Here is a 112,506-nt window from a genome sequence, read left to right as displayed (position 1 = left end):
GCGCCGGCACGGTGCGCGCGCCGCTCGGCTGCTTCGAGAAAGCGATCGAAGCGCTGGCCGATAAGCTCGGCATCACGGCGTAAGCGAACGGAGGGGCGTATGGACATTATCGCGTTGGCCGGCAGCCGCCATGCGACGCAAGACTACGGCGCGCTGCGCTGCGTCGGCAGCTTCAACAACGCGATCAATTTCCTGACGGAAAACGCGCGGCTGCTGACGCTGCACCGCGCCGGCAGCGGCCTGAGCCCGATGGGGTGGCAGCTCGGTACGCGGGATTTCGATCGCGTGCGGCGTGCGGCGCCGTCCGTAGGGCGCTGCGCCTTCTCCGCCGCAGGCATCACGTTGGATGGGCTCCTGGTGCGGCCCGCCGCCGCGGCGCGGGATCTGGCGCTGACATCGCGCGCGGCCATTGCCGATCGGCCGCTGACGGCGGTATTGCAGCGCTGCACGGCGCAGTGCGGGTTACACGGCGAGCTGGGCCGATTGGTGAGGCAGCCGTTAACGCGGGAGCCGGCCGCGCTGGTGCGGGATTTCTCCCGTTGGCTGCGGGGCGACACGGTCGACTGGCGCCAGGCGCTGGGCAAGGGGCCGGGGCTGACGCCGAGCAACGACGACACCTTGCTCGGCCTGCTGCTGAGCGCGCACCTCGACAGCCGCATTCAGGTCGCCGGGCTGGCGCCGTTTTTCGCCCAGACGCCACCGCTGGACGCGCTGACCACGCTGGTGAGCGCGCATTACCTGCGTTACGCCGAGCAGGGCGTGTTCGCCACGCCGCTGCATGCGTTGGCGCTGGGGCTGCGGGCGCCTGAAGAGGTATCGGCGGCGGTGGCGGCGGTGCTGAGCCTGGGGCACTTCTCGGGAGCGGACACGCTGCTGGGCATGTGGCTGGGGGTGACGACGATTAACGCACTGTGCGGCGCGCGGTGTGAACACGAGGGCCGGATCGCGGATCCGGCCGGGACGGTATGATTTCAACTACGGGTGCAAACCATGAAAACCTTGGTCATTGCGTTGGGTGGCAACGCCCTGTTGCAGCGCGGAGCCGTGCTCTCTGCGGAAAATCAGTATAAGAGCATCGCCCTCATCGCCGACGCCATCGGCAAGCTGGCGCAGAAATACCGCATCGCCATCGTGCACGGCAACGGGCCGCAGGTGGGGCTGCTGGCGTTGCAGAACCTGGCGTACCGCGACGTGCCGCCCTATCCGCTGGATATTCTGGTGGCCGAAAGCCAGGGCATGATCGGCTATATGCTGGCGCAGCAGTTGAGCGCCAGCCATCCGCAGCAGCCGGTGTCCACGCTGCTGACGCGGGTGCTGGTGGATGCGCAGGATGCGGATTATCTGGCGCCGAGCAAGTTCATCGGGCCGGTGTATGCGCCGGAACAGCGGCAGGCGCTGGAGGCCAAATACGGCTGGACGCTGAAGGCGGACGGCAACTACATCCGCCGGGTGGTGCCTTCGCCGGCGCCGCAAAAGATCCTCGACATCGAGGCGATCACGCTGCTGCTGTCGCAGCGGCACATCGTGATCTGCAACGGCGGCGGCGGTATTCCGATGATCGCCGACGAGCGTGGGCTGACGGGCAGCGAAGCGGTGATCGATAAAGATCTGGCGGCGGCGCTGTTGGCGGAGCAGGTGGGGGCCGATCATCTGGTGATCCTCACCGACGCCGACGCGGTGTATCAGGAGTGGGGCACGCCGCGCCAGCGCGCCATTCGGCGCGCCACCACGCAGGAGCTGGCGCCGATGGCGGTGGCGGACGGCGCCATGGGGCCGAAGATCATGGCGGTCAGCCGCTTCGTCGATCGCACCGGGCGGACGGCCCATATCGGCGGCCTGCAGGATATCGACGCGGTGCTGGCGGGCCAGGCCGGCACCTCTATTTTGCCTTAGCCGCCGTCGGTTTATCCGCGCCCGCGTTGGCGCGGATAAGTATGCCTAAATGGCATGATTTCAATAATTTTTATTCATTTCATGATGTTGCTCGCCTTGGCTAGAGTAAAAACACCCCGGTATTTACCGTCAAAAATTTGTCATTTTTATTTGCGACTATGCTTTTTGAAATGACATTTCGGCCAAGGATTGTTATGGATTCGCTCAGTGTTGATGAACTCGCCCAGAAGAAGGATCGCTGGTATCGCATTGTGGAGGAGATGTTGGCGGAAGCCGGCGTCGCCATCAACGGCCCGCGCGCCTGGGATATCCGGGTGCACAACCCGGCGCTGTTCAAACGCATTTTGCAGGAAGGCTCGCTCGGTTTCGGCGAAGGCTACATGGACGGCTGGTGGGAGTGCGAACGGCTGGACATGCTGTTCACCCGCATTCTGCAGGCCGGCGTCGATGAGCGGCTGCCGAAAAGCCTGAGCGACATCGCGCGCATCGCCTATGCCCGGCTGTTCAACCGCCAATCGCGCAAGCGCGCCTGGCAGGTGGGCAAAGAGCACTACGACATCGGCAACGACCTGTTCCGGGCGATGCTCGATCCCTACATGCAATACTCCTGCGGTTACTGGAAAGAGGCGCAGACGCTCGAGCAGGCGCAGCAGGCCAAGCTGCGGATGATCTGCGAGAAACTGCAGCTGAAACCGGGCATGACGCTGCTGGATATCGGCTGCGGCTGGGGCGGGCTGGCGCAGTTTGCGGCGCAAAACTACGGCGTCTCGGTGCACGGCGTGACCATTTCGGCCGAGCAGCAGAAGCTGGCGCAGGCACGCTGCGCCGGGCTGGACGTCGAGATCTTGCTGCAGGATTACCGCGATCTGGATCGCCAGTTCGATCGCATCGTGTCGGTCGGCATGTTCGAGCACGTCGGGCCGAAAAACTACGAGACCTATTTCAGCGTCGCGGCGCGCAACCTGAAGCCCGACGGCCTGTTCCTGCTGCACACCATCGGTTCCAATCAGACCGATCTCAACGTCGATGCCTGGATAGACAAATACATCTTCCCCAACGGCTGCCTGCCTTCGGTGCGGCATATCGCCGAGGCCAGCGAAGGGCGTTTCGTGATGGAGGATTGGCACAACTTTGGCTCCGATTACGATCGCACGCTGATGGCCTGGCTGGAGAACTTCAAACGGGCATGGCCAGAGTTGGCCGGCGGCTATTCCGAGCGCTTCGAACGCATGTTCACTTATTACCTGAACGCCTGCGCCGGCGCGTTCCGTTCGCGCAACATTCAGTTGTGGCAGGTGTTGTTCAGCCCGGCGGGCGTGGAAGGCGGGGTGCGGGTCTATCGCTGATATCCCCGTCATATTTCAAGCTGCATCTGTGTTGGCTGCGTTTGCGCGCCCCGGTCGCTTACTTGAGTAAGTTCCCGGGGACTTACAAACTTGCCGCCTTGATGCAACTCGAACTATTTAGGGGATACCCTTCAATATTTACTTTGGGACAACACATATACCCAATGGATTTCCAGTTGCGTCTAGGCGGCAAACGTGAGAAACCCCAGGAGCTTAGATAACTAAGTGACTGGGGTTCGAACGTGCAGCCAACAACGATGCGGCTGGAAAGACGAAGGGTATATCAGTACAGTAGGGAGTACAGCTGGCGGCGATACTTAGCGGCCAGCGCGTCGCCGGTGCCGAGCGCGGCCAGAATGTCCATCAGGGTCTTGCGCGCGTTGCCGTTGGCGGCGGCCAGATCTTTCTTCAGATGCCCCATCAGCAGTTCCAGCGCTTCTTCGTTACGCCCGACCTGATGCAGCTGCAGCGCCAGCTGCACCGCCAGCTCGACGTTGTCCGGCTGCTGCTGTACCTGCTGTTGCAGCTGTTGGATTTCCGGCGTGTCCGCCGCCTGCTTCAACAGTTCAATCTGCGCCACCAGGCCCTGATAGCGGGTATCGCGATCCTGCAGTGGAATGGTCGCCAGCACCGCTTCGGCGTCTTCGCTGCGGCTGAGCGCGATCTGAGTTTCGGCCAGGGTCAGGCCGATGTCGCTGCGCTGTTGGCTGCTCTGCCAGGCGTCTTTCAGCAGCGGCAGCGCTTCGGCAGCGTTGCCGGCGGCCAGTAGTTCCTGCGCCTGCGCCAGTTTCAGATCTTCTTCCTTCGGCAGGAAACGCTGCAGCAAGTCGCGGATCGCTTCTTCCGGCTGCGGGCCCTGGAAGCCGTCGACCGGCTGACCGTCTTTGAACAGATAGACGGTCGGAATGGAGCGCAGCCCGAATTGGGAGGCGATCATCTGTTCGGCGTCGCAGTCCACCTTGGCCAGAATGAACTGGCCGGCGTATTCCGCCGCCAGTTTGTCGAGCACCGGCGTGAGCTGCAGGCAGTGTTGGCTGCGCTCGGACCAGAAGTAGAACAGCACCGGAATGGACATCGACTGTTCCAGCGTCTGGTGCAGGTTAGTTTCGTTAATATCAACAACAGCTTGAGCTAGCATCTTTTTTCTCTCTGATCGTGCGGAGCCATGGGGTGTAGATGGGGGCGCGCCGCCATTCTTCAACCCCGGCGGGCGAATTAAGCGTTGCTGCGCAGCAGCCAATCCAGACAGCGGCCCGGCAGAATGCGGCGCAGCACGCTCATCGCGTGCGCCAGCAGGGTCACCGGGTAGCGCAGTTTGGCGCGCGGGCTTTCCAGCGCGTGGCGCAGCTTGGGCAGAATGGCCTCCGGCGGCAGCGTCAGGCGCTTGGCGATGCCGGGGTTATGCACCGGTTTGTCGCTCTGCGTCTGATTGACGTTCTGGCTAAAGTGGGTGGAAATCGGCCCCGGTTCGATCAGGCTGACCTGAATGCCGCTGCCGTGCAGCTCCATGCGCAGCGCGTCTGACCAGGCTTCCAGCGCGAATTTGCTGGCGGCGTAGGCGCCGCGCCCGGCGCTGGAGACCAGGCCCATCACCGAGCTGGTCTGGATAATGCGCCCTTCGCCGTGCGGCAACATCGCCGGCAGCAGCAACTGGGTCAACTGGTGGGTGCCGAACAGATTGGTGGCGAACTGCCGCTCCAGCTGGCTGCGCGAGATGCCGCTGAGCGGGCCGTAAACGCCGAAGCCGCCGTTGTTGAACAGGCCGTACAGACGGCCGCCGGTCAGCGCGATCACCTCGGCGGCGGCGCGCTCGACGCTGGCGCTGTCGTCCAGATCCAGCTCGATGCCTTCCAGCCCGAGCTGGCGCATGTTTTCCACGTCCTGCGGCTTGCGGCAGGCGGCCAGCACCCGGTAGCCGCGGTTGCGCAGATCCTGCGCCGCAATCAGTCCAATCCCGCTGGAGCAGCCGGTTATCAATACTGCTTTTTGCATAACTTTACCTAGTGTACGACCCTAATTTAGTTAGACTCATGTTTTACTAGCGGTTCCAGGCGCTCCGCCATCCAGGTGGCGATAAACGGCTGGGCGTCCCCATTGGGGTGCAATCCGTCATCCTGCATCCATTCCGGCTTCACCACCACCTGTTCCATATAGAACGGCAGCAGCGGAATGTTGAACTGCCTGGCCAGCGCCGGGTAGACGGCGCTGAACGCCTCGGTATAGCGGCGGCCGTAGTTCGGCGGGATGCGGATCTGCATCAGCAGCGGCTGTGCGCCGCCCTGCTGCACCTGCGTGATGATCTGGCCGAGATCGCGCTGCATGTCCGGCGCCGGGAAACCGCGCAGGCCGTCGTTGGCGCCCAGCTCGATCAGCACCCAGCGTGGCTGATGCTGTTTCAGCAGCGCGGGCAGACGCGCCAGCCCCTGTGCGGCGGTGTCGCCGCTGATGCTGGCGTTGACCAGCTGCGGCGCGCCCGGTTTTTTCTGCCACTGTTCGGCCAACAGCGTCGGCCAGGCCCGCTCGATCGGCAGGCGGTAGCCGGCGCTTAAACTGTCGCCCAAAATCAACAAGGTATCGGCAGCGACAGCGCGTAAACTGAATAATCCCAACAGCAAAAGGAAGGGAAGATGCCAGCGGAAAACGTTCTTGAAGTTCATCATCTTAGTAAACACGTTGGTCAGGGTGAGCATCAGCTCACCATCCTTACCGGAGTCGAGCTGCTTGTCAAACCCGCGCAGACGATCGCCCTGATCGGCGAATCCGGATCGGGGAAATCGACCCTGCTGGGCATTTTGGCCGGGCTGGATGACGGCAGCGAGGGCGAGGTGCGCCTGCTGGGCGAGTCGCTGACCGCGCTGGACGAAGAAGGCCGCGCCGCGCTGCGCGCCAGGAACGTCGGCTTCGTGTTTCAGTCGTTCATGCTGGTGCCGACGCTGAACGCGCTGGAGAACGTGCAGCTGCCGGCGCTGCTGCGCGGCGAGAGCGACAGGCAGAGCCGCGAGCAGGCGGTGCAACTGCTGGAACAGCTGGGATTGGGCAAACGGCTCGATCACCTGCCGGCGCAGCTGTCCGGCGGCGAGCAGCAGCGTGTGGCGCTGGCGCGCGCCTTCAGCGGCCGGCCGCGGGTGCTGTTCGCCGATGAACCGACCGGCAACCTCGATCGCCAGACCGGCGATCGCATCGCCGACCTGTTGTTCTCTCTCAACCGCGATTTTGACACCACCCTGATCCTGGTGACCCATGACGAAACCCTGGCGGCGCGCTGCCAGCGGCGGCTGCGGCTGCGTGAAGGCAAGCTGTGGGAGGAAGCATGATCTGGCGCTGGTTCTGGCGCGAATGGCGCTCGCCGTCGCTGCTGATCGTTTGGCTGGCGTTGACGCTCTCCGTGGCCTGCGTGCTGGCGCTGGGCAGCATCAGCGATCGCATGGACAAAGGGCTCAGCCAGCAGAGCCGCGATTTTATCGCCGGCGATCGGGTGCTGCGCAGCGCGCATCCGGTGCCGGAAGGCTGGCTGCTGGACGCGCAGCAGCAGGGGCTGAAACTGAGCCGTCAGCTGTCGTTCACCACCATGACCTATGCCGGCGATCGGCCGCAGCTGGCGGACGTGAAAGCCACCGATCTGGCCTATCCGCTGTACGGCAAGCTGGAAACGCGCCCGGCCAACATCAAGCCCGAACCGGGCAGCGTGCTGGTGGCACCGCGTCTGCTGGCGCTGCTGAACGTGAAAGTGGGGGATTCGCTCGAGGTGGGCGACACCACGTTGCGCATCGCCGGCGAAATCATTCAGGAGCCGGACGCCGGCTTCAACCCGTTCCAGACCGCGCCGCGCATCATGATCAACCTGGCGGACGTCGATAAGACCGGCGCGGTGCAGCCGGGCAGTCGCCTGACCTACCGCTACATGTTCGCCGGCGCCGAGCCGGATATTCAACGTTACGAAGAACGGCTGACGCCGCAGTTGACGCCGGATCAGCGCTGGTTCGGGCTGCAGGAGTCCGGCAGCGCGCTCGGCAAGTCTCTGCAGCGATCCCAACAGTTCCTGCTGTTGTCGGCCCTGCTGACGCTGCTGTTGTCGATCGCCGCCGTGGCGGTGGCGATGAGCCACTATTGCCGCAGCCGCTACGATCTGATCGCGGTGCTGAAAACCCTCGGCGCCGGGCGCGGCGCGCTACGTAAGCTGATCGTCGGCCAGTGGCTGGCGGTGATGGCGCTGGCGGCGGTGTGCGGCGGGGCGATCGGGCTGGCGTTCGAAGCGCTGTTGATTCGCCTGCTGAAACCGGTGTTACCGGCCGCATTGCCTGCCGCCGGCACCTGGCCGTGGCTGTGGGCGCTCGGCGCGCTGGTGCTGATTTCACTGCTGGTCGGGCTGCGGCCGTACCGTCAGCTGCTGGCTACCCAACCGCTGCGGGTGCTGCGCCGCGATGTAGTGGCCAACGTCTGGCCGCTGCGTTACTTCCTGCCGGTGACGGCGGCGGTCGTGGTGGCGCTGCTGGTGACGCTGATGGGGGCCAGCACGCTGCTGTGGGCGATCCTGGCCGGTATGGCGGTGCTGGCGCTGCTGCTGGGCGGCATCGGCTGGGGCAGCCTGTTGTTGCTGCGCCGCATCACGCTCAAGAGCCTGGCGCTGCGGATGGCGGTTAACCGCCTGCTGCATCAGCCGTGGGTGACCATCAGCCAGCTGGCGGCATTTTCGCTGTCGTTCATGCTGTTGGCGCTGCTGTTGGTGCTGCGCGGCGATCTGCTCGAACGCTGGCAGCAACAGCTGCCGCCGGACAGCCCGAACTATTTCCTGCTCAACATGACCGAGGCGCAGGTGCCGCAGGTGAAAACCTTCCTGCAGCAGCACCAGATCAAGCCGGAAACCTATTATCCGATCGTCCGGGTGCGCCTGACCGAGATAAACCAGCAGCTGGCGACCGAGCGGGTGCATGAAGACGATCCGGGCGGCGAGGCGGTGAACCGCGAGCTGAACCTGACCTGGCTGGCCGATCTGCCGGATCATAATCCGCTGGTGGCGGGCAGCTGGCCGCCGAAAAGCGGCGAAGTCTCGATGGATGAAGGCATTGCCGGGCGGCTGAAGATCAAGCTGGGCGACACGCTGACCTTCAGCGGCGATACCCAGGCGTTCAGCGCCAAGGTCACCAGTCTGCGCCAGGTGGATTGGGAAAGCCTGAAGCCGAACTTTTACTTTATCTTCCCGCCGGGCGCGCTGGACGGCCAGCCGCAGACCTGGCTTACCAGCTTCCGCTACGACGGCGACGGCCAGATGCTGACCCAGCTCAACCGCCAATTTCCGACGCTCAGCCTGCTGGACATCGGCGCGATCCTGAAACAGGTCGGCGGCGTGCTGCAGCAGGTCAGCCGCGCGCTGGAGGTGATGGTGGTGCTGGTGGTGTTGTGCGGTGGCCTGCTGCTGCTGGCGCAGGTGCAGGTCGGCATGCGTCAGCGCCGCCAGGAGCTGGTGGTGTACCGCACGCTGGGGGCCGGCAAACGGCTGCTGCGCCGCACGCTGTGGTGCGAGTTCGCCCTGCTGGGGCTGGTGGCGGGCATCGCGGCGGCGGTGGGCGCCGAGGCGGCGCTGTGGCTGCTGCAGAGCCGGGTATTCGACTTCCCGTGGACGCCGACGCCGGTGCTGTGGTGGGCGTTGCCGCTGGCCAGCGCGCTGCTGCTGTCGCTGTGCGGCGGCTGGCTGGGCGTGCGCCTGCTGCGCGGCCGGGCGCTGTTCCGCAGTTATGATGGCTGATCTTGCTATCGCAGGTCCGTTGCTGCCAAGCGCGGCCGGGCCTGCCGATTTTCCGCCGCGCGTTACCGTGGCTTTTCTCCTTGTTCCCTTCCGCACGTCACGCTGATTTTTGTGAAATCGGTTACATTTGTACTCTATCGATACAATGCGTATTGGCAATGCTCTTACCAAACTCAGGCCGTTGCTTACTTTTTTATGCATATAAATAATGAGTTACACAGTAACCAAACGAGTTTGTCGTCTGTTGATGCGTAGAATTAAGGTTTAAAATTATGTAACCGCTTCCACTAATGTGATCGTACTCACTTATCTGCGACGCATTGCCTCCTATCATGTCGCACAACTGATGACCGTTTTCTCCTGGAGGCTGTATGAGCGCTACCGTTAAAGTTGCACCGGCGGAGAAAAGCCCGACCCATGTCGGCATGACTTTTTTCGTCTGTTTTTTGGCCGCTTTGGCCGGCCTGTTGTTTGGCTTGGATATTGGCGTAATCGCCGGCGCTCTGCCGTTTATTACCGACACTTTTCATATCACCAGCTCTCAGCAGGAGTGGGTGGTCAGCTCGATGATGTTTGGCGCCGCCGTCGGCGCCATCGGCAGCGGCTGGATGAACTTCCGGCTGGGGCGCAAATACAGTTTGATGATCGGCGCCATTCTGTTCGTCGCGGGATCGCTGTGTTCAGCGTTCGCCCCCAACGTGGAGGTGCTGATCGTTTCACGCATTCTGCTGGGATTGGCGGTGGGTATCGCTTCTTATACCGCGCCGATTTATCTTTCCGAAATCGCGCCGGAGAAAATCCGCGGCAGCATGATCTCGATGTATCAATTGATGATCACCATCGGTATTTTGGCGGCTTACCTGTCTGATACGGCATTCAGCTATACCGGCGCCTGGCGCTGGATGTTGGGCGTCATCACCATCCCGGCCGGGCTGTTGTTGGTTGGCGTGTTCTTTTTACCTGACAGCCCGCGCTGGCTGGCCTCGCGCAATCGTCATGAGCAGGCGCGCCAGGTGTTGGAGAAGCTGCGCGACAGCAGTGCCCAGGCGCAGCATGAGCTGAATGAAATTCGTGAAAGCCTCAAACTGAAGCAAAGCGGTTGGGCGTTGTTCAAAGGCAATAAAAATTTCCGCCGCGCGGTTTTCCTTGGCGTTCTTCTCCAGGTGATGCAGCAGTTCACCGGGATGAACGTCACCATGTATTACGCGCCGAAGATTTTCGGTCTGGCGGGCTTCGCCAGCACGGAACAGCAGATGTGGGGCACGGTGATCGTCGGTCTGGTCAACGTGCTGGCCACCTTTATCGCTATTGGGCTGGTCGATCGCTGGGGCCGCAAACCCACCCTGATCCTTGGGTTTATCGTGATGGCCGTCGGCATGGGGGCGCTGGGAACCATGATGAATATCGGCATGAACTCGGCGGTGGCGCAATATTTCGCCATCGTCATGCTGCTGATGTTTATCGTCGGCTTTGCCATGAGCGCCGGCCCGCTGATTTGGGTGCTGTGTTCAGAGATCCAGCCATTGAAAGGCCGCGATTTCGGCATCACCTGCTCCACCGCCACTAACTGGATCGCCAATATGATTGTGGGAGCGACGTTCCTGTCCATGTTGAATTCGTTGGGTAGCGCGCACACCTTTTGGGTCTATGCGGGGCTTAACGTGCTGTTTGTTTTCATCACGTTGGCGCTGATCCCGGAAACCAAAAATATTTCTCTGGAACATATTGAACGTAATCTGATGGCCGGCAAACCGTTGCGTAATATCGGCTCGCGTTGATCTTTGCGGCAAAAAAAAGGTTCAGCCTGGGCTGAACCTTCTTCTTTTTCGGCGGCTTAAACCGTTAAGCCAGCTTCTGCTGCGCCCAGGCCAGCCCGCTTTGGTACTCGCCCGGCAGCAGCGGCGCCAGCGCCTGCAGCGCCTGGCGCAGATCGGCGGCGCTCGGGTCGTTCAGATTGAGATGGCCGACCTTGCGGCCCGGGCGCACCTCTTTCTCATACCAGTGCAGATGCACCAGCGGCAGCGACAGCCACTGTTCGTTGACGGCGGTGCCGATCAGGTTGACCATCACCGACGGCGTGCTCACCACCGGCTGCGGCAGCGGCAGGCCGAGAATGGCGCGCAGGTGCAGCTCGAACTGGCTGATGGACGCGCCGTTTTGCGTCCAGTGGCCGCTGTTGTGCACGCGCGGCGCCAGCTCGTTGATCAGCAGCCGATCGCCGACGATAAAGCACTCCATCGCCATCACGCCGACGTAGTTCAGCTCGTTCAGGATCGCCGCCAGCATCTGCTCGGCCTGTTGTTGCAGCGCCGGGTTGGGCTGCGGCAGCGCCACGCTGGTGCGCAGGATGCCGTCTTCATGCAGGTTGTGGGTCAGCGGGTAGAATACCGAACGGCCGTCGTGGCCGCGCGCGCCCACCAGCGACACTTCGCCGGAGAAATTGATGCCTTGCTCGACGATGCACTCGCCATAGGCATCGGCCGGCAGTTCGGCTTCCTGCCCCGGGCGCAAGCGCCACTGGCCGCGGCCGTCATAACCGCCGACCCGGCGTTTGACGATCGCCAGCTCGCCCAGCGAAGCGAATACCTGCAGCCATTCGGCGGCGCTCGCCAGCAGCTGCCACGGCGCGGTCGCCAGGCCGAGCTGATCGAGCAGCTGTTTTTGCGTCAGGCGATCCGCCAGGCGTGGGAAAATGTCGCGGTTGACGAAGGCGCTGTGGGTCGCCAGCTCGCGCGTCAGCGCGGTTTCCGGCCAGCGTTCGATCTCGGCGGTAATGACGCTATTCTGATACGGCACCGCTTCGGGCTCGGCATCGATGCCGACAGGGTAAACGGCGATGCCCAGCGGTTCGCCTGCCTGGCGCAGCATGCGCCCCAGCTGGCCATTGCCCAGTACGCAAACCGGCTTCATGCATCCTCCCGCGGATCGGGGTGGTTCAAGACGTCTTCGGTCTGCGCCTGACGCCAGTCCGCCAAACGCTGCGCCAGCGCGGCGTCGTGCAGCGCCAGGATCTGCATCGCCAACAGCCCGGCGTTGGCGGCGCCGGCTTTGCCGATCGCCAGCGTGCCCACCGGAATGCCGCGCGGCATCTGCACGATGGAGTACAGGCTGTCTACGCCGCTCAGCGCGGCGCTTTGCACCGGCACACCCAGCACCGGCACCAGGGTTTTCGCCGCCAGCATGCCCGGCAGGTGCGCCGCACCGCCGGCGCCGGCGATGATCACGTCAAAACCGTTGGCGGTAGCCTGCTCGGCGAAGCTGAACAGCTTGTCCGGCGTGCGGTGGGCGGAAACGACTTCGACATGGAAGGGGACATCGAGCTGGGTCAGGACTTCGGCGGCGAACTGCATGGTGGCCCAGTCACTTTTCGATCCCATTACAATTGCGATTTTCGCCCCGGTAGTGGCGGCTGAAGCAGCGTTGGCTCCCATGGGTGTAAGGCTCCTGTGATTTGTCTGGCGTCGGCTGAGGGCCGAATGAGGGCGTAGAGCATACCATGAGCGCACGGCGAGGAAAACGGTTGCGTCGCCGGTTTTCACCGTCGAAAGCGCGAATTTTCACTCGCGCGCCAGTCCGGAATTCAGAATGGGAATTGGATCAGCTCGACGGCGTCGGCGCTGACTTTGATCATCGATCCTTCGACGTGCCAGGCCCCCAGCACCGCGCGATGGGCTTCGCCGTTGCTCAACGCCAGCCGGTGCACCGCCGGGCGATGGGTATGGCCGTGGATCATCCAGTGCACGTCGTGGCGCAGCATGGTTTGCTCGACCGCCTGCGGGTTGACGTCCATGATGGCTTCCGACTTGTCCTGGTTGGATTGCTGGCTGCGGGCGCGCATTTTGGCGGCGATCTTCAATCGCCAGCGCAGCGGCAGCGCCAGGAACAATTTTTGAATCAGCGGGTTGTGCACTTTACGGCGGAATTGCTGATAGGCGTGATCGTCGGTGCACAGGGTGTCGCCGTGCAGGATCAGGATCCTGCGGCCGTACAGCTCCAGCACTTTCTCTTCCGGCAGCAGCTGCATGCCGCTGGCGCGGGCGAAGCGCTTGCCGAGCAGAAAATCGCGGTTGCCGTGGATGAAGTAGCAGGGCACGCCGGCCTGTTGCAGCGCTTTCAGCGCCGCGGCGATCTCCGCGTGCAGCGGCTCGGGATCGTCGTCGCCGATCCAGGCTTCAAACAGGTCGCCAAGGATGTACAGCGCGTCGGCGTGAACCGCTTCGTGCCGTAAAAAACGCAGAAAACCGGCAGTGATTGCCGGTTCCTGTGCGCACAAGTGCAGATCTGCGATGAACAGCGTACTCATGCAGCCGCGATTACTCGCTGACGGTCACGCTGTTGATCACCACGTCTTCTACCGGTACGTCCTGGTGCATGCCGCTGCGGCCGGTTTTCACGCCTTTGATCTTGTTGACCACGTCCATGCCTTCAACCACTTCAGCAAACACGCAGTAGCCCCAGCCCTGCACGTTTTCGCCGCGGAAGTTCAGGAAGTCGTTGTCAGCCACGTTGATGAAGAACTGTGCGGTGGCGGAGTGCGGATCGTTGGTGCGCGCCATTGCCAGGGTGCCGATGGTGTTTTTCAGACCGTTGTTGGCTTCGTTCTTGATGGCCGCGTTGGTCGCTTTCTGGTTCATGCCCGGCTCGAAACCGCCGCCCTGGATCATGAAGCCGTTGATCACACGGTGGAAGATGGTGTTGTCGTAGAAACCGGCGCGGCAGTAGTTCAGGAAGTTTTCAACGGTAACCGGCGCTTTGTCAGCAAAGGTCTTGATAACGATATCGCCGTGATTGGTGTGGAAAGTAACCATAGTTTTAATCCTAACAAGGTGAAGTGAGACGTCACGTAAAGCGAGTGAACATTCAGACCGCCCTTATAACATATCCGCCCCAGCGAGTCAGCAGCGGCTCAACCGCGCACTGTCTGTGGTAATCGCATTTGTGTTATATTATAACAATTGCGCCGGCCGCCGAATTTCGCGCATTTTATTCGCGTGAAATCAGCAAAGCATGGCCTTAACCTTGCAATAGATCAGGCTTCAGGTTTCAATACGCTACCGGGCGGAAACCTGAAGCCCGGTTATCTTTTTTGTTATCACGCACACCACGGAATCTCCCGATGCTAAAGATTTTTAATACCCTGAGTCGTCAAAAAGAGGAATTCAAACCCATTCATGCCGGGAAAGTGGGCATGTACGTGTGCGGGGTAACCATTTATGACCTGTGTCACATCGGGCACGGTCGTACCTTTGTCGCTTTCGACGTGGTGGCGCGTTACCTGCGCTACCTCGGCTATTCGCTGAACTACGTGCGCAACGTCACCGACGTGGACGACAAAATCATCCGCCGCGCGGCGGAAAATCATGAGACCTGCGACCAGCTGACCGAACGCATGCTGGCGGAAATGCACGCCGACTTCGACGCGCTGCTGATCGATCGCCCGGATCAAGAGCCGCGCGCGACTCAGCACATCGCCGAGATCATCGAGATCACCCAGCGCCTGATCGATCGCGATCACGCCTACGTGGCCAGCAACGGCGACGTGATGTTCTCCATCGACAGCGATCCGCAATACGGCCTGCTGTCGCGTCAGGATCTGGATCAGCTGCAGGCCGGCGCGCGCGTGGAGATCGACGACGTGAAGCGCAATCCGATGGACTTCGTGCTGTGGAAGATGTCCAAGCCGGGCGAGCCGAGCTGGCAGTCGCCGTGGGGGTCGGGCCGTCCGGGCTGGCACATCGAATGCTCCGCCATGAACTGCAAACAGCTGGGCACCCACTTCGACATTCACGGCGGCGGTTCCGATCTGATGTTCCCGCACCACGAGAACGAGATCGCACAGTCGAGCTGCGCCCACGACGGCCCGTACGTCAATTACTGGATGCACTCCGGCATGGTGATGATCGACAAAGAGAAGATGTCCAAATCGCTGGATAACTTCTTCACCATCCGCGACGTGCTCGGCCATTACGATGCGGAGACGGTGCGTTACTTCCTGATGTCCGGCCACTATCGCAGCCAGCTGAACTACAGCGAAGAGAACCTCAAACAGGCGCGTACCGCGCTGGAGCGCCTCTATACCGCGCTGCGCGGCACCGACGCCGACGCCGCGCCGGCCGGCGGCGAAGCGTTCGAAGCCCGCTTCCGCGAAGCGATGGACGACGACTTCAACACCCCGGAAGCCTACTCGGCGCTGTTTGATCTGGCGCGCGAGGTTAACCGCCTCAAGGGTGAAGACATGGCGGCGGCCAACGGCATGGCGGCGGAACTGCGCAAGCTGGCGAAGGTGCTCGGCCTGCTGCAGCAGGAGCCGGAGCAGTTCCTGCAAGGAGGCGCTCAGGTTGACGACGGCGAAGTGGCGGAGATCGAAGCGCTGATCAAACAGCGTAACGAAGCGCGCGCCGCGAAGGATTGGGCGCTGGCGGATGCCGCCCGCGATCGGTTGAACGAGATGAACATCGTGCTGGAAGACGGCCCGCAGGGCACCACCTGGCGCCGTAAGTAATCCAGCCGCAGGGAAAAACAAAAAAGGCGCTGAATTCAGCGCCTTTTTCTATGGCTGCGGGTCAGGGTTTAACCATGACCTTGCCGCCGTTGAACTCCACCACCTGATCGGCGACGATCTTGCAGCGCTTGCGGGTTTCGACCTTGCCGTCGACTTTCACCTGCCCTTCAGCGATGACTTCTTTGGCGGCGCCGCCGCTTTCACACCAGCCCTGGAACTTCAGCAGATCGCACAGTTCGACGTGGGGATGATTGTCCAGATTGAAAATTTCCATACTGCCTTACTTATTTAGGTTGAACGTCGTGATATTCCTCGCAGGCCTGCAAGGTATTTTGGATCAGTGTAGCAACGGTCATCGGGCCAACGCCACCCGGCACCGGGGTGATGTAAGCGGCGCGCTCGCTGGCGGCGTCGAAATCGACGTCGCCCACCACTTTACCGCTTTCCAAGCGGTTGATGCCGACGTCCACCACGATGGCGCCCGGTTTGATCCAGTCGCCCGGGATGAAGCCCGGCTTGCCGACCGCCACCACCAGCAGATCGGCGTTCTCGACGTGATGACGCAGATTCTTGGTGAAGCGGTGGGTGACGGTGGTGGTGCAGCCGGCCAGCAGCAGCTCCATGCTCATCGGGCGGCCGACGATGTTGGAGGCGCCGACCACCACGGCATTCAGGCCGTAGGTATCGATGTTATAACGCTCCAGCAGGGTGACGATACCGCGCGGCGTGCACGGGCGCAGCTTAGGGGCGCGCTGGCACAGGCGGCCGACGTTGTACGGGTGGAAGCCGTCGACGTCTTTGTCCGGGTGGATGCGTTCCAGCACCTTGACGTTATCGATGCCGGCCGGCAGCGGCAGCTGCACCAGAATGCCGTCGATTTCCTCATCGGCGTTCAGCTGGTCGATCAACGCCAGCAGCTCGGCTTCACTGGTGGCAGCGGGCAGGTCGTAGGAGCGGGAAAGGAAGCCGACTTCATCGCAGGCGCGGCGCTTGCTGGCGACGTAAATTTGCGAGGCCGGGTTCTCGCCGACCAGCACAACCGCCAGCCCTGGGGCGCGTTTGCCGGCCGCCAGACGTTGTTTCACTTGCTCAGCCACTTCGTTTCTAACCTGCTGCGCAATCGTTTTACCATCAATAATCTTTGCTGACATCAGTGTGGAAATCCATCAATTAAGAAAAGCGGGGATGCCGCTATTCTGGCAGAAGCTGAGCGCGCTGTCAGGCGCAGAATCACCCTCGCGGCCGTTGCCGACGCCGATTTACGCTTTTTTTATGCCGGCCTCAGGATCCTCTACGCCATTTTTACCGGCACTTGGATACGCTGGGGCGGTTCACTGGGCGAAAGAGGGCAGGATCATGAGGGCGATAACCCGGCTTTACCCGTTGCATCATCAGCCTGACGAGCAACCGGCGGAGCCTAAACGAATAGGGGAAACGGTGTTCGATTCTTCTCTGCATCCGGCGGACAGCGCGCAACTCACCGCGCTGCATCGGCTCGGCAAGCATGAAGGAGCGCCGTCGTGGCGGGCGCGCCTGAGCGCCCTGTGGCGGAAGTTATGCGCATGAAAGGCTGTGCCTGGGCAGGCTGCGCGCTGTTGCTGGTTTGGGCATCGGGGAGCCAGGCTTCTTTAAACAGCGCACGCCCCGACGCAACACTGGGGGAAAGGGGGGAGATGACCTGCAACGCGCGGGTGGTTGAGCATGCCGATTGGGGGGACATCGCCGCAGTGGTGCAGTCCGCCCGCCTTTGCCTGCGGCGGGGCGATGGGCGGCAAGGGGCTGAGCGCGCGCCGATTTACATAGGCTTTGGTCTGGCTCAGCATGGCGGCGCCCGGTTGACGGGAACCCTCGCCGTGCGGGCGCTGGCGGAAAAAACGCCATAAAGCACGGCCGCCGCCGTAACGCCATGAAAAGGCATTGACTCGCTAACCTCTGACCGTATAATCCCAACCCGCAGCCGCAGGTTGCCGCATCTCAATGCGCCCTTAGCTCAGTTGGATAGAGCAACGGCCTTCTAAGCCGTAGGTCATAGGTTCGAATCCTATAGGGCGTGCCATTACTCCCTTGATTTTCTTCCCCCTACTTGTTCCCTTGAAAACTCGACTGCGCTACCCGTACTCCCGTTGGCTCGCCGCTGAACGTCATGCTATGTTCATGCGTTAACTTTCAGTGAGTAGTAGAGAGAAAAATGCAAAGCTTATTCGTTTACGGCACCCTGGGGCCGGGCAGGCCCAACGCGCACATTATGGAAGCCATCGGCGGCAGCTGGGAAGAAGGCAGCGTCGGCGGCTCGCTGCTTAACGAAGGCTGGGGCGCCGAGATGGGCTACCCGGGCATCGTGCTGGATAACAGTGGCAATCGGGTGAACGGGTTTCTGTTCCGTTCAGCTAACCTCGTCAACCACTGGCCGACTCTCGATGCGTTTGAAGGTGAGGGCTATGAACGAGTGGCGGTCAGCGTCACCACCGCCGGCGGCGAAACCGTCGATTCGTTTATCTACATGCTGAAGAAATGATATGAAGCCGCCTCGCCGAGTGAGGGTGAGGCGCTTGACCCGCCGGCAATTGAACCTTCGTTTATTTTGCCGCGCTACAATAGGCGAAAATTTCTCCACGGAGCCTATCGTGCGCAAATCCAGATTCCTGCTCGTGACCTTGCTGTGCCTGTGCGCCGCCGCCGTGCTGTACGTTATGGCTTACCGGGCGTTGGGGCATTACCTCAGCGACGGTGAGCAAGCTTACCCGGATATCACTGTTGAAATCCGCTGAGGGCCGTGCGGCGGTGCGCTGATTGCGCCGATTTTTCGAACTTCGGCCGTTCGTCGCCGGGGGGCGGGCAATACCGGCATCTTCAAGAGCGGCGGTTTGAGTCGCGCCTGTTCGTGATGCGTTGAGAAAAATGTCATATTTCCCATTCGGCGTTACATCTGGCCGAGCAAACTTACGCGGGGATGACAGTTCTATACATTGGGATTGGTACTGTAGCTCTACCCGATGATGTTGTGTGTTATCCATTCCCTGTAGTGTATTACCCCATCCCTGTTAAGTTTATCCCGCCTTGCGCGGGATTTTTTTTATCTGCGCATGCCTGGCAGAGTAACGCGATTTTTTTGAATAACACCGTCAGTTTTATTTGGTATTCAGCCGCTGCGCGCTTGATTAGATTGAACGCGAGAGGGGCGCCGTCGGCGCCTTTGTGCAATGAGTGGAGAATTTCTATGGCGAAGACAGTAGTGGTGTTTCATTCCGGCTACGGCCATACCGAGCGTTTGGCGAAAGTCGTGGCGGAAGGCGCCGGGGCCGAACTGATCGCCATCGATCAGAACGGCGATATCAGCGACGAAGCCTGGCAGACGCTGGATGAGGCGGACGCCATCATCTTTGGTTCGCCGACCTATATGGGCGGCCCGTCGTGGCAGTTCAAGAAATTCGCCGACGCCAGCTCCAAGGCCTGGTTCGGCCGCAAGTGGCAAGACAAAGTGTTCGGCGGCTTTACCAACAGCGCCAGCCTGAACGGCGACAAGCAGGTGACGTTGATCGCGCTGCAGACGCTGGCTTCACAACATGGCGGCCTGTGGGTCAGCCTGGGGCTGATGCCGGCCAACACCAAATCGGCGCAGCGCACCGACGTCAATAACCTGGGCGGTTCGGTGGGGCTGCTGGTGCAGACCCCGGCGGATGCCGGCGTGGATGAGATGCTGTCGGGCGATCTGGCGACCGCCAAGCTCTATGGCCAGCGCGTAGCGGGCTTTGCCGCCAAACTGGCGTAAGCCCTTCCGTGCAGAGAGGGCGGCGGTGCGGTTGAGCGGACGCCGCGTTCATTTTCTCTGCACAATTGGCGTGTAAGCTGCGAAATGTTATTAGCCTGCTTGGGCTAACACTGCATTTCGTACAAATATTCCCGGTTCCTAGGCCGGGTTTTTTGTTGCTAAGGTCTGCTTAAGCTTGCACCGCTATACTGCGCGGCAGCACGGGCATGCAAGGCATGGCCGTGTTGTAACTGTCGATTTGCTGTTGTTCAGGCAAGCCCGCGCTATGCGGGCTTTTTTGGGGTTGTTATTGCACGGGCGGCCCAGTTGCAGGAAAATAATCGCGCAGTTATTCAAACAGCATTCAACGACCAATAACCATAAACTTATTAATGTAATTAACGCCCTCGGCGGCCTATTACGCTATGCGCTATGCTGACAGCAGAGTGGGCATTATTTGCTGACGCTATGCGGGGGGAGTTCGCCGCAGGCGCATCAGGCTAAGAAAAGTCTGTTAATTAAATGTTAATGCTTTTTATTATTGATTTGTCTGGCTTTTTTGGTTGAAATTCGGATTGACTATCCCTCACTGGCCGGGCGAGAGAGTATGCACATTATTATTCTGGTTATTAGCAAAATATGGGCGAGGCGATGAACGCCAGAATAAACGCCAGGCATGGCCTGCCGCTAACGGTTCAGCTGATCAATCTTTTCATGCTGGCCTTTTTACTTTCCCTGGTGGGTATTCTTAGCCGGCCGATTGGCTCGCTTTCCTTATTTTGGCCGGTGAATGCGATTCTGCTCGGCCTGCTGCTGCGAAAACCCGTTTACGCCACGCCGCTCGGCTGGCTTACCACCTATCTGGGCATGGTCGCCGCCGATCTCAGCACCGGCGAAGGCTGGTCTCTGGCGCTGTGGCTGAACGCCTGCAACATGTCGCTGATCGCCGTCGGTTACGGCATCATGCTGATGCTGCCCCAATCTCAACGGCGCATGGGCAAACCCCAGGCGATACTCTATATGTTCAGCGCCAGCCTGGCCGGTGCGGCGGTGGCGTCGACGCTGTCGGTGCTGCGCAACGACAGCCTGTACAACAACACGGTGGTGGTCGCCTGGCTGGCCTGGTTCAGCGAGCAGTTCTCGACGACCTTGCTGCTGTTGCCGGTGCTGATGGCGGCGCCGCGGTTGAAGCAGCTGCTGCGCATGCAGGTGCGTTGGCGCCTGAAGGGCTGCCTGCCGCTGCTGGCGCTGCTGCTGTCGCTGATATTCAGCGTCTATATCGGCGGGCCGGGCGCTATCGCCTTCCCGATCCCGGCGCTGCTGTGGTGCGCGGTGCGCTACCCGCTGTTCCCCGTGACGTTGCTGACGCTATTGACCGGCATGACCGAGATCAGCAGCATTTCCGCCAACCTGATGCTGTACGAAACGCCGAACAACCACAACGCCTTCCTCGATACCCTGATGTCCGCCCGCTTGGGCATCGCCATGCTGGTGATGGGGCCGCTGATCCTCGCCAGCTCCATCGCCGCCAACCGCAAGCTGATGCGGCGTCTGGAGCACAGCGCCAACCACGATTTTCTGACCGGGGTGCTGGCGCGCAGCGCGATGACGCGCAAAGCGGGCGAGCTGCTGGAGCATAAACACCGCTCCAAAGAGGCGGTGTCGCTACTACTGATCGACATCGACCATTTCAAGCAGATCAACGATACGCACGGCCACAGCGCCGGCGATCAGGTTTTGGCGTCGTTCGCGCACATCGTGCGTCGCGAACTGCGGCACGATCAGCTGTTCGGCCGCCTGGGCGGAGAAGAGTTCGCCATCATGCTGCCGCGCGCGCTGGCGGCGCAGGGCGTGGCGCTGGGGGAACATCTGCGCCGGCTGGTGGAGCAAGCGGAACTGCAGGCGGAAGGCAAACAGACGCTGAAAATGACCATCAGCGTCGGCGTCGCCAGCCTGGCGATGAATGAGGTGAAATCGCTGGAGCAACTGATGAATATGGCTGATATCGCGCTGTATCGCGCCAAATCGCAGGGGCGTAATCGGGTGGAGTCGTTCAACGTGGTGAGCGGCAACAGCGTCGAGCATATCCTGTTTCGCTAGGGCTCGACGCTGGGCAACCGGCGCTTACAGGCTCTTCAGCGCCTTGATGGTCTCATCCATATCGATCTCGTGCTCGGAGAAGGTATGGGTGGTGTTCTGGAAGGTGGTGATGGTCAGCATGCGCAGCGTTTGCATGGTCTGCGCCGGGTCTTCTGACTGCGGGCGAATGCGGTTCATCAGCAGGCCGACCGACAGCACGGTGTTCTCTTTATCCACGTCGGCTTTGACCGGCACTTCCTTGGTGAAAGTATTGAAAGACTTGATGCTGGCGATCTTGATTCTTTCATTGGCGATGATGATGTATTTGCTGGGCGCCAACACTTTGACCGCATAAGCCGACGGGCCTTTGGTGTTGTTGGTCGGTTCGAAGGTCACCGCCGCGTTTTTCTTAATCAGCTCCGGGTTTTGCACTTTAATCACGTGAAAATAACGATTTTCTCCGTTCTCGTCGGTAATAAAGCCGAAGCCTTTGTCTTCAAAAAAAGTCGTTATCTTGCCGTTCATCGCTATTCTCACAAAAGGGTTCTATACAGCGCTTATGATAGCGCGGAATGCCTTGCAGCGACAGATTGCGCGGGCGGCATTTCGTCATGCGATAACGGCATTTAGCGGCTTTCCCCCCACATGCTATGTTCATGCTGACTTCATTCAATGCGTAAAGGAATAGCGATGGGCATCAAACGTCTCAATCACGCCGTGCTGTATGTCAGCGACGTGCGGCAGAGCGCCGACTTTTATCATCAGGTGTTGGGGTTCAAGCTCAAGCCGTCCGACAGCCCCGATCGGGCGGTGTTTACCCAGGCCGCCGATTCGGACAACGATCACGATTTGGCGCTGTTCAGCAAGAACCTGGGCCAGCAGCGCGCCGGGGTGTTTCGTGCCAACAACGAGCCGCCGGCGGAGCATGAGCCAGCGGCCGGGCTGTACCATCTGGCCTGGGAAGTGGACAGCCTGGAAGAGTTGGAGCGCATTCGTCACCAGCTGGCCGAACGCGGCATTCTCGGGCTGGAAGAGGATCACGGCGTGCACAAAAGCATTTATGGCCACGATCCGGACGGGCTGCTGTTCGAGGTGACGTGGTTTATTCCGCCGGCGTTGCTGACCGAAGAGGACAAAAACCAGCAGGGGATCCGCCCGCTGGATTTCGCCGCCGAGAAGCGGCGCTTCGCCGGCCGGTAAGCAGCTCGGGTACGGGGCGCCGCGGCGCCCCGACGATCACAGCACTTTGTTGAGGAAGTTGACGGTGCGCGGATGCTGCGGCTGGGCCAGCACTTGCCTGGCGTCGCCCTGCTCGACGATCTGCCCGTCGACCATAAACACCACCCGATCCGCCGCTTCGCGCGCAAAGCCGATTTCATGCGTGACCACCACCAGCGTGACGCCCAGATCGGCCAACCCCTTTATCACGTCCAGCACTTCGCCGACCAGCTCGGGATCGAGCGCGGAGGTCGGTTCATCGAACAGGATCACCTTCGGGTTCAGCGCCAGCGCGCGCGCGATGGCGATGCGCTGCTGTTGGCCGCCGGAGAGGTGGCGCGGGTAGGCGTCCGCCTTGTGGCGCAACCCGACGGTATCCAGCAGTTCATAGGCCACCGCTTTCGCCCGTTCGCGGGAGTGGATCTTGTGCACCACCGGCGCTTCGATGATGTTTTCCAGCACCGTCAGGTGCGGGAACAGGTTGAAATTCTGGAACACGTAGCCGACGTTGATGCGTTGCCGAAGGATGGCCTTTTCCTTCAGCTCATACAGCCGGTTGCCTTTGCGGCGGTAGCCGACGTAGTCGCCGTCGATGCGGATAAAGCCTTCGTCCACGCGTTCCAGGTGGTTGATCGCCCGCAGCAGCGTCGATTTACCGGAGCCGGAAGGGCCGAGGATCACGGTGACGGTGCCCGGCTGCAGCGTCAGACTGACGTCGTCCAGCGCCTTGTGTTTGCCGAAGAACTTGCTGACGTTGCTGATTTCGATCAGGCCGCGTGCCGGCACCGGGGTGAGATTGCGCGCCGGCTGTTCGGGCAAGGCGTAATAATCAATGGCTTCAGACATGCGGGTCTCCTAACGTTTTAGCCAGCCGGCCAGTTGCTGCCAGGGCGTCGGCGGCAGTTCGCGCACCGCGCCCCGGGCGAAATAGCGCTCGATGTAGTATTGGATCACCGACAGCGCGGTGGTGATGAACAGATACCAGACGGTGGCGACCATCAGCAGCGGTATTACCTGCTGGGTGCGGTTATAGATAACCTGAATGGTGTAAAACAGCTCCGGCAGCGCCAGCACGTAAACGATCGAGGTGCCTTTCGCCAGGCTGATGATCTCGTTGAAGCCGGTCGGAATAATGGAGCGCAGCGCCTGCGGCAGAATGATGCGGAAGGTGCGGCGATAGCCCGGCAACCCCAGCGCCGCCGCCGCTTCGTGCTGGCCGTAATCCACGCCCAGGATGCCGCCGCGGATGATCTCGGCGGTGTAGGCGGACTGCACCAGCGTCAGGCCCAGCACCGCCACGGCGAACTGGCCGAGAATGTCGATGGTCGGGTAGCTGGCGAACACCACGGAGGTGAAGGGAATGCCCAGCGAGATGGCGTCATACAGATAGGAAAAGTTGTACAGGATGATCAGCACCAGAATCAGCGGCAGCGAGCGAAACAGCCAGATATAACCCCAGGCCAGCGACGCCAGCAGGTAAGAGCGCGACAGCCGCGCCAGCGCCAGCAGGGTGCCGAACAGGATGCTGAACAGCGTGCCGAGCAGCGTCAGCAGCAGGGTTTGCCCCAGCCCTGCCAGCACCGCCGGCGCGAAGAACCACTCGGCGAACACGTCCCATTCCCAGCGCGCGTTGCCCGCCACCGATTGCACGATGGCGGCCAGAATAAACAGCGAAAACAGCGCGCCGATCAGCCGCAGCGGATAGCGGGCGGGCACCACTTTCAAGACTTCTTGTTTGGACATGTCATGTCTCCTGATACAGATTAAGGGGCCTTAGGCGATTTTCCTTTCCGACGCGCAACAACACGCGTCCTCTGCAATCAGGCTTTTGCGGAACGGCAGGCGGCCATCGTAGGGTGGGCGACTGTATATCTCGCTGTCGACGGTGGGATCGAACTGCGGCTGATACCCGTTGCTCAGATACAGGCCCACCGCTTCGGGCTGGCGAAAGCCGGTGGTTAGATAGAGCCGGCGATATCCCTGCGCCAGCGCCAGCGTTTCCAGCTGCTGCAGCACCCGCTGCGCCAGGCCCTGGCGGCGCAGGTCGCCCCGCGTCCAGATGCGCTTCAGCTCGGCGGTTAGCGCGTCATAGCGTTTGAAGGCGCCCATGGCGATCGGCGAACCGGCGCGCAGCAGCACGATGAAGGCTCCTTGCGGTGGCGCGTACAGATCCAGCGCTTCCGGTTCCTGGTCACCAAAATAGTCGCCGTAGCGCTGACGATATTCGCCGAACAGCCCTTCGATCACCGGGGCGATCAGCGGGTCGGTCGGCAGCGTCTGAATGAAGGTATCTTGCGTCATTGCGCGCTCCTAATCGCCCTGGCCGGGCGGGTTGATTTCCGACTGCGCAAGGCGTTCGGCGCTCTCGCTCCAGCGGTTGACCATGGCGTTCGCCTGCGGGTTCTTCGGCGCGTGAATAGGGGGGCATTGGCCTGCGAATCGATGCCGGTGCCCGCCTGCGCGGCGCCGGTCAGGCTCGGCAAGGCCGCCACGAGGGCGGCGGTAACGGTTTTCTGCATAGCGGGTATCCCTGGCAGCGATCTTGTTATTGGGTGAATCTGTTCAACGGGCGCTTCAGGCCTAGATGTTCACGCAGCGTGTCGCCGTGGTACGCCTGGCGGAACAGGCCGCGTTGCTGCAGGACGGGCACCACCCGATCGACGAAGTGGCCGAAGGTGTTGGGCGTACCGCCGCTGATGATGAAACCGTCGGCGGCCTCACCGTCGAACCAGCGTTGCAGGCCATCCGCCACCGCTTCCGGCGTGCCGCTGAACACCGGGCGCGGCGAGGCGGCTTCAAGCGCCACCTGGCGCAGCGTGAGGTTGCGCTCGCGGGCGCTGCGCTTGATGGCGTCGGTGGTGCTGCGGAAGCTGTTTTGCCCCAGATCGCCGATGTCGGGGAAGGGGGCGTCCAGCGGATGGCGGGCGAAGTCGTAATGCTCGAAGTAGCGGCCGAGGTAGTTGAGGGCATTCTCGATGCTGACCAGGCGGGCGGTCTCCTGGTACTGGCGCTCGACGTCCGCGTCGTCGTCGCCGACGATCACGCTGACGCCCTGGAAGATGCGCAGATCGTCCGGTTCGCGCCCCTGTTCCACCAGCTGCCGCTTCACGTCCTGGTAGAAATCCTGCGCCTGCTCCAGCGTGTCGTGATGGGTGAAGATCGCATCGGCGTGTTGGGCCGCCAGCCGTTTGCCGTCTTCGGAGGCGCCGGCCTGGAACAGGATCGGGCGCCCCTGCGGCGTGCGGCCGATGTTCAGCGGTCCCTGCACCGAGAAGAACTCCCCCTGGTGATTGAGAGTGTGCAGTTTGCCGGCGCGGAAAAATTCGCCGCTGGCCTTATTACGCACGAAGGCGTCGTCTTCCCAGGAGTCCCACAGCCCTTTGGCAACGTCGAGAAACTCGCCGGCGATGCGGTAACGCAGGCTGTGCTCCGGGTGTTCTTTGCGCGAGAAATTTTTGGCCGAGCCTTCCAGCGGCGAGGTCACCACGTTCCAGCCGGCGCGGCCGTTGCTCAGGTGATCGAGGCTGGCGAACTGGCGGGCGACGGTGAACGGATCGCTGTAGGAGGTGGAGAGGGTGCCCACCAGGCCGATTTTATCAGTGGCGGCGGACAACGCGGCCAGCAGGGTGAGCGGTTCGAAACGATTAAGAAAATGCGGAATGGACTTTTCGTTGATATATAACCCATCGGCGACAAACACGAAATCGAATTTCCCCTGTTCGGCTTTTTTCGCCGTGGCGATATTAAATTCGAGGTTGATGCTGGCGTCGGCGGTGGCGTCCGAGTGGCGCCAGGCGGACATATTTCCCGATGCGCCATGCAGAATGGCACCCAGCCGCAATTGCCGTTGATTAGTCGCGTTGTCGCTCATCGTAATTATCCTGTCATGCGCCGCAGAGGCGCGCGGTGTCTGATGTGCCCACTATTGATGAGCGGCGGCGGGATGTAAAACAACAAAACAGCATATTCAAATGTTGAAAATTGCAAATATCACGGCGAGCGAAAAAATAATCCCCGACGCGGCATCCGCGGCGTCGGGAAAATACGCTTTACCGTTATTCAGGCGTTGCTGAGGGCTTTTTCCGGTGCGGTGGTTAATTGTTGCAGCGTGCGTTCCGCCAGCAGCGTGAAATATTGCGCGGCGGGGAACAGAGCGCGTTCATCGGGATTGAAACGCGGATGATGCAGGCCGAATTCGCTGGCGGAGCCGATGCTGACGAATACGCCCGGCACATGGTGCAGATACAGCGCGAAATCTTCACCGCCCATCTGCAGTTCAGCCTCTTCGACCCGGTAACCGGCCTCGGCGGCGACGGTTTTGCTGAACGCCGCCCAATGCGGATCATTGATTACCGCCGGCGGCCCCGGCTGCCAGCGGAGTTCGGCCTGCGCGCCCAGCGCGGCGGCAACGCCGTCGATCACCTGGCGAATTTTGTCCGGCACCTGGCGGCGCACCGCGTCGCTGTGGGTGCGCACCGTGCCTTCCAGCTCCACGGTTTGCGGCAGCACGTTCCAGGTATTGCCGCCTTCGATGCGCGTTACGCTCACCACCAGCGATTCCAGCGAGCTGAAGCTGCGGCTGGGCAGCGTCTGCAGTGCGCCGACGATCTGGCTGGCGGTGACGATGGTGTCGACGCCCTGTTCCGGTTTGGCGGCGTGCGCGCCTTTGCCGGTGATGAGGATCTGGAAGCGATCGACGTTGGCGTAGAACGGCCCGGCGCGGGTGGCGAAGGTGCCGGTGGGCAGCTCCGGCGCGTTATGCAGGCCAAATACCGCCGCAACGTTATCCAGCGCGCCAGCGTCGATCAGATGCCGGGCACCGTTGAAGGTCTCTTCCGCCGGTTGGAAGAAGATGCGCACCGTGCCGGGCAGGTCGGCCTCACGAGCTTTCAGCAGGTGTGCGGCGCCGAGCATCACCGAGGTGTGAAAGTCGTGGCCGCAGGCGTGCATCACGCCGCGGTTTTGCGAGCTGAAGGGCACGTCGGCGATTTCGTCGATCGGCAGGGCGTCAATGTCACCGCGCAGCGCGATGATCGGCCCCTTGCCGCTGCCAATCTCCGCCACGACGCCGGTTTTCAGCGCCAACGGCAGCAGGCGAATGCCCGCCTCTTGCAGCCAGCGGGTCAGCCGGGCGGTGGTGGCGAATTCGTGATTGGAAAGCTCCGGGTTTTGGTGCAGCTCACGCCGATAGGCGATGATTTTGTCTGCCAACTGGCTGGTCATAGGCTTGGCTCACAGTGGGAAATAAACCCTAACCCTAGTGCAGCGGCCGCCGAAGCAAAAAGACCATCTGGTTATATTTCATAGCGATTGCGTCTGCATGGGGGCGTCAACGCTGGGGTAAGCGGGCGGGTTTGGCCGTTCGCGCATTGTTCGCCGGCGCGTGGAGAGGATTGACCTGGAACGGGAGCTTATCGCAACCGGTGCAATCCATTTACACCGGGCTACACGGATTTTTTCACTCTTTATCGGATTTCTGTGATCGCGGTGGTGGACAAAATCCTGCCTGCTTGCTGTACTGTAATCGACACAGGTTTTGTGTCTTTCATTCACGTTAAAGGTAAGTTTGATGTCTAAGATTAAAGGTAGCGTTAAGTGGTTTAATGAATCCAAAGGCTTCGGTTTCATTACTCCGGAAGATGGTAGCAAGGACGTTTTCGTTCACTTCTCTGCCATCGTTAGCAACGGTTTCAAAACGCTTGCTGAAGGCCAGCGTGTAGAGTTTGAAATCACGAACGGTGCCAAAGGCCCATCTGCCGCTAACGTTACTGCTATCTAAGCTGCGTAGCTGAATTTCTTAAAACCCGCTCATTGAGCGGGTTTTTTATTGGGCGCGTTATGCCTCGCTGCGGCGGCCTAATAGGCTGAACAGCAGGATAGCGATGGCGTAACAGCCGACGATGGTCAGCGCCATCGACAGGCTTGAAGTGCCGCCCAGCCCGGTGAGCGGCACGGCGCAGGCGCCGAGGGCGAACATGCACACGCCGATCAAGGCCGAGGCGCTGCCCGCTTTGTCCCCCTGGCTTTGCATGGCCAGCGAAGAGGCGGTCGGGCCGACGATGCCGATCACCGCCACCGAAAAGAACAGCGGCACCAGCAACAACACCAGCGGCGCATGCAGCGCGGCGGCCAACAGCAGCAACAGCGACGCGACGGCCGCCAGCGTTAGCCCGCCCCTCAACACCCGACGCTCCCCCCAACGTGAACTGAGGCGGCTGGCCAGCTGCGCCGCAATGATCAGCCCGACGCCGTTAATGGCGAAGCACAGGCTGAACATCTGCGGGCTGAGGCCGTAGATCTGCTGCAAGACGAAAGGCGAGGCGCCGATATAGGCGAACATGCCGGCCATCACGAAGCCTTGCGTCAGGCACAGGCCCATGAAATAGCGCTGGGTCAGCAACCCGCCCAGCGACATCAGCATCGCCAGGATACCGCCCTGGCTACGGCGTTCTACCGGCAGGGATTCGCGCAGCTTCACCGCCGACAGGCTGAACAGCAGCACGGCGATGGCCGCCAGCACGCCGAAGATGCCGCGCCAGTTCATCACCTGCAGCATCACGCCGCCCAGCACTGGCGCGACGATCGGCGCCAGGCCGTTGACCAGCATCAGCAGGGCGAAGAAGCGGGTCAGCTCATGGCCGGCGTACAGATCGCGGGCGATGGCGCGAGAAATCACCGCGCCACCGGCGCCGGCGATGCCCTGCAGCAGACGGGCGATCAGCAACTGGTCGATGGTGGGCGCGAGGGCGCACCACAGCGAAGCGCCCAGCAGCAGGATCAGCGACAGCAACAGCGGGCGCATGCGGCCCAGTTTGTCGCTGTAAGGGCCGAAAATCAGCTGGCCGACGCCCAGGCCGAGCAGCCCGGCGGTCAGGCTGAGCTGTGCGGCGGCGGTGGAGGTATTCAGTTCGCCCGCCATTTCCGGCAGGGCGGGCAGATAGAGATCGGTGCACAGCGGCCCCAGCGCGGCCAACAGGCCAAGCACGACGGCGTACACCAGACGTTGTCTGGCTAAGTGTTTGGTCATGGGAGATTAGCGTTTCCTGAACAGGTGAGAAATGGCCTGCTGATACAGCTCGCGCAGCAGGGACGCATCGGCTTTTTGCGTGGTAAGGATGCGGTAACCGGTGCCTTCGCTCATGACGGCGATAAACTCCACCCGGGCGGCGATCTCTTCCGCGCTGAAATGGGGATACAGCCGCTGCAGGTTGTGGCACACGTGGCGAAACAGCCGCGCTTCCGCATCGCTGAGCATTTTGGCTACCACCGGGTTGCGCGTGGCCTCGGCGGTCACTTCCAGCATCAGCATGTGATCGGTTTCGCTCTCGCCCGGCTGCTGAAACAGCGTGCGCGCCGCCAGCGTGCCGGCGATCAGGTTGATGTGATCGCCAAGGTTTTCCAGCCGCTGCATCTTGCTGGCGATGATGCGGTTGACGATCTCTTCGATAATCGCGTCTTTATTGGCGAAATAGCGATAGATTTGCCCGACGCTGAGCTGCGAGCCCTGGGCGATCTCCGCCATGCTGGCGGCGTGGAAGCCGTGGCGGCGGAAGCTGGTTTTCGCCGCTTCGACGATCTGATCGCGGCGGGCCTGCACCTTGGCCTGTTTACTGTCGTTGGGGGAGAGCATCTGCCCGATCCTTTGCTACGCGTGAGCCGGGTTCACATTTCTGGGTGTGAACGTTCATTCTCAATTGTAGTGTAACCGGCGGGAAAGACGCAACATGAACGCGTGCTGCGGGAAAAAGCGCTTAAGCGAACAGGTAGGATTTGATAAAGGCGGCGACGATCAGCACGCACAGCGCAACGGCAATCGCTTCGGCGGCGGTTTTCGGCAGGCTAAACATAGCGGTTTCTCATCCAGTCAGGAGTACTGGATGAGATTATGCGCATGCAAGATTAAGGAAACATTAAGGGCTTAGCGCCCGTTGACCCACATCACCAGCATGAAAGCCAGCAGCGTCATCGCCAGCGAGCCGGCCAGGTTGAGCAGCATGTTGGCCAGCGCCCAGCCGAAGCGGCCATCCTGCATCAGGTATACCACCTCCAGCGAAAAGGTGGAGAAGGTGGTCAGGCCGCCGCAGAACCCGGTAGTGATCAGCAATTTCCAGGTGGGATCCAGATGCGTCATGCGGGTGAAAATCGCCATCGCCAGGCCGATGATAAAACCGCCGATCAGATTGACCATCAGCGTACCGAGCGGAATGTGGGCGTTCAGCGGGTTCATTTTCATGCTTACCGCCCAGCGCAAAACGCTGCCGACGCCGCCGCCGATAAAGACGGCCAGTAAAGAACTCAACATGGGGCAACTCCCTTTCAAACAGAGAAATTCACGGGGTTCGGAAAGGGACAGGCGTAACGCTACGCGCCTCTCTCCGAGAGGTTACGTAGACATCATCAGCCTGTGAAGGCGGTTAGGGAGGAATGTCATCTCCAGCGTGCCGCACGGCCTTTTTCGCCGCACCGGATGGATGTTACACCTAACGCCGCCTATTTTGTAGTATCGACAATCTGCGAGGTCACCCCATGAAAATCAGAACGGCGCGCCTGAGCGATCGCCGAATTAATGACGGCGCTGGATTATCCCGGCACCGAGGCGCTGCTGGTGGCGGTGGAAAGCGAGCGGGCGCATGCGTTTTACCGGCGTGAAGGCTTTGTCGAAGCGCCGAAGTATTTTGCCAAGTTATTAAACCAGTCAGTTAGTCGCCCGTCGGCGCCGCCGTTTCCAGCCGGTTACGGCCATTTTGCTTCGCCCGGTAAAGCGCGCCGTCGGCCGCTTTCAGCCAGTCCAGATAACCGCCCAGCGCGGGGTGGTAGTTGGCGATGCCGGCGCTGATCTGCAGCCGCAGCTGTGGCGCCTCTTTGAAGATGACGGCGTCCAGCCGCTGCTGGATGCGCCGCAGGACGGTTACCGCCTGTTCGGCGCTGGTGTTCGGCAGTACTGCGCCAAACTCGTCGCCGCCGTAGCGCCCGACGATATCCACGTTGCGCAAGCCGATCAGCAGCTCTTCCGCCAGCGCCGCCAGGGCCTCATCCCCTAAAGCGTGGCCGAAGGTGTCGTTGATGGTTTTGAAGCGATCGATATCCATCAGGATCAGCGTGGCGTTGTCCTGGTAGCGGCGGCAGCTGTCAAACTGGCGATGCAGCAGGTGCTCCCAGTGGCGGCGGTTGTACAAGCCGGTCAGCCCATCGCGAGTGCTGATGCGTTGCAGCTCCTGTTTCTTTTCCGCCAGCCGCTTGGCGGTGCGGTAGGTCACCAGCCCGAGCAGCGTCGGGTACAGGTAGATCATCGGCAGGCACAGATAGATTTGCAGCGGCGTGCTGTGCGGTTGAAACGGGAAGCCGAGCAGCGCGCCGGTCAGCGCCGCCGTGGCCAATTGAATCGCCAACCCTTTGACAAACAGCGCTTTGCCGGCGGAAGCGATGTTGTTCATGCTCATCATCGACAGGATGACGATCGCCGGCAGCGCATTGAACGCCATCATCGCGGCCCAGAAGCCACCGAAGGCGGAGTCGATCAGCAGGTTGCGGATCTCGGCTTTGAACGGATCTTTGGCGCGGCGGGCCAGGTGGTAGGCAAGATGCGGCCAGAGAAAGCCGTGAAAGGCCAGCAATAGCCAGACCGCCGTGGGCGGAGCAAAGGGGTAGAGCGCGGCGCAGACGCAGATAAAGCCGAGTCCCAGGCCGGCGACGCGGGGCAGATAGGTGCGTTTGGCGAAGCTGAGGCCGGATTTTCGGGCATCGAAAATGGGTGGAGCAATATACATCCGGCATCTCCCTGATAAGTATCACGGCAGCGTATCATGCGGGCGATAAACTAAGAATAGTCTGGAATCCGCGCCGTGCGGCCGCGTGGCATTCCTGCGACGGATCTCACTCTGTTACATGTTGCGGTTGTGCGAGCCGAAGGAAAGTCGCTAAATATTCGCAGGCAAGGTCAGTTTTTCTCGCTGTTCACGCAGCGCTCTATGATAAGAAGGTGAGTATGGAAGGTATCAGCATTACCAAACTTCTGGTGATTGCGGTGTTGGTGATTTTACTGTTCGGCACCAGCAAACTGCGTACGCTCGGCGCCGATCTTGGCGCGGCGCTGAAAGGCTTTAAAAAAGCCGTGGGCGACGACAGCACGCCGCCGGCCGCCGGCAACAACGCCGCCGAAAGCCAGTCCGCTCAGCAGAGCGTCGAAAAGAAAGACGTTTAACCCCGCCTGGTGGCGCGCAATAAAAAACGGATGCCTTGCGAACATCCGTTTTTTGGCGTTTCCGCCGTCTTTAGCGTAACAAACTATTACGCGTTATTTCACTTCCATCCCTTTGGCCTGCAGATCGGCGTGGTAAGACGAACGCACGAACGGGCCGCAGGCGGCGTGGGTGAAGCCCATCGCCATCGCTTCTTCTTTCATCTCGTCGAACTCGGCCGGGCTGACGTAGCGCTGCACCGGCAGGTGGTGACGGCTCGGCTGCAGGTATTGCCCCAGCGTCAGCATGGTCACGCCGTGACGGCGCAGATCGCGCATCACTTCGACGATTTCCGCGTTGGTTTCGCCCAGGCCGACCATCAGGCCGGATTTGGTCGGGATATCCGGGTGCGCTTCTTTAAAGCGCTCCAGCAGCTTCAGCGACCACTCGTAGTTGGCGCCCGGGCGCACCTGGCGATATACGCGCGGCACGTTTTCCAGGTTGTGGTTGAATACGTCCGGCGGCGTGGCGGTGAGGATCTCCAGCGCGCGATCCATACGGCCGCGGAAGTCCGGCACCAGCGTTTCAATTTTGATGTTCGGGCTCTTGGCGCGGATGGCCGAGATGCAGTCGGCAAAGTGTTGAGCGCCGCCGTCGCGCAGATCGTCGCGGTCAACCGAGGTGATCACCACATAACGCAGCGCCATGTCGGCGATGGTTTGCGCCAGCTTTTCCGGCTCGTTGGCGTCCGGCGCGATCGGGCGGCCGTGGGCCACGTCGCAGAACGGGCAGCGGCGGGTACAGATGGCGCCGAGGATCATGAAGGTGGCAGTGCCGTGGTTGAAACACTCGGACAGGTTAGGGCACGAGGCTTCCTCACAGACGGAGTGCAGGCCGTTCTTGCGCATGGCGGCTTTGATGCCCTGAATGCGCGTTGAGTCGGCAGGCAGTTTGATCTTCATCCACTCGGGTTTACGCAACAGCTCCTGCCGTTCGGTGACCACCGTTTTGACCGGGATCAGCGCCATTTTGTCAGCATCGCGGTATTTGACGCCGCGTTCCATCTGAATTGGTTTACTCATAATCGTGCAGGTTCCAGTTACGAAGCTCGACCGTCTGGTAGCCGAGTAAATGAACAAATTCCTGTACCAGGATTGGGTGTATGTCTTCAATGCCAACGCCGGGCGCCAGCGCGCTGACCTGCGTCATTTGCATGCCGGCGTAACCGCAAGGGTTGATGCGTTGGAAGGGGCTGAGATCCATCGCCACATTCAGGGCCAGGCCGTGGAATGAGCTGCCTTTGCGGATCCGCAAACCCAACGAACAGATTTTCTGCTCCCCCACGTACACGCCCGGCGCATCCGGACGGGCGCGCGATTCGAGGCGGAAGTGGGCGAGGGTGTTGATAACCGTATCTTCTATCGCCGTGACCAATTGGCGTACGCCGACCTTGTTGCGTTTCAGATCGACCATCACGTACATCACCTGCTGGCCCGGCCCGTGGTAGGTCACCTGGCCGCCGCGATCGCTCTGAATCACCGGGATATCGCCGGGCATCAGCACATGCTCGGCTTTGCCGGCCTGGCCCTGGGTGAACACCGGGTGATGCTGCACCAGCCACAGCTCGTCCGGCGTGGTCTCGGTACGACTGTCGGTGAAGTTATGCATGGCTTGGGATACAGGCGCGTAGGGCTGCAACCCCAGCTGACGCAAAATGATCTTGTCTGGTTGCAAAAGAGTCATCGTCAGGTTACAGAAGTGGTAAAGCCATTATACCGGGCGCTCCGGTCTGCGGCCAGCCTTTCGCTGACCAAAAATGCGCAACCCGGGAAGACGCTGCGCCATCCCGGGTTGATAAGCAGGGGTTTATGCTGGAATTACAGCACCATGCGAACAATTTCAATGTTGCCCAACTCTTCGTACAGGGTTTCGACCTGCTCGATGTGAGTGGCGTTGATGGTGATGGAGACCGAGTGGTAGTTGCCTTTGCTGCTCGGCTTGACCTGCGGGTTGTAGTCGCCCGGCGCATGGCGCTGCACCACTTCAACTACCTGGTCAACCAGCTCAGGCTGCGCCAGGCCCATCACCTTGTAGGTAAACGGGCAAGGGAATTCGAGCAGTTCGTTCAGTTTAGTTTTTTGCATGTGCGTGCGCTCCAGAGTGCTAGCTAATCTATAAAGTATAACTCCCGCCGGGGCGGGAGTTAGTGTTATTCACTATATGGGGCCAATTTCGCCCGTTTCAACCGTTAACCGAACCAGTGGTGGAACATCAGTTTGATGTAGTCCACGATGCGGCTGAAGAAACCGCCTTCTTTCACTTCGTTCATCACCACCAGCGGACGCTGGTCGATGGTTTTGCCGTCCAGCTGGAAGTTGATGCTGCCGACCACCTGGTTTTTCGCCAGCGGCGCGTGAATTTCCGGCGTGTTCAGCACATAGCTGGCCTTCAGATCTTTCATGCGGCCGCGCGGGATGGTCAGGTAGACATCTTTGTCCACGCCCAGCTCAACGCGGTCGGCATCGCCGAACCAGACCGGCTCGGAAGCGAACTCTTTACCGACCTTCAGCGGCGCCACGGTTTCGAAGAAGCGGAAGCCCCAGGTCAGCAGTTTCTTGCTCTCGGCTTCGCGGCCTTTGTAGGTGCGGCCGCCCATCACGGCGGAGATCAGGCGCATCTGGCCTTCGGTCGCCGAAGCCACCAGGTTGTAACCCGCCGCGTCGGTGTGGCCGGTTTTGATGCCGTCGACGTTCAGGCTGTTATCCCACAGCAGACCGTTGCGGTTCATCTGGCGGATATTGTTGAAGGTGAACTCTTTTTCTTTGTAAATCGCGTACTCGTCCGGCACGTCGCGGATCAGCGCCTGGCCGATCAGCGCCATGTCGCGCGCCGAGCTGTACTGGCCCTGGGCATCCAGGCCGTGTACCGTCTGGAAGTGGGTGTTCTGCAGGCCCAGCTTGCTGACGTAGGTGTTCATCAGGTTAACGAACGCGTCCTGGCTGCCGGCGACGTAGTCGGCCATCGCCACGCAGGCGTCGTTACCGGATTGCAGGTTGATGCCGCGGGTCAGCTTGGAGACCGGCACGCGATCGCCCGGCTTCAGGAACATCAGCGAGGAGCCTTTGAACACCGGGTTGCCGGTCGCCCAGGCGTCCTGACCGACGGTCACCAGATCGTCCTGGCCGATTTTACCCGCTTTCAGCGCCTGGCCGATGACGTAGCTGGTCATCATTTTGGTCAGGCTGGCCGGATCGCGACGCGCGTCGGCGTTCATCTCGGCCAGCACCTTGCCGGAGTTGTAATCAATCAGGATGTACGCTTCCGCATCGATCTGCGGGACACCTGGGATCATGGTTTTGATGTTAACGTCATCGGCATGTGCAACGGAGGCTGCGCTCATTGCGATAACGGTGCCGAGTGCGATGCTTTTGATTAAGCGAAAAGAAGTTACTTGTTTCATGATCGGGACTACAACATCCGTGAAAGTAAAGTTAAAAAACGAGCCACACTATAGCAGATGCGATCCCGGCAGGCATTATCCATTCATCTGACTAATCGCGGTTAAAGACCTTTTAGCTGCAAGAAAATGTTTCAGCTAAATAACCGCTTATCAGCCGCGAATGCCCGCCGGGCATAACGCTTAGGGTGCAGCAGTAACGAAAGACTGTTGTTGCGCTTCGCTGGCCAGGCGTTGCTGCAGCTGGGCCGCCTGCTGACGGCTGCTGAACGGGCCGAGCTGGACGCGATAAACGTTGCCGTTGGCCGCCACTTTGCCCGGCACGCCAAACTGTTGGCTCAGGCTTTGCTGCCAGCTCTGGGCGCGCTCGGCGCTGCTCAGCGCACCGACCTGCACCACGTAACCGCCGGAGGAAGAAGCGGCCGCCATGCCGGCCGCCGCAGCGCCGGCCGCAACCGGAGCGGCCACGGCGGCGGCTTCAGGTTCGGAACCTTCCAGTACGCCGGCCGGTACTGCGCTTGGCGCGCCGAGGAAACCGCTGCGGCCGTTGCCGGCGTTTGCCGGAGCGCCATCGTCGGTGCGCAGGGTGCTGTTATCGATCGGGCGCACCGCCGCGCCGCCGGCGACCGGCACGTCCTGCTGGATTGGGGTGCCCATGCCGCTGGCGCCGAGATCCGGGCGTGCCGGCAGGGCGTAGCTCTGTTTCGCCACGATGGTGCCGATGGTGCCCGGGCCGCTCAGCGTGCCGTCCGGCGCCACGTTGATGAAATCGACTTTGACCTTGGTGTTGTTGGACAGGTTGAGGCGGTCGGCGGCGGCTTTCGACAGATCGATGATGCGGCCCTTGGTGTATGGCCCGCGATCGTTGACGCGCACCACCAGCTGACGGCCGTTGGCCAGGTTGGTGACGCGCACATAGCTTGGGATTGGCAGCGTTGGGTGCGCCGCGGTCAGGCCGTTGGGATCGAACTGCTCACCCAGCGCCGTGGTGTTGCCGTTGGCCTCTTCGCCATACCAGGACGCCAGGCCGGTCTGCGAGAAGTTCTGCGGATCTTTTACGATGCGGTAAGTATCGCCATTAACCTTATAATCCTGCATGTTGTTAGGGTTATAGGGTTCATATTGAGGCTCGACGCCACCGATTTCCACCACCGGGCCGTTGTACGGCTGCTGTGGCGCCTGCTGTTCCGTGGTCGGGGCGGTACAGGCGGAGAGCAACACCGCCGCAACGCCGATCCAAAGCCATTCCTTACGCATTACTCACCTCTTATAAACTTTTAGACAGCATTTTCCGATGCGTGTGGATCGACATGATGATGCCGAAACCGGCCATCAACACTATCAGCGCCGAACCCCCGTAACTGACCAGAGGCAAAGGTACGCCAACTACCGGCAAAATGCCACTGACCATACCGATGTTAACAAAGACATAAACGAACAAAATCAGCATCAAGCCGCCAACCATCACGCGGCCGAAGGTGGTTTGCGCCTTGGCGGCGATCATCAGCCCGCGAATGATCACCAGCAGGTAGAGCGCCAGCAGCACCAATACCCCGATCAGCCCCAGCTCTTCGGCCAACACGGCGAAGATAAAGTCGGTATGGCGCTCCGGCAGGAACTCCAGCTGCGACTGGGTGCCGTGCAGCCAGCCCTTGCCGGACAGGCCGCCGGAGCCGATGGCGATCTTCGACTGAATGATGTGGTAGCCGGCGCCGAGCGGGTCGCTTTCCGGATCGAGCAGCATCATTACGCGGTCGCGTTGATAACCGTGCATCAGGAAGAACCACAGCACCGGGATAAAGGCCGCCAGCGCGACGGCGGCGACGGCGATCAGTTTCCAGCTCATGCCCGACAGGAACAGCACGAACAGGCCGGAGGCGGCGATCAGGATCGAGGTGCCCAGATCCGGCTGCGCGGCCACCAGCAGCGTCGGCAGGAAGATCAGCACCAGCGCGATGGCGGTGTTTTTCAGCGAAGGCGGGCAGACGTCGCGGTTCATAAAGCGCGCCACCATCAGCGGCACGGCGATCTTGGCGATTTCCGACGGCTGGAAGCGCACCACGCCGAGATCCAGCCAGCGCTGCGCGCCTTTACTGATCTGCCCGAAGGCGTCCACCAGGATCAGCAAAATCACGCAGAAAATATACAGATAGGGCGCCCAGCTTTCGTACACGCGCGGTGGGATTTGCGCCATGACGGCCATCACGATCAGCCCCATGACGATCTGCCCGATCTTGCGCTCCATCATGCCGATGTCCTGGCCGCTGGCGCTCCACATCACGAAGGCGCTGTAGACCAGCAGGGCCAGGATCAGCAGCAGGAACGTCGGGTCGATGTGGATTTTGGTCCAGATCGAGCCTTTTTGTTGGCTTTCAGTCATGTTCTACCTTAGTCACCTTCTACGCCAGGCGGCAGCGGGGCCTCGCTTGGCAATTGCGTATTGTTGTCGCCCAGCATGATATGGTCGAGGATCTGGCGGGTGATGGTGCCCACCGCCGGACCGGAGCCGCCGTTTTCCAGAATGATGGCGACCGACACCGTCGGGTTGTTGAACGGCGCGAAGGCGGTCATCAGCTTGTGATCGCGCAGGTGCTCCGCCAGTTTGTGGGCGTTGTAGGTTTCGTAGCCGAATACCTGTGCGGTACCCGATTTCGCCGCGGCTTTATAAGGTGCGTCCGCAAAGTACTTGCGCGCCGTCCCGTTCGGACGGTTGGCCACCCCGTACATGCCGTCTTTGGCGATTTCCCAGAAGCCGGAGTGAATATCGCCGATCTGCGTGCTCTCTTCCTGTTTGAACGGCACCAGCGCGCCGTTGACGCGGGTGCTCTGCAGCAGGTGCGGCGTTTTGACGGTGCCGTCGTTGATCAGGGTGTTCAGCGCCTTGGCCATCTGGATCGGCGTGGCGGTCCAGTAGCCCTGGCCGATGCCCACCGGAATGGTGTCGCCCTGATACCACGGTTTTTTATAGCGTTTCAGCTTCCATTCGCGCGTCGGCATCAGGCCGGAACGCTCTTCGGCCAGATCGATGCCGGTGTACTGGCCATAACCGAATTTGGTCAGCCAGCTCGACAGCCGATCGATCCCCATGTCATAGGCGACCTGATAGAAGTAGGTATCCGCGGACTCTTCCAGCGCCTTGGTGACGTTCAGGCGGCCGTGGCCCCATTTTTTCCAGTCGCGGAAGCGTTTTTCCGAGCCGGGCAGTTGCCACCAGCCGGGATCGAACACCACGGTGTTCTTGGTGATCACGCCAGCGCTGAGTGCCGACACTGCGATATAAGGTTTCACCGTCGACGCGGGCGGGTAAACCCCCTGCGTGGCGCGGTTGATCAGCGGGCGATTCGGATCGTTCAGCAACCCCTGATAATCCTTGCTGGAAATGCCGTCCACGAACAGGTTCGGATCGTAGCTCGGGTTGGACACCATCGCCAGGATGGCGCCGGTGCGCGGATCGCTCACCACCACCGCGGCGCGGCTGCCCACCAGCAGCTGCTCGATGTAGCGCTGCAGCTCAAGATCGAGCGTCAGGTAGACGTCCTGACCGGCGGAAGGCGGCTGCTCGTGCAATTGGCGGATCACCCGGCCGCGGTTGTTGACTTCAACCTCTTCGTAACCGGTTTTGCCGTGCAGCGTGTCTTCGTAATAGCGTTCGATGCCCAGTTTGCCGATATCGTGGGTGGCGGCGTAGTTGGCCAGTTTGCCGTCTTTGTCCAGGCGTTCGACGTCGCGGTCGTTGATCTTCGACACGTAGCCGGTGACGTGGGTGAGGGCGGAGCCGTAAGGATAGTAGCGGCGCTGGTAACCTTTCACTTCCACGCCGGGGAAGCGGAACTGATTGACCGCAAAGCGGGCGACCTGCACCTCGGTCAGCGCGGTTTTCACCGGAATGGAGACGAAGCGGCGCGAACGCTTGCGCTCTTTTTCGAAATTGGTGATGTCGTCGTCGGTCAGATCGACTACCGTGCGCAGCGCCTGCAGCGTGGCTTTGAGATCGTCAACCTTCTCCGGCATCAGCTCCAGCTGATAAATGGTGCGGTTGAGCGCCAGCGGGGTGCCGTTGCGATCGTAGATAATGCCGCGGCTGGGCGCGATGGGCACCAGCTTAATGCGGTTTTCGTTGGAGCGGGTGCGGTAATCCTCGACGCGGAGCACTTGCAGATTATACAGGTTGGCGATCAGGATGCCGGACAGCACCAGGATGCCCAGAAACGCCACCAGGGCGCGGCGTACAAACAGGGCGGATTCAGCCGTATAGTCGCGAAAAGGGTTACGTTCTATTTTCATCCCGCTGCTTTATTTCACTCTGTCACGGTCACCACCGGCTATTCCCGGTGGTAAGGATGATTTGTAGTAATACTCCAGGCGCGGTAGAGGCTTTCGGCCACCAGGACGCGCACCAAAGGATGCGGCAGCGTCAGCGGAGACAGTGACCAGCTTTGCTCGGCAGCGGCTTTGCAGGCGGGCGCCAGCCCTTCCGGGCCGCCGATCAGTAAGCTGACGTTGCGGCCATCCTGCTTCCAGCGTTCAAGCTGCTGCGCCAGCTGCGGCGTTTCCCACGGCGTGCCTGGGATATCCAGCGTAACGATGCGGTTGCCTTTGCCCACCGCCGCCAGCATCTGTTCGCCTTCCTTGTCCAGAATGCGCTTGATGTCGGCGTTTTTGCCGCGTTTGCCCGCCGGGATCTCGGTCAGCTCAAACGGCATATCTTTGGGAAAGCGGTGCAGGTAATCCATAAAGCCGGTTTGCACCCAGTCTGGCATTTTGGTGCCGACCGCCACCAATTGCAGTTTCACCGCTTAGCTCCAGAGTTTTTCCAGCTCGTACAGGCGACGGCTCTCTTCCTGCATCACGTGTACGATCACTTCGCCCAGATCGACCACGATCCAGTCGGAGGCTTCCTGGCCTTTCATGCCGTACAGCTCCATGCCCGCGGCACGGGATTCCTGCACCACGTGGCTGGCGATCGACATCACGTGGCGAGTCGAGGTGCCGGTGCAGATGATCATGCAATCGGTGATGCTGGATTTGCCCTGGACGTCCAGAGCGATAATGTCTTGGCCTTTCAGATCATCGATTTTATCGATGACGAAATCTTGGAGCGCTTTACCTTGCAAAGGTTCCCCCTCGGGTGTGTTCTGTTCAGTCGGCTGCGGCGGGCAAAATGCGCGCGCCGCGGCGTAACCGGATAATGGTTTCGGCAGGCTGCCGCTGAAAGCCAGCTAACTGGTGACTGCCCGGCCAGCTAAGGTTTCCGGGGTTTTCAGCGGATACCTGAAAAATAGCGGCGCAGTATATCACGCACCTTTCGCTAGCGATATAAACCCTGCAACTCGATATAGCGCTGCACCGGGCGTGGCAGCAGGTCGTCGCAGTTGAGGCCCTGATGGCGGCGCTGACGGATCTCGGTGGCGGAAATTTCCAGCTCCGGCGTATCGGCCAAATAGATATGGCCGTGCGGGCGACGGCTGAGCAGCGCCGGGTCGGCGGTGCGATGGCGTTCCAGCCACTGCTGCAGTTCCGGCGTGTCCATGCGATCGTTATAGCCCGGGCGCGCCAGCACCAGCAGATGACACACGTCCAGCAGCGCCTGCCAGCGGTGCCACTTATGCAGCGTCAGCAGCGAGTCCTGACCAATGATAAACGCCAGCGGCTGGGCGGCGCCACGCTCTTTACGAATCGTTTCCAACGTCTCGATGGTGTAGGAGGGGGTGGTGCGGTGCAGTTCGCGATCGTCGACGGCAAACAGTGGATTGCCGGCGATCGCCAGCTCGACCATCTTCAGGCGCTGCTGCGCATTGGCCTCCGGCTGCGGGCGGTGCGGCGGCACGTGGTTAGGCAGCAGCGTGACGCGATTCAGGCCCACTTCGGCGGCCAACGCTTCCACCGGCCGCAGGTGGCCGTAGTGGATCGGGTCAAAGGTGCCGCCGAACAGCGCGTGCAAAACGGTGGGGTGTTCCGGGTTAGTGGGCATCGGTAAAACTCGTGGCCAGGGGTTTGCCGCACAGCAGCATCGACAGGGTTTCCAGTTCCGGCCAGACCGACTGGCCATAGTCCTGCTTGAGGGTCAGCTCGATTTGCGTCAGCAGCTGTACCGCCTGCTGCAGCTGGGGGCCGGACAGGCGTTGCAGCGCCTGGGTCACCAGCGGGCGGCGGTTCTGCCAGACCTTGTGCTGATCGAACAGCGTGCGCAGCGGCGCGGAAGCCATGCGGCGCTGCAGCGTCAGCAACAGCAGCAGTTCGCGCTGCAGGGTGCGCAGCAGGATCACCGGCTCCACGTCTTCTTGCTGCAGCTGCTGCAAAATATGCCAGGCGCGCTTGCTCTTGCCGGCCAGCAGGGCATCCAGCCAGTGGAACGGCGTGAAGTGGGCGGCGTCGTTCACCGCCTGTTCGACGCGCGGCAGCGTGAGCTTGCCGTCCGGGTGCAGCAGCGACAGCCGCTCCAGCGCCTGCGACAGCGCCAGCAGGTTACCTTCGTAGCAGTAGCACAGCAGCTGATTGGCGGCGTCGTCCAACTCCAGCTTCATCGCCTTGGCGCGCGTGGCGACCCAGCGCGGCAGCTGCGCCTGTTCCGGCGTCTGGCAACTGACGAGGGCGCCGTGCGGGCTGAGCGCCTTGAACCAGGCGCTGTTTTCCTGCGCTTTGGTGAGGCGCGGGCCGCGCAGGATCAGCAGGATATCCTCGTGCAGCAGCGTGGCGAGCTTGGTCAGCTGTTCGCCGATCGGCGCCGTCGGGCCGTTTTCCGGGAAGATCAGCAGCAGCGTCTGGCGGCTGGCGAACAGGCTCATCGCCTGGCAGATGCCGAAGATGGCGTCCCAGTCGGTATGGGCGTCGAGGGAAATGCTGTAGTGCTCGCTGAACTGCTGCTGTTGCGCGGCCTGCCGGAGCAAATCCTGGCTCTCCTGCAGCAGCAGCGGTTCATTGCCGCTCAATAAATAACAAGCGCGCAGCCCCTCTCGGAGCTGCGCGGCAAGTTGTTCCGGATAAATGCGGATCATTGTGCGGTTTGGCTTGCCGCTCGTTCACCGGCGGCAGCGGCTTTCTGCCGGTTATCTTCTTCCGCCGCATGCACGGCCAGCAGTTTGCGCACCAGCTGTTGCGCCGCCTGCTCACGCATTTCCTGGCGAATGATCTCCTGTTCGGAGTCCTTGGCCAGCGCGGTCAACGGGTTGTCGAAGAAGGAACGGAACACTTTCACCGACAGCGGATACAGGTCATGGCCCGGGATCAGCACCTGCGCCTGCACGGTCAGCACCATCTGGTACTCGGCGGTTTTACCGTCCTGGAAGATCGAAGCGGTATCCTGGCTTTCCGTCGCGCCGACGATGCGCAGGGAAGGCACGTCTTTACGCTTCGGATCGCTGACGATAGTCACGTCGTTCAGACGCAGCTGTTCGCGCACCGAGCGCGTCAACGGGCCGTAAGGGTCAGCGCTGTCCAGGATCAGCGTTTTCATTTCATTAGGCACCTGCGTGGTGCCGCGCAGGTGAAAACCGCAGCCGGCGGTGACCAGCACCGCCAACCCCAGCAACAGCGTCAGAATGCGTTGTCGCACAATTCCTCCTTGTGTTAACCCACAACCAGGTTAAGCAGTTTGCCCGGAACGTAGATCACTTTGCGAATCGTGACGCCGTCCAGATATTTAGCCACCAGATGCTCTTCGGCAGCGCGCGCGCGCACCTGCTCTTCGGTCGCATCGGCGGATACGGTGATTTTAGCGCGAACCTTGCCGTTCACCTGCACCACCACCAGCTTGGAGTCTTCGACCATCGCCTGCTCGTCGGCAACCGGCCATGGCGCAGTGTCCACGTCGCCTTCGCCGCCCAGCGCCTGCCACAGCGTGAAGCATACGTGCGGGGTGAACGGATACAGCATGCGAACCACGGCCAGCAGCGCTTCCTGCAGCAGCGCGCGATCCTGCTCGCTCTCCTGCGGTGCGCGGGCCAGCTTGTTCATCAGCTCCATCACGGCGGCGATCGCGGTGTTGAAGGTCTGACGGCGGCCGATGTCATCGGTCACCTTGGCGATGGTTTTGTGCAGATCGCGGCGCAGCGCTTTCTGATCTTCGTTCAGCGCCGTTACGTCCAGCGGCTGCACCGCGCCTTTTTCCACGTGATCGTAGGCCAGTTTCCACACGCGTTTCAGGAAGCGGTTAGCCCCTTCCACGCCGGATTCCTGCCACTCCAGCGTCATTTCTGCCGGTGAAGCGAACATCATGAACAGACGCACGGTGTCCGCGCCGTATTTTTCCACCATCTCCTGCGGGTCGATGCCGTTGTTTTTCGACTTCGACATTTTGCTCATGCCAGCATAGACCAGTTCACGGCCTTGCGGATCGGTGGCCTTGATGATGCGGCCCTTGTCGTCGCGCTCGACGGTGGCGTCAACCGGGGACACCCAGACGCGCTCGCCGCTGTTGCCGGTGTAGTAGAAGGCGTCGGCCAACACCATGCCCTGGCACAGCAGGCGCTTGGCCGGCTCGTCGGAATCTACCAGGCCCGCATCGCGCATCAGCTTGTGGAAGAAGCGGAAGTACATCAGGTGCATGATGGCGTGTTCGATGCCGCCGATATATTGATCGACCGGCAGCCAGTAGTTGGCGGCGGCCGGATCCAGCATGCCTTGGTCATACTGCGGGCAGGTGTAGCGCGCGTAGTACCAGGAAGACTCCATAAAGGTGTCGAAAGTATCGGTTTCACGCAGCGCCGGCTGGCCGTCGACGGTGGTCTTCGCCCACTCAGGATCGGCCTTGATCGGGCTGGTGATGCCGTCCATGACCACGTCTTCCGGCAGGATCACCGGCAACTGGTCTTCCGGCGTCGGCATCACGGTGCCGTCTTCCAGCGTCACCATCGGGATTGGCGCGCCCCAGTAACGCTGACGGGAAACGCCCCAGTCGCGCAGACGGTAGTTGACCTTGCGCTGGCCTACGCCCTTGGCGACCAGTTTGTCGGCGATGGCGTTGAAGCCCGCTTCATTGTCCAGGCCGTCGAACTCGCCGGAGTTGAACAGCGCGCCTTTGTCGGTCATCGCTTCGGCGCTCACGTCAGGCTGGCTGCCGTCGAGGTTCAGGATCACCGGTTTGATCGGCAAATCGTATTTGGTGGCGAATTCCCAGTCGCGCTGGTCGTGCGCCGGTACCGCCATCACGGCGCCGGTGCCGTATTCCATCAGCACGAAGTTGGCGACCCACACCGGCAGCTTCTCGCCGCTCAGCGGATGGACAACGAACAGGCCGGTCGGCATGCCTTTCTTCTCCATCGTCGCCATTTCGGCTTCGGCAACTTTGGTGTTGCGGCATTCGTCGATGAAGTCGGTCAGCGCCGGGTTGTTGCGCGCGCCCTGTTGCGCCAGCGGGTGGCCCGCGGCGACCGCCACGTAGGTGGCGCCCATGAAGGTGTCGGGACGGGTGGTGTAAACCGTCAGCTTCTCTTCGCTGTCCGCCACGTCGAAGGTGATTTCCACGCCTTCGGAGCGGCCAATCCAGTTACGCTGCATGGTTTTCACCTGCTCCGGCCAGCTTTCAAGCGTGTCCAGATCGTTCAGCAGCTGATCGGCGTAGGCGGTGATTTTGATGAACCACTGCGGGATCTCTTTACGCTCGACCTTGGTGTCGCAGCGCCAGCAGCAGCCGTCGATAACCTGTTCGTTGGCCAGCACGGTCAGATCGTGCGGGCACCAGTTCACCGCCGAGGTCTTCTTGTAGACCAGGCCTTTTTCATACAGCTTGGTGAAGAACCACTGTTCCCAGCGGTAGTATTCCGGCTGGCAGGTGGCGATTTCGCGATCCCAGTCGTAGCCGAAGCCCAGCAGTTTCAGCTGGTTCTTCATGTATTCGATGTTGTCGTAGGTCCACGGGGCCGGTGCGGTGTTGTTTTTCACCGCCGCGCCTTCCGCCGGCAGGCCGAACGCATCCCAGCCGATCGGCTGCAGCACGTTTTTGCCCAGCATGCGCTGATAGCGCGAGATCACGTCGCCGATAGTGTAGTTACGAACGTGGCCCATGTGCAGTCGGCCGGACGGGTAAGGCAGCATGGATAGGCAGTAGTACTTTTCCTTGCTGTCGTCTTCGGTAACTTTGAAAGTCTGCTTCTCTTGCCAGTGAAGCTGTACGTTCGATTCTATGTCTTCTGGACGGTATTGCTCTTGCATGGCGGCCGGTGGTCCTGTAGGTGTAAACCGTTGCCCCGGTCAGAGGCAACGCAATGAACATTTAGTATTCGTAGATCCGCATAGCATAGCTGATAAGGCCTCCCGGCAACAACTCCAAGCGCCTGACTCGGCGCATTTAAAAAAAGCGTCGTCATGACGCGGCTCACAACCTGCGGATCCCGCGTCTTGCCAAGTGACATCAGTCATTTACGGCTAAAATAAGAACAAGTAGCTTAGGGGTATCCCTACAGCCAAGTCCGGCGCAGCGTTTATCGAGGAGAGTCTATGAACAAGGTTGCTCAGTATTACCGCGAATTGGTGGCATCGCTGACCGAACGCCTGAAAAACGGTGAACGCGATATCGACGAACTGGTGGCCAGCGCGGAGCGGCGGTTGAACGAGGCCGAGGATCTGACCCGCGATGAGGTGCGGCAGGTGACGCAGGCGGTGCGGCGCGATCTGGAAGAGTTCGCCCGCAGCTATCAGGAGAGCCGGGACGAGTTTACCGACAGCGTGTTTATGCGGGTGATCAAAGAGAGCCTGTGGCAGGAACTGGCGGATATCACCGACAAAACCCAGCTGGAGTGGCGCGAGGTGTTCAAGGATGTCAGCCACCACGGCGTTTACCACAGCGGTGAAGTGGTGGGGCTGGGCAATCTGGTGTGCGAGCAGTGTCACTACCACCTGGCGTTCTACACGCCGGAGGTGCTGCCGCTGTGCCCGAAATGCGGCCACGACCAGTTCCAGCGGCGGCCGTTTGAACCTTGATGGCGCTCCCCGGCAGGGCGGGGAACGCTAAGGCCGGCGTTTAGCGGAACAGTTTCTTCAGCAGGTTGCTGAGGAAACCGCCGCTGACGGTGGCCGGGGCGGCTTGCGCCTGCGCCGGTGCGCTGGCCGGTACGGCGACGCCGGCCGGGATTTTCTGCGCGACCGCGATGCGGCTGTCCTGGGCGGCTTTCTCCGCCGCTTCCGGGCCGTAGGCGAAGCCTTCCGCCAGCACGAATTCAACGTCGGTGATGCCGATAAAGCCCAGGAACAGCTTCACGTACGGCGTGATCAGATCCGTCGGCGTGTCGGCGTGGATGCCGCCGCGGCTGGAGATGACGATCGCTTTCTTGCCTGTCACCAGCCCTTCGGCGCCGGCGGAGGTATAGCGGAACGTCTGACCGGCGCGGGCAATCAGATCGAAGTAGATCTTCAGCTGCGTCGGGATGTTGAAGTTGTACATCGGGGCGCTGATGATCAGCGTGTCGTGCGACTTCAGCTCGGCAATCAGCTCATCGGACAGCGCCAGGGTGCTTTGCTGGTGCGGCGTCAGCGGTTTATCGCCGGCGGTAAAACCGGCCATCACTTCACCATCCAGCTCCGGCAGCGTCGGGTTGGCCAAATCGCGCACGGTGAACCTGTCTTCAGGGTGAGTTTCACGCCATTGTTCAACAAAAAAATCGACTAATTTTCCAGACTGGGAATATTCACCCAGAATACTTGATTTCAGGACCAGTACGCGGCTCATTGGCTTATCTCCAGGCGAAGTCTAATCGGTAACGATGTCAGTCGGTGTAAACGCATGGTAGAGGCAAGCCAGGAACAGTGATAGCGCAAAAATTCGCTGAGTTAAATCAAAAAAATTGAACTAGGGGCGCGAATGCGCCCCGATGGGATCAATAACGCGCTACGCGCTCGGCCAGCAGATCGATAAAGCCTTCGCGGTTGATGCCGGTCAGCACTTCCACGTTGGCCGCGTTGCCGGTTTGCTGGAAATAGTCCACCACCGTCATGCCGGCGGTGTATTCCCCCTTGGTTTCCACCCCCACCCAGCGCTCTACGCCGGTAAACAGCTGCGGCGCCAGCAGCCAGGCGATGGTGCAGGGATCGTGCATCGCCGCGCCGGGCAGGCCGCGCGGGTGGCTGAGATACAGCGGCAGGTAAAAATCGAGCATCTCCGCGACCGCCTGCGCGACCGGATTGGCTATCTGACGAATGCGTTCGATATCCTGCGGCAACACCAGCGCCTGATGGGTGACGTTCAGGCCGGCCATGGTCAGCGGCACGCCGGATTTCAGCACCATTTCGGCGGCTTCGGGATCGACGAAGATGTTGAACTCCGCGACCGGCGTGGTATTGCCGGCGTTCATGCCGCCGCCCATAAATACGATGCGTTCGATGCGGCTTTTCAGTTCGGCATGCTGGGCCAACAGCAGGGCGATATTGGTCATCGGGCCGGTCACCACCAGGGTTATCGGCTGCGGGCTGGCGCGCAGCAGGTCGGCGATCAGTTCGACGGCGCCGCGGGGATCGGGTTTGAGGGTCGGCGTCGGCAGGTGGGTGTTGCCCATGCCGGTTTTGCCGTGGACATAGTCGGCGATCACCAGCTCGCGCATCAGCGGGCCGCCGGCGCCGGCGGCGACCGGTATGTCCTCGCGCCCCATCAGGGTCAACAGGCCCAGCGCGTTACGCAGGGTTTTCTCCGGCGTCTGGTTGCCGGCGGAGGTGGTGATGGCTTTGACGTCCAGCTCCGGCGAACGCAGCGCCATGGCCAGCGCGATGGCGTCGTCGAGGCCGGGATCGCAATCGATGATAATAGGGCGGGGCATGTTCTTTCTCCTCTGTTTGTTATCCAGCGAGCATCGGATCAAAACCGGGGAGAAACAAGCGCTTTTAGTGCCGGGCGTTAGCACGACGGGATAAGGCGTTCAGACACCGCAGAGTTCATGAGCGCTGCGTTTCCATTCTTCCACCTCGGTTGGGTGCAAGAAGGAGTAATAGACGGTAGTGCCGTCGGGCAAGATATTTTGCAGTGCCTGCATGCAGTTGGCCTCGCAGGGGCGCAGCTCGATATACACGTTGGTGATCGGCACCTGCTCCTTATCGGCGTCAAAGCGTTCGATGCGCCTTATCGCCGCAACCAGCGCGGCCATTTCGGCATGAAGCTTGACCCAGTTATGGGTGTAGATATCCGGCGGCATCTCCATTTTCATCTGGCTATTGCCAAAGGCATAGCGAGTGCTGCCGCGCAGCTGGTATTCGATGGTGGCGCAGCAGGACTCCGGCCCGAAACCCGGTTTTTCAATCAGTTTCTTCTTGTCTTCCAACGTGCGTCGAACAATCGGATAACCGGATTTGATGTTGTACTCCGCTTGTACCAGTTGAATCATGCCAGCCTCTCTGATGGGTGAGTTAATCATCAAAGGTAGGACAGCCTGCAGGATCGCGCGTTGTTTACGGTCATCGCGACGAGGGGTTTAAGATAAATCCTAACTTTGTTGAGGCGGCAATGAGGGGCATTCAGGCGCATGGGCGCCGAAAAACTAGCGCCCCTTGGGGCGCTTGGGTTTAGGGGACTGCGCGATCAGTGCAGGATCTTGGCCAGGAAGTCCTTGGCGCGATCGGATTCAGGGTTGTTGAAGAAATCGTCTTTGTTGCGGTCTTCGACGATTTTGCCTTCGTCCATAAAGATCACGCGATTCGCCACCTTGCGGGCGAAGCCCATTTCGTGGGTCACCACCATCATGGTCATGCCTTCGTTCGCCAGTTCGACCATCACGTCCAGCACTTCGTTGATCATTTCCGGATCGAGCGCCGAGGTCGGCTCATCGAACAGCATGGCGATCGGATCCATGCACAGCGCGCGGGCGATGGCGACGCGCTGCTGCTGGCCGCCGGACAACTGACCGGGGAATTTGTTGGCATGGGCGGTGAGGCCGACGCGCTCCAGCAGCTTCAGGCCTTTCTCGCGCGAGGCGGTCTTATCGCGTTTGAGCACTTTTACCTGCGCCAGCGTCAGGTTGTCGATGATGGACAGGTGCGGGAACAGTTCAAAGTGTTGGAACACCATGCCGACCTTGGCGCGCAGCTGCGCCAGGTTGGTTTTCTTGTCGTTGACCGGCGTGCCGTTCACCAGGATGCTTCCCTGCTGGATCGGCTCCAGGCCGTTGACGGTTTTGATCAGGGTGGACTTGCCGGAACCTGAAGGACCGCAGACGACGACCACTTCGCCTTTTTTCACTTCGGTGGTGCAATCGGTCAACACTTGAAAGTGACCGTACCACTTGGAAACATTTTTCAGGGATATCATCAAACAGTCCTTTTCTTCAAATAGCTTACCAGCGCCGAGGCGGCGAGGCTGATAACAAAATAGACAAAGCCGGCGAACAGGATCATTTCAACCTGGGTGCCGTCGCGTTCGCCGATGGTCGACGCGGTGCGGAAGAAGTCGGCCAGGCTCAGTACGTAAACCAGCGAGGTATCCTGGAACAGCACGATGCCCTGGGTCAGCAGCAGCGGCACCATGGCGCGGAACGCCTGCGGCAGGATCACCAGCCGCATGGATTGCCAGTGGGTCATGCCCAGCGCCAGCGCGGCGGAAGATTGGCCGCGCGAGATGCTGATAATGCCGGCGCGGATGATTTCCGAATAATAAGCCGCTTCAAACAGGGAAAAGGCTACCATAGCCGAGATCAGGCGAATATCGGTTTTCGGCGACAGCCCTAGAACCTGTTGTAATAAGCTTGGAACCACCAGATAGAACCACAGCAGCACCATCACCAGCGGCACCGAACGGAACAGGTTGACGTACAGGGTGGCGAACCAGCTGATCGGTTTGAACGGCGACAGGCGCATCACCGCCAGCACGGTGCCCCACAGGATGCCGACCACGACGGCGGTCACGGTGATCTTCAGCGTGATCACCATGCCCTGCAGCAGATAAGGGAAGCTTGGGACGATCGACGCCCAGTCAAATTCGTACATTATTTACTCCCCAGGTTGCCAGGCAACTGCACTTTCTTTTCGACCAGACGCATAAACAGCATGATAACGGCGTTGATGCCGATATAAGCCAGCGTGATGGCGGTAAAGGATTCATAGGCGTGTGCGGAGTAATCCAACAGCTTGCCGGCCTGCGCGGCCATGTCCACCAGCCCGATGGTGGAGGCGATGGCGGAGTTTTTGACCAGGTTGAGCATCTCCGAGGTCATCGGCGGCACGATCACCCGGTAGGCGTTCGGCAACAGCACGTAGCGGTAGGTTTGCGGCAGCGTCAGGCCCATCGCCAGCCCGGCGGCTTTCTGGCCGCGCGGCAGGGATTGAATGGCGGCGCGCACCTGCTCGCAAACGCGGGCGGCGGTAAACAGCCCCAGACAAAGCATGGAAGAGACGAAGAACTGCACGTTGGGATCCAGCTCGGTCTTGAACCAGGTGCCGATATTGACCGGCAGCAGCTCGGGGATCACCAGATACCAGGTAAAGAATTGCACGATCAGCGGCACGTTGCGGAACAGCTCGACGTAACAGGTGCCGAGAGTGGAAAGAAAGCGGTTGGGCACGGTACGCAAGATACCGAACAGCGAACCGACGAAGAAAGCGATAATCCATGCACAGACGGAGAGGGCCACCGTGACCTGAAAGCCGGACCAGATCCAGCCGAGGTAAGTGGTGTTCCCAAACGGGGCCTGCTGCAGGAAGATACCCCAGTTCCAATCTATTGACATAACAAACTCCGATAAACGGGCGCAGGGCGCCGAAGATTGATGACTTGATGAGCGCCGATCGCCGCGCGGCCAGTCTGGCTGGCTTGTTGTGTACGGATGTCGGTGGCGCGCCTTGGGGAAAATGAGGGAGGGGAACGGCCCCCCTCATTCCTGTCTGTCCCAGTCATCAACTGGGCCGGTTTGGCCTGGCGGCCGCCCCGGCTTTTGTTCTATTTAGTTCAACGCTTTGTCGTTAGGCTCTTTGAACAGTTGCTTCATGTCGTCCGACAGTTCGAAGTTCATGTTGAGCTGTTTTGGTGGGATGGGCTGTTTGAACCATTTGTCAAACCACTTGGCCGCTTCACCGGAAGTTTGCGCCTGGGCGATGGTGTCATCGACCAGTTTTTTGAACTCAGGGTCGTCTTTACGCAGCATGCAGCCGTAGGCCTCTTTCGACTGCGGCGTGCCGATGATTTCCCACTGATCCGGTTTCTTGGCCTTGGCGCGCTCGCCCGCCAGCAGGGCGTCATCCATCATGAAGGCTACGGCGCGGCCGCTTTCCAGAGTGCGGAAGGAATCGCCGTGATCTTTGGCGCTGATGATGCGCATGTTCATCTTGCCGCTGTCGTTCAGCTTGTTCAGCAGCACTTCGGAGGTGGTGCCGGAGGTGACCACCACCGGTTTGCCTGCCAGGTCTTTAAAGTCTTTGATGTCGGAGCCTTTTTTCACCAGCAAGCGGGTGCCGACCACGAAAATGGTGTCGGAGAAGGCGGCCTGTTTCTGGCGCTCGAGGTTATTGGTGGTGGAGCCGCACTCGAAATCATAGGTGCCGTTTTGCAGCAGCGGGATGCGGTTCTGCGAGGTAATCGGCAGCATTTTCACCTGCAGATTCGGTGCATTCAGCTTTTTCTTAACGGCTTCAACGATTTGGTTGGAGTAGTCCTGAGAGTAGCCCACAACTTTTTGTTGGTTGTCGTAGTAGGAGAACGGCACTGACGATTCGCGGTGGCCGACAACGATCACGCCATTGTCTTTGATTTTCTTCAGCGTACCGGTCAGGTCTTCCGCATGCGCCACGCTACCTGCCATACCGAGCAGCAGTAACGATAACGCCAATTTACGCATTTGCATGGTCCAACTCCTTTGCTGTTGTGGTGGCTCTGACTAAAGAGCGTCAGGTTAAACCGACTATTTATTGCTCAAGTTATAAAGATAGTCTTAGAACGGATAGCCGTTAAAAAATAACCGATTGTGAATATCTTGAAACTAAAATGTTTCATTTTTTGAGACGCCGCGCGCACCAAATCAATGCAACAAAACGCTGACGCACTCGTGCGGTGCGCTCGACGCACCCAAAATGTGCGCAGGTGCGACAAAACGTCAGCAAAAGTAAACCGGCGCGCGAGGTCGCCATAGATAAAAGCAAGGAGTGTGCCAGCCGCGTTGATTTAACGGTATTTTCTGACTTAGGTGGGGATATTGACGGGAAAGTGGGGCGCGGCGGGCGCGCCCCGACGGAGAGGATTATTTGCGGCGCAGGCCCAACATCAGCGCCCAGCCGCCCAGCAGCAGGGTAATCACCCACAGCGGCGTGGCGCCGAAGCGCGCATAAGGCGTGACGCCGGTGGTCGGCGTGACCTTCACTTCGAGCACCTGACGGGTGAACTGCGGGATCTCGGCGATCACCTCGCCGTTCGCGTCCACCGCGGCGGTGACGCCGTTATTGGTGCTGCGCAGCAGCGGCCGGCCGAGCTCCAGCGCCCGCATGCGCGCCATCTGGAAGTGTTGCCACGGGCCGATGGAGTGGCCGAACCAGGCATCGTTGGAGATGGTCAGCAGGAAGTTGGTGTCCGGGCGGAAGTTATCGCGCACCTGCTGGCCCAGCACGATTTCGTAGCAGATGGCCGCCGTCAGGTTGTACCCGCGCACGCTGAGCTGCGGCTGCACATAGTCGCCGCGGCTGAAGGAAGACATCGGCAGATCGAAGAACGGCGCCAGCGGCCGCAGCAGCGTCTCCAGCGGCACGAATTCGCCGAACGGCACCAGGTGGTGCTTGTTGTAGCGATTTTTGTCCGGGTAGCTGTACGGCGTCGGCTCGCCGAGCACGATGGCGCTGTTGTAGATCTGCTGGCCCTGTGGCGTGGCGCGCACGTCGACGATGCCGGTGATCAGGCTGCTGTTCTTCGCCCGCATCAGGTCGTCCATCATGGTCAGGAAGCCGTTCTGGTTGGCTTCATAATCCGGGATGGCGGACTCCGGCCAGATGACGATCGGCGCCTTGCCCACGTACGGACGGGTTTCGTCCAGATAGGTTTGCAGCGTGCTGACCAGCGCTTTCGGATCCCATTTCATCGACTGGGCGATGTTGCCTTGCACCATGGCGACGTTCACCGCTTTCTCCGGCTGCGGGGTAAACCACTGCAGCTGGCGCAGCGGCCACGGCAACAGCAGCAGCGCGGCGGCGATGACCGCAGCCGACAGGCGGCGCTGATTGACGGCGTACACCAGCAGGCCGGCGATGGCCATCAGCACAAAGGTGATGGCGTCGACGCCCAGCAGCGGCGCGATGCCCTTCAGCGGGCCGTTGATCTGGCTGTAGCCGAACTGCAGCCAGGGGAAGCCGGTCAGCACCCAGCCGCGCAGGAATTCGGTCACCTGCCACAGCGCCGGCGCGGCGATGGCCAGCCGCCACCAGCGGGTGGCCGGGCACAGGCGCGTCAACAGCCCGGCGAACAGCCCGGTATACAGCGACAGGTAAGCGGCGAGCAGCACCACCAGGAAGACGTTGACGGCGAAAGGCATGCCGCCGAAATCGGCGATGCTGACATACACCCAGTTGATGCCGCTGCCGAACAGCCCGAAGCCCCAGACAAAGCCGAGCAGGGCGGACTGTTTGGCGGTGCGATTGAGGGTAACGGCCAGCAGGCCGAACAGGGAGACGATGGCCGCGGGCCAGAAGTCGTAGGGTGAGAACGCCAGCGTCCCGCCGGCACCTGACAACAGCGCCAGCAGGGCGCGAACCCGCTGGCGTTCAAGTAATGAGGCTTTAGCCATGTTGGATTTAATCTTCCAGTTTCGGTGGTGGAGAATCGTCCGGAATTTTTACATGAACCTGGATAATACGTCGACTGTCGGCCATGGCAACTTTAAATAGGTAACCTTCGATTTCAATGGTTTCCCCGCGCGCCGGCAGGTGGCCGAAGGCCTGCATCACCAGACCGCCGATGGTATCGACCTCGTCGTCGCTGAAATGGGTGCCGAAGGCTTCGTTGAAGTCTTCGATCGGGGCCAGCGCGCGCACGGTGTACATGTGGCGGCTGAGCTGGCGGATATCCAGATCGTCTTCGTCGTCGTATTCGTCTTCGATCTCGCCGACGATCAGTTCCAGAATGTCTTCGATGGTGACCAGGCCGGACACGCCGCCGAATTCGTCAATGACAATCGCCATGTGATAGCGCTGGGAGCGGAACTCTTTCAGCATCCGGTCGACGCGCTTGCTTTCCGGCACCACCACCGCGGTGCGCAGCACCTTGTCGATGCTGAACGGCTCGGAGTCTGCGCGCATGAACGGCAGCAGATCCTTGGCCATCAGAATGCCTTCGATGTGATCTTTGTCTTCGCTGATCACCGGGAAGCGCGAGTGGGCGGAGTCGATAATCACGTCCAGGCACTCTTCCAGCGTCTGGTTGCGCTTGAGCGTCACCATCTGGGAGCGGGGGATCATGATGTCGCGCACGCGCTGCTCGGCGATATCCATCACGCCTTCCAGCATGTCGCGGGTATCGGGATCGATCAGGTCGTTTTGTTCGGAATCACGGATCAGCTCGACCAGATCGCCACGGTTTTTGGGCTCGCCGTGGAACAGCTGGTTAAGGATAAGAGTAAAGAACCCCTTCTTGGGACTGGGGCTGTCATTGCTTTGTGAATGGTCGTCGCTCATGGCGTTTTCGTTACTGTCACTCATGTCAGAGTTAAGGGGCGTCAGCGACAGCCCCGCAGGGGGCTGTAGGGTAAACGGCTGACGTCAGACGGGGTCTTTTTCCGCCAGGTACGGATCAGGATAGCCCAGTCCGTGCATGATTTCGGTTTCCAAAGACTCCATTTCTTCGGCTTCATCGTCTTCGATGTGGTCATACCCTAGCAGATGAAGACTGCCGTGGACAACCATATGCGCCCAGTGGGCCTCCAGCGCCTTGCCTTGCTCAATCGCTTCCTGTTCAACCACCTGGCGGCAGATGATCAGATCGCCGAGCAGCGGCAGCTCGATGCCCGGCGGGGCCTCGAACGGGAAAGAGAGCACGTTGGTCGGCTTGTCTTTGCCGCGGTAGGTCAGGTTCAGCTCGTGGCTTTCCGCTTCGTCAACCAGACGCACGGTCACCTCGGCCTCTTCCTGAAATTGCGGCAGCACGCCTTCCAGCCAGCGCTGGAAGGTGGCCTCATCCGGCAGGCCGTCGCCGCTTTCACAGGCAATCTGCAGATCCAAAATCACCTGGCTCATGGTGTCTCCTGCTCGGAGGCGGCGAGCGCCTCGCGCTTACGTTGTTCGGCAATCGCGTCTTTGCGTTTCTGTTCGGCCGCTTCCCAGGCCTCATAGGCGATGACCACGCGGGCCACCACCGGGTGGCGCACCACGTCTTCGCTGTGGAAGAAGTTGAAGCTCAGTTCTTCCACGTCCGACAGCACTTCCACCGCGTGGCGCAGGCCGGATTTCTGGTTGCGCGGCAGGTCGATCTGGGTGACGTCGCCGGTGATGACCGCCTTCGAGTTGAAGCCGATGCGCGTCAGGAACATCTTCATCTGTTCGATGGTGGTGTTCTGGCTCTCATCCAGAATGATAAAGGCGTCGTTCAGCGTGCGGCCGCGCATATAGGCCAGCGGCGCGACTTCGATCACGTTGCGCTCGATGAGCTTCTCCACGCGCTCGAAGCCCAGCATTTCGAACAGGGCGTCGTACAGCGGGCGCAGATAGGGATCGACCTTCTGGCTCAGATCGCCCGGCAGGAAGCCCAGCTTTTCGCCGGCTTCGACCGCGGGGCGGGTCAACAGAATGCGGCGAATTTCCTGGCGCTCCAGCGCATCTACCGCGGCGGCGACCGCCAGGTAGGTCTTGCCGGTGCCCGCCGGGCCGATGCCGAAGGTAATGTCGTGATCGAGAATGTTGGCGATGTACTGCGCCTGGTTGGGCGTGCGCGGTTTCACCATGCCGCGCTTGGTTTTGATGGTGACCGCCTTGCCGTAATCCGGCACGCTGTCGGCTACCTGTTCCAGCACCCGGCTCTCTTTGATGGCCAGATGGATTTGCTCCGGATCGATATCCGGGATCACGCCGCGAATCGGCGCGGTATCCACGTACAGATGGCGCAGGATATCGGCGGCGGCGGCCACGCACAGGTTTTTGCCGACCAGCTTGAAACGGTTGTCGCGGCGATTGATTTCGATGCCCAATCGGCGCTCGAGTTGTTTGATGTTGTCATCAAACGGGCCGCACAGGCTGAGCAAACGCTTGTTGTCTGCGGGCTCTAACAAAATTTCTTGTGTTGCGACGTTCAAACTATTCCTCTAGGTCACATCGGGCCTGGTTGATGTCACATAGCGCGTCCGGGACGCGCGCGTTCAGGGCGAGCCTGAATACTCTCTTTCTTGAATTATTCATGGTGCGCCGCAACGGCGCAAGTTTACCGCTGATCTATCTGTGCGCCGTCGGCGAAATTCAAGGGAAGAGAAGGAAAAAACGCGGCGGGGCGCAAAGCCCGCCGCGTCATCACAGAACAAGGCCGCTGGGAATCAGTTCTTTTTCACGAACTCGGATTTCAGCTTCATCGGGCCGAAGCCATCGATTTTGCAGTCGATGTTGTGATCGCCTTCGACCAGGCGAATGTTTTTCACCTTGGTGCCGATCTTGAGCATCGAGGAGCTGCCTTTGACCTTCAGGTCTTTGATCACGGTGACCGCGTCGCCGTCCGCCAGCAGGTTGCCGTTGGCGTCTTTGACGATCAGCGCGTCCTGATCTTCCGCCGGGGCGCTGTCGCTCCACTCGTGGGCGCACTCAGGGCAGATGAACAGGGCATTGTCCTGGTAGGTGTATTCGGAGTTGCACTTCGGGCAGTGTGGGAGTTGCATGTTATGTCGCCTCTTCAACAATAAAAAAATAAAAAAGCAAATCACCGGGCGCGGACGCCCGGCGGAGAAACGGTAAGGAGTAGCGCGAATGGGCGGCGATAAGACGGCCGCCGCGGCGTCAGGGCTGGTAAATGCCGACGCCCAGCGCGTTTTCTTTGCGGGTACGGGCGATCACCGACTGCGGGGATTCATGTACGCGCAGATCCATCTGCTGTTCGGTGCGCACCACTGCGCCACGCAGGGTGTTGGTCAGCACCTCGGTAATTTCCACGTCGACGAACTGGCCGATCATGTCGGGCGTGCCCTCGAAGTTTACCACACGGTTGCACTCCGTGCGCCCGGCCAGCTCCATCACGCTTTTGCGCGAGGTGCCTTCCACCAGAATGCGCTGGACGGTGCCGAGCATGCGGCGGCTGAACTGCAGCGCCTGCTGGTTGATGCGGTCCTGCAGAATATACAGCCGCTGTTTTTTCTCTTCTTCGCTGACGTCGTCGACCATGTCCGCCGCCGGGGTGCCCGGGCGCGACGAATAGATGAAGCTGAAGCTGACGTCGAAATTGACGTCGGCGATCAGGTTCATGGTCTGTTCGAAATCGGCCTGGCTTTCGCCCGGGAAACCGACGATGAAATCGGAGCTGAGCTGGATGGCCGGCCGCGCCTTGCGCAGCTTGCGGATAATCGCCTTGTACTCCAGCGCGGTGTGCGCGCGTTTCATCATGGTCAGGATGCGATCCGAACCGCTCTGCACCGGCAGATGCAGGAAGCTGACCAGCTCCGGCGTGTCTTCGTACACCGCGATGATATCATCGGTGAACTCGATCGGGTGGCTGGTGGTGAAGCGAATGCGATCGATGCCGTCGATGGCCGCCACCAGGCGCAGCAGTTCGGCGAACGAGCAGATATCGCCGTCATGCGTGGCGCCGCGGTAAGCGTTGACGTTTTGGCCGAGCAGGTTGACCTCACGTACGCCCTGCGCCGCCAGTTGGGCGATTTCGAACAGCACGTCGTCGCTCGGGCGGCTCACTTCCTCGCCGCGGGTGTAAGGCACCACGCAGAAGGTGCAGTATTTGTTGCAGCCTTCCATGATCGACACGAATGCGGTCGGGCCTTCGGCGCGCGGTTCCGGCAGACGGTCGAACTTTTCGATCTCCGGGAAGCTGATGTCGACCACCGGGCTGCGGGTGCCCTGAACGTGATTGATCATTTCCGGCAGGCGGTGCAGGGTCTGCGGGCCGAATACCACGTCAACGCAGGGCGCGCGGCTGCGGATCAGTTCACCTTCTTGCGAGGCCACGCAACCACCGACGCCGATGATCACCGACGGGTTCTTTTCTTTCAGCAAGCGCCAGCGCCCCAGCATGGCGAAAACTTTCTCCTGCGCCTTTTCACGGATCGAGCAGGTGTTCAGCAGCAGCACGTCCGCCTCTTCGGCGTTTTCGGTCCACTCGAAGCCGTGCGTGCTGTTCAACAGGTCGGCCATTTTCGATGAATCGTACTCATTCATCTGGCAGCCCCAGGTTTTGATATGTAGTTTTTTCGTCATTGACTTGCCATTACTCAGTGCGGAGCGAAAGTTGCGTTACGCGACATGCAGGGCGCGTATTGTAATCATTTGCCGCCGTTGTGACCAGCGCGGGGGGAAATGGCACGCAACCTGAAGCCGGAGCGAAAATCCGGTACACTGCGCAAAACGCCATACCGGGTGGGATGGCGAGCATTCACACAGAAAACATAGCCAATATGAAGACATCTCAAAATCGGTATGACGCAGTGGTGGTCGGCGGCGGCATGGTCGGCGCGGCGGCGGCCCTGGGGCTGGCGCAGGCGGGCTGGTCGGTGGCGTTGCTGGAACATCAGGCGCCGCAGGCGTTCGAGGCGCAAAGCCCGCCGGATCTGCGCATTTCCGCTATCGGCTGCACCTCGGTGGGGCTGCTGAAACAGCTCGGCGCCTGGCAGGCCGTGACGGCGATGCGCACGGCGCCGTATCGCCGGCTGGAGACCTGGGAGTGGGCGTCGTCGCGCGTGGCGTTCGACGCGGTGTCCCTTGGGCTGCCGGAGCTGGGCTTTATGGTGGAAAACCGCATTCTGCAGCTGGCGCTGTGGCAGCAGTTCGCGCAGTGCGCCAATTTGACGCTGCTGTGCCCCGCCAGGCTGCAATCGCTGCAGCGGGCGGACAATGCCTGGCAGTTGACGCTGGACGGCGGTGAGACGCTGCAGACGCGTTTGGTTGTCGGCGCCGACGGCGCCAACTCGCAGGTGCGCAAGCTGGCGGCGATCGGCACCAACGGCTGGCAGTATCGTCAGGCGTGCATGTTGATCACCGTCGATACCGGCGCGCCGCAGCAGGATGTGACCTGGCAGCGCTTCTTCCCATCCGGGCCGCGTGCCTTCCTGCCGCTGTACGACAGCTGGGGGTCGCTGGTGTGGTATGACAGCCCGCAGCGCATTCGCCAGCTGCAGGCGATGCCGCCGGCGCAACTGGAGCGCGAGATCGCCGCCGCTTTCCCGGCGCGACTGGGCCCGGTTAAGGTGCACGCCGCCGGTTCGTTCCCGCTGACGCGGCGTCATGCGCAGCGCTACGTGTTGCCGGGGCTGGCGCTGTTGGGCGATGCGGCGCATACCATCAACCCGCTTGCCGGGCAGGGCGTCAATCTGGGGTATCGCGACGTGGATGCCTTGCTGAACGTATTAAGCGATGCGCGGGAGCAGGGAGAGGACTGGAGCAGCGAGGCGGTACTGCTGCGCTATCAGCGCCGCCGCCGTACCGACAATCTGCTGATGCAGAGCGGCATGGATCTGTTCTATACCGCTTTCAGCAATAACCTGGCGCCGCTGAACGTGGCGCGCAATCTGGCGCTGATGGCCGCGCAGCGGGCGGGCAAGCTGAAAGAGCATGCGTTGAAGTACGCGTTGGGATTGTAACCGACAGGGCTCGGCTGCGGCTGGGCTCGTTAGGATTGGCCGAGCGCCGAAAAGCAAAAAGCCCGCCGAAGCGGGCTTTTCTAAATATGGCTGGGGTGCCAGGATTCGAACCTGGGTATGCTGGTATCAGAAACCAGAGCCTTACCGCTTGGCGACACCCCAATTATGGTGGCTACGACGGGATTTGAACCTGTGACCCCATCATTATGAGTGATGTGCTCTAACCAGCTGAGCTACGTAGCCGATGGTACTTTTTACTTCTTTGATTTGCAAGCAGTTTGTTATGGCTGGGGTACCTGGATTCGAACCAGGGAATGCCGGTATCAAAAACCGGTGCCTTACCGCTTGGCGATACCCCACCTACAAACAAATCTTATGTTGAAACCCCATTCCCGAAAGAATATGGCTGGGGTACCTGGATTCGAACCAGGGAATGCCGGTATCAAAAACCGGTGCCTTACCGCTTGGCGATACCCCATCAACATACTGCGCCGACGATGAAGAGAAATGGTGCGGGAGGCGAGACTTGAACTCGCACACCTTGCGGCGCCAGAACCTAAATCTGGTGCGTCTACCAATTTCGCCACTCCCGCAAATGCAAAAAAGAGATGGTGGCTACGACGGGATTCGAACCTGTGACCCCATCATTATGAGTGATGTGCTCTAACCAGCTGAGCTACGTAGCCCTCTTTTTTTGCTTTGCCTTCATCGGCGTTGCGGGGCGCATTATGCGTATATGACCGATTTGCGTCAACAAGTTTTTTCCCGAAAAAGTGCCCGGAAGCGCCGTTTGTCTGGGTTGTGAACATTATGGCGATAAAATCGGCAATTCAGGCAGTTGGCGGGGGGAAAAGGCAACAAAAAGGCGGGCCAAAAGGCCCGCCCCGAGGGAAAGCGCCGCGCGATTATTTATAGGCGGCCTGGTGCACGCCGACGGCGCGGCCGGAAGGATCGTCCATCTTCTTGAACGATTCGTCCCATTCGATGGCCTTGGCGGACGAGCAGGCGACGGACGGGCCGCCCGGCACGCATTCGGCGGCGCTCGGCAGCGGGAACAGCTCCTCGAAGATTTCGCGGTACAGGTAGCCTTCTTTCGAAGTCGGCGTGTTGTACGGGAAGCGGAAACGCGCGGTTTCGAGCTGTTGATCGCTGATTTGCTGCGCAGCGACCTCTTTTAGCGTGTCGATCCAGCTGTAGCCGACGCCGTCGGAGAACTGCTCTTTCTGGCGCCAGGCCACGCTGGCCGGCAAATAGGACTCGAAACATTCGCGGACGATGTGTTTTTCCATTTTGCCGTTGCCGCACATTTTATCTTTCGGGTTGATGCGCATCGCCACGTCGAGGAATTTCTTGTCCAGAAACGGCACGCGGGCTTCGACGCCCCAGGCGGACATCGCCTTGTTGGCGCGCGCGCAGTCGAACATATGCAGCGCCAGCAGCTTGCGCACGGTCTCTTCGTGGAATTCGCGGGCGTCCGGCGCCTTATGGAAGTAGAGGTAGCCGCCGAACACTTCGTCCGCGCCTTCGCCGGAGAGCACCATCTTGATGCCCATCGCCTTGATTTTGCGCGACATCAGGTACATCGGCGTCGAGGCGCGGATGGTGGTGACGTCGTAGGTTTCGATGTGGTAAATCACGTCGCGGATGGCGTCCAGGCCTTCCTGCACGGTGAAGTGGATTTCATGGTGCACGGTGCCCAGATGGTTGGCCACCTCCTGCGCGGCGCGCAGATCCGGCGAGCCTTCCAGGCCGACGGCGAAGGAGTGCAGCTGTGGCCACCAGGCCTCGCTGCGTTCCTGATCTTCCACGCGGCGCGCGGCGTACTTCTTGGTGATCGCCGAGATGACCGAGGAATCCAGCCCGCCCGACAGCAGCACGCCGTAAGGCACGTCGGACATCAGGTGGCTTTTCACCGACTCTTCCAGCGCGGTGCGCAGGGCGGTGGCGTCGGTCACGTTGTCTTTGACGCTGTCGTAATCGAACCAGTCGCGGCGATAGTATTCGCGGATCTCGCCGTCCTGGCTCCACAGGTAACTGCCGGCCGGGAATTCCTTGATGGTGCGGCACACCGGCACCAGCGCTTTCATTTCCGAGGCGACGTACAGGTTGCCGTGCTCGTCGTGGCCCATGTACAGCGGGATGATGCCCAGATGATCGCGGCCGATCAGGTAGGCGTCTTTTTCGGTGTCGTACAGGGCGAAGGCGAACATGCCTTGCAGATCGTCGAGGAAGTCCGGGCCTTTCTCCTGATACAGCGCCAGGATCACTTCACAGTCGGAACCGGTCTGGAACGCGTAGCGGTCGCTCAGCTGTTGGCGCAGCGCCTGGTGGTTGTAAATTTCGCCGTTGACCGCCAAAACGTGGGTGTGCGCAGCGTTGTACAGCGGTTGAGCGCCGTTGTTGACGTCGACGATCGACAGGCGTTCGTGGGCCAAAATGGCTTTGTCGCTGGCGTAAACGCCGGACCAATCCGGGCCGCGATGGCGCATCAGGCGCGACAGCTCCAGCGCTTTCTTACGCAGTTCAACGGGATCGGACTTCAGATCGAGCACACCGAAAATAGAACACATACAACTCTCCTAACGGGCTTTTATGACTGTGATGTTGTTTTTTACTGTTATGGGCAGCATTGCCGATTCATCAGCGATAACGCGGTTTTGCTGCGCTGTGGTTATGAAAATGCGCCTAAAGCTGCATGAGATGCAAGCGTTTTAGCCATACGCTGAGAAATAGTTGTTTGCCTGGGCGCGGTTTTTGACGGATTTTCAGTTATCGGCGGGGAAAATTAGCGATTATGCAATTTTTAGCGTAATGACGGGATTGCCGGCCGGTTTGACCGGCAATCGATTAGCGATTAGGCGATGAGCTGCCACAGGGTGAAGGCGGCGTCCGGCGTCCAGGCGGCGTTGGAGGTGTGCGCCTGAATACAGGTGTATTTCTTGCCTTTATAACTCACCACGTCGCCGGCTTGGTAGCTGTGGTTGTTCTGCCACTCGGGCGCGCTCGGATCGGGCGGCGTGCCGTCGTTGGCGGTTTTGACCGCCAGCGCGCTGCTCGGCAGCGAGGTATTGCCCTGGCTGTCGGTTGCGGTAACGAAGTAGCTGTACTGAGTGGCCGGAGCCAGGCCGTTGTCGGCCAACGACAGGCCGGCAGTCTGGCCGATCGGGTTGCCGTTGCGGTAAACGGTGTAACTGGCGATCGGTAAGGCGCCGGTGGCGGCGGCCCAGCTCAGCTTCAGCGAGGTGGCGCCCAACTCGGAGACCGTCAGCGCCGTCGGCGCATTAGGCTTTCCCGGCGGCGGGGTGACTCCGCCCTGAATCAGCGGCGCGTAGCGGGTTTTGAACTCCCAGCTGTAGGCCACGCCGGCTTTGCTCTTGCCGTTGTCCCAGTTGATTGACCAGGTCATCAGGCCCTTGATCGACAGGTTTTTGGCGTCGAGACGCGAGAAGGCGTTATACACCGCCTGTTTGTCGATCACGTAGCCGGTGGCGGCGGCATCGTTGTTGCTCGGTAGGCCGATAACGAATTTACTGGCTGGAATTCGGATAAATCCGCGGGTGCCGGTGACCAGACTTTCCGTCAGGTAATAGAGGAAGTCTTCTTTCATGGCGTCGTTGTTTTGGGCAATCCAGGCACCGGCACCGTTATTGGCCTCGGGAACCCAGATGCCGTCGCCACCCTGGTTATAATATTGCGGCGCGATAAAGTCATAATAGCCATCTAACGCATTAATATAATCGCCATAGCTGCCGTTAGCCTGCAGATAAGGGAATTCCGGCGCCATGCTGATAATAAAGTTTTTCCCCTGCGCGGCGTAATGGTCTTTTACTTTTTTCAGCGCCGCAGGCAAGACGGTTTTATTATTGGCGGCGCCGATCGCCGCCTGTTCCAGATCGATATCCAGGCCGTCGAAGCCGTAGACTTCCACCAGGCGAATAATCTCGTCTTTCAGCCGGTCTTCGTCGCCGGTTTTCAGTTCGATGTGCGCGTCTGCGCCGCCGAGGGAGATCAGCACCGCGCGGCCCTGGCTGTTCAGCACGCCCACCTGGCGGCGGAACTCGGCGTCGGACAGGTTGTAAGGCTTGAAGGTCGGGATTCCCTGGCCTTTCATAAAGGCGACGGCCACCACGTTATATTCGGCGGGAATGTCGGTCAGGTTCATATTGGCGAACTGGCCTTGTTGATAACCGTCACTGGCGCCGGCGGCCCAGTTGTGCCAGAAACCCATCAGGATTTTTTTATTGGCGATAGTCGGCATAATGGCTGCGTCATCGGCGGCATTAATAATGTTATTTGTGCTCATGGTAGCCTCATTAATTAGGGTAAGGGATTTTCGCCTGCCGGCAATATCAGCTATTGGCGGGGCGTAAGGTTATAATGAGGATTTTTAGCGCGGGCAGGCTGAAACCTTTTGCGGCCATGAACGAATTAAATTCAAACTGCGGTCAGGAAGAGGGAAATAATGGCGGCCGGGCAGCCGCCATAAATGCATCAGAAAATAGTGATATCGGCAACGGAAGGGTAGACGTAGCTCGGGCGGAACGGCATGGTTTCGATGTCGCTCAGCGTGGAGACGCCTGACAGCACCAGCACGGTTTCCAGGCCGGCCTGGAAGCCCGCCAGAATGTCGGTGCGCAGGTTGTCGCCGACGATCACCGTCTCTTCCGAGTGCGCCTGCATTTTGTTCAATGCGGCGCGAATGATCCACGGGCTGGGCTTGCCGACGTAAAACGGCTTGCGGCCGGTGATCTTCTCGATGGGGGCGCACAGCGCGCCGCAGGCCGGCGAGAAGCCGTGGCCGTGGCTATCCGGGTTGGTGGCGATAAAGCGCGCGCCGTTACTGACGAAGTAGGCGGCCTTGTGCATCATGTCCCAGTTGTAAGAGCGGGTTTCCCCGACGATCACGAAATCCGGGTTGATGTCGGTGATGGTGAAACCGGCTTTGTACAGCTCATGGATCAGCGCGCCTTCGCCGACCACGTAGGCTTTTTTTCCTTCCTGGCGGCGCAGGAAATCGGCGGTGGCCATCGCCGAGGTATAGAACGCGCTCTCCGGCACTTCCAACCCGGCGGCGGCGAAGCGGTTCGCCAGATCCTGCGCGGTCTGTGACGGGTAGTTGGTCAGCACCACCAGCGGCATGCCTTGTTCCTGGATGCGCGCCAGGAACAGATCGGCGCCGGGCACCGGCGTATTGTCATGCAGCAGCACGCCGTCGATATCGCATATAACGTTTTTGATTTTCATTTGTCGCTGTTTCTCATGATTACGGCAGGCAAGGGGTGACGATAACACACCTGCCAGAAGCGGCGGATCAGCTTTCCAGCAATCGCTGCAAGAGCACGCCGTTGAGCATCGCGCGTTTGGCCAGGGCGAAAGCGCCGATCGCCGAGCGATGATTGAGTTCGGAGGTCACCACCGGCAGATTCTTGCGGAAGTCCTTCAGCACCTGGGTATTGATGCAGCTCTGGATCGCCGGCAGCAGCACTTTGTCCGCTTCGGTGATCTCACCGGCGATCACCACCTTCTGCGGATTGAACAGGTTGATGGCGATGGCCACCGCCTTGCCCAGATAGCGGCCGACGTGTTCGATCACTTCGCTGGCCAGCAGATCGCCGCGGTTGGCGGCCTTGCAGATGGCGTTGATGCCGCAGTCTTCCAGCGTCAGTTTGCTCGGGTAGCCCTGGCTCAGCAGCTGGCGCACGCGCTGTTCGATCGCCGCGTTGGCGGCCACCGTTTCCAGGCAGCCGAAGTTGCCGCAGTGGCAGCGTTCGCCGAGCGGATCGATCTGGATATGGCCGATCTCGCCGACGTTGCCGTTGTTGCCGAGAAAAATCTGCCCGTTGACGATGATGCCGGCGCCGGTGCCGCGGTGCAGGCGCACCAGAATCGAGTCTTCGCAGTCGCGGGTGGCACCGAAGTAGTGCTCCGCCAGCGCCAGGCTGCGGATGTCGTGGCCGACGAAGCTGGTGACGTTGAAACGTTGCTGCAGGTTGTCCACCAGCGCCCAGTTGCTGACGCTGATGTGCGGCATGTAGCGCACCACGCCCAGCGCCGGATCCACCAGGCCGGGCAGGATCACCGCGATGGCGATCAGCTCGCGCAGGCGGCGCTGATTCGCTTCGATGAATTGGGCGATGGCGGCGAACAGCGCATTCTCCAGCGTTTCCTGGGTGCGTTCCGGCAGCGGATAGTGTTCTTCGCCGAGCGATTTGCCGCTCATGTCATACAGGGTGATGGTGGCGTCGTGGCGGCCGAGACGCACCGCGACGGTATGGAAATGACGGGTTTCCGACACGATGGAGATCGCGCGGCGGCCGCCGGTGGAGGCTTGCTGATCGACTTCTTTGATCAGCCCGCGCTCCAGCAGCTGGCGAGTAATTTTGGTGACGCTGGCGGGGGCAAGCTGGCTGAGTTCGGCAATTTGAATGCGCGAGATCGGGCCCTGCTGGTCGATCAGGCGGTAAACTGCCGCGCCGTTAAGTTGTTTGACTAAGTCAACGTTCCCTATTTGTGCTTGTCCGCCGGTGCTCATCAATAATGTTACTCGCTGTTCATTGAATTAAACCTCGTTACCGTTAACGAGCGTTTTGGTGATTTTAAAATCACGGGTGAAGGCGGTCAGGTTAGCCACCTTGCCGGCTTCGATGGTGCCCAGACGGTGCTCGACGCCGATGGCGCGCGCCGGGTACAGCGTCGCCATGCGCAGCGCTTCGTCCAGCGCGATGCCGATATGTTCGACGCTGTTTTGCACCGCTTCGATCATGGTCAGCGCGGAACCGCTCAGGGTGCCGTTCTCATCCACGCACAGCCCATCCCGATAGTATATTGTTTTACCGGCGAAAATAAATTGGTCAATATCTGCACCTGCCGGTGCGGTCGCGTCGGTGACCAATACCAATTTATCACCTTTCAGGCGTTTGGCGTTACGGATACTCGCCCAGGCTACGTGATGGCCGTCGGCGATGATGCCGGTATAGACCTCCGGCGTGTCGAAGATCGCCCCCATCAGCCCCGGTTCGCGGCCGGTGATATACGGCATGGCGTTGTACAGGTGGGTGGCGAAGCTGATGCCGGCGGCGAAGCCGGTGCGAGCCTGATCGTAGGTGGCGTTCGAGTGGCCGGCGGAGACCACGATGCCGGCCTCGGTCAGCTGCTTGATAACGTGCGGCTCAACCATCTCCGGCGCCAGCGTCACCTTGGTGATCACGTCGGCGTTGGCGCACAGGTAATCGATCATGTCCTGCGTTGGCTTGCGAATGAACGCCGGGTTATGGGTGCCTTTTTTCACCGGGCTGAGGTACGGCCCTTCCAGGTGCAGGCCCAGCGCCTGGTTTTGGTGCTTTGTCAGATAGGCGCGCATCACCTCGACGCTGTGCTTCATGAATTCGTCGCTGCTGGTGATCAGCGTCGGCAGATAGCTGGTGCAGCCGGATTTCTCGTTGGCGCGCTGCATGATCTCCAGCGTTTCTTCCGAAATCGCTTCCAGCGAATCGTTGAACTGTACGCCGCCGCAGCCGTTCAGCTGCACGTCGATAAGCCCGGGGGCCAGGATGGCGCCACCCAGGTCGCGCGTTTCGATGCCGGCGGGCAATTCAGCCGCCGGGCAGACTCTCTCGATCAGCCCATCAGCGATAATGACTGCATGGTCATCAAGTACGTCGTGGCCGGTATAGATTCGGCCGTGGGTTAAAGCGAACATCGTAGCCCCCTGCAAAGATTAAAGACTTTTCACGCTTTCCGCTTCTAACTCGCGGAAATATTTGACGGTTTTGACTTTCAGTTCCATGGTGGCCGGCTCGTCGCACACCACCACCGCTTTGGCGTGCAGCTGCAGGCAGCTGATGGTCCACATGTGGTTGATGTTGCCTTCCACCGCGGCTTCCAGCGCCTGCGCTTTGGCGTGGCCGGTCACCAGGATCATCACTTCTTCGGCATCCAGCAGCGTACCCACGCCGACGGTCAGCGCATATTTCGGCACCAGGCTGACGTCGCCGCCGAAGAAGCGCGAGTTGGCGATGCGGGTGTCTTCGGTCAGCGTTTTGATGCGGGTGCGCGAAGCCAGGGACGAAGCCGGTTCGTTGAACGCGATATGGCCGTCGATGCCCACGCCGCCCATGAACAGGTTAATTTTGCCGTAAGACTTGATCTTCTCTTCGTACTGGCGGCACTCGGCGTCGACATCCGCGGCGTTGCCGTTCAGCAGGTTGATATTTTCACGAGGGATATCAACGTGATCAAAGAAGTTGCGGTACATGAAGGTGTGGTAGCTTTCCGGGTGTTCCTGCGGCAGGCCAACGTACTCGTCCATGTTGAAAGTCACAACATGCTTAAAGCTTACTTCACCTGCTTTATGCATCGCAATCAGATGTTTGTAGGCTTCCAGCGGCGTGCCGCCGGTAGGCAGGCCGAGGACAAACGGGCGCTCTGCGGTTGGCTTGAATGCGTTGATGCGTTGAACGATATGACGCGCGGCCCATTTGCCGACTTGTGCGGTATCTTTCAGTGGGATAAGTCTCATCTAACACCTCTTGGGATAAGTAAACTAAAGCTATACTGTACGGGCCTGCGGGAGTCCTAAGCGTAACCCAGCTTTATGATTCTCGCGTGAATCGTCCGTCCGGTTGATTTTTTGAATGATAAAATAAGTTTTGTGTGATGGCCAGCAATCCGGGAGGGAAAGACTACTTTTTGGTGATATTTATCACAAAAAGGGAGGTTTTAATTTGCGATACAAAATAAATTTTTTACACTCGGCATGAGTGATACGTGCCATGCGTTGTTTCTAAAAAGGTAGTGAGAGCTCCAAATAAACTACTAATAGGGTCCGTCCGCGGACAACATAGGGGGAAAAGGTGAACATTCTTAGTTATTTGCAAAAGGTGGGACGGGCGCTGATGGTGCCGGTCGCCACGCTGCCCGCCGCCGCCATCTTGATGGGCGTCGGGTACTGGATTGACCCTGTTGGTTGGGGCGGCGACAACGCGCTCGCCGCTTTCTTCATTAAATCCGGCTCCGCTATCATCGACAACATGTCGGTGTTGTTCGCTATCGGCGTGGCCTACGGCATGTCCAAAGACAAGGACGGCGCCGCCGCGTTGACCGGCTTCGTCGGCTTCCTGGTGCTGACCACCCTCTGTTCACCGGCCGCCGTGTCGATGATTCAGAAGATCCCGCTCGATCAGGTGCCTGCCGCGTTCGGCAAGATCCAGAACCAGTTCGTCGGTATTCTGGTGGGTATCATCTCCGCCGAAGTGTACAACCGCTTCAGCGGCGTTGAGCTGCCTAAGGCGCTGTCGTTCTTCAGCGGCCGCCGCCTGGTGCCGATCCTCATTTCCTTCCTGATGATCCTGGTCGCTTTCATTCTGATGTACATCTGGCCGGTGATCTTCAACGGTCTGGTGAACTTCGGTGAACACATTCAGAAAATGGGTTCGGTCGGCGCCGGCATTTACGCCTTCTTCAACCGTTTGCTGATCCCGGTCGGCCTGCACCACGCGCTGAACTCGGTATTCTGGTTCGACGTGGCCGGCATCAACGATATTCCTAACTTCCTCGGCGGCCAGCAGTCAATCGAAGCCGGTAAAGCGGTTGTTGGCATCACCGGCCGTTATCAGGCGGGCTTCTTCCCGATCATGATGTTCGGTCTGCCGGGGGCAGCGCTGGCCATCTATCACTGCGCGCGTCCTGAAAATAAAGCCAAAGTGGCGGGCATCATGCTGGCGGCCGCGTTCGCCGCCTTCTTTACCGGCATCACCGAACCGCTGGAGTTCTCCTTCATGTTCGTGGCACCGGTGCTGTACGTGATCCACGCCGTGCTGACCGGTATCTCGGTGTTCATCGCCGCCAGCATGCACTGGATCGCCGGTTTCGGCTTCAGCGCCGGGCTGGTGGATATGGTGCTGTCGTCCCGCAACCCGCTGGCGACCCACTGGTACATGCTGATCCCGCAAGGCCTGGTGTTCTTCGTCATCTACTACGTGGTGTTCCGCTTCACCATCAAGAAATTCAACCTGATGACCCCGGGCCGCGAACTGGCGGTTGCCGGTGACGAAACCGACGGTTATGACGTCAACGTCGACAGCAACGCCGGTAAAGACGAAAACGAAACCACCACGCTGGCCCGTCGCTACGTCGGCGCGATCGGCGGTTCCGACAACCTGACCGGCATCGATGCCTGCATCACCCGCCTGCGTCTGAACGTGAAAGACTCCGCGCTGGTGAACGACGCCTTGGCGAAACGCCTCGGCGCATCCGGCGTTATCCGCCTGAACAAGCAGAGCGTGCAAGTGATCGTCGGCACCCGTGCTGAACTTATCGCCAGCGCAATGCGCAACGTGATTGCAGCCGGCCCGGTAGCGGCTGCGGCGGCCCCGGCGGCGGCCCCTGCCGCGGAAGCCAAACCGCAGGCGGTGCCGAACGCGCCGAAAGCCGCGTTTGAAACGCTGGTAGCGCCGGTGACCGGTGAAGTCGTGGCGCTCGATCAGGTGCCGGACGAAGCTTTCGCCAGCAAGGCGGTAGGCGACGGCCTGGCGATTCGCCCGACCGACAACATCGTCGTGGCGCCGGCGGACGGCACCGTGGTGAAAATCTTCAATACCAACCACGCGTTCTGCCTGGAAACCGACAAGGGTGCCGAGATCGTGGTGCACATGGGGATCGACACCGTCGCGCTGGAAGGCCAGGGCTTCAAACGCCTGGTGGAAGAGGGCGCGGAAGTGAAAGCCGGTCAACCGATTCTGGAACTGGATCTGGATTATCTGAACGCCAACGCGCGTTCGATGATAAGCCCGGTGGTGGTCAGCAACGCTGACGACTACGCCGGCCTGGCGGCGCTGGCCAGCGGCTCGGTGGTCGCCGGTCAGACCAAGCTGTACGAGATCCAAAAGTAAGGCCGTTTTTACCTGAGTAGTACCGGGGGCCGGCCACGCATCATGGCGGAGTTTGCCCCGATTTGGCGGGAAGAGAGCGATCTCTTCCCGCTTTTTTTATCCCGTTTCGCCCCACGGCGGTGCGCTGCGCGCCGAGGGGGCAACGCGCCGCATTTTTCGTGCAACAAACGGTTGTTTCCAGACGTGGCTTGTTGGATCATAGGCGGTTATGTGTAGCGCTTTGCATTGAGGAACAGTGAAATGAGTGAGGCTGAAGCCCGCCCAACCAATTTTATCCGTCAGATCGTCGATGAAGATCTGGCGTCGGGGAAACACACGTCGGTACATACCCGCTTCCCGCCGGAGCCTAACGGCTATCTGCATATCGGCCACGCCAAGTCCATCTGCCTGAACTTCGGCATCGCCAAGGACTATCAGGGCCAGTGCAACCTGCGTTTCGATGACACCAACCCGGTGAAAGAAGACATCGAGTTCGTGGAGTCAATCAAGCACGACGTGGAGTGGCTGGGCTTTGAGTGGAGCGGCAACGTTCGTTACTCCTCAGACTATTTCGATCAGCTGCACCAGTATGCGGTCGAGCTGATCACCAAGGGGCTGGCCTACGTCGATGAGCTGTCGCCGGAGCAGATCCGTGAATATCGCGGCACCCTGACCGCGCCGGGCAAAGACAGCCCGTACCGCGATCGCAGCGTGGAAGAGAACCTGGCGCTGTTCGAGAAGATGCGCAACGGCGAGTTCGCCGAAGGCGCCGCCTGCCTGCGCGCCAAGATCGATATGGCTTCGCCGTTTATCGTGATGCGCGATCCGGTGCTGTACCGCATCAAGTTCGCCGAACACCACCAGACCGGCAATAAATGGTGCATCTACCCGATGTACGATTTCACCCACTGCATTTCCGATGCGCTGGAAGGGATCACCCATTCGCTGTGTACCCTGGAATTCCAGGATAACCGCCGTCTGTATGACTGGGTGTTGGATAACATCACCATTCCTTGCCACCCGCGTCAGTACGAGTTTTCGCGCCTCAACCTCGAATACGCCATCATGTCGAAGCGCAAGCTGAACCAGTTGGTGACCGAGAAGATCGTCGAAGGCTGGGACGACCCGCGGATGCCAACCGTCTCCGGTCTGCGCCGCCGCGGTTATACCGCCGCCTCGATTCGCGAGTTCTGCCTGCGCATCGGCGTGACCAAGCAAGACAACAACGTCGAGATGGTGGCGCTGGAATCCTGCATCCGCGACGATCTGAACGAGAACGCCCCGCGCGCCATGGCGGTGCTGGATCCGGTGAAAATCGTCATCGAGAACATGGGCGATGCGGTGGAAATGGTCACCATGCCTAACCATCCGAACAAGCCGGAAATGGGCAGCCGCGATGTGCCGTTCAGCCGCGAGATCTATATCGATCGCGCCGACTTCCGCGAAGAAGCCAACAAGCAGTACAAGCGCTTGGTGCTGGGCAAAGAAGTGCGTCTGCGCAATGCGTACGTGATCAAGGCCGAGCGCGTCGAGAAGGACGAAGCGGGCGAGATCGTCACCATCTTCTGCAGCTACGATGCGGAAACGTTGAGCAAAGATCCTGCCGACGGCCGCAAGGTGAAGGGCGTGATCCATTGGGTGTCCGCGGCGCACGCGCTGCCGGCGGAAATTCGCCTGTACGATCGCCTGTTCAGCGTGCCTAACCCGGGCGCGGCGGAAGATTTCCTCTCCACCATCAACCCGGAATCGCTGGTGATCAAGCACGGCTTCGTCGAGCCGAGCCTGGCGGCCGCACAGCCGGAGAAAGCCTATCAGTTCGAGCGTGAAGGTTACTTCTGCGCCGACAGTCGCTATTCGTCGGCCGAGCATCTGGTGTTTAACCGCACCGTCGGCCTGCGCGACACCTGGGCGAAAATCGAGGGCTAATCTTATTCGCCTCGAAAATTAATGAATCAGCGCGGCTTAGGCCGCGCTTTTTTTTGCCTGTAATTTCACCTGCGATCTATTCCTCTCTGATTTTAACCGGAGCGCGTTTAATTAATCACGGCGCATTAACCCATAAGCTTTCTGATATTGGCCTTGTTAGTCTTAATATTTGCTTATATATTCGTGATGCGAATTAATTTCATTTAGAGAGCGCTTTCAATTTTTATCGCCTGACTGACGGATTTAGTCAGGCTGAAACCATTAATCGTCTCTGGTTGACCTTGTATCTCAATTTATTCTGATTTAATTGAATTTTTTATTCGACACCTTCCATGATGACCGGCGTAACAAAATCTCACTGATATGTGCTCCTTGTCATACTTTGACAAATCTCCCGCATTTTTCATTTGATAATTCGCGTCGCGAAAAATAGTCTGTCTGTAGCAATTAGTGCTGTGGGAATAACATCTCGTCGGCAATATTTTTTACCCGTTCGGGTTTTTTATTGGCAGTCGTGCAGGGCAGTGGTGAACACAGGCGGCTGCAACTTTTAAGTTAAGTCAAAGAGGAATTTCAATATGGGTACGCACGGTGCTCAGCGTAAAACGCTGGCGCTCGCAGTCGCGGGCGCGCTGTTGGGAACAGGGTTTGCCATGGCGCCTGAGGCGAAAGCCGCAGGGTTTATCGATGATTCCACGCTGACCGGCGGCATCTATTACTGGCAACGTGAGCGCGACCGTAAAGATCTCAATCCGGACAGCAAGGACTACAACCAATATACCACCAACCTGTCGCACTCCACCGCCAACCTGAGCCTGGATTTCGCTTCGGGCTACGCCTGGGATATGTTCGGTCTGGACGTCGGTGCCTTCACCGCTATCGAGCTGGCGGAATCCAGCGCCAGCGGCCACCCGAACGAGATCGCGTTTTCCTCGAAAAACCGGACCTACGACGAAGACTATTCCGGTGACAAAGGCGGCGTCAGCCTGTACAAAGCCGCCGCCAAATTCAAATACGGCCCAGTCTGGGCACGCGCCGGCTATATTCAGCCGAGCGGCCAAACCCTGCTGGCGCCGCACTGGAGCTTTATGCCGGGCACCTATCAGGGGGCCGAAGCCGGCGCCAAGTTCGACTACGGCGATGCCGGCGCGTTGAGCTTCTCCTACATGTGGGCCGACAAATACAAGGCGCCGTGGCATATCGAGGTGGACGACTTCCGCCAGAACGACAGGAAAACCCGCGTCTCCTACCTGCACTCGCTGGGCGCCAAGTACGATTTCAAAAACGATCTGGTGCTGGAAGCCGCCTTCGGCCAGGCGCAGGGATACGTGAATCAATACTTCACTAAAGCGTCTTACAAATTCGATCTGCTCGGCAACCCGCTGACCACCAGTTACCAGTTCTACGGTGCGGAAGACCGCATCAGCGACAAAAACGATCCAAACAGCATCTACGACGGCCTGGCCTGGCTGCAGGCGCTGACCTTCGGTTACACCACCGGGCAGTTCAACTGGCGTCTGGAAGGCACCATGGTCAAGGCGGAAGGCAACCAGGGCTTCTTCCTGCAGCGCATGACCCCAACCTACGCCTCATCCAACGGCCGCCTGGACGTGTGGTGGGACAACCGCTCCGACTTTAACGCCAACGGCGAGAAAGCGGTGTACGCCGGCGTGATGTATGACCTCAGCAACTGGAACCTGCCGGGCATGGCGGTCGGCGGCTCCTACGTTTACGCCTGGGACGCCAAGCCGAGCACCAACCCGATCTACGATCAGAGCCAGCGCCTGAAAGAGAGCGCCTGGAGCCTGGACGCGATGTACACCATCCAGGAAGGGCGCGCCAAGGGCACGCTGATCAAGCTGCACTATACCCAGTATGACAACCACACCAACATCCCGAGCTGGGGCGGCGGTTACGGCAACATCTTCCAGGACGAGAAAGACGTCAAGTTCATGGTCATCGCGCCATTCACCATCTTCTGATGCGTTCCCCGGCCTCGCCGCCGGGGGCAGTTAAGGGAATTCAACGATGAAAAAAATCATGCTGATGTTGGCGGCCGCCGCGGCCTTGAGCGCCTGCGCGCAACCCGCCGCGCCGCCGGAAGACGCCAAATTGAAGCAGGCTTACAGCGCCTGCATCAACACCGCCGAAGGTTCACCGGAGCGTCTGCAGCCCTGCAAGGCGGTGCTGAACGTGCTGAAACAAGAGAAGCAGCACCAGCAGTTCGCCGCGCAGGAAACGGTACGGGTGATGGATTATCAGAACTGCATTATGGCGGTTCACAGCGGCAACGGTCAGGCTTACGACGCCAAGTGCGGCAAGCTGTGGCAAGAAATTCGCGATAACAATAATTAAGAAGGACAAGAACATGAACGCATTCAAACTGAGCGCATTAGCCGCTTTGACGGCAACGATGGGATTCCTGGGCGGCATGGGAAACGCCATGGCCGATCAACAGCTGGTGGATCAACTGAGTCAGCTGAAGCTGAACGTAAAAATGCTGGATAACCGCGCCGGCGAAAACGGCGTGGATTGCGCGGCGCTGGGCGCCGACTGGGCCTCTTGCAACCGGGTGTTGTTCACCCTCAGCAACGACGGCCAGGCGATCGACGGCAAAGACTGGATCATCTATTTCCACAGCCCGCGCCAGACCCTGCGGGTGGACAACGACCAGTTCAAGATCGCTCACCTCACCGGCGATCTGTACAAGCTGGAGCCGACCGCCAAATTCAGCGGTTTCCCGGCCGGTAAGGCGGTGGAAATTCCAGTGGTGGCCGAATACTGGCAGCTGTTCAGAAACGACTTCCTGCCGCGCTGGTATGCCACGTCCGGCGACGCCAAGCCGAAAATGCTGGCGAATACCGATACCGAAAATCTGGATCAGTTCGTGGCGCCGTTCACCGGCGACCAGTGGAAGCGCACCAAGGACGACAAAAACATTCTGATGACGCCGGCTTCGCGCTTTGTCAGCAATGCCGATCTGCAGACGCTGCCTGCCGGCGCGCTGCGTGGCCAGATCGTGCCGACGCCGATGCAGGTGAAAGTGCACGCGCAGGATGCCGATCTGCGTAACGGCGTGGCACCGGATCTGAGCACGCTGGTCAAGCCGGCGGCGGACGCCGTCAACCAGCGCTTTGCGCTGCTGGGCGTGCCGGTTCAGGCCAACGGCTATCCTATCAAGACCGACATTCAGCCGGGTAAGTTTAAAGGCGCGATGGCGGTGTCAGGCGCCTATGAGTTGAAAATCGGCAAGAAAGAGGCGCGAGTGATCGGTTTCGATCAGGCCGGGGTGTTCTACGGGCTGCAGTCGATCCTGTCGTTAGTGCCGAGCGACGGCAGCGGCAAGATCGCCACGCTGGACGCCAGCGATGCGCCGCGCTTCGAGTATCGCGGCATTTTCCTCGACGTGGCGCGCAACTTCCATAAGAAGGACGCGGTGCTGCGCCTGCTGGATCAGATGGCGGCCTACAAGCTCAACAAATTCCACTTCCACCTGAGCGATGACGAAGGCTGGCGCATCGAGATCCCCGGTTTGCCTGAGCTGACGGAAGTCGGCGGCCAGCGCTGCCACGATCTGAGCGAAACCACCTGCCTGCTGCCGCAGTACGGCCAGGGGCCGGACGTCTACGGCGGCTTCTTCAGCCGTCAGGACTATATCGACATCATCAAATACGCCCAGGCGCGCCAGATTGAAGTGATCCCGGAGATCGACATGCCGGCGCACGCCCGCGCCGCGGTGGTCTCGATGGAAGCGCGCTATAAAAAGCTGCATGCCGCCGGGAAAGAGCAGGAGGCCAACGAATTCCGCCTGGTGGATCCGACCGATACCTCCAACACCACCTCCGTGCAGTTCTTTAACCGCCAGAGCTACCTGAACCCGTGCCTGGACTCTTCCCAGCGCTTTGTCGACAAGGTGATCGGCGAGATCGCCCAGATGCATAAAGAAGCCGGCCAGCCGATCAAGACCTGGCACTTCGGCGGCGACGAAGCGAAAAACATTCGCCTGGGCGCCGGCTATACCGACAAGGCGAAACCGGAGCCGGGCAAAGGCATCATCGATCAGAGCAACGAAGACAAGCCGTGGGCCAAGTCGCAGGTGTGCCAGACGATGATCAAAGAAGGCAAGGTGGCCGACATGGAGCACCTGCCGAGCTACTTCGGCCAAGAGGTCAGCAAGCTGGTGAAGGCGCACGGCATCGACAGAATGCAGGCCTGGCAGGACGGCCTGAAAGACGCCGAGAGCGCGAAGGCGTTCGCCACCTCGCGCGTGGGCGTCAACTTCTGGGATACCCTGTACTGGGGCGGTTTCGATAGCGTCAACGACTGGGCCAACAAAGGGTATGAAGTGGTGGTTTCCAACCCGGACTATGTCTATATGGACTTCCCTTACGAGGTGAACCCGGACGAGCGCGGTTACTACTGGGGCACCCGCTTCAGCGACGAGCGCAAGGTGTTCAGCTTCGCGCCGGACAACATGCCGCAGAACGCGGAAACCTCGGTCGACCGCGACGGCAACCCCTTCAGCGCCAAGAGCGACAAGCCGTGGCCGGGCGCCTACGGGCTGTCCGCTCAGCTGTGGAGCGAAACCCAGCGCACCGATCCGCAGATGGAATACATGATCTTCCCACGCGCGCTGTCGGTGGCGGAACGCGCCTGGCACCGCGCCGGTTGGGAGCAGGACTATCGCGCCGGCCGCGAATACAAAGGCGGGGAAACCCACTTTGTCGATACCAAGGCGCTGGAGAAAGACTGGCTGCGCTTCGCCAATATTCTGGGCCAGCGTGAGCTGGCCAAGCTGGACAAAGGCGGCGTCGCTTACCGTCTGCCGGTGCCGGGCGCGCGCGTAGCGGGCGGCAAGCTGGAGGCGAATATCGCGCTGCCGGGATTGGGCATCGAGTATTCCACCGACGGCGGCAAGCAGTGGCAGCGCTATGACGCCAAGGCCAAACCGGCGGTTTCCGGTGACGTTCAGGTGCGTTCGGTCAGCCCGGACGGTAAACGCTACAGCCGCGCCGAGAAGGTTTAAGCCCGGTGCAACGGCCTGCTGCCCCGGCGGCAGGCCGTATAACGAAGGGGGAATGCGTCTGCCTTAGCGCGTGTCGGCGCGGGGCGGACGTTGAAGTGAGAGTAGTACGTGGAGTCGCAGTGCCGCTGCAATTGTGATATTTCATGACATGATTTTCCCCGGCTTGTCCGGGGATTTTTTTGCCCGTTGCACGGCGGGCATAAAAAAACCGCCTCGGTGTGAGGCGGTTTTTCATAGCCGGTCAGGCTTATTTCTTGTCGTGCAGCGTTTCGTCTTCACGACAGTCACCGGTTTCGCAGTGGCCGTACAGGTACAGGCTGTGGTTGGTGAGCTTGATGCCGTGCTGCTTGGCGATATCACGCTGGCGAACTTCGATGGATTCGTCGCTGAATTCAATCACTTTGCCGCAGTCCAGGCAAATCAGGTGATCGTGGTGATGCTGTTGGGTCAGCTCGAACACGGACTTGCCGCCTTCGAAATTGTGACGTGTCACAATGCCCGCATCGTCAAACTGGTTCAGTACGCGATAAACCGTTGCCAGCCCGATCTCTTCGCCCATATCAATCAGTTTTTTGTACAAATCTTCCGCACTGACGTGATGGCATTCCGGATTTTGCAGTACTTCCAGGATTTTGAGTCGCGGAAGCGTGACTTTTAAGCCGGCCTTCTTCAGTGCGATGTTGTTGTCGGTCATGCGAATTCAGTCCTGTTACTATGCTAATCAAGTTGAGGCGTACTCGCCTGTGGCATCGGTCGGCACAAAGAGTTAATGCGTCTCATTATAGAACCGGTTGTACTAAATAGAAACCGCCGGTTGTTAACAAAGATATAATTGCACTATTGCATGTTTTGCATGCAACGCCTTGATGGATGGGATAAACCGATATCTCAGTCTACCGTGACGGGGTGGGAAGTTACAAATCTGTAGCTTCTATCGCAGCAATCCCTGCTGCCGATGACGGCCCTGTGGGCACACTATGCACTTTACAGGGCCTTTGTTCAACCTTTCGCCAGTGCCGGGGCTTAGCCGACGATATCGGCCAGGCTCAGCTCTTCGACGATCTGTTTGACCCAGGCGTCCACGCGCTCGTTGGTCAGCTCCGGCTGGCGGTCTTCGTCGATCGCCAAACCGATGAAGTGATCGTCGTCCGCCAGGCCTTTGGAGGCCTCGAAGTGGTAGCCTTTGGTCGGCCAGTGGCCCACGATGGCCGCGCCGCGCGGTTCGATGATGTCGCGGATGGTGCCCATCGCGTCACAGAAGTATTCCGCGTAGTCTTCCTGGTCGCCGCAGCCGAACAGCGCCACCAGTTTGCCGTTGAAGTCGACTTCTTCCAGCGTCGGGAAGAAATCATCCCAGTCACACTGTGCTTCACCGTAGTACCAGGTCGGGATACCCAGCAGCAGGATATCGAACCCTTCCAGGTCTTCTTTGCTGCTTTTAGCGATGTCATGCACTTCAGAGACGTCGTCGCCAAACTGTTTCTGGAGAATTTTCTGGATCATTTTGGCAATGTTTTCGGTATTGCCAGTGTCGCTGCCAAAGAAAATGCCTACAGTAGCCATATCGCGTATAACCTTTAAATTCAAGTAATTGCATTACTCGACGCCGGCACTGCCGCCGCTGACGCCGATTAAAATGATGCCATGGCAAGAGCCTTTCGCCTCCGGGGCGGGCGCCGACAGGCGCAGTCTCTAGCCGGTAAATGCGTATCATGCCAGAAAGTGGCGCCGGGGTTTTATCGCATTTATGCGATGCCGGAGAATGAAGAAAAGCGTGGTCGATCCGGCGTTGTCCTTAACGCCGCGCCGCGCGTGCGGCCGAAGAGATCAATGTTCCGGCTGTTCTTCCGCCAGTTGCGCCAACAGCATCTGCTCGATGAGTTCGCTGCGGCTGATGTTGCGCTGTTCCGCCAGTTTGTTCAGGGCGTCCACCGCATCCGCGTTGATTTTCAGCTCTACGCGCCGCAATCCACGCACTTTATCGCGCCGTAACTGATTGCGCTTATTGATTCTAAGCTGTTCATCGCGGGAGAGCGGGTTGGTTTTCGGGCGCCCCGGACGGCGTTCATCTGCGAACAGATCCAGCGTCGTGCGATCCGTTTGTTCTTTTGCCATAGGTAGCGGTACTGCAAGGGAGTTTGCATCAAAAAGCGCTCGCACGCTTCCGGAGGCATCGGTTAACACACTTCGGGCCAATAAACCCTAACCCAAATTCACCCCCGAACCGGCGTTCGCGAACGCGCTGGCGCGGCGGCAAAATTATAGCGCGCCATATTACCCCAGCAGATGGAGCGGCGACAATGCCTAACTGCGGGCTAAACGCGCTAAGCCGTTATCTTTAGCGCGTTTTTTCGCCAGGAAAGCGTGTTTTTCAGGCTTCGTCGAGGAAACGGTGGATGGCGCGCAGCACCGCTTCCGGTTTTTCGGCGTGCACCCAATGGCCGGTACCGGCGACGACGTGCGCGCGGGCCTGCGGGAACTGGCGGGCGATGTCCGCACGATAGCTGTCCTGCACATACGGCGACAGGCCGCCGCGAATGAACAGGGTCGGGTGCGGCCAGGCCGGGACTTCCTGCCAGCCGGTGATGTCTTCGTAGCGTGCGATCAGCACCGGCAGGTTGAAGCGCCATTCGCCGTTGTGGAAGGACTTCAGCAGGAACTGGATCACGCCTTCTTCCTGCAGGTAGTCGCGCATCAGCTCGGCGGCCGCCTGGCGCTGGGTGATGCCGGCGGCGCTGACGGCCTTCAGCGCGGCGAAAATCTCGTCGTGGCGGCGGGTCTGGTAATTCACCGGCGCGACGTCGATAACGATCAGCCTGGCGACGCGCTCGGGCGCGATGGCGGTCAGCGCCATCGCCGCTTTGCCGCCCATCGAATGGCCGATGACGATCGCTTTCTCCAGCTGCAGTTCGTCGAGCAGCGCCAGCAGATCCTGCGCCATGGCGGGGTAGTTCATGTCGTCGGCGCGCGGGGAGAGGCCGTGATTGCGCAGATCTACCTTGATCACCGTGTGCTGTTTATGCAGATCGCGCGCCAGCACGCCCAGGTTGTCCAGATTGCCGAACAGCCCGTGGATCAGCAGCACCGGCAGCGCGTCTGACTCGGCGGCCAACAGTTGATAATGTAATTTCATGGCGAAGTTCATACTGAGAGAGATTCAGATTAGGGTATCATGATTGAATCGCACGATGAATCATGCAGAATTTTCGCGGCGCGGGCTTGGCAGTGCCGGCTATAGGTATTAGTCTGCATTTGCCGTCCGGAGGCACATTGTTGTGTTCGCCCCAGCGCTTTTAACCTTATAATCCCATGGCTTGAATGCAGGATCTGGCTTCAGGTTCTAAGTAGAAAAAACAGTATTGGATAAAGATGAAAACTATTGAAGTCGACGAAGAGCTTTACCGTTATATTGCCAGCCACACGCAACACATCGGTGAAAGCGCGTCCGATATTTTACGCCGCATGTTGAAATTCACCGCCGGGCAGCCGGTGCGCGCGTTGCCTGCCGCCAGTGCCCCGCAGTCCGTCGAGCTGGAAAAAGCGGCGCCGGCGCAGCGTCCGCGCGATCGCGTGCGCGCCATGCGTGAGCTGCTGTTATCGGATGAATACGCCGAGCAGAACAAAGCGGTCAACCGTTTCATGCTGGTGCTGTCCACGCTGTACACCCTCGATGCCGCCGGTTTCGCCGCCGCCACAGAGGCGTTGACCGGCCGTACCCGCACCTATTTCGCCGGCGATCAGCAGACCCTGCTGGCCAACGGCACGCATACCAAGCCGAAGCATGTACCGGGCACCCCTTACTGGGTGATCACCAATACCAATACCGGCCGCAAACGCAGCATGATCGAACACATCATGCAGGCGATGCAGTTCCCGGCGGAACTGATCGAGAAAGTTTGCGGTACCGTCTAATTTAGCGAACAGCCCGTCATGCTGGCCGTGCGCGACGTATTGCCCGGTCACCGACAGGGATGAGGGAGATATGTCGATGGCGAATAATCCACGTGCCGGGCAGCCCGCCCGCCAAAGCGATCTGATCAACGTAGCCCAGCTGACGTCGCAGTACTATGTGCTGCAACCTGAAGCCGGCAATGCCGCACACGCGGTGAAGTTTGGCACCTCCGGCCACCGCGGCAGCGCGCAGCGCCACAGCTTCAACGAAGCGCACATCCTCGCCATCGCTCAGGCGATCGCCGAAGTTCGTCATCAGCAGGGCACCACCGGCCCGTGCTACGTGGGCAAAGACACCCATGCGCTGTCTGAGCCGGCCTTCATTTCCGTGCTGGAAGTGCTGACCGCCAACGGCGTCGATGTGATCGTGCAGGAAAATAACGGTTTCACGCCAACGCCGGCGGTATCGCACGCCATTCTGTGCCACAACCGCCGCGGCGGCGCGCAGGCCGACGGCATCGTCATTACGCCGTCCCACAACCCGCCGGAAGACGGCGGCATCAAATACAATCCGCCGAACGGCGGCCCGGCTGACACCAACCTGACGTCGGTGATCGAGAAGCGCGCCAACGAACTGCTGGCGCAGCAGCTGAAAGGCGTTCAGCGCCAGTCGCTGGACAAGGCCTGGAACAGTGGCCACCTGCACGCCAAAGACCTGGTGCAGCCTTATGTCGAAGGCCTGGTTGAGGTGGTCGACATGCCGGCCATTCAACGCGCCGGCCTGAAGCTGGGCGTGGATCCGCTCGGCGGCTCCGGCATCGCCTATTGGCAGCGCGTGGCGGAACACTACAAGCTGGATCTGACGCTGGTGAACGATTCCATCGATCAGACCTTCCGCTTCATGCACCTGGATCACGACGGCATCATCCGCATGGACTGCTCGTCCGAGTCGGCGATGGCCGGCCTGCTGGCGCTGCGCGACAAATTCGATCTGGCGTTCGCCAACGATCCGGATTACGACCGCCACGGCATTGTCACGCCGAAAGGCCTGATGAACCCGAACCACTATCTGGCGGTAGCCATCAACTACCTGTTCCAACATCGCCCGCAGTGGGGCGCCGATGTCGCAGTCGGTAAAACGCTGGTGTCCAGCGCGATGATTGACCGCGTGGTGGCCGACCTGGGCCGCAAGCTGGTGGAAGTGCCGGTCGGTTTCAAATGGTTTGTGGACGGCCTGTTCGACGGCAGCCTGGGCTTCGGCGGCGAAGAGAGCGCCGGGGCTTCGTTCCTGCGCTTCAACGGCCAGCCGTGGTCGACGGACAAAGACGGCATCATCATGTGCCTGCTGGCGGCTGAAATCACCGCGGTAACCGGTGAGAACCCGCAGCATCACTATGACGATCTGGCCAAGCGTTTCGGTGCGCCGAGCTATAACCGCATCCAGGCGCCGGCAACCCATGCGCAGAAAGCGGCGCTGTCCAAGCTGTCGCCGGAGATGGTCAAGGCCAGTACGCTGGGCGGAGATCCGATCACCGCACGTTTGACCGCGGCGCCGGGTAACGGCGCCTCGATCGGCGGGCTGAAAGTGATGACCGACAACGGCTGGTTCGCGGCCCGTCCTTCCGGTACCGAAGAGGCTTACAAGATCTATTGCGAGAGCTTCCTCGGCGCGGAACACCGCGAGAAGATTGAGCATGAAGCGGTCGAAATCGTCAGCGAAGTGCTGGCTTCCGCCAAGTAATCACTTTCCCTGATTGATAAAAAGCGCTGTTTTTACAGCGCTTTTTTTATGCCTGAAATTTAGATATATCTTTTTATCGGTGCGTGCTTGCGCATTTAGATATATCGATCTAGATTAGCGTTATCGACGCTGTTTAGATATATCTAAACAACCTCGTATTGATGTTCACTGTTAAAGCGAGGTATCACCCTATGTTTCATCGATTAGGTTTACACCGGCATCACCATGACCATCATGAATGTGAAGAGGGCCGCCGTCATCGCGGCGGGCGCCATCATTTCGGCGGCGACGGCGAAGAGCACGGCCGGGGTGGGCGCGGCGGCCGGGGCGGGCGTCATCGTCTGTTCGAACACGGCGATCTGCGCCTGGTGTTGCTGGCGCTGGTGGCGCGCAAGCCCAGCCACGGCTATGAGCTGATCAAGGCGATCGAGGAAGCCTCTTCCGGCCTGTATGTGCCGAGCCCGGGGGTGATTTACCCCACGCTGACGCTGCTGGAAGAGCAGGATTTCCTTGAGCCGCTCACCACCGGCAACGGCCGCAAAAGCTACCGCATCACCGCCGCGGGCGAGGGCGAGCTGCAAAAGCATCAACAGGTGGTTGACGTCATTCTGGCGCGCCTGGCGGGCGCCGGCCGCGAGCATCATCGGCACGGCAACCTGGCGGAAGGCATCTACGACGCCATGAACCGCCTGCGCAGCCTGCTGCGCGGCAACGTGATGCGCGCCGATCTTACGCCGCAGCAGGTGGAGCGCATCAACGCCGCGTTGCTGACCGCCGTGGCGGCGATCGAAAGCGAAATGCATATTCAACCCACGCAGCAGGAGAAGAACTGATGCCCGGCCACCGTTTTACTATTACCGTTGAAGCCCTGAGCGATCGCCAGGGCAATCCCGTCGCGAAAGCGCCGCTGAGTTTTGAAGTGACCAACCACGACGATATTCTCGAGATCGTCGAGCGTATCCGGGCGCGTGACGATCTGAACTTCGGCCCCGAGCAGAGCGCGGCCTTCGCTGTGGGATTGAAGCTGTTCTCCGAAGTGATGATCGAAAACCGCAAACACCCGGTGTTCGCTCCGCTGCGCGATGCGTTTAAGGAATTTATGGTCGGATTGAAGAAAGGCCCGGCGGCGTAAAGGCGCGGCACACCGCGCCCGCCGGGGTTAAGGCATGAAGCGGTAGCCGACGCCGGTTTCGGTCAGCAGGTGTTTGGGCCGGGCCGGATCGGCTTCCAGCTTCTGCCGCAGATGGCCCATGTAGATGCGCAGGTAGTGGCTGTGCTCCACGTAGTTCGGCCCCCAGACGTGGCTCAACAGCTGACGTTGGGTGATCACCTTGCCGGCGTTGGCCAGCAGTTCCGCCAGCAGGCGAAACTCGATCGGCGTCAGGTGCAGGTCTTCGTCGTTGCGCAGCACCCGGCGATTCACCAGATCGACGGTGATCGCTGAAAAACTCACCAGCGGGCTTTCCTGCTGGCTGGCGGAGTGGCGGCGCAGCGCGACCCGCACCCGCGCCAGCAGCTCGCCGATGCCGAACGGCTTGCTGAGGTAGTCGTCGGCGCCGGCGTCCAGTGCGGCGATCTTGTCCTCCTCGGCGTTGCGCGCCGACAGCACGATCACCGGAATGGCGCTCCACTGCCGCAGATCGCGGATGTAGCTCAGCCCGTCGCCATCCGGCAACCCCAAATCAAGGATGATCAGATCCGGTTTGCGCGTGCCGGCTTCAATCAGCCCGCGCTGCAGCGTTTCACTTTCAAACACCCGCAGGCCTTCGCTCTCCAGCGCGGTGCGCACGAAGCGGCGGATCTCTTTTTCATCTTCAACAATCAGAATGTTGGTTGGCGTTATGCTCACGTTTCCCCTGCGTTGATTACAGATCGAAGGCGTCACCGTCGATCTCGGGCGGTTTTTCCAGCGGCAGCACGAAGCGGAAGCTGGCGCCGCCGTTGGCGCCGTTTTCCGCCCAGATGCGGCCATCATGCACTTCAATAATGGCACGGCAAATCGCTAACCCCAAGCCGACGCCGGGGATCGCCGACTCTTTATTGCCGCGTGAAAACTTGTCGAAAATCAGCTGCAGCTGATCGGCGGGGATGCCGGAGCCGTTATCCCAGACCTCGACTTCCAGCCACTCGGGCAGCGTGCGCGCGCGAATGCCGATGGTGGCCTCGGCGCCGGCGTATTTATTGGCGTTTTCCAACAGGTTGGTGAACACCCGTTCCAGCAGGCTGCCGTCGCAGTTGACCAGGATCTGTTCCGGCGGCAGCTCGACCACGATCGGATGCTGGCTGAGCAGCGGCTCCAGCATGTGCAGCGAGGCGCCGACGATCTCTTCCAGCGACTGCCATTCTTTCCGCAGGCTGAAACCGCCGGACTGGATGCGCGCCATATCCAGCAGGTTGTTCACCAGCCGGGTGGTGCTCAGCACCTGCTGGCGGATCTGGCTGGCCTGGGTGGCGTGATTGGAGCCTTCGGCCGCCAGGTCCAGCGTGAGGATTTCCGCCTGGCCGAACAGCACGGTCAGCGGCGTGCGCAGATCGTGCGACAGCGCCGCCAGCAGCGAGTTGCGCAGCTGTTCGCGCTCGGCGTCCAGCTTGGCTTCTTCGGCGCTGCGCGCCAGGTGCAGCCGCTCCAGCGCGCTGGCGATCAGCACCGCGAAGGTCTGCAGCAGCCGCTGCTGTTCCGGCACCATCAGCTGGCGCAGGTTGTTGGGCTCGATCGCCAGCAGGCCGAAGGTCTGCTTGGGGGTATTGAGCGGCAGCAACTGGTAAGGCACGCCGGGCAGGGTGTCGGTGCCGGCGCCGGCCGGCAGGCCTTTGTCGAAGCTCCAGCGCGCGATGGCTTCATCTACCGACAGCAGCCCGCCTTCCTCGCCGACCATCTGTTGCAGGCGGCCGTCTTCCTGCGGCAGCAGCAGCACGGTTTTCGCCTGGAAACTGCTGGAGAGGAAGTGGCGGCTGGTGTTGGCGATGTCGGCCACGGTCAGCGCGCGGCTCAGCCCGCGCGACATTTCGTACAGGTGACGCGCCCGCTGCTCGCGGTAGCGCGCCACCCGGGCCTGATAACGCACCCCGGCGGTCAGGTTGCCGATGATGATGCCGACGGCGAGCATTACGCCGAAGGTCAGCAGATACTGCATATCGCTGACGGCGAACGACCATTCGGGCTGGACGAAGAACAGATCGAAGCTGGCGACGTTGATCACCGCCGCCAGCACCGACGGCCAGCGGCCGAAGAACAGCGCGACGATCGCCACTCCGAGCAGATAGATCATCACCAGGTTGGCCTGATCGAAGCCCGGCAGCAGCCACTGCGAGAGCAGGGTGATCAGCGCGCACAGCGCCACCGCCACCGCGCAGCCGCGCAGCTGCATGCGCCATTTCTCATTGAAGCTGCGGCCGTCGTGCTCCTTGCCCGGCGGCGGCTGCGCGGCGTCGTTCTCCAGCGCCACGATCACCAGATCGAGATCCGGGCCCAGCCGGCCGAGGCGATCGGCGAAGCTGCCGCGCAGCTTCCAGCGCTGTTCGCTGCGGCGGCCGATGATGATTTTGCCGAGGTTATGCTCGCGGGCATAGCGCAGCACCGCGCGCTCTTCGGACGGATCGGCCAGGGTGGCGGTTTCTGCCCCCAGCTCCTGCGCCAGCCGCAGCGCGCGCAGAATGGCGCGGCGCTGGTTTTCCGGCAGCCGGTGCAGCTTGGGGGTTTCCACATAGACCGCATGCCAGTGGCAGCCGAGCCGCGCCGCTAGCCGGGCGGCGATGCGCACCAGCTTTTCGTTGCCGCTGTTGTGGCCGACGCACAGCAGAATGCTGTCTCGGGTATGCCACACTTTCTCGCGCCCCTGGGTATCGCGAAACTCGCGCATCTGATCATCGACCCGATCGGCGGTGCGGCGCAGCGCCAGCTCGCGCAGGGCGATCAGGTTGCCTTTGCGAAAGAAGTGCTCGATGGCGCGCTCGGCCTGACCGGGAATATACACTTTGCCTTCGTGCAGCCGCCGGCGCAGATCGTCCGGCGGCAGATCGACCAGCACCACTTCGGCGGCTTCGTCAAACACGTGGTCGGGCACCGTTTCGCGCACCCGCACGCCGGTCACGCCGCCCACGACGTCGTTCAGGCTTTCCAGATGCTGCACGTTGACGGTAGTCAGCACGTCGATGCCGGCGTCCAGCAGCTCTTCCACATCCTGCCAGCGTTTGGGGTGGCGCGAACCCTGGGCGTTGCTGTGCGCCAGTTCGTCCATCAGCACCAGCGCCGGGTGGCGCGCCAGCGCGGCGTCGAGATCGAATTCATGCACCAGCCGGCCGCGATGCTGGATGCGTTTTTGCGGCAGCAGCGACAGGCCGTCGAGCAGGGCGGCGGTCTCGCTGCGGCCGTGGGTTTCCACCACGCCGACCAGCACGTCCAGCCCCTGAGCGCGCAAACGCTGGGCCTCCTGCAGCATGGCGTAGGTTTTGCCCACGCCGGCGCAGGCGCCGAAGAATACCTTCAACCGGCCGCGCGGTTTTTCATTGGCCAGCGCCAGCAGGCTATCGGGATCGGGGCGCTGCTGCTCTTCTTCGACCATGACAATTCCTTGTGTTACCAAGCAAAAAGGGGTTCGGCATGCCGAACCCTATCACTATGCTGAATACGGCGCGTTACTTCAACGCATCCAGCGCCAGGTTCAGCTTCAGCACGTTGACCACCGATTCCCCCATGAAGTTGGGCGTGGCCCGATCGGTATTGTCGTCGATCAGTTTGGCGACCTGTTCCGGCGGCAGATGACGCGCCGCCGCGACCCGCGCCAGCTGATATTGCGCGGCGGCGATCGAGATCTGCGGATCCAACCCGCTGCCGGAGGCGGTCAGCAGATCGACCGGGATCGGGCCGCTCATTGCCGGGTTGGCCTGGCGCAGCTGCGCTGCGCGTTCGGCGATAGCCTTATCCAGTGCCGGGTTGGTGGCCGCCAGGTTGCTGCCGGCGGAGGCCTGTGGATTATAGGCCGAATCGCCGGTGGCCGACGGGCGGCCCCAGAAATAGTCGGCGCGCGTAAAGTTCTGGCCGATCAGCGCGGAGCCGACCGCCTTGTCGCCTTGGTACAGCAGCGAGCCGTTGGCCGCGGCCGGAAACAGCAGCTGCGCCAGCCCGGTGGTCAGCAGCGGATAGGCGATGCCGGTGATCAGCGTCAGCAAAATCAGCATCACCAGCGCAGGTCGTAAATAAGTCATGTTCATTTCCCTCAATGGTTAACCGGCGACGTGCAGCGCGACCAGGATCAGGTCGATCAATTTGATGCCGACGAACGGCACCAGCAGACCGCCGACCCCGTATAGCCACAGGTTGCGGCGCAGCAGGGCCGCGGCGCTCATCGGTTTATAGCTCACCCCTTTCAGCGCCAGCGGGATCAGGAACACGATCACCAGGGCGTTGAAGATCACCGCCGACATGATGGCGGAGGCGGGGGAGTGCAGGTGCATCACGTTCAGCGCGTTCAACTGCGGGTAGGTGGCCGCGAACGCCGCCGGAATGATGGCGAAGTATTTGGCCACGTCGTTGGCGATGCTGAAGGTGGTCAGCGAGCCGCGCGTCATCAGCATCTGTTTGCCGATGTGCACCACTTCGATCAGCTTGGTCGGGTTGGAATCCAGATCGACCATGTTGCCCGCCTCTTTGGCGGCCTGGGTGCCGGAGTTCATCGCCACCGCCACATCGGCCTGCGCCAGCGCCGGGGCGTCGTTGGTGCCGTCGCCGGTCATCGCCACCAAACGGCCTTCTCCCTGATACTGGCGGATCAGCGCCAGCTTGGCTTCCGGCGTGGCTTCCGACAGGAAATCGTCCACCCCGGCTTCGGCGGCGATCGCCGCCGCGGTCAGCGGGTTATCGCCGGTGATCATCACCGTTTTGATGCCCATCTTGCGCAGCTCATTGAAGCGTTCCTTGATGCCGCCCTTGACGATATCCTTCAGCGCCACCACGCCCAGCACCCGGGCGCCTTCCGCCACCACCAGCGGCGTGCCGCCGGTGCGCGCCACGCTTTCCACCAGATCGTCCACCGCCCGCGGGAAGTGGCCCTGATTGGTTTCGACGTGGCGGCGAATGGCGTCCACCGCGCCTTTGCGGATCATGCGCTCCTGCACGTTGACGCCGCTCATGCGGGTCTGGGCGGAGAAGGGCACGAAGGTGGCGTTCAGCGCCTGCAGATCGCGTTCGCGCAGGTTGAAGCGCTGTTTGGCCAGCACCACGATGCTGCGGCCTTCCGGCGTTTCGTCCGCCAGCGAGGCCAGCTGCGCGGCGTCCGCCAGCTCTTGCTCTTTCACGCCCGGCGCCGGCAGGAACTCCGAAGCCTGGCGGTTGCCCAGCGTGATGGTGCCGGTTTTATCCAGCAGCAGCACGTCCACGTCGCCGGCGGCTTCCACCGCGCGGCCGCTGGTGGCGATCACGTTGGCACCGAGCATGCGGCTCATCCCGGCCACGCCGATGGCGGACAGCAGGCCGCCGATAGTGGTGGGGATCAGGCAGACCAGCAGCGCGACCAGCACGGTGATGGTGACCACGCTGCCGCTGCCGGCCGCTTCCACGCTGTATTGCGAGAACGGGAACAGGGTGGCGGTGGCCAGGACGAACACGATGGTCAGCGCCACCAGCAGGATGGTCAGCGCGATCTCGTTCGGCGTTTTGCGGCGTTTGGCGCCTTCCACCATGGCGATCATGCGATCGAGGAAGGTTTCCCCCGGGTTGACGCTGCACTGCACCACCAGCCAGTCGGACAGCACGCGGGTGCCGCCGGTGACCGAGGAGAAGTCGCCGCCGGACTCGCGGATCACCGGCGCGGATTCGCCGGTGATGGCGCTTTCATCCACCGAGGCGCCGCCTTCCAGCACTTCGCCGTCGCACGGGATGGTATCGCCGGCTTCCACCAGCACGATATCGCCTTTGCGCAGGCTCTCGGCGGCCACTTTCTCCGTGGCGCCGTCGCGGCGCGGGCCGGCCAGCTTTTTCGCCCAGCTGGTTTTCTTGGTGCCCTTCAGGCTTTCCGCCTGGGCCTTGCTGCGCCCTTCGGCCAGCGCCTCAGCGAAGTTGGCGAACAGCACGGTGAACCACAGCCACAGGGCGACGCTGCCGGTGAAGGCGGCGGCGCCGTCGGTTTGGCCGGTGAGGATCGCCAGCCAGATGGCGGTGGTCAGAATGCTGCCGATATACACCACGAACATCACCGGGTTGCGCCATTGAACGCGAGGGTCCAGTTTTTTCACCGCATCGATCAGCGCGGTGCGCACCAGAGCCGGTTCAAACAGCGCGCGTTGTTTGCGAGTCATCTCTTATTCTCTCTCTGTGACGTCGATTAGTTTGCCAACCAAAGCTGCAAATGCTCGGCCACCGGGCCCAGCGCCAGCGCCGGCACGAAGGTCAGCGCGCCCACCAGCAGCACGGTGCCGATCAGCAGGCCGATAAACAGCGGCCCATAGGTCGGCAGGGTGCCGTTGCCCGCCGGCTGGCGCTGCTTGGCGCTCAGCGAGCCGGCGATCGCCAGCACCGGCAGGATCACCCCGAAGCGGCCGACGAACATGGCGAAGGCCAGCAGCAGGTTGTAGAACGGCGTATTGACGCTCAACCCGCCGAAGGCGCTGCCGTTGTTGTTGGCGGCGGAGGACAGGGCGTACAGCACTTCGCTGAAGCCGTGGGCGCCCGGGTTGAGGATGCCGGCGCGGCCCGCGTCGGTGCCGATGGCCAGCGCGCTGCCCAGCAGCACCAGCGTCGGCGTGACCAGGATCGCCAGCGCGGTCATCTTCATGTCGTAAACGTCGATCTTCTTGCCCAGATATTCCGGGGTGCGGCCGATCATCAGACCGGCGATAAACACCGTCAGCAGCACGAACAGCAGCATGCCGTACAGCCCGGAGCCGACGCCGCCGAACACCACTTCGCCGATCTGCATCAGCCACATCGGCACCATGCCGCCCAGCGCGGTGAAGGAGTCGTGCATGGCGTTAACCGCCCCGCAGGACGCGGCGGTGGTGACTACCGAGAACAGGCTGGTGGCGAGAATGCCGAAGCGCGACTCTTTGCCTTCCATATTGATGTTGCTGTCGGCGCCCAGCGCGCTCAGGTGCGGGTTGCCTGCCAGCTCGGCGACCATCACCGCCACCACCGCCGCCACGAAGATCAGCGCCATCGCCCAGATCAGCGCATGGCCCTGGCGGTTTTCACCGGCCAACTGGCCGAAGGAGAAGCACAGCGCGCAGGGGATCAGGAAGATGGCCAGCATCTGCACGAAGTTGGTCAGCACGGTTGGGTTCTCGAACGGGTGCGCCGAGTTGGCGCCGAAGAAGCCGCCGCCGTTGGTGCCGAGCATCTTGATCGCTTCCTGCGAGGCCACAGGCCCCATCGGCAGCGTCTGCTGCGCGCCTTCGAGCGTGGTGACGTGCAGGTAAGGCAGGAAGTTTTGCAGCGTGCCCTGGCTGACGAAGAACAGGGCGATCAGCAGCGCGATCGGCAGCAGCACATACAGCGTGATGCGGAACAGATCGGCCCAGGCGTTGCCGACGGTGTTGCCGGCGCGGCGGGTAAAGGCGCGGATCAGCGCAAAGGCCACGGCGATGCCGGTGGAGGCGGAGACGAAGTTCTGCACCGCCAGCCCGGCCATCTGGCTTAAATAGCTGAGGGCGCTTTCGCCGCTGTAGGCTTGCCAGTTGGTGTTGGTGACGAAGCTGACGGCGGTGTTGAGCGCCAGATCCCAGGAGAGGCCCGGGAAGCCTTGCGGGTTGAGCGGCAGCGAGCCCTGCGTCATCAGCAGGGCGAACAGCAGCGCCAGGCCGAGCAGGTTGAACGCCAGTATTGCCAGCGCGTACTGCCACCAGTTCATCTCGGTGACGCGGATGCCGCAGGCGCGCCAGACGCCGGCTTCCACCCCGCGTAGCGCAGGCAGCGGCTCACCTTCGATCAGGCGCGCCATAAAGCCGCCCAGCGGCCGGGCCAGCAGCAGAAGCACCAGCAGGAAGCTGGCGATCAGTAAAAAGGCTGAAGCCGCCATCAGAAATCCTCCGCGTTAAACAGGGCGTAGACCAGATAGGCCAACAGCAGCAGAACCAACAGCGCACCACCAATAACGCTGAAACTCACGGGACACCTCCAGAGGTGTTGTTTTTGATAGAGGCAGTGTAGGGAGAGGGGTAGAAAGAAGATGAAAAAATCGCGCGGGCGGGTGTAAAAAAAGTATAAAAATGGCTGAAATTTCAGCGAAAATTTAGCATTTCAATCATCAGGCCGGTGGCGAGATTGTCCCTGATGGGGGGAGGGAGAACAGGCGTAAGCGGGAAATAATGAACCAGATAATAACCACAATGTAACTCATGGTAAGTTAAAAATTAACCTTGCTGTAACAAAATTACGGATCGCGGCGGCGATTAGCGATTTTTTGTGCGATTTAGTGGTCGGATGAGTAGTAAACTTTCATCAAGTGCGCTAAAATTTTGTCCAGTTACCAAATTACCGATTGTTCATTTGATACGCCGACGCCGTTTTCCCTGACAAATCAACGGCAGGCGTTTTTAAGGAGGTTCGCATGTCTACGACCTATCACGCTTATTCACTGCATCGGATTCTCCTGCGCCGCAGCGCAGTAGTTATCGCGGGCATTTTGGCTCTGCCGGTGATGCTGTTCCGCAGCGATCGCGGGCGTTTTTACAGCTACCTGCACCGCGTCTGGTCAAAAACCAGCGATAAGCCGGTCTGGCTGCAGCAGGCGGAACTGGCGTCCTGCGATTTCTACTGAGCCACTGCTGATTCACGAAAAAACCCTCGCCCTGCGGCGAGGGTTTTTTTATGCCTATAGTCGGCCCTATCAAGCGCAAGGTCGTATTCGGCAAGCCATTCTTCTACACTTTCCTCATCGGTCAACAACACGGGAGAGCGGTATGAGCGACAAGATCCCTATCGGCATCAGCGCCTGTTTACTGGGCGACGCGGTGCGTTTCGACGGCGGCCACAAACGGCTGGCCTTTGCGGTGGAACAGTTGGCGCCCTATGTGCGCTTTGAGCCCGTTTGCCCGGAAATGGCGATCGGCCTGCCTACACCACGCCCGGCGCTGCGCCTGGTGAAACAGGCGCAGCCGTGGCCGGCGATGCGCTACAGCAACGACGCCGGCGTGGATCTGACCGAGGAGATGCGCGGCTTCTCCGCGCAGCGCGTGGCGGCCTTGCAGCATCTGTGCGGCTATATCGTCTGCGCCAAGTCACCGAGCTGCGGCCTGGAGCGGGTGCGGGTCTACAGCGAAAACGGCAAGGACTCGCGTAAAAACGGCGTCGGGCTGTTTACCGCGGAACTGCTGCGCCAGATGCCGTGGCTGCCGGTGGAAGAAGACGGACGATTGCAGGATGCGGCATTGCGGGAAAACTTTATCGAGCGGGTGTACGCGCTGTACGAGTTGAACATGCTGTGGCGCCAGGGGCTGACCCGCGGCGGGCTGATCGCGTTTCACAGCCGCTACAAGCTGTCGCTGCTGGCGCATTCGCAGCCGGCGTATCGCGAATTGGGGCGCTTCGTCGCCGATATTCACCGCTGGGATTCGCTGGAGGCCTTCGCCGTGGAATACCGCAGCCGCCTGATGGCGCTGTTGGCGCACAAGGCAACGCGGCGCAACCACACCAACGTGTTGATGCACGTGCAGGGCTACTTCCGCCGTCAGCTCAGTACGGCGCAGCGCCAGGAGCTGGCGCACCTGATCGACCGCTACCGGCAGGGCATGCAGCCGCTGTTGGCCCCGATCGCGCTGCTCAAGCATTACATGGCGGAATACCCCGATCGCTATCTGGCGGAACAACGCTATTTCGAACCTTATCCGGAGGCGCTGCGTTTGCGTTACGGCCATTGATTGACAAGGAGTTTTATGACCACGCATCTGGTCTGGTTGCGTAACGATCTGCGTATCACCGACAACAAAGCCCTGCACGCCGCCTGCAGCGATCCCGAAGCCCGGGTGCTGGCGGTGTTTATCGCCACACCGCAGCAGTGGCGGCAACATGAGATGGCGCCGCGGCAGGCGGCGCTGATCCACGCCAGCCTGCAGGCGGTGCAGCAGGCGCTGGCGCACAAGGGCATTGCGCTGCATTGCCATTCCTGTGCGGACTTTGCCGCGTCGATCGACTGGCTGGCGGACTATTGCGAGCGAGAGCAGGTGGATGCGCTGTTTTACAATCGCGAGTACGAACTGAACGAACGGCGGCGCGATGCGCGGCTGGAACAGCGGTTGAGTGGCCGGGTGAGGTGTCACGGTTTCGATGACAGCCTGCTGTTGCCGCCGGGCAGCGTACTCACCGGCGGCGGCGAGATGTACAAGGTCTATACGCCGTTTCGCAACGCCTTTCTTCAACGCCTGACCGAGTCCGACGTGAGTTGCCTGCCGGCGCCGAAGACTCGCGCCGGTGGCGCGTTGCCTGCGCCTGAGGCGCCGGCGGCGTTCGATTACCCTATGGCGGAGACTGGGGATGGCTATCCCGCCGGTGAGGAGGCCGCGTTGCAGCGGCTGCGCGCCTTTTGCCGCGAGCAGGTGCAGGATTACCTCCGGCAGCGCGATCTGCCGGCCCTCGCCGGCACCAGTAGCCTGTCGCCCTATCTGGCGATCGGCGTGCTGTCGCCGCGCCAGTGCTTCAACCGCCTGCGCGCCGAATGCCCGCAACTGCTGGAAGATCGCGAAAGCGGTGCCTTCGCCTGGCTCAACGAGCTGATTTGGCGTGAGTTCTATCGCCATCTGCTGGTGGCCTATCCCGATCTGTGCCGCCATCGGCCGTTTATTGCCTGGACGGACAAGGTGCGCTGGTGCGATGACGCGGCGAAGCTGCACGCCTGGCAGCGGGGCGAAACAGGCTACCCGATCGTCGATGCCGCCATGCGCCAGCTGAACGCCACCGGCTGGATGCACAACCGGCTGCGCATGATCAGCGCCAGTTTTCTGGTGAAGGATCTGTTGATCGACTGGCGCGCCGGGGAGCGCTATTTCATGTCGCAACTGCTGGATGGGGATCTGGCGGCCAATAACGGCGGCTGGCAGTGGGCGGCATCCACCGGCACCGACGCCGCGCCGTATTTCCGCATCTTCAACCCGACGACTCAGGGTGAACGTTTTGATCCACAAGGCACTTTTATCCGTAAATGGTTGCCGGAACTGGCGGATGTGCCCGACAATGACATCCATCATCCCCATCGCTGGGCGGAAAAGCAGCGATGCACGCTGAACTACCCGCTGCCGATCGTCGATCATAAGCAAGCCCGGCTGGAGACGCTGGCGGCGTTCGAGGCGGCAAAACGGGGAGAGTCTTGAGGCAACTGCAAGGAGCGATGCAATGATGAAAAAGGTGCTGGCCCTGTGCCTGAGCGGCTATTCGGCGCTGGCGATCGCCGGCTTTGACGTGGTGGCGCTGGGCGTCGACGGCGGCGTCAGCGACGGCAACCTGACTTCCTACCTGATCCGCAGCGACAATCAGCCGCGGTATGTGGCGCTGGACGCCGGTTCGCTGCTGCCGGGCATCGCCAAAGGGCTGGAGAAGGGCAGCTTCCCGCAGGTGACGCCCGAGCTGGCCGCGCCTTACACGCCGCAGGGCTATGTGTTCCGGCAGTTGATCGGCAGCTACTTTATCAGCCACGGCCACCTGGACCACGTGGCGGGGCTGATCCTCGGCTCACCCGAGGACAATAAAAAAACCGTTTACGCCCAGGCGGACACCGTGCTGACCCTACGTAATCACTACTTCAACTGGAAGGCGTGGCCGAACTTTACCGACGCCGGCAACGGTTCGCGGCTGGGCACCTACCGGCTGCAAACGGTGCGGCCGCAGCAGCGGTTTACCCTCGGCCTGACCGGATTGACCGGCGTGATGTACCCGCTCAGCCACGATCGCTATCCGTCGTCGATGCTGCTGATTTCCAACGGCAACGAGTTCTTCGCCTACTTCGGCGATACCGGGCCGGATAAGGTGGAGCAGTCGCGCGATCTCGATACCGTCTGGCGCGCGCTGGGGCCGCTTGTCGAGCAGAAGAAGCTCAAGGGCATGATTATCGAAACCTCTTACCCTAATGGGGTGGAGGATAAACATCTGTACGGCCATTTGACGCCGGCCTGGCTGCTGAAGGAGCTGAAGAACCTGACGCAGTACAGCGGCGGCGATGGCTCGCTGAACGGTTTGCCGGTGGTGATCAGCCACATCAAGCCCAGCCTGAAGCAGGGCGAAGATGCGCGCGCCGCCATTGCGCAACAGCTGGCGCAGGGCAACGATCTGGGGGTGAAATTCATCCTGATGGCGCAGGGCGACCGGCAGACATTTTGACTATGAAGAGAGAAGAGAATGCGTAACCTCGATCTGGAACAACTGATCAACACGGAACTGAACGCCGCGGCGTTTCAGGACTACGCCCCCAACGGATTGCAGGTAGAAGGCCGCCCGCACGTGCAGCGCATCGTGACCGGCGTCACCGCCTGTCAGGCGCTGCTGGACGCCGCGGTGGCGCATCAGGCCGATGCGATTATCGTGCACCACGGCTATTTCTGGAAAAACGAGGCGCCGGCGGTGCGCGGCATGAAGCGCAACCGCCTGAAAACGCTGCTGACCCACGATATCAACCTGTACGGCTACCACCTGCCGCTGGACGCGCATCCGGTGCTGGGCAACAACGCGCAGCTGGCGCAGGCGCTGGGCATTCGGGTGATTGGCGACGTCGAGCCGCTGGTGCCGCACGGCGAATTTGAACAGCCGCTGACCGGCGAAGCGCTGCAGCAGCGTATCGAAAGCCGGCTGGGGCGCGCGGTGCTGCACTGCGGCGATAACGCGCCTGAGCACATTCGCCGGGTGGCCTGGTGCACCGGCGGCGGCCAGGGCTTTATCGACAGCGCGGCGCGCTTCGGCGTCGATGCGTTCATTAGCGGTGAAGTGTCTGAGCAGACCATTCACAGCGCGCGCGAAATGGGCGTGCATTTCTTCGCCGCCGGCCACCACGCCACCGAGCGCGGCGGCGTGAAGGCGCTGGGCGACTGGCTGGCGCAGCACCACGGCTTTGATGTGACCTTTATCGACATCCCGAATCCCGCCTGATTTTTTTCTTCCCCGGATCCAGCCCGGCCTGTGCGCCGGCTGAATCCTTCTATCGTGCTATTTCCTTATTTTCCCTATGGTTGCGTTCTATTGACAGCCGGGGCCGCGTCACGCATAACTGGTGTGTTTTTCATCGCGATAATAATAAGGAGAATAAGGGTGCAACAAGCACGTTATTACCTGTTGGGTGAAAGAGCGGTAGTGCTTGAACTGTCGCCGCCGGTGACCTTACCGAGCCAGCAGCGCATCTGGGCGCTGGCGGAAAAGCTGAATCACCATCCCGACGTGCGGGAAGTGGTGCCGGGGATGAATAACCTGACGCTGTTGCTGCATACGCCGCAGGCCGACGCCGAAGCGATGCTCGTGCTGCTGCAGCAAGGTTGGGAAAGCAAAGAGAGCCTGACGCCGGAATCGCGCCAGGTGGATATTCCGGTGGTCTACGGCGGGGAGCAAGGCCCCGATCTGGATGAAGTGGCGCGCCATACCGGCATGACGCCGCGGCAGGTGGTGGAATGCCACGCGGCGGCGGCCTACGTGGTCTATTTCCTCGGCTTTCAGCCGGGCTTCTCCTATTTGGGCGGCATGCCGGAACAGCTGGCGACGCCGCGCCGCGCGGAACCGCGTCTGGCGGTGGCGGCCGGTTCCGTTGGCATTGGCGGCGGCCAGACCGGTATCTATCCGCTGGTGACGCCCGGCGGCTGGCAGCTGATCGGCCGCACGCCGCTGGCGCTGTTCAATCCGCATGAAATGCCGCCGACGCTGCTGCGCCCGGGCGATAACGTGCGCTTCGTGCCGCAGAAGGAGGGCGTATGCTGATTATTCTGCGTGCCGGCATCTATACCACGGTGCAGGATTTGGGCCGCGAGGGATTCCGCCGCCTGGGCATCAGCACCGGCGGGGCGCTGGATCAACCGGCGCTGAAGATCGCCAACCTGCTGGTGGGCAATGCGCCGGAGGCCGCCGGGCTGGAGATCACCCTCGGCCAGTTCAGCGCCGAGTTTACCCGCCCTGGCTGGATCGCCTTGACCGGTGCCGGCTGCGACGCGCAGCTGGACGGCAAGCCGCTGTGGACCGGCTGGCGCTACCCGGTGAAAAAGGGGCAGCGGCTGGCGCTGGGCACGCCGAAACGCGGCATGCGCAGCTACCTGGCGATCTCGGGCGGCATCGCCGTGCCGGAAATGCTGGGCTCGTGCAGCACCGACATGAAAGCCGCCTTTGGCGGCCACGAGGGCCGTAATCTGAAGGATGGCGATCGGCTGCCGCTGGGCAAATCCACCGCGCTGCCGCAACACCGCTGTGGCGTGAAGCAGCTGCTGTTCACCAACCGCATCCGCGCGCTGCCGGGGCCGGAGTACGCCGAATTCAGCGAAGAGGCGCAGGACACGTTCTGGCGCACCGCCTGGCAGCTCAGCCCGCAGAGCAACCGCATGGGCTACCGCCTGCACGGCGGCACGCCGCTGGCGCGCACCACCGATAGAGAGATGCTGTCGCACGGCCTGCTGCCCGGCGTGGTGCAGGTGCCGCACAACGGCCAGCCGATCGTGCTGATGGCCGATGCGCAAACCACCGGCGGTTACCCGCGTATCGCCTGCGTGATCGAGGCCGATCTCTACCACTTGGCGCAGATCCGTCTCGGCGAACCGATCCACTTCGTTCTCTGCTCACTGGCCGAGGCGCAGCGCGCCAAAGCCGAGCAGGATCTCTTCCTTCGACAGATTGCCTGGGGGTTACATGATCGTTGATTTGAACGCCGATCTCGGCGAAGGCTGCGCCAACGACCAGGCGCTGTTGCAACTGGTGAGCTCGGCCAACATCGCCTGCGGCTTCCACGCCGGCGATGCGCAGACCATGCGTCAGTCGGTGCGCTGGGCATTGCAGTACGGCGTGGCGATCGGCGCCCACCCGAGTTTTCCCGATCGGGAGAACTTCGGCCGCACCCGCATGCAGCTGCCGCCGGAAACGGTGTACGCGCAGGTGGTGTATCAGCTCGGGGCGCTGGCGGCCATCGCCCGCGCCGAGGGCGGGGTGATGGTGCACGTTAAGCCGCACGGCATGCTGTACAACCAGGCGGCGGTTGAGCCAGCGCTGGCGGAAGCGATCGCCCGGGCGGTGCAGGCGGTCGATCCGGCGCTGCGGCTGGTGGGGCTGGCCGGCAGCGAGCTGATTCGCGCCGGGGAAAAACTTGGTCTGACTACCCGACAGGAGGTATTCGCCGATCGCGGCTATCAGGCCGACGGCACGCTGGTGCCGCGCGGTTTGCCGGGGGCGCTGATTGAGGATGACGAACAGGCGCTGGCGCAAACGCTGGAGATGGTGCGCCATCACCGGGTGCGCAGCGTGGATGGCGTCTGGACCGCCGTTCAGGCGGAAACCGTCTGCCTGCATGGGGACGGCGAGCATGCGCTGGCGTATGCGCGCAAGCTGCGGGACAGTTTTGTTCAGCAGGGCATCCGCGTCAGCGCGGAGCAATAAAGCAAGACACAACATCACAAGCAAAAAACTATTAGAAAATATCGAGGGAAGACTATGGAACAGGCCGTGAATCTCTGGCCACTGATTGGCATCGCCGCCATCGTGGTCGGGTTTGTATTGCGTTTCAACCCGGTGCTGGTGGTGATCGCCGCCGGCATCATCACCGGTTTGGCGGCGCTGATGCCGCTGGACGTCATTCTGGAAAAGCTCGGCGAGGGTTTTCTCAACACCCGCAACCTGCCGCTGATCCTGCTGTTGCCGCTGGCGGTGATCGGCCTGCTGGAGCGCCACGGGCTGAAAGAACGCGCGCAGACGTGGATCGCCAGGATCAAAAGCGCCACCGCCGGCCGTCTGCTGATCGTCTACCTGTTCGTGCGTGAGATTACCGCGGCGATGGGGCTGACCAGCCTGGGCGGGCATCCGCAGATGGTGCGGCCGCTGCTGGCGCCGATGGCAGAAGGGGCAACGGAAAACCGCTACGGCGAGCTGCCGGAGCGCACGCGCCACCGTCTGCGCGCCATGTCGGCCGCGACCGACAACGTCGGGCTGTTCTTCGGCGAGGATATCTTCGTCGCCTTCGGCGCGATCATCTTCATGCACAACTTTATGTTGGAGTCCGGCGGCATTCAGACCGAGCCGCTGCATATCGCGCTGTGGGGCATTCCGACCGCGATTTTCGCTTTCCTGATCCACGCGTTCCGGCTGTATCGGATGGATAAACAGCTGAGCGCCGAGCTGGCGCAGCTGAATCAGGCGGCGCTGCAGGCGAAGGGGGAGGCATGATGAACTTCCAGCAACAATATCTCTACTGGCTGGCCGGCGCGGTGCTGCTGATTGTGGCGGTGATGTCCTTCCGCGATCGCGCCAACCCGCGCCGCATCACCACTGGGCTGTTTTGGGGGCTGTACGGCCTGGTGTTCCTGGTCGGCGACTGGACTTACCGCCTGTTGGGCGACGTGCTGGGCGAGGGCAGCAACGAAAAACGCATGCTGCATATCATCGTTGGCGTGGTGGTGGTGGTGATGGCCCTGATCGCCGGCTTTGGCGGTGTGCGCCTCGGCAGCTATCACCAGCGGGCGCCGCAGGAGCGCGAGGCCAGCGCCAAGCGCCTGGGCAACAAGCTGTTTATCCCCGCTCTGGCGATCCCGGTGGTGACGGTGATCGGCGTGCTGCTGTTCAACAACGTGCCGGCGTTGCAAAGCGCAGTATTCGGCAGCGGCAACCATGCGACGCTGATCACCCTGTTCTCAATGACCGTCGGCTGCCTGATTGGCCTGGCGATCGCGGTGAAAATGACCCACGAGAAGGCGCTGCAGCCGGTGCAGGAAGCGCGGCGCTTGCTGGATTCGATCGGCTGGGCGTTCATTCTGCCGCAGATCCTCGCCACGCTGGGGCTGCTGTTTACCGTCGCCGGCGTCGGCACCGCGATCTCGCATTTGACCCAGGAGTATCTGGCGGTGGATAACCGCTTTATCGCCGTGGCGGTCTACGCTATCGGTATGGCTGTGCTGACCATGGTGATGGGCAACGCCTTCGCCGCTTTCCCGATCGTTACCGCCGGCATCGGCATTCCGATCCTGGTGTTGCAGCACGGCGGCAACCCGGCGGTGATGGCGGCGATCGGCATGTTCTCCGGCTATTGCGGCACCCTGATGACGCCGATGGCGGCGAACTTCAACATCGTGCCGGCGGCGCTGCTGGAGCTACCGGACAAGAATGCGGTGATCAAGGCGCAGGTGCCGACCGGCGTGCTACTGCTGTTGGTTAACGTGTTCCTGCTGTATTTCCTGATGTTCCTGTAGGAGTAAGGATGCAAAAAGTATTGATTACCGGCTTTGAGCCGTTTGGCGGCGAGCGCCTTAACCCCTCCTGGGAAGTGGTGAAGCAGCTCAATGATATGGAGCTGGTCGGCACGCGCATCGTGGCGCGCCAACTGCCGTGCGTGTTCGGCGCGGCGCTGGAGGCGCTCAATGCGGCGATCGACGAGGTGCAGCCGGTGATGGTGCTGGCTATCGGCCAGGCCGGCGGCCGCACCGACATCACGATTGAACGGGTGGCGATCAACGTCGACGATGCGCGTATCCCCGACAATCAGGGGCAACAGCCGGTGGACGAGCCGATCGTCGCCGGCGGCCCGGCGGCCTATTTCAGTACCTTGCCGATTAAAGCGATGGTCAGTTCGATGCGTGAGGCCGGCATTCCGGCCGCCGTTTCGCAGACCGCCGGCACCTATGTGTGCAACCATGTCATGTATGGCCTGCTGCACCGTTTGAGCGGCCAGCGCGAGGTGAAGGGCGGCTTTATCCATATCCCGTACCTGCCGGAGCAGGCGGCGGCGCACCCGGGTGCGCCGAGCATGGCGGCCTCGACGGTGCTGTTTGCATTGGAGCTGGCCGTTTCCATCGCTTTGCAGGTGGAACACGATCTGAAAGTGGTGGGCGGCGCGACGCATTAATCATGTCATCCCCGGCGCATCGGGCTGCGCCGGGTCTACGCAAGGAGTGGTCTATGCCGGAAGGACCGGAGATTCGCCGGGCGGCGGACAAACTGGCGGCGGCGGTGATCGATCAGCCGCTGACCGCCGTCGATTTCGCTTTTCCCCAGTTGAAACACTATCGCCAGCGTCTGCTCGGCGAGCGCATCGTCGCCATCGAGCCGCGCGGCAAGGCGCTGCTGACCCATTTCTCCAATGGGTTGACGATGTACAGCCACAACCAGCTGTATGGCGTGTGGAAAGTGGCGGCGGCCGGGGAGACGCCGGAGACCAGGCGCGATCTGCGGGTGCGGCTGGAAACCGCCCGCAGCGCGATATTGCTCTACAGCGCTTCCGACATTACCGTCGGGCCGCGCGAGGAGATAGAGCAACACCCGTTTTTGCAACGCATCGGCCCCGACGTGTTGGACATGTCGCTGACGGTAGACGATGTGGAGGAGCGGTTGCTGACGCCGCGTTTTCGCCGCCGGCAGCTGGGCGGCATGCTGCTCGACCAGGCGTTTCTCGCCGGATTGGGCAATTATCTGCGCGCCGAAATCCTGTGGCAGGCCGAACTGGCACCGCAGCACAAACCGCAGGATCTGCCGCCGGAAGCGCTGCGCCGCCTGGCGGAAGCATTGCTGGCAGTGCCGCGCCTTTCCTACCAGACGCGCGGGCAGGCGGATGACAACCGGCATCACGGCGCGCTGTTTCGCTTCAAGGTGTTTCATCGCAGCGGCGAGCCCTGCGAACGCTGCGGTGAGATGATCGTGCGTACCGAGCTATCGTCGCGGCCGTTTTATTGGTGCCCGGGCTGCCAGAAATAACCAAAAAAAAAACGCCGCCCGAAGGGGCGGCGCTGTGCGGTTTCAGCCGGGAAAGCGGCTTACTTGTTTTTCAGCTGGGATTTGAAATCGCGTTCGGCATAGCCGGTGTACAGCTGACGCGGACGGGCAATTTTGATGCCTTCGTCGTGCATTTCGTTCCAGTGGGCGATCCAGCCGATGGTGCGCGCGATGGCGAAGATCACGGTGAACATGGAAGAAGGAATACCCATCGCCTTCAGGATGATGCCGGAGTAGAAGTCGACGTTCGGGTACAGTTTCTTCTCGATGAAGTACGGGTCGTTCAGCGCGATGTGTTCCAGCTCCATCGCGACCTGCAGCAGGTTGTCGTCCTTCTTGTTCAGCTCTTTCAGCACTTCGTGACAGGTTTCGCGCATCACGGTAGCGCGCGGATCGTAGTTCTTGTACACGCGGTGGCCGAAGCCCATCAGGCGGAAGGAGTCGTTCTTGTCCTTGGCACGCTTGATGAATTCCGGAATGTGCTCGACGGTCTTGATCTCTTCCAGCATTTTCAGCGCCGCTTCGTTGGCGCCGCCGTGTGCCGGCCCCCACAGGGAGGCGATGCCGGCCGCGATGCAGGCGAACGGGTTGGCGCCGGAAGAGCCGGCGGTGCGCACGGTAGAGGTAGAGGCGTTCTGCTCATGGTCGGCGTGCAGGATCAGGATGCGATCCATGGCGCGTTCCAGCACCGGGTTCACCACGTACTCTTCGCACGGGGTGGCGAACATCATGTGCAGGAAGTTGCCGGCATAGGACAGATCGTTGCGCGGGTAAACGAACGGCTGGCCCAGGGAGTATTTGTAGCACATCGCCGCCACGGTCGGCATTTTGGACAGCAGGCGGAACGCGGTGATTTCACGGTGACGCTCGTTGTTGACGTCCAGCGCATCGTGGTAGAACGCCGCCAGCGCGCCGGTCACGCCGCACAGCACCGCCATCGGGTGCGAGTCGCGACGGAAGCCACGGAACAGATGAGTGATCTGGTCGTGGATCATGGTGTGGCGGGTGACGGTGGTTTTGAAGGTCTCGAACTCTTCCGGCGTTGGGGTCTCGCCGTACAGCAGGATGTAGCACACTTCCAGGTAGGAAGATTCTTTCGCCAGCTGCTCGATAGGGAAGCCGCGGTGCAGCAGCACGCCTTTGTCGCCGTCGATGAAGGTAATCTTGGATTCGCAAGAAGCGGTGGAGGTAAAGCCGGGATCAAATGTGAAATAACCTTTGGAACCCAGAGCGCGGACATCAAGGACATCGGGGCCCAGTGTCGGTGTCAATACGCCCAGTTCGATCGGAGCTTCGCTGTCGTTAATGGTTAGCGTCGCTTTCTTATCAGTCATTTACTGTCTCCTTAGCGCCTTATTTTAAAAACCACTAACAACTGAAATACCTTAAATCTCTGCAGGTTGCCCGCAAAAAAATGGTGCGGACGCTAACTCTGTGAGCGACTGCGCAACTGTGCGCGGGTAGGGTACAGAGTGCTGACCAGGCGAACGAGACGGGTGACCAGTTGTTAACGATTCATAGTAATTCGTTATAGTCTGTTAATCTTACCTATGAGCTGTTCGAAGAGATGTGAACCTATCCCAATAATCTGTTTTTATTTGCTTTATTTGCTTTTTGACGCCGGCAAAATCGAGCGGGAAACAACGGCTATTGGGATAGGTTCGTCAAATACACTGTTGCACAACTCGAACCCGGGGGGAAGTGTATCTGCTGACCCATAGCGCATCATAGGACCGTTTGTGCCCCTATATGTAATGGAAATGTTGATCTCTTGTCAAATCAGATAATTAATTTTGCACTAATTGTGAAATTCGTGATCTGAATCACTGTTCGGGGGAAATGTTATCAAAGCGGTTGTATGAGAATTGTAATCAGAATGTGATCCTCCTATACTGCCGCCAGGTCTCCGGATTACCCTGAAGTAGGAGCACCCAGCGTTATAAATGCGCGCCGTTTGAGCACAGAGGATGTTGATGTTTGAGCGCGTGACGTGTAAGGGTTTTAGGCTCTTAACGCTGTCTGATCCCCGCCCAGGCCCGGAGGAAGGAAAATAATAAGAGCTGTGTGGGCAAATACGTGAAAAAACAACGACCTGTCAACTTGGATCTGCAAACGATCCGGTTCCCCGTAACTGCGATAGCGTCTATCTTACACCGAGTCTCTGGCGTAATTACCTTCGTTGCCGTGGGTATCCTCCTCTGGCTGCTGGGCCTGTCACTCTCTTCCCAAGAGGGGTTCCTGCAGGCGGCCGCCATCATGAATAGCTTCATCGTCAAATTCATATTCTGGGGCATCCTCACGGCGCTGGCCTATCACATTTGCGGTGGCATCCGTCACTTGTTAATGGATTTTGGCTACATCGAAGAGAGTTTGGCCGCCGGTACCCGTTCCGCCCAGGTGGCGATCGGCCTGACCGTCGTGCTGTCAGTTCTGGCTGGAGTCCTCGTATGGTAAACAACGTTTCTGCATTAGGGCGCAACGGCGTGCACGATTGGCTGCTGCTGCGCGCTTCCGCTATCATCATCACCCTGTACGTCCTGTATATCCTGGGCTTCTTCGTCACGGCTCCGGAACTCACTTATGACATCTGGCGCGGTTTTTTCGCCACTTCCATTACGAAAGTGTTCACTCTGCTGACCTTGCTGTCGATTCTGGTGCACGCCTGGATCGGGCTGTGGCAGGTGCTGACGGACTACGTCAAGCCGCTGGCGGTTCGCCTGGTGTTGCAGCTGGCTGTCGTGGTCGCGTTGCTGGTCTATTTACTGTACGGAACAATCGTAGTGTGGGGTGCTTAAATGAAACTGCCAGTCAGAGAGTTTGATGCCGTCGTAATCGGCGCCGGCGGTGCGGGCATGCGTGCCGCGCTGCAAATTTCCCAAGCGGGCTCGACCTGTGCCCTGCTGTCCAAAGTTTTCCCGACCCGTTCCCATACCGTGTCCGCACAGGGCGGCATCACCGTCGCGCTCGGCAACAGCCACGAGGACAACTGGGAATGGCATATGTACGACACGGTGAAAGGTTCCGACTATATCGGTGACCAGGACGCCATCGAATATATGTGTAAAACCGGCCCGGAAGCGATTCTGGAACTGGAACACATGGGCCTGCCGTTCTCTCGTCTGGACGACGGCCGCATCTATCAGCGCCCGTTCGGCGGCCAGTCGCTGAACTTCGGCGGCGAGCAGGCGGCGCGTACCGCAGCCGCAGCCGACCGTACCGGCCACGCGCTGCTGCACACCCTGTACCAACAAAACCTGAAAAACCACACCACCATCTTCTCCGAGTGGTATGCGCTCGATCTGGTGAAAAACCAGGACGGCGCGGTGGTCGGCACCACGGCTATCTGCATCGAAACCGGTGAAGTGGTTTACTTCAAAGCCAAGGCCACCGTGCTGGCGACCGGCGGCGCAGGCCGTATTTACCAGTCCACCACCAACGCCCACATCAACACCGGCGACGGTGTCGGCATGGCGCTGCGCGCCGGCGTGCCGGTGCAGGACATGGAAATGTGGCAGTTCCACCCGACCGGTATCGCCGGCGCGGGCGTGCTGGTGACCGAAGGCTGCCGCGGCGAAGGCGGTTACCTGCTGAACAAACACGGCGAGCGCTTCATGGAGCGTTATGCGCCGAACGCCAAAGATCTGGCGGGCCGCGACGTGGTTGCCCGTTCGATCATGATCGAAATCCGCGAAGGCCGCGGCTGCGACGGTCCTTGGGGCCCGCACGCCAAGCTGAAGCTGGATCACCTGGGTAAAGAGGTGCTGGAATCCCGTCTGCCGGGCATTCTGGAACTGTCCCGCACCTTCGCGCACGTCGATCCGGTGAAAGAGCCGATCCCGGTTATCCCAACCTGTCACTATATGATGGGCGGCATTCCGACCAAGGTGACCGGCCAGGCGTTGACCGTGAACGAGAAAGGCGAAGACGTGGTGATCCCGGGACTGTTCGCGGTGGGCGAAATCGCCTGCGTATCGGTGCACGGCGCCAACCGCTTGGGCGGCAACTCGCTGCTCGACCTGGTGGTGTTCGGCCGTTCCGCCGGCATGCACCTGCAGGAATCGCTGGAAGAGCAGGGCGTGAGCCGTGACGCCAGCGACTCCGACGTGGAAGCCTCGCTGGATCGTCTGAACCGTTGGAACAACACCCGTTCCGGCGAAGACCCGGTCGAAATTCGCAAGGCGCTGCAGTCTTGCATGCAGCACAACTTCTCGGTATTCCGCGAAGGCGATGCGATGGCCAAGGGCCTGGAAGAACTGAAAGTGATCCGTGAACGTCTGAAGAACGCACGCCTGGACGATACCTCCAGCGAGTTCAACACCCAGCGCATCGAGTGCCTGGAGTTGGATAACCTGATGGAGACCGCGTATTCCACCGCCGTGTCGGCCAACTTCCGTACCGAGAGCCGTGGCGCGCACAGCCGCTTCGACTACCCGGAACGCGATGACGCCAACTGGCTGTGCCATTCGCTGTATCTGCCGCAATCGGAAAGCATGACGCGTCGTGAAGTGAACATGCAACCGAAGCTGCGCCCGGCATTCCCGCCGAAAGTGCGTTCTTACTAATTGCGGAGATCGACAGATGAAACTCGAATTTTCCATTTATCGCTACAACCCGGATGTCGATGACGCGCCGCACATGCAGGATTACACCCTGGAAGCGGAAGAAGGTCGCGACATGATGCTGCTGGATGCGTTGATCCAGCTGAAAGAAAAAGACCCGACCCTGTCGTTCCGTCGCTCATGCCGCGAAGGCGTGTGCGGTTCCGACGGCCTGAACATGAACGGTAAAAACGGCCTGGCGTGCATCACCCCGATTTCGTCGCTGCGCAAAGGTAACGGCAAGATCGTGATCCGTCCGCTGCCGGGCCTGCCGGTGGTGCGCGATCTGGTGGTGGATATGGGCCAGTTCTATACACAGTATGAAAAGATCAAGCCATACCTGCTGAACGACGGCAAGAACCCGCCGGCGCGCGAGCACCTGCAGTCGCCGGAGCAGCGCGCCAAGCTGGACGGTCTGTACGAGTGCATTCTGTGCGCCTGCTGCTCGACCTCTTGCCCATCGTTCTGGTGGAACCCGGACAAGTTCATCGGGCCTGCCGGTCTGCTGGCGGCGTATCGCTTCCTGATCGACAGCCGTGACACGGAAACGCAAGAACGTTTAGATGATCTGGACGACGCTTTTAGTGTTTTCCGCTGCCATAGCATTATGAATTGTGTCAGTGTATGTCCTAAAGGCTTGAACCCGACGCGTGCGATCGGGCATATCAAGTCCATGCTGCTGCAACGCGGCGCATAAACGGAATGAGATGCTGCGCCGGGCTCTTTTCCGGCGCACATCCCATAGGGGAGGGAACCTCTAAAAACTGACCCGCGGCTGCGGCGCTATGCAGCCTGGTTCTTCCGCCGGTTTTTAGAGGTTCCTTGTAAGGGACCGCAAGGTCCATAACAGAACGTATCGGGCCGTCATGGCCGCAAGTACGTCGAGTGAACCGTTTTACGGCAAACCGTATTCATCACGGTAATTATGTTAACCACGGCGAAAACTAAAGCTTCAAAGCTTAAGGGATCATGATGCAGAACGGCGCAATGAAGGCCTGGCTGGATTCCTCCTATCTGGCGGGCGCGAACCAGTCTTACATAGAGCAGCTCTATGAAGACTTCTTAACCGATCCGGGTTCCGTTGAAGATAGCTGGCGTTCCATTTTTCAACAGCTACCAACCGCGGGTGTCAAACCCGATCAGCTTCACTCTCAAACGCGCGATTACTTCCGCCGCCTGGCGAAAGACTCCGCGCGCTACAATACCACCATCACCGATCCGGAAACCGACGCCAAACAGGTCAAGGTACTGCAGCTGATCAACGCCTTCCGCTTCCGCGGGCATCAGCATGCCAACCTCGATCCGCTCGGCCTGTGGCAGCGCGAGCAAGTTCCTGACCTTGATCCCGCTTACCACAACCTGACCGAAGCCGATTTCCAGGAAACCTTCAACGTGGGCTCTTTCGCCATCGGCAAAGAAACCATGAAGCTGGGCGATCTGTACGCCGCGCTGAAGCAGACCTATTGCGGGTCGATCGGCGCTGAGTACATGCACATCACCAACACCGAAGAGAAACGCTGGATCCAACAGCGCATCGAGTCGGTGGTGGGGCGCGCCAGCTTTACCGCCGACGAAAAACGCCGTTTCCTGAACGAGCTGACCGCGGCGGAAGGCCTGGAACGCTACCTGGGCGCCAAATTCCCGGGCGCCAAACGCTTCTCGCTGGAAGGCGGCGACGCGCTGGTGCCGATGCTGAAAGAGATGGTGCGCCACGCCGGCAAGAACGGCACGCGCGAAGTGGTGCTGGGCATGGCCCACCGCGGTCGTCTGAACGTGCTGATCAACGTGCTGGGCAAAAAGCCGGCCGATCTGTTCGACGAATTCGCCGGCAAGCATAAAGAACACCTCGGCACCGGTGACGTGAAATACCACCAGGGCTTCTCTTCCGACGTGGAAACCGAAGGCGGCATGGTTCACCTGGCGCTGGCGTTCAACCCGTCGCACCTGGAGATCGTTAGCCCGGTGGTCATGGGCTCGGTTCGCGCCCGTCGCGATCGCTTGGACGAAGCGCGCAGCAACATGGTGCTGCCGATCACCATTCACGGCGACGCCGCCATCACCGGCCAGGGCGTGGTTCAGGAAACCCTGAACATGTCTCAGGCTCGCGGCTACGAAGTGGGCGGCACCGTGCGTATCGTCATCAACAACCAGGTTGGTTTCACCACCTCCAACCCGCTGGATGCGCGCTCTACCGAATACTGCACCGACATCGCCAAAATGGTTCAGGCACCGATCTTCCACGTCAACGCGGACGATCCGGAGGCCGTGGCCTTCGTCACCCGCCTGGCGTTGGATTTCCGTAACACCTTTAAGCGTGACGTGATGATCGATCTGGTTTGCTACCGTCGCCATGGGCACAACGAGGCCGACGAGCCGAGCGCTACCCAGCCGGTGATGTATCAGAAGATCAAGAAACACCCTACGCCGCGCAAAATCTACGCTGACGTTCTGACCGAGCAGAACGTGGCCAGCCTGGAAGATGCCACGGAAATGGTCAACCTGTACCGTGACGCGCTCGACCGCGGCGATTGTGTGGTTGAAGAATGGCGTCCGATGAACCTGCACTCCTTCACCTGGTCACCGTACCTGAACCACGAGTGGGACGAAGAGTACCCGAGCAAGGTTGAGATGAAGCGCCTGCAGGAGCTGGCACGTCGCATCAGCACCGTGCCGGAAGCGATCGAAATGCAGTCGCGCGTGGCGAAAATCTACGCGGACCGCGCCGAGATGGCGGCGGGCAACAAGCCGTTCGACTGGGGCGCCGCAGAAACGCTGGCCTACGCCACCATGGCGGATGAAGGCATCCCGATCCGCATCTCAGGTGAAGACGCCGGCCGCGGCACCTTCTTCCACCGTCATGCGGTGGTGCACAACCAGAAAAACGGTTCCGTCTACGTTCCGCTGGCGAACATCCACAGCGGCCAGGGCGAATTCAAGGTCTGGGACTCCGTGCTGTCCGAAGAAGCGGTGCTGGCGTTCGAATACGGCTACGCCACGGCGGAACCGCGCACGCTGACCATCTGGGAAGCGCAGTTCGGTGACTTCGCCAACGGCGCGCAGGTCGTTATCGACCAGTTCATCAGCTCCGGCGAGCAAAAATGGGGCCGTATGTGCGGCCTGGTGATGCTGCTGCCGCACGGCTATGAAGGCCAGGGCCCAGAGCACTCTTCCGCGCGTCTGGAACGCTATCTGCAGCTGTGTGCAGAGCAGAACATGCAAGTGTGCGTCCCGTCCACGCCGGCGCAGGTTTACCATATGCTGCGCCGTCAGGCGCTGCGCGGTATGCGCCGTCCGCTGGTGGTGATGTCGCCGAAGTCGCTGCTGCGTCACCCGCTGGCGATTTCTTCGCTGGACGAATTGGCCAACGGCACCTTCCTGCCGGCGATCGGCGAGATCGACGACTTGGATCCGAAAGCGGTCAAGCGCGTCGTGCTGTGCTCCGGCAAGGTCTACTACGACCTGCTGGAACAGCGTCGCAAGAACGAGCAGAAAGACGTGGCTATCGTGCGTATCGAGCAGCTGTATCCGTTCCCGCATCAGGCCGTGCAGGCCGTGCTGGAGCAATACTCGCACGTGCATGATTTCGTCTGGTGTCAGGAAGAGCCGCTGAACCAGGGCGCCTGGTACTGCAGCCAACACAACTTCCGTGAAGTGGTGCCGTTCGGGGCTTCTTTACGTTACGCAGGACGTCCGGCCTCCGCTTCTCCGGCGGTGGGCTATATGTCCGTGCACCAGAAGCAGCAGCAGGCTCTGGTGAACGACGCGCTGAATATTGACTAATGTT

General features: G+C 60.7%; 106 protein-coding genes, 7 tRNA genes and 1 riboswitch (1 of these 114 cut by a window edge). Of the genes, 45 read left to right on the top strand and 68 right to left on the bottom strand.

Features of this window, described 5'->3' with window-relative positions:
* From ACJ8MK_RS05660 to cfa, 4 genes are all read left to right on the top strand, one after another.
* Nucleotides 1–83, top strand: the end of a protein-coding gene (locus tag ACJ8MK_RS05660; RefSeq protein ID WP_103772593.1) for a DUF1116 domain-containing protein. 1,183 nt of this gene lie to the left of the window's left edge; 83 of the gene's 1,266 nt are visible here — the last part of the coding sequence; its start codon lies beyond the left edge, outside the window; it ends in the stop codon at nt 81–83.
* 16 nt (nt 84–99) lie between these two features.
* The gene (locus ACJ8MK_RS05655) at nt 100–969 is read left to right on the top strand and encodes a DUF2877 domain-containing protein (protein ID WP_103772592.1); all 870 of its coding nucleotides are present in this window, start codon (nt 100–102) and stop codon (nt 967–969) included.
* A gap of 21 nt (nt 970–990) precedes the next feature.
* A complete protein-coding gene (locus tag ACJ8MK_RS05650; RefSeq protein WP_103772591.1) occupies nt 991–1,893 on the top strand; it encodes a carbamate kinase in 903 nt (300 codons plus the stop codon).
* 194 nt (nt 1,894–2,087) lie between these two features.
* Nucleotides 2,088–3,239, top strand: coding sequence for a cyclopropane fatty acyl phospholipid synthase (gene cfa / locus ACJ8MK_RS05645; protein ID WP_103772590.1), 1,152 nt, complete (start codon nt 2,088–2,090; stop codon nt 3,237–3,239).
* Nucleotides 3,240–3,522: 283 nt separating this feature from the next.
* Here cfa and ACJ8MK_RS05640 read toward each other — a convergent pair whose 3' ends face one another.
* The 3 genes from ACJ8MK_RS05640 to tesA all read right to left on the bottom strand — a co-directional run bounded on the left by ACJ8MK_RS05640 (nt 3,523) and on the right by tesA (nt 5,896).
* Nucleotides 3,523–4,377 carry a co-chaperone YbbN gene (locus ACJ8MK_RS05640; RefSeq protein WP_025160052.1) on the bottom strand — a complete coding sequence of 285 codons (855 nt, stop codon included), beginning with the start codon at nt 4,375–4,377 and terminating at the stop codon, nt 3,523–3,525.
* Nucleotides 4,378–4,454: 77 nt separating this feature from the next.
* Nucleotides 4,455–5,231: an SDR family oxidoreductase gene (locus tag ACJ8MK_RS05635; RefSeq protein ID WP_033637386.1), complete on the bottom strand. Its 777-nt coding sequence runs from the start codon at nt 5,229–5,231 to the stop codon at nt 4,455–4,457.
* Between the two features lie 26 nt (nt 5,232–5,257).
* Nucleotides 5,258–5,896: a multifunctional acyl-CoA thioesterase I/protease I/lysophospholipase L1 gene (gene tesA / locus ACJ8MK_RS05630; protein ID WP_161781826.1), complete on the bottom strand. Its 639-nt coding sequence runs from the start codon at nt 5,894–5,896 to the stop codon at nt 5,258–5,260.
* Between tesA and ybbA the strand changes: the two genes are divergently transcribed.
* The 3 genes from ybbA (at nt 5,867) to ACJ8MK_RS05615 (ending at nt 10,760) form a co-directional block, all read left to right on the top strand.
* Nucleotides 5,867–6,553, top strand: coding sequence for a putative ABC transporter ATP-binding protein YbbA (gene ybbA, locus ACJ8MK_RS05625; protein ID WP_004940192.1), 687 nt, complete (start codon nt 5,867–5,869; stop codon nt 6,551–6,553). The genes tesA and ybbA overlap by 30 nt on opposite strands.
* Complete coding sequence (ybbP, locus tag ACJ8MK_RS05620) at nt 6,550–8,982, top strand: putative ABC transporter permease subunit YbbP (protein WP_442517582.1); 2,433 nt, start codon at nt 6,550–6,552, stop codon at nt 8,980–8,982. Before ybbA ends, ybbP begins: the two co-directional genes overlap by 4 nt.
* Before the next feature lie 371 nt (nt 8,983–9,353).
* Complete coding sequence (locus ACJ8MK_RS05615; protein ID WP_039566963.1) at nt 9,354–10,760, top strand: sugar porter family MFS transporter; 1,407 nt, start codon at nt 9,354–9,356, stop codon at nt 10,758–10,760.
* Nucleotides 10,761–10,824: 64 nt separating this feature from the next.
* Here ACJ8MK_RS05615 and purK read toward each other — a convergent pair whose 3' ends face one another.
* The 4 genes from purK to ppiB form a co-directional block, all read right to left on the bottom strand.
* On the bottom strand, nt 10,825–11,892 hold the full coding sequence (gene purK, locus ACJ8MK_RS05610) for a 5-(carboxyamino)imidazole ribonucleotide synthase (RefSeq protein ID WP_442517581.1): 1,068 nt from the start codon (nt 11,890–11,892) through the stop codon (nt 10,825–10,827).
* The gene (gene purE, locus ACJ8MK_RS05605) at nt 11,889–12,413 is read right to left on the bottom strand and encodes a 5-(carboxyamino)imidazole ribonucleotide mutase (RefSeq protein ID WP_033653219.1); all 525 of its coding nucleotides are present in this window, start codon (nt 12,411–12,413) and stop codon (nt 11,889–11,891) included. The genes purK and purE overlap by 4 nt, the downstream gene beginning before the upstream one ends.
* Nucleotides 12,414–12,562: 149 nt before the next feature.
* A complete protein-coding gene (locus ACJ8MK_RS05600; protein ID WP_074026641.1) occupies nt 12,563–13,285 on the bottom strand; it encodes a UDP-2,3-diacylglucosamine diphosphatase in 723 nt (240 codons plus the stop codon).
* Between the two features lie 10 nt (nt 13,286–13,295).
* Nucleotides 13,296–13,790, bottom strand: a complete 495-nt coding sequence (ppiB, locus tag ACJ8MK_RS05595) for a peptidylprolyl isomerase B (RefSeq protein ID WP_016928800.1) — start codon at nt 13,788–13,790, stop codon at nt 13,296–13,298.
* Between the two features lie 308 nt (nt 13,791–14,098).
* Here ppiB and cysS point away from each other — a divergent pair, with 308 nt between their 5' ends.
* A complete protein-coding gene (cysS, locus tag ACJ8MK_RS05590) occupies nt 14,099–15,484 on the top strand; it encodes a cysteine--tRNA ligase (RefSeq protein WP_442517580.1) in 1,386 nt (461 codons plus the stop codon).
* 61 nt (nt 15,485–15,545) lie between these two features.
* Here cysS and ybcJ read toward each other — a convergent pair whose 3' ends face one another.
* Nucleotides 15,546–15,758: a ribosome-associated protein YbcJ gene (gene ybcJ, locus ACJ8MK_RS05585; protein WP_033637394.1), complete on the bottom strand. Its 213-nt coding sequence runs from the start codon at nt 15,756–15,758 to the stop codon at nt 15,546–15,548.
* A 10-nt stretch (nt 15,759–15,768) separates the two neighbouring features.
* Nucleotides 15,769–16,635, bottom strand: a complete 867-nt coding sequence (folD, locus tag ACJ8MK_RS05580; RefSeq protein WP_004940177.1) for a bifunctional methylenetetrahydrofolate dehydrogenase/methenyltetrahydrofolate cyclohydrolase FolD — start codon at nt 16,633–16,635, stop codon at nt 15,769–15,771.
* Between the two features lie 393 nt (nt 16,636–17,028).
* Here folD and ACJ8MK_RS05575 point away from each other — a divergent pair, with 393 nt between their 5' ends.
* The 6 genes from ACJ8MK_RS05575 to ACJ8MK_RS05550 all read left to right on the top strand — a co-directional run bounded on the left by ACJ8MK_RS05575 (nt 17,029) and on the right by ACJ8MK_RS05550 (nt 21,332).
* On the top strand, nt 17,029–17,367 hold the full coding sequence (locus ACJ8MK_RS05575; RefSeq protein WP_442517579.1) for a hypothetical protein: 339 nt from the start codon (nt 17,029–17,031) through the stop codon (nt 17,365–17,367).
* Nucleotides 17,368–17,463: 96 nt separating this feature from the next.
* Nucleotides 17,464–17,540, top strand: a tRNA-Arg gene (locus ACJ8MK_RS05570).
* A gap of 132 nt (nt 17,541–17,672) precedes the next feature.
* Nucleotides 17,673–17,999 carry a gamma-glutamylcyclotransferase family protein gene (locus ACJ8MK_RS05565; RefSeq protein ID WP_033647222.1) on the top strand — a complete coding sequence of 109 codons (327 nt, stop codon included), beginning with the start codon at nt 17,673–17,675 and terminating at the stop codon, nt 17,997–17,999.
* A gap of 109 nt (nt 18,000–18,108) precedes the next feature.
* Nucleotides 18,109–18,252 carry a hypothetical protein gene (locus tag ACJ8MK_RS05560; RefSeq protein ID WP_162882640.1) on the top strand — a complete coding sequence of 48 codons (144 nt, stop codon included), beginning with the start codon at nt 18,109–18,111 and terminating at the stop codon, nt 18,250–18,252.
* A gap of 449 nt (nt 18,253–18,701) precedes the next feature.
* Entirely contained in the window at nt 18,702–19,253 is a 552-nt protein-coding gene (locus ACJ8MK_RS05555) for a flavodoxin family protein (RefSeq protein ID WP_033653217.1), read from the top strand.
* Nucleotides 19,254–19,883: 630 nt separating this feature from the next.
* Nucleotides 19,884–21,332 (top strand): diguanylate cyclase, encoded by a 1,449-nt coding sequence (locus ACJ8MK_RS05550; RefSeq protein ID WP_442517578.1) that lies wholly within the window; start codon nt 19,884–19,886, stop codon nt 21,330–21,332.
* A 24-nt stretch (nt 21,333–21,356) separates the two neighbouring features.
* Here the strand turns inward: ACJ8MK_RS05550 and ACJ8MK_RS05545 are convergent, their stop codons facing one another.
* The gene (locus ACJ8MK_RS05545; protein WP_442517577.1) at nt 21,357–21,836 is read right to left on the bottom strand and encodes a cold-shock protein; all 480 of its coding nucleotides are present in this window, start codon (nt 21,834–21,836) and stop codon (nt 21,357–21,359) included.
* Nucleotides 21,837–22,001: 165 nt separating this feature from the next.
* On the opposite strand from ACJ8MK_RS05545, the gene ACJ8MK_RS05540 reads away from it, so the two are divergent.
* The gene (locus ACJ8MK_RS05540) at nt 22,002–22,511 is read left to right on the top strand and encodes a VOC family protein (RefSeq protein ID WP_033637415.1); all 510 of its coding nucleotides are present in this window, start codon (nt 22,002–22,004) and stop codon (nt 22,509–22,511) included.
* Nucleotides 22,512–22,547: 36 nt separating this feature from the next.
* Here the strand turns inward: ACJ8MK_RS05540 and ACJ8MK_RS05535 are convergent, their stop codons facing one another.
* The 5 genes from ACJ8MK_RS05535 to ACJ8MK_RS05515 all read right to left on the bottom strand — a co-directional run bounded on the left by ACJ8MK_RS05535 (nt 22,548) and on the right by ACJ8MK_RS05515 (nt 27,752).
* Nucleotides 22,548–23,375, bottom strand: a complete 828-nt coding sequence (locus ACJ8MK_RS05535; RefSeq protein ID WP_015376924.1) for an amino acid ABC transporter ATP-binding protein — start codon at nt 23,373–23,375, stop codon at nt 22,548–22,550.
* Nucleotides 23,376–23,384: 9 nt separating this feature from the next.
* Entirely contained in the window at nt 23,385–24,272 is an 888-nt protein-coding gene (locus tag ACJ8MK_RS05530) for an amino acid ABC transporter permease (protein WP_442517576.1), read from the bottom strand.
* Between the two features lie 30 nt (nt 24,273–24,302).
* Nucleotides 24,303–24,830, bottom strand: a complete 528-nt coding sequence (locus ACJ8MK_RS05525) for a GNAT family N-acetyltransferase (protein WP_230120428.1) — start codon at nt 24,828–24,830, stop codon at nt 24,303–24,305.
* Nucleotides 24,831–25,074: 244 nt separating this feature from the next.
* Nucleotides 25,075–26,400 (bottom strand): LLM class flavin-dependent oxidoreductase, encoded by a 1,326-nt coding sequence (locus tag ACJ8MK_RS05520; RefSeq protein ID WP_442517575.1) that lies wholly within the window; start codon nt 26,398–26,400, stop codon nt 25,075–25,077.
* 188 nt (nt 26,401–26,588) lie between these two features.
* The gene (locus ACJ8MK_RS05515; protein ID WP_033637419.1) at nt 26,589–27,752 is read right to left on the bottom strand and encodes a M20 peptidase aminoacylase family protein; all 1,164 of its coding nucleotides are present in this window, start codon (nt 27,750–27,752) and stop codon (nt 26,589–26,591) included.
* A gap of 346 nt (nt 27,753–28,098) precedes the next feature.
* Between ACJ8MK_RS05515 and cspE the strand changes: the two genes are divergently transcribed.
* Complete coding sequence (cspE, locus tag ACJ8MK_RS05510; protein WP_004940030.1) at nt 28,099–28,308, top strand: transcription antiterminator/RNA stability regulator CspE; 210 nt, start codon at nt 28,099–28,101, stop codon at nt 28,306–28,308.
* Nucleotides 28,309–28,365: 57 nt separating this feature from the next.
* Here cspE and ACJ8MK_RS05505 read toward each other — a convergent pair whose 3' ends face one another.
* From ACJ8MK_RS05505 to ACJ8MK_RS05490, 4 genes are all read right to left on the bottom strand, one after another.
* The gene (locus tag ACJ8MK_RS05505; RefSeq protein WP_308325516.1) at nt 28,366–29,556 is read right to left on the bottom strand and encodes a multidrug effflux MFS transporter; all 1,191 of its coding nucleotides are present in this window, start codon (nt 29,554–29,556) and stop codon (nt 28,366–28,368) included.
* Between the two features lie 6 nt (nt 29,557–29,562).
* Nucleotides 29,563–30,159: a TetR/AcrR family transcriptional regulator gene (locus tag ACJ8MK_RS05500; protein WP_049213850.1), complete on the bottom strand. Its 597-nt coding sequence runs from the start codon at nt 30,157–30,159 to the stop codon at nt 29,563–29,565.
* A gap of 288 nt (nt 30,160–30,447) precedes the next feature.
* Complete coding sequence (crcB, locus tag ACJ8MK_RS05495) at nt 30,448–30,831, bottom strand: fluoride efflux transporter CrcB (RefSeq protein WP_004940022.1); 384 nt, start codon at nt 30,829–30,831, stop codon at nt 30,448–30,450.
* A 79-nt stretch (nt 30,832–30,910) separates the two neighbouring features.
* Nucleotides 30,911–30,973, bottom strand: a riboswitch (Fluoride riboswitch).
* Nucleotides 30,974–31,228: 255 nt separating this feature from the next.
* Nucleotides 31,229–32,296: a diguanylate cyclase gene (locus tag ACJ8MK_RS05490; RefSeq protein WP_442517574.1), complete on the bottom strand. Its 1,068-nt coding sequence runs from the start codon at nt 32,294–32,296 to the stop codon at nt 31,229–31,231.
* Nucleotides 32,297–32,514: 218 nt separating this feature from the next.
* Between ACJ8MK_RS05490 and tatA the strand changes: the two genes are divergently transcribed.
* Nucleotides 32,515–32,730, top strand: coding sequence for a Sec-independent protein translocase subunit TatA (tatA, locus tag ACJ8MK_RS05485; protein WP_004940019.1), 216 nt, complete (start codon nt 32,515–32,517; stop codon nt 32,728–32,730).
* Nucleotides 32,731–32,823: 93 nt separating this feature from the next.
* Here tatA and lipA read toward each other — a convergent pair whose 3' ends face one another.
* The 13 genes from lipA to leuS form a co-directional block, all read right to left on the bottom strand.
* Complete coding sequence (gene lipA / locus ACJ8MK_RS05480) at nt 32,824–33,789, bottom strand: lipoyl synthase (protein ID WP_025301835.1); 966 nt, start codon at nt 33,787–33,789, stop codon at nt 32,824–32,826.
* Nucleotides 33,782–34,450 (bottom strand): lipoyl(octanoyl) transferase LipB, encoded by a 669-nt coding sequence (lipB, locus tag ACJ8MK_RS05475; RefSeq protein WP_033637424.1) that lies wholly within the window; start codon nt 34,448–34,450, stop codon nt 33,782–33,784. Before lipB ends, lipA begins: the two co-directional genes overlap by 8 nt.
* Nucleotides 34,451–34,584: 134 nt before the next feature.
* Nucleotides 34,585–34,851, bottom strand: a complete 267-nt coding sequence (gene ybeD / locus ACJ8MK_RS05470) for a DUF493 family protein YbeD (protein WP_033637425.1) — start codon at nt 34,849–34,851, stop codon at nt 34,585–34,587.
* 104 nt (nt 34,852–34,955) lie between these two features.
* Entirely contained in the window at nt 34,956–36,167 is a 1,212-nt protein-coding gene (gene dacA, locus ACJ8MK_RS05465) for a D-alanyl-D-alanine carboxypeptidase DacA (RefSeq protein ID WP_033637426.1), read from the bottom strand.
* A 180-nt stretch (nt 36,168–36,347) separates the two neighbouring features.
* Nucleotides 36,348–37,421, bottom strand: coding sequence for an endolytic peptidoglycan transglycosylase RlpA (gene rlpA / locus ACJ8MK_RS05460; RefSeq protein WP_041033851.1), 1,074 nt, complete (start codon nt 37,419–37,421; stop codon nt 36,348–36,350).
* A gap of 10 nt (nt 37,422–37,431) precedes the next feature.
* Complete coding sequence (gene mrdB, locus ACJ8MK_RS05455; protein WP_004940006.1) at nt 37,432–38,544, bottom strand: peptidoglycan glycosyltransferase MrdB; 1,113 nt, start codon at nt 38,542–38,544, stop codon at nt 37,432–37,434.
* An 8-nt stretch (nt 38,545–38,552) separates the two neighbouring features.
* Nucleotides 38,553–40,448: a peptidoglycan DD-transpeptidase MrdA gene (mrdA, locus tag ACJ8MK_RS05450; protein ID WP_033637428.1), complete on the bottom strand. Its 1,896-nt coding sequence runs from the start codon at nt 40,446–40,448 to the stop codon at nt 38,553–38,555.
* 38 nt (nt 40,449–40,486) lie between these two features.
* Nucleotides 40,487–40,957, bottom strand: a complete 471-nt coding sequence (gene rlmH / locus ACJ8MK_RS05445; protein WP_004940002.1) for a 23S rRNA (pseudouridine(1915)-N(3))-methyltransferase RlmH — start codon at nt 40,955–40,957, stop codon at nt 40,487–40,489.
* A 3-nt stretch (nt 40,958–40,960) separates the two neighbouring features.
* Nucleotides 40,961–41,278, bottom strand: a complete 318-nt coding sequence (gene rsfS / locus ACJ8MK_RS05440; RefSeq protein ID WP_016928774.1) for a ribosome silencing factor — start codon at nt 41,276–41,278, stop codon at nt 40,961–40,963.
* A 194-nt stretch (nt 41,279–41,472) separates the two neighbouring features.
* On the bottom strand, nt 41,473–42,135 hold the full coding sequence (gene nadD / locus ACJ8MK_RS05435) for a nicotinate-nucleotide adenylyltransferase (RefSeq protein ID WP_015376938.1): 663 nt from the start codon (nt 42,133–42,135) through the stop codon (nt 41,473–41,475).
* The gene (holA, locus tag ACJ8MK_RS05430; protein ID WP_033647201.1) at nt 42,125–43,159 is read right to left on the bottom strand and encodes a DNA polymerase III subunit delta; all 1,035 of its coding nucleotides are present in this window, start codon (nt 43,157–43,159) and stop codon (nt 42,125–42,127) included. The genes nadD and holA overlap by 11 nt, the downstream gene beginning before the upstream one ends.
* Entirely contained in the window at nt 43,156–43,716 is a 561-nt protein-coding gene (gene lptE / locus ACJ8MK_RS05425; protein ID WP_033637431.1) for an LPS assembly lipoprotein LptE, read from the bottom strand. The genes holA and lptE overlap by 4 nt, the downstream gene beginning before the upstream one ends.
* Before the next feature lie 14 nt (nt 43,717–43,730).
* Nucleotides 43,731–46,313 carry a leucine--tRNA ligase gene (gene leuS / locus ACJ8MK_RS05420; protein ID WP_060443888.1) on the bottom strand — a complete coding sequence of 861 codons (2,583 nt, stop codon included), beginning with the start codon at nt 46,311–46,313 and terminating at the stop codon, nt 43,731–43,733.
* Between the two features lie 285 nt (nt 46,314–46,598).
* Between leuS and ACJ8MK_RS05415 the strand changes: the two genes are divergently transcribed.
* Entirely contained in the window at nt 46,599–47,081 is a 483-nt protein-coding gene (locus ACJ8MK_RS05415; protein WP_025301844.1) for a zinc ribbon-containing protein, read from the top strand.
* A gap of 40 nt (nt 47,082–47,121) precedes the next feature.
* On the opposite strand, the gene ACJ8MK_RS05410 is transcribed toward ACJ8MK_RS05415, so the two are convergent.
* From ACJ8MK_RS05410 to miaB, 13 genes are all read right to left on the bottom strand, one after another.
* A complete protein-coding gene (locus tag ACJ8MK_RS05410; protein ID WP_033647198.1) occupies nt 47,122–47,826 on the bottom strand; it encodes an FMN-dependent NADH-azoreductase in 705 nt (234 codons plus the stop codon).
* Between the two features lie 148 nt (nt 47,827–47,974).
* On the bottom strand, nt 47,975–48,907 hold the full coding sequence (rihA, locus tag ACJ8MK_RS05405) for a pyrimidine-specific ribonucleoside hydrolase RihA (protein WP_060429635.1): 933 nt from the start codon (nt 48,905–48,907) through the stop codon (nt 47,975–47,977).
* 99 nt (nt 48,908–49,006) lie between these two features.
* Entirely contained in the window at nt 49,007–49,468 is a 462-nt protein-coding gene (locus ACJ8MK_RS05400; RefSeq protein WP_038877460.1) for a hypothetical protein, read from the bottom strand.
* A gap of 194 nt (nt 49,469–49,662) precedes the next feature.
* On the bottom strand, nt 49,663–50,388 hold the full coding sequence (locus ACJ8MK_RS05395) for an amino acid ABC transporter ATP-binding protein (protein ID WP_033637437.1): 726 nt from the start codon (nt 50,386–50,388) through the stop codon (nt 49,663–49,665).
* Nucleotides 50,388–51,062, bottom strand: a complete 675-nt coding sequence (gene gltK / locus ACJ8MK_RS05390) for a glutamate/aspartate ABC transporter permease GltK (RefSeq protein WP_033637438.1) — start codon at nt 51,060–51,062, stop codon at nt 50,388–50,390. The genes ACJ8MK_RS05395 and gltK overlap by 1 nt, the downstream gene beginning before the upstream one ends.
* On the bottom strand, nt 51,062–51,802 hold the full coding sequence (locus tag ACJ8MK_RS05385) for an amino acid ABC transporter permease (RefSeq protein WP_033647195.1): 741 nt from the start codon (nt 51,800–51,802) through the stop codon (nt 51,062–51,064). The genes gltK and ACJ8MK_RS05385 overlap by 1 nt, the downstream gene beginning before the upstream one ends.
* A gap of 213 nt (nt 51,803–52,015) precedes the next feature.
* Nucleotides 52,016–52,912, bottom strand: a complete 897-nt coding sequence (locus ACJ8MK_RS05380; protein WP_033637439.1) for an amino acid ABC transporter substrate-binding protein — start codon at nt 52,910–52,912, stop codon at nt 52,016–52,018.
* A 393-nt stretch (nt 52,913–53,305) separates the two neighbouring features.
* Nucleotides 53,306–54,835 (bottom strand): apolipoprotein N-acyltransferase, encoded by a 1,530-nt coding sequence (lnt, locus tag ACJ8MK_RS05375; RefSeq protein ID WP_033647194.1) that lies wholly within the window; start codon nt 54,833–54,835, stop codon nt 53,306–53,308.
* Nucleotides 54,836–54,842: 7 nt separating this feature from the next.
* A complete protein-coding gene (corC, locus tag ACJ8MK_RS05370) occupies nt 54,843–55,721 on the bottom strand; it encodes a CNNM family magnesium/cobalt transport protein CorC (RefSeq protein ID WP_004939973.1) in 879 nt (292 codons plus the stop codon).
* 84 nt (nt 55,722–55,805) lie between these two features.
* Nucleotides 55,806–56,279 (bottom strand): rRNA maturation RNase YbeY, encoded by a 474-nt coding sequence (ybeY, locus tag ACJ8MK_RS05365; protein WP_033637441.1) that lies wholly within the window; start codon nt 56,277–56,279, stop codon nt 55,806–55,808.
* Nucleotides 56,276–57,331, bottom strand: a complete 1,056-nt coding sequence (locus tag ACJ8MK_RS05360) for a PhoH family protein (RefSeq protein WP_033637443.1) — start codon at nt 57,329–57,331, stop codon at nt 56,276–56,278. Before ACJ8MK_RS05360 ends, ybeY begins: the two co-directional genes overlap by 4 nt.
* 234 nt (nt 57,332–57,565) lie before the next feature.
* On the bottom strand, nt 57,566–57,901 hold the full coding sequence (locus ACJ8MK_RS05355) for a zinc ribbon domain-containing protein YjdM (RefSeq protein WP_004939967.1): 336 nt from the start codon (nt 57,899–57,901) through the stop codon (nt 57,566–57,568).
* 118 nt (nt 57,902–58,019) lie between these two features.
* On the bottom strand, nt 58,020–59,444 hold the full coding sequence (gene miaB, locus ACJ8MK_RS05350; protein ID WP_049195581.1) for a tRNA (N6-isopentenyl adenosine(37)-C2)-methylthiotransferase MiaB: 1,425 nt from the start codon (nt 59,442–59,444) through the stop codon (nt 58,020–58,022).
* Between the two features lie 197 nt (nt 59,445–59,641).
* On the opposite strand from miaB, the gene ubiF reads away from it, so the two are divergent.
* Complete coding sequence (gene ubiF / locus ACJ8MK_RS05345) at nt 59,642–60,823, top strand: 3-demethoxyubiquinol 3-hydroxylase (RefSeq protein ID WP_442517573.1); 1,182 nt, start codon at nt 59,642–59,644, stop codon at nt 60,821–60,823.
* An 87-nt stretch (nt 60,824–60,910) separates the two neighbouring features.
* On the opposite strand, the gene ACJ8MK_RS05340 is transcribed toward ubiF, so the two are convergent.
* The 12 genes from ACJ8MK_RS05340 to nagB form a co-directional block, all read right to left on the bottom strand.
* Nucleotides 60,911–60,985: transfer RNA gene (locus ACJ8MK_RS05340), tRNA-Gln, on the bottom strand.
* A 4-nt stretch (nt 60,986–60,989) separates the two neighbouring features.
* Nucleotides 60,990–61,066, bottom strand: a tRNA-Met gene (locus ACJ8MK_RS05335).
* A 41-nt stretch (nt 61,067–61,107) separates the two neighbouring features.
* A tRNA-Gln gene (locus tag ACJ8MK_RS05330) sits at nt 61,108–61,182 on the bottom strand.
* 44 nt (nt 61,183–61,226) lie between these two features.
* A tRNA-Gln gene (locus ACJ8MK_RS05325) sits at nt 61,227–61,301 on the bottom strand.
* A 30-nt stretch (nt 61,302–61,331) separates the two neighbouring features.
* Nucleotides 61,332–61,416: transfer RNA gene (locus ACJ8MK_RS05320), tRNA-Leu, on the bottom strand.
* 16 nt (nt 61,417–61,432) lie between these two features.
* Nucleotides 61,433–61,509, bottom strand: a tRNA-Met gene (locus ACJ8MK_RS05315).
* Nucleotides 61,510–61,728: 219 nt separating this feature from the next.
* The gene (asnB, locus tag ACJ8MK_RS05310; RefSeq protein WP_033637446.1) at nt 61,729–63,393 is read right to left on the bottom strand and encodes an asparagine synthase B; all 1,665 of its coding nucleotides are present in this window, start codon (nt 63,391–63,393) and stop codon (nt 61,729–61,731) included.
* Nucleotides 63,394–63,677: 284 nt separating this feature from the next.
* Nucleotides 63,678–65,126 (bottom strand): carbohydrate-binding protein, encoded by a 1,449-nt coding sequence (locus tag ACJ8MK_RS05305; protein ID WP_033655299.1) that lies wholly within the window; start codon nt 65,124–65,126, stop codon nt 63,678–63,680.
* 188 nt (nt 65,127–65,314) lie between these two features.
* Nucleotides 65,315–66,067, bottom strand: coding sequence for an HAD-IIA family hydrolase (locus tag ACJ8MK_RS05300; protein WP_004939957.1), 753 nt, complete (start codon nt 66,065–66,067; stop codon nt 65,315–65,317).
* Between the two features lie 67 nt (nt 66,068–66,134).
* Nucleotides 66,135–67,355 (bottom strand): DNA-binding transcriptional regulator NagC, encoded by a 1,221-nt coding sequence (nagC, locus tag ACJ8MK_RS05295; protein WP_033637448.1) that lies wholly within the window; start codon nt 67,353–67,355, stop codon nt 66,135–66,137.
* 27 nt (nt 67,356–67,382) lie between these two features.
* Nucleotides 67,383–68,522, bottom strand: coding sequence for an N-acetylglucosamine-6-phosphate deacetylase (gene nagA / locus ACJ8MK_RS05290; protein ID WP_049213567.1), 1,140 nt, complete (start codon nt 68,520–68,522; stop codon nt 67,383–67,385).
* A gap of 18 nt (nt 68,523–68,540) precedes the next feature.
* Nucleotides 68,541–69,341 carry a glucosamine-6-phosphate deaminase gene (gene nagB, locus ACJ8MK_RS05285; RefSeq protein ID WP_004939952.1) on the bottom strand — a complete coding sequence of 267 codons (801 nt, stop codon included), beginning with the start codon at nt 69,339–69,341 and terminating at the stop codon, nt 68,541–68,543.
* A gap of 334 nt (nt 69,342–69,675) precedes the next feature.
* Between nagB and nagE the strand changes: the two genes are divergently transcribed.
* The 5 genes from nagE (at nt 69,676) to ACJ8MK_RS05260 (ending at nt 78,643) form a co-directional block, all read left to right on the top strand.
* Nucleotides 69,676–71,712: an N-acetylglucosamine-specific PTS transporter subunit IIBC gene (gene nagE / locus ACJ8MK_RS05280; RefSeq protein ID WP_033647186.1), complete on the top strand. Its 2,037-nt coding sequence runs from the start codon at nt 69,676–69,678 to the stop codon at nt 71,710–71,712.
* 240 nt (nt 71,713–71,952) lie between these two features.
* A complete protein-coding gene (gene glnS / locus ACJ8MK_RS05275) occupies nt 71,953–73,617 on the top strand; it encodes a glutamine--tRNA ligase (protein ID WP_033655303.1) in 1,665 nt (554 codons plus the stop codon).
* A gap of 578 nt (nt 73,618–74,195) precedes the next feature.
* Nucleotides 74,196–75,599: a chitoporin ChiP gene (chiP, locus tag ACJ8MK_RS05270; RefSeq protein WP_338808352.1), complete on the top strand. Its 1,404-nt coding sequence runs from the start codon at nt 74,196–74,198 to the stop codon at nt 75,597–75,599.
* Nucleotides 75,600–75,645: 46 nt separating this feature from the next.
* Nucleotides 75,646–75,972: a ChiQ/YbfN family lipoprotein gene (chiQ, locus tag ACJ8MK_RS05265; RefSeq protein WP_004939944.1), complete on the top strand. Its 327-nt coding sequence runs from the start codon at nt 75,646–75,648 to the stop codon at nt 75,970–75,972.
* 13 nt (nt 75,973–75,985) lie between these two features.
* Nucleotides 75,986–78,643, top strand: coding sequence for a beta-N-acetylhexosaminidase (locus ACJ8MK_RS05260; RefSeq protein ID WP_060420299.1), 2,658 nt, complete (start codon nt 75,986–75,988; stop codon nt 78,641–78,643).
* Nucleotides 78,644–78,890: 247 nt separating this feature from the next.
* Here ACJ8MK_RS05260 and fur read toward each other — a convergent pair whose 3' ends face one another.
* From fur to ybfF, 4 genes are all read right to left on the bottom strand, one after another.
* Nucleotides 78,891–79,337: a ferric iron uptake transcriptional regulator gene (gene fur, locus ACJ8MK_RS05255; RefSeq protein ID WP_019454058.1), complete on the bottom strand. Its 447-nt coding sequence runs from the start codon at nt 79,335–79,337 to the stop codon at nt 78,891–78,893.
* 329 nt (nt 79,338–79,666) lie between these two features.
* Complete coding sequence (gene fldA, locus ACJ8MK_RS05250) at nt 79,667–80,206, bottom strand: flavodoxin FldA (RefSeq protein ID WP_025301862.1); 540 nt, start codon at nt 80,204–80,206, stop codon at nt 79,667–79,669.
* A 264-nt stretch (nt 80,207–80,470) separates the two neighbouring features.
* The gene (ybfE, locus tag ACJ8MK_RS05245) at nt 80,471–80,758 is read right to left on the bottom strand and encodes a LexA regulated protein (protein WP_004939936.1); all 288 of its coding nucleotides are present in this window, start codon (nt 80,756–80,758) and stop codon (nt 80,471–80,473) included.
* Nucleotides 80,759–81,014: 256 nt separating this feature from the next.
* Nucleotides 81,015–81,788, bottom strand: a complete 774-nt coding sequence (ybfF, locus tag ACJ8MK_RS05240; protein ID WP_077791435.1) for an esterase — start codon at nt 81,786–81,788, stop codon at nt 81,015–81,017.
* 224 nt (nt 81,789–82,012) lie between these two features.
* On the opposite strand from ybfF, the gene seqA reads away from it, so the two are divergent.
* The 4 genes from seqA to ACJ8MK_RS05220 all read left to right on the top strand — a co-directional run bounded on the left by seqA (nt 82,013) and on the right by ACJ8MK_RS05220 (nt 85,407).
* Nucleotides 82,013–82,555, top strand: a complete 543-nt coding sequence (gene seqA / locus ACJ8MK_RS05235; RefSeq protein WP_033637454.1) for a replication initiation negative regulator SeqA — start codon at nt 82,013–82,015, stop codon at nt 82,553–82,555.
* 76 nt (nt 82,556–82,631) lie between these two features.
* Nucleotides 82,632–84,275, top strand: coding sequence for a phosphoglucomutase (alpha-D-glucose-1,6-bisphosphate-dependent) (gene pgm / locus ACJ8MK_RS05230; protein ID WP_033638690.1), 1,644 nt, complete (start codon nt 82,632–82,634; stop codon nt 84,273–84,275).
* A gap of 191 nt (nt 84,276–84,466) precedes the next feature.
* Entirely contained in the window at nt 84,467–85,108 is a 642-nt protein-coding gene (locus ACJ8MK_RS05225; protein WP_197803161.1) for a helix-turn-helix transcriptional regulator, read from the top strand.
* The gene (locus ACJ8MK_RS05220) at nt 85,108–85,407 is read left to right on the top strand and encodes a DUF3861 domain-containing protein (protein WP_033637457.1); all 300 of its coding nucleotides are present in this window, start codon (nt 85,108–85,110) and stop codon (nt 85,405–85,407) included. The genes ACJ8MK_RS05225 and ACJ8MK_RS05220 overlap by 1 nt, the downstream gene beginning before the upstream one ends.
* Before the next feature lie 27 nt (nt 85,408–85,434).
* On the opposite strand, the gene kdpE is transcribed toward ACJ8MK_RS05220, so the two are convergent.
* From kdpE to ACJ8MK_RS05190, 6 genes are all read right to left on the bottom strand, one after another.
* A complete protein-coding gene (kdpE, locus tag ACJ8MK_RS05215; protein WP_033637458.1) occupies nt 85,435–86,124 on the bottom strand; it encodes a two-component system response regulator KdpE in 690 nt (229 codons plus the stop codon).
* Between the two features lie 16 nt (nt 86,125–86,140).
* The gene (gene kdpD, locus ACJ8MK_RS05210) at nt 86,141–88,837 is read right to left on the bottom strand and encodes a two-component system sensor histidine kinase KdpD (RefSeq protein WP_442517572.1); all 2,697 of its coding nucleotides are present in this window, start codon (nt 88,835–88,837) and stop codon (nt 86,141–86,143) included.
* A 73-nt stretch (nt 88,838–88,910) separates the two neighbouring features.
* A complete protein-coding gene (kdpC, locus tag ACJ8MK_RS05205; protein ID WP_047571678.1) occupies nt 88,911–89,480 on the bottom strand; it encodes a potassium-transporting ATPase subunit KdpC in 570 nt (189 codons plus the stop codon).
* Between the two features lie 18 nt (nt 89,481–89,498).
* Nucleotides 89,499–91,568, bottom strand: coding sequence for a potassium-transporting ATPase subunit KdpB (gene kdpB, locus ACJ8MK_RS05200; RefSeq protein ID WP_033637460.1), 2,070 nt, complete (start codon nt 91,566–91,568; stop codon nt 89,499–89,501).
* Between the two features lie 26 nt (nt 91,569–91,594).
* Nucleotides 91,595–93,283, bottom strand: coding sequence for a potassium-transporting ATPase subunit KdpA (gene kdpA / locus ACJ8MK_RS05195; RefSeq protein ID WP_442517571.1), 1,689 nt, complete (start codon nt 93,281–93,283; stop codon nt 91,595–91,597).
* The gene (locus ACJ8MK_RS05190) at nt 93,283–93,372 is read right to left on the bottom strand and encodes a K(+)-transporting ATPase subunit F (RefSeq protein WP_016928742.1); all 90 of its coding nucleotides are present in this window, start codon (nt 93,370–93,372) and stop codon (nt 93,283–93,285) included. The genes kdpA and ACJ8MK_RS05190 overlap by 1 nt, the downstream gene beginning before the upstream one ends.
* Nucleotides 93,373–93,814: 442 nt before the next feature.
* Here ACJ8MK_RS05190 and ACJ8MK_RS05185 point away from each other — a divergent pair, with 442 nt between their 5' ends.
* The 12 genes from ACJ8MK_RS05185 to nei all read left to right on the top strand — a co-directional run bounded on the left by ACJ8MK_RS05185 (nt 93,815) and on the right by nei (nt 104,106).
* Nucleotides 93,815–94,024 carry a YbfA family protein gene (locus tag ACJ8MK_RS05185; RefSeq protein ID WP_004939916.1) on the top strand — a complete coding sequence of 70 codons (210 nt, stop codon included), beginning with the start codon at nt 93,815–93,817 and terminating at the stop codon, nt 94,022–94,024.
* 142 nt (nt 94,025–94,166) lie between these two features.
* Nucleotides 94,167–95,123, top strand: a complete 957-nt coding sequence (locus ACJ8MK_RS05180; protein ID WP_033647169.1) for a YbgA family protein — start codon at nt 94,167–94,169, stop codon at nt 95,121–95,123.
* Nucleotides 95,124–95,138: 15 nt separating this feature from the next.
* Nucleotides 95,139–96,569, top strand: coding sequence for a deoxyribodipyrimidine photo-lyase (gene phrB, locus ACJ8MK_RS05175; RefSeq protein ID WP_442517570.1), 1,431 nt, complete (start codon nt 95,139–95,141; stop codon nt 96,567–96,569).
* A 22-nt stretch (nt 96,570–96,591) separates the two neighbouring features.
* On the top strand, nt 96,592–97,572 hold the full coding sequence (locus ACJ8MK_RS05170; RefSeq protein ID WP_047568879.1) for an MBL fold metallo-hydrolase: 981 nt from the start codon (nt 96,592–96,594) through the stop codon (nt 97,570–97,572).
* An 18-nt stretch (nt 97,573–97,590) separates the two neighbouring features.
* The gene (locus ACJ8MK_RS05165) at nt 97,591–98,334 is read left to right on the top strand and encodes a type 2 GTP cyclohydrolase I (RefSeq protein ID WP_025301873.1); all 744 of its coding nucleotides are present in this window, start codon (nt 97,591–97,593) and stop codon (nt 98,332–98,334) included.
* Nucleotides 98,335–98,493: 159 nt separating this feature from the next.
* The gene (gene pxpB, locus ACJ8MK_RS05160; protein WP_101427886.1) at nt 98,494–99,150 is read left to right on the top strand and encodes a 5-oxoprolinase subunit PxpB; all 657 of its coding nucleotides are present in this window, start codon (nt 98,494–98,496) and stop codon (nt 99,148–99,150) included.
* The gene (gene pxpC, locus ACJ8MK_RS05155; RefSeq protein WP_033637465.1) at nt 99,144–100,076 is read left to right on the top strand and encodes a 5-oxoprolinase subunit PxpC; all 933 of its coding nucleotides are present in this window, start codon (nt 99,144–99,146) and stop codon (nt 100,074–100,076) included. Before pxpB ends, pxpC begins: the two co-directional genes overlap by 7 nt.
* Complete coding sequence (pxpA, locus tag ACJ8MK_RS05150; RefSeq protein WP_033655166.1) at nt 100,066–100,806, top strand: 5-oxoprolinase subunit PxpA; 741 nt, start codon at nt 100,066–100,068, stop codon at nt 100,804–100,806. Before pxpC ends, pxpA begins: the two co-directional genes overlap by 11 nt.
* Before the next feature lie 54 nt (nt 100,807–100,860).
* Nucleotides 100,861–101,589, top strand: coding sequence for a DUF969 domain-containing protein (locus ACJ8MK_RS05145; protein ID WP_442517569.1), 729 nt, complete (start codon nt 100,861–100,863; stop codon nt 101,587–101,589).
* Nucleotides 101,589–102,608 (top strand): DUF979 domain-containing protein, encoded by a 1,020-nt coding sequence (locus ACJ8MK_RS05140; protein ID WP_094860042.1) that lies wholly within the window; start codon nt 101,589–101,591, stop codon nt 102,606–102,608. Before ACJ8MK_RS05145 ends, ACJ8MK_RS05140 begins: the two co-directional genes overlap by 1 nt.
* Before the next feature lie 8 nt (nt 102,609–102,616).
* On the top strand, nt 102,617–103,261 hold the full coding sequence (pcp, locus tag ACJ8MK_RS05135) for a pyroglutamyl-peptidase I (RefSeq protein WP_016928732.1): 645 nt from the start codon (nt 102,617–102,619) through the stop codon (nt 103,259–103,261).
* 53 nt (nt 103,262–103,314) lie between these two features.
* Nucleotides 103,315–104,106, top strand: a complete 792-nt coding sequence (gene nei / locus ACJ8MK_RS05130) for an endonuclease VIII (RefSeq protein ID WP_162091430.1) — start codon at nt 103,315–103,317, stop codon at nt 104,104–104,106.
* 59 nt (nt 104,107–104,165) lie between these two features.
* Here nei and ACJ8MK_RS05125 read toward each other — a convergent pair whose 3' ends face one another.
* Nucleotides 104,166–105,458, bottom strand: coding sequence for a citrate synthase (locus ACJ8MK_RS05125; RefSeq protein ID WP_016928730.1), 1,293 nt, complete (start codon nt 105,456–105,458; stop codon nt 104,166–104,168).
* Between the two features lie 730 nt (nt 105,459–106,188).
* Between ACJ8MK_RS05125 and sdhC the strand changes: the two genes are divergently transcribed.
* The 5 genes from sdhC (at nt 106,189) to sucA (ending at nt 112,502) form a co-directional block, all read left to right on the top strand.
* Entirely contained in the window at nt 106,189–106,578 is a 390-nt protein-coding gene (gene sdhC, locus ACJ8MK_RS05120; protein WP_004939893.1) for a succinate dehydrogenase cytochrome b556 subunit, read from the top strand.
* On the top strand, nt 106,572–106,919 hold the full coding sequence (sdhD, locus tag ACJ8MK_RS05115; RefSeq protein ID WP_004939891.1) for a succinate dehydrogenase membrane anchor subunit: 348 nt from the start codon (nt 106,572–106,574) through the stop codon (nt 106,917–106,919). The genes sdhC and sdhD overlap by 7 nt, the downstream gene beginning before the upstream one ends.
* Nucleotides 106,920–108,686 carry a succinate dehydrogenase flavoprotein subunit gene (gene sdhA, locus ACJ8MK_RS05110; protein WP_015376974.1) on the top strand — a complete coding sequence of 589 codons (1,767 nt, stop codon included), beginning with the start codon at nt 106,920–106,922 and terminating at the stop codon, nt 108,684–108,686.
* Between the two features lie 16 nt (nt 108,687–108,702).
* The gene (locus ACJ8MK_RS05105) at nt 108,703–109,419 is read left to right on the top strand and encodes a succinate dehydrogenase iron-sulfur subunit (protein WP_004939885.1); all 717 of its coding nucleotides are present in this window, start codon (nt 108,703–108,705) and stop codon (nt 109,417–109,419) included.
* A gap of 275 nt (nt 109,420–109,694) precedes the next feature.
* The gene (gene sucA / locus ACJ8MK_RS05100; RefSeq protein WP_047571677.1) at nt 109,695–112,502 is read left to right on the top strand and encodes a 2-oxoglutarate dehydrogenase E1 component; all 2,808 of its coding nucleotides are present in this window, start codon (nt 109,695–109,697) and stop codon (nt 112,500–112,502) included.
* Nucleotides 112,503–112,506 lie beyond the last annotated feature (4 nt).

The sequence above is a fragment of the Serratia sp. CY38905 genome (assembly GCF_052168875.1).
Lineage (GTDB): Bacteria > Pseudomonadota > Gammaproteobacteria > Enterobacterales > Enterobacteriaceae > Serratia > Serratia sarumanii.
The sequence above is the reverse complement of the archived record's forward strand: the minus strand, read 5'-3'. Positions and strand labels throughout refer to the sequence as shown.

Coding starts and splice junctions, on each gene's coding strand:
- ACJ8MK_RS05655 (WP_103772592.1), top strand. CDS start 100: ATGGACATTATCGCGTTGGCCGGCAGCCGCCATGCGACGCAAGACTAC.
- ACJ8MK_RS05650 (WP_103772591.1), top strand. CDS start 991: ATGAAAACCTTGGTCATTGCGTTGGGTGGCAACGCCCTGTTGCAGCGC.
- cfa (WP_103772590.1), top strand. CDS start 2,088: ATGGATTCGCTCAGTGTTGATGAACTCGCCCAGAAGAAGGATCGCTGG.
- ACJ8MK_RS05640 (WP_025160052.1), bottom strand. CDS start 4,377: ATGCTAGCTCAAGCTGTTGTTGATATTAACGAAACTAACCTGCACCAG.
- ACJ8MK_RS05635 (WP_033637386.1), bottom strand. CDS start 5,231: ATGCAAAAAGCAGTATTGATAACCGGCTGCTCCAGCGGGATTGGACTG.
- ybbA (WP_004940192.1), top strand. CDS start 5,867: ATGCCAGCGGAAAACGTTCTTGAAGTTCATCATCTTAGTAAACACGTT.
- tesA (WP_161781826.1), bottom strand. CDS start 5,896: ATGAACTTCAAGAACGTTTTCCGCTGGCATCTTCCCTTCCTTTTGCTG.
- ybbP (WP_442517582.1), top strand. CDS start 6,550: ATGATCTGGCGCTGGTTCTGGCGCGAATGGCGCTCGCCGTCGCTGCTG.
- ACJ8MK_RS05615 (WP_039566963.1), top strand. CDS start 9,354: ATGAGCGCTACCGTTAAAGTTGCACCGGCGGAGAAAAGCCCGACCCAT.
- purK (WP_442517581.1), bottom strand. CDS start 11,892: ATGAAGCCGGTTTGCGTACTGGGCAATGGCCAGCTGGGGCGCATGCTG.
- purE (WP_033653219.1), bottom strand. CDS start 12,413: ATGGGAGCCAACGCTGCTTCAGCCGCCACTACCGGGGCGAAAATCGCA.
- ACJ8MK_RS05600 (WP_074026641.1), bottom strand. CDS start 13,285: ATGAGTACGCTGTTCATCGCAGATCTGCACTTGTGCGCACAGGAACCG.
- ppiB (WP_016928800.1), bottom strand. CDS start 13,790: ATGGTTACTTTCCACACCAATCACGGCGATATCGTTATCAAGACCTTT.
- cysS (WP_442517580.1), top strand. CDS start 14,099: ATGCTAAAGATTTTTAATACCCTGAGTCGTCAAAAAGAGGAATTCAAA.
- ybcJ (WP_033637394.1), bottom strand. CDS start 15,758: ATGGAAATTTTCAATCTGGACAATCATCCCCACGTCGAACTGTGCGAT.
- folD (WP_004940177.1), bottom strand. CDS start 16,635: ATGTCAGCAAAGATTATTGATGGTAAAACGATTGCGCAGCAGGTTAGA.
- ACJ8MK_RS05565 (WP_033647222.1), top strand. CDS start 17,673: ATGCAAAGCTTATTCGTTTACGGCACCCTGGGGCCGGGCAGGCCCAAC.
- ACJ8MK_RS05555 (WP_033653217.1), top strand. CDS start 18,702: ATGGCGAAGACAGTAGTGGTGTTTCATTCCGGCTACGGCCATACCGAG.
- ACJ8MK_RS05550 (WP_442517578.1), top strand. CDS start 19,884: ATGAACGCCAGAATAAACGCCAGGCATGGCCTGCCGCTAACGGTTCAG.
- ACJ8MK_RS05545 (WP_442517577.1), bottom strand. CDS start 21,836: ATGAACGGCAAGATAACGACTTTTTTTGAAGACAAAGGCTTCGGCTTT.
- ACJ8MK_RS05540 (WP_033637415.1), top strand. CDS start 22,002: ATGGGCATCAAACGTCTCAATCACGCCGTGCTGTATGTCAGCGACGTG.
- ACJ8MK_RS05535 (WP_015376924.1), bottom strand. CDS start 23,375: ATGTCTGAAGCCATTGATTATTACGCCTTGCCCGAACAGCCGGCGCGC.
- ACJ8MK_RS05530 (WP_442517576.1), bottom strand. CDS start 24,272: ATGTCCAAACAAGAAGTCTTGAAAGTGGTGCCCGCCCGCTATCCGCTG.
- ACJ8MK_RS05525 (WP_230120428.1), bottom strand. CDS start 24,830: ATGACGCAAGATACCTTCATTCAGACGCTGCCGACCGACCCGCTGATC.
- ACJ8MK_RS05520 (WP_442517575.1), bottom strand. CDS start 26,400: ATGAGCGACAACGCGACTAATCAACGGCAATTGCGGCTGGGTGCCATT.
- ACJ8MK_RS05515 (WP_033637419.1), bottom strand. CDS start 27,752: ATGACCAGCCAGTTGGCAGACAAAATCATCGCCTATCGGCGTGAGCTG.
- cspE (WP_004940030.1), top strand. CDS start 28,099: ATGTCTAAGATTAAAGGTAGCGTTAAGTGGTTTAATGAATCCAAAGGC.
- ACJ8MK_RS05505 (WP_308325516.1), bottom strand. CDS start 29,556: ATGACCAAACACTTAGCCAGACAACGTCTGGTGTACGCCGTCGTGCTT.
- ACJ8MK_RS05500 (WP_049213850.1), bottom strand. CDS start 30,159: ATGCTCTCCCCCAACGACAGTAAACAGGCCAAGGTGCAGGCCCGCCGC.
- crcB (WP_004940022.1), bottom strand. CDS start 30,831: ATGTTGAGTTCTTTACTGGCCGTCTTTATCGGCGGCGGCGTCGGCAGC.
- ACJ8MK_RS05490 (WP_442517574.1), bottom strand. CDS start 32,296: ATGTATATTGCTCCACCCATTTTCGATGCCCGAAAATCCGGCCTCAGC.
- tatA (WP_004940019.1), top strand. CDS start 32,515: ATGGAAGGTATCAGCATTACCAAACTTCTGGTGATTGCGGTGTTGGTG.
- lipA (WP_025301835.1), bottom strand. CDS start 33,789: ATGAGTAAACCAATTCAGATGGAACGCGGCGTCAAATACCGCGATGCT.
- lipB (WP_033637424.1), bottom strand. CDS start 34,450: ATGACTCTTTTGCAACCAGACAAGATCATTTTGCGTCAGCTGGGGTTG.
- ybeD (WP_033637425.1), bottom strand. CDS start 34,851: ATGCAAAAAACTAAACTGAACGAACTGCTCGAATTCCCTTGCCCGTTT.
- dacA (WP_033637426.1), bottom strand. CDS start 36,167: ATGAAACAAGTAACTTCTTTTCGCTTAATCAAAAGCATCGCACTCGGC.
- rlpA (WP_041033851.1), bottom strand. CDS start 37,421: ATGCGTAAGGAATGGCTTTGGATCGGCGTTGCGGCGGTGTTGCTCTCC.
- mrdB (WP_004940006.1), bottom strand. CDS start 38,544: ATGACTGAAAGCCAACAAAAAGGCTCGATCTGGACCAAAATCCACATC.
- mrdA (WP_033637428.1), bottom strand. CDS start 40,448: ATGAAAATAGAACGTAACCCTTTTCGCGACTATACGGCTGAATCCGCC.
- nadD (WP_015376938.1), bottom strand. CDS start 42,135: ATGCCCACTAACCCGGAACACCCCACCGTTTTGCACGCGCTGTTCGGC.
- holA (WP_033647201.1), bottom strand. CDS start 43,159: ATGATCCGCATTTATCCGGAACAACTTGCCGCGCAGCTCCGAGAGGGG.
- leuS (WP_060443888.1), bottom strand. CDS start 46,313: ATGCAAGAGCAATACCGTCCAGAAGACATAGAATCGAACGTACAGCTT.
- ACJ8MK_RS05415 (WP_025301844.1), top strand. CDS start 46,599: ATGAACAAGGTTGCTCAGTATTACCGCGAATTGGTGGCATCGCTGACC.
- ACJ8MK_RS05410 (WP_033647198.1), bottom strand. CDS start 47,826: ATGAGCCGCGTACTGGTCCTGAAATCAAGTATTCTGGGTGAATATTCC.
- rihA (WP_060429635.1), bottom strand. CDS start 48,907: ATGCCCCGCCCTATTATCATCGATTGCGATCCCGGCCTCGACGACGCC.
- ACJ8MK_RS05400 (WP_038877460.1), bottom strand. CDS start 49,468: ATGATTCAACTGGTACAAGCGGAGTACAACATCAAATCCGGTTATCCG.
- ACJ8MK_RS05395 (WP_033637437.1), bottom strand. CDS start 50,388: ATGATATCCCTGAAAAATGTTTCCAAGTGGTACGGTCACTTTCAAGTG.
- gltK (WP_033637438.1), bottom strand. CDS start 51,062: ATGTACGAATTTGACTGGGCGTCGATCGTCCCAAGCTTCCCTTATCTG.
- ACJ8MK_RS05385 (WP_033647195.1), bottom strand. CDS start 51,802: ATGTCAATAGATTGGAACTGGGGTATCTTCCTGCAGCAGGCCCCGTTT.
- ACJ8MK_RS05380 (WP_033637439.1), bottom strand. CDS start 52,912: ATGCAAATGCGTAAATTGGCGTTATCGTTACTGCTGCTCGGTATGGCA.
- lnt (WP_033647194.1), bottom strand. CDS start 54,835: ATGGCTAAAGCCTCATTACTTGAACGCCAGCGGGTTCGCGCCCTGCTG.
- corC (WP_004939973.1), bottom strand. CDS start 55,721: ATGAGCGACGACCATTCACAAAGCAATGACAGCCCCAGTCCCAAGAAG.
- ybeY (WP_033637441.1), bottom strand. CDS start 56,279: ATGAGCCAGGTGATTTTGGATCTGCAGATTGCCTGTGAAAGCGGCGAC.
- ACJ8MK_RS05355 (WP_004939967.1), bottom strand. CDS start 57,901: ATGCAACTCCCACACTGCCCGAAGTGCAACTCCGAATACACCTACCAG.
- miaB (WP_049195581.1), bottom strand. CDS start 59,444: ATGACGAAAAAACTACATATCAAAACCTGGGGCTGCCAGATGAATGAG.
- ubiF (WP_442517573.1), top strand. CDS start 59,642: ATGAAGACATCTCAAAATCGGTATGACGCAGTGGTGGTCGGCGGCGGC.
- asnB (WP_033637446.1), bottom strand. CDS start 63,393: ATGTGTTCTATTTTCGGTGTGCTCGATCTGAAGTCCGATCCCGTTGAA.
- ACJ8MK_RS05305 (WP_033655299.1), bottom strand. CDS start 65,126: ATGAGCACAAATAACATTATTAATGCCGCCGATGACGCAGCCATTATG.
- ACJ8MK_RS05300 (WP_004939957.1), bottom strand. CDS start 66,067: ATGAAAATCAAAAACGTTATATGCGATATCGACGGCGTGCTGCTGCAT.
- nagC (WP_033637448.1), bottom strand. CDS start 67,355: ATGAGCACCGGCGGACAAGCACAAATAGGGAACGTTGACTTAGTCAAA.
- nagA (WP_049213567.1), bottom strand. CDS start 68,522: ATGTTCGCTTTAACCCACGGCCGAATCTATACCGGCCACGACGTACTT.
- nagB (WP_004939952.1), bottom strand. CDS start 69,341: ATGAGACTTATCCCACTGAAAGATACCGCACAAGTCGGCAAATGGGCC.
- glnS (WP_033655303.1), top strand. CDS start 71,953: ATGAGTGAGGCTGAAGCCCGCCCAACCAATTTTATCCGTCAGATCGTC.
- chiP (WP_338808352.1), top strand. CDS start 74,196: ATGGGTACGCACGGTGCTCAGCGTAAAACGCTGGCGCTCGCAGTCGCG.
- chiQ (WP_004939944.1), top strand. CDS start 75,646: ATGAAAAAAATCATGCTGATGTTGGCGGCCGCCGCGGCCTTGAGCGCC.
- ACJ8MK_RS05260 (WP_060420299.1), top strand. CDS start 75,986: ATGAACGCATTCAAACTGAGCGCATTAGCCGCTTTGACGGCAACGATG.
- fur (WP_019454058.1), bottom strand. CDS start 79,337: ATGACCGACAACAACATCGCACTGAAGAAGGCCGGCTTAAAAGTCACG.
- fldA (WP_025301862.1), bottom strand. CDS start 80,206: ATGGCTACTGTAGGCATTTTCTTTGGCAGCGACACTGGCAATACCGAA.
- ybfE (WP_004939936.1), bottom strand. CDS start 80,758: ATGGCAAAAGAACAAACGGATCGCACGACGCTGGATCTGTTCGCAGAT.
- ybfF (WP_077791435.1), bottom strand. CDS start 81,788: ATGAACTTCGCCATGAAATTACATTATCAACTGTTGGCCGCCGAGTCA.
- seqA (WP_033637454.1), top strand. CDS start 82,013: ATGAAAACTATTGAAGTCGACGAAGAGCTTTACCGTTATATTGCCAGC.
- pgm (WP_033638690.1), top strand. CDS start 82,632: ATGGCGAATAATCCACGTGCCGGGCAGCCCGCCCGCCAAAGCGATCTG.
- ACJ8MK_RS05225 (WP_197803161.1), top strand. CDS start 84,467: ATGTTTCATCGATTAGGTTTACACCGGCATCACCATGACCATCATGAA.
- ACJ8MK_RS05220 (WP_033637457.1), top strand. CDS start 85,108: ATGCCCGGCCACCGTTTTACTATTACCGTTGAAGCCCTGAGCGATCGC.
- kdpD (WP_442517572.1), bottom strand. CDS start 88,837: ATGGTCGAAGAAGAGCAGCAGCGCCCCGATCCCGATAGCCTGCTGGCG.
- kdpC (WP_047571678.1), bottom strand. CDS start 89,480: ATGACTTATTTACGACCTGCGCTGGTGATGCTGATTTTGCTGACGCTG.
- kdpB (WP_033637460.1), bottom strand. CDS start 91,568: ATGACTCGCAAACAACGCGCGCTGTTTGAACCGGCTCTGGTGCGCACC.
- kdpA (WP_442517571.1), bottom strand. CDS start 93,283: ATGGCGGCTTCAGCCTTTTTACTGATCGCCAGCTTCCTGCTGGTGCTT.
- ACJ8MK_RS05185 (WP_004939916.1), top strand. CDS start 93,815: ATGTCTACGACCTATCACGCTTATTCACTGCATCGGATTCTCCTGCGC.
- ACJ8MK_RS05180 (WP_033647169.1), top strand. CDS start 94,167: ATGAGCGACAAGATCCCTATCGGCATCAGCGCCTGTTTACTGGGCGAC.
- phrB (WP_442517570.1), top strand. CDS start 95,139: ATGACCACGCATCTGGTCTGGTTGCGTAACGATCTGCGTATCACCGAC.
- ACJ8MK_RS05170 (WP_047568879.1), top strand. CDS start 96,592: ATGATGAAAAAGGTGCTGGCCCTGTGCCTGAGCGGCTATTCGGCGCTG.
- ACJ8MK_RS05165 (WP_025301873.1), top strand. CDS start 97,591: ATGCGTAACCTCGATCTGGAACAACTGATCAACACGGAACTGAACGCC.
- pxpC (WP_033637465.1), top strand. CDS start 99,144: ATGCTGATTATTCTGCGTGCCGGCATCTATACCACGGTGCAGGATTTG.
- pxpA (WP_033655166.1), top strand. CDS start 100,066: ATGATCGTTGATTTGAACGCCGATCTCGGCGAAGGCTGCGCCAACGAC.
- ACJ8MK_RS05145 (WP_442517569.1), top strand. CDS start 100,861: ATGGAACAGGCCGTGAATCTCTGGCCACTGATTGGCATCGCCGCCATC.
- ACJ8MK_RS05140 (WP_094860042.1), top strand. CDS start 101,589: ATGAACTTCCAGCAACAATATCTCTACTGGCTGGCCGGCGCGGTGCTG.
- pcp (WP_016928732.1), top strand. CDS start 102,617: ATGCAAAAAGTATTGATTACCGGCTTTGAGCCGTTTGGCGGCGAGCGC.
- nei (WP_162091430.1), top strand. CDS start 103,315: ATGCCGGAAGGACCGGAGATTCGCCGGGCGGCGGACAAACTGGCGGCG.
- ACJ8MK_RS05125 (WP_016928730.1), bottom strand. CDS start 105,458: ATGACTGATAAGAAAGCGACGCTAACCATTAACGACAGCGAAGCTCCG.
- sdhD (WP_004939891.1), top strand. CDS start 106,572: ATGGTAAACAACGTTTCTGCATTAGGGCGCAACGGCGTGCACGATTGG.
- sdhA (WP_015376974.1), top strand. CDS start 106,920: ATGAAACTGCCAGTCAGAGAGTTTGATGCCGTCGTAATCGGCGCCGGC.
- ACJ8MK_RS05105 (WP_004939885.1), top strand. CDS start 108,703: ATGAAACTCGAATTTTCCATTTATCGCTACAACCCGGATGTCGATGAC.
- sucA (WP_047571677.1), top strand. CDS start 109,695: ATGCAGAACGGCGCAATGAAGGCCTGGCTGGATTCCTCCTATCTGGCG.